Source organism: Corynebacterium sp. (assembly GCF_030532715.1).
Taxonomy (GTDB): Bacteria; Actinomycetota; Actinomycetes; order Mycobacteriales; family Mycobacteriaceae; genus Corynebacterium.
On record NZ_JAUNKO010000001.1, the window covers coordinates 530,967 to 646,309 of the forward strand.

The following is a 115,343-nucleotide window of genomic DNA, read 5'->3' on the forward strand; positions in this document are numbered from 1 at the left end:
TCCCAGCGGGCTGGAGAAACATCGGGGTTCTGGGGTTGTGCTGTCGGATCTGCCTTACCTCGAAACACACCCCCAGGCAGATCCGACACCTGTAGCGTCCTAGGTTTAGTTCCAAGCACAAAGCTGCCCTAGCACTCCACACAGCCACCCGAACCTGACCCGCCCTTCCAGCTTTTCACCCCATCCGCTTACCCAACGCCACCGAAACGCCTCTATATCGGCGCAGCTCACGTGGTTTTCTCGCCGCTATTGCCAACCGGTGGGAATCCATCCCACGATGGCGAGGATTGAATAGATGAATGCCACTACGTACACAAGAATCAGGGTGGCTTGAATAGTAAGGTGTCCTTGCCAGGTGACGGCCCAGATGGGTTCTCGGTCGCCGTGTTTCCGGGCTGCGTGGAGTAGTGCTACGGGGATGACGGACATGATTGCTCCTGCGAAGCCGCCGGCGTAGCTGAGTGCTGCGACGAATCCGCCGAGTCCGAGGATGTGGATGCTGAGTGGGATTGCCACGGTCCCCAGCACGGCCCAGATTCGGCGTGGTCCGTGTTGTTCCCAGTGACACATGTCCATGATGTTGCGCATGGCGGTGTAGCCGATGGCGATGAAGGAGGTGAACATCGCCAGTAGGGCGAACAGGTTGGCTAGGTAGTAGGCGACGGGGCCAAGGTTTTCGCCCCAGGACAGGGTGACTACTTCGCTGACTTGGGTGCCTAGGAGTCCGAGGGCTGCGAATGGTACTAGGGCTAGGGTGAATCCGGTGATGCTCATGCCCGCGGTGATGGTGCGCGGGATCGCTTTGGGGTTGGTAGCGTCGAGGCCGCGTACGAGTTCTGGCACGACGTATTGGGCGAGGAAGGTGAATACCGCGAGGTTGAGGATCGGCACGATGTAGAACGGGTGGAGGACGATTAGGTTGTTGAACCTGATTCCGGGGCCGATAAACGTCCACGTGCACAGTGTGATGATGATGGCGACCATGCCCGTGGTAATGGCGCCTTCGATGAGGCCGGTGGCGTGGAGGCCTTTCCACATGATGAAGCTGCCTATGGTGAAGAATGCGAGGCTGCCTACCATCGGCGGCACCGTGAATAGATTGAATAGGAGTTCGCCGGAGCCTGCGGCGTAGGCGATGAGTGCGCCGATGCTGTTGACCATGACGGCGAGGAACACTAGCCAGCGTCCCCATTGTCCGAGGTAGCGTTCTGCGAGGCCGGAGAGTTGTAGGGGTTGTTTGGTGCGTTGGGATACTTCGGCCACGTACATCATGGAGAATGTGGTGAGCGTGCCGGCGATGGCGAGGGCGATCACCAGTGCTAGGAACCCACCGTTGCGGGCGGCGTACGGAAGGCTGAGGATTCCCGCGCCGATATTTGTTCCGAAAATTAGCGCGACGCCTTGCAGGACGCTCAGCTCCGGCTTCTCCTGCTTGACGACGCCGCGACCGGCTGCGGGTTGTTCAGCATTCATCTGCTGGCCTCTCGTGTTAGGTCCACGCAATGTAGCGGGGGCTTAGGTATTCTTCGATTCCTTCGGTGCCGCCCTCACGGCCGTAGCCGGAGGCTTTGATGCCTCCGAATGGGGCTGCCGGGTCGGAGATGGCCCCACGGTTGATGCCAACCATGCCCGCGTTGAGGTGCGTGGCTAGGTATTGCGCGGTGTGGACGTTTTCGCTGAACCCGTAGGCGGCTAGTCCGAAGGGGGTGTCGTTGGCTTGGCGCACCCCCTCCTCTAGGGATTCGAAAGTGGTGACGGTTGCCACGGGGCCGAAGATTTCTTCGGTGAAGATGTCAGCATCGGCGGGAATGTCCACCAACACGGTCGCTGGGTAGAAGTACCCCGGACCTGCGGGGATCTTGCCGCCGGTGGTGGCGCGGGCGCCGCGGGCGAGCGCGGCGTCGACAAGCGCGGCGATGCGGTCACGCTGCTTGGCGGTGATCATCGGGCCTAGCTGCGTGCCCTCGTCGAACCCGTTTCCGATAGTAAAGTCGGCCATGGCGTCGGTGAGTCGGGCGGTAAAATCCGCGGCGACGGATGCGTGCACCAAAAACCTGTTTGCGGCGATGCAGGCCTGGCCCCCGTTGCGGAGTTTAGCTTGGAGCGCGCACCCGAGGACTAGGTCGAGATCGGCGTCGGCGGCCACAACGAAAGGCGCGTTGCCGCCGAGCTCCATCGACGCGCGTTGCAGGTGCTCGGCGCTTTGCCGAACCAACAGGCTGCCCACGGGCGTGGACCCGGTGAAAGTTATCTTGCGCAACCGTCGATCGGCCATGAGTTCGCTTGAAAGTCCGGCGGAATCAGTGGTGGTCACAATACTCACCACGCCTTCCGGAACTCCATACTTTCCAAATACCTCTGCGATTACTTCACCGAGCAGCAGCATGGTCAACGGCGTCTCCGCCGCGGGCTTCACAATGACGGGGCAACCGGCGGCCAAGGCGGGGGCGATCTTGCGGGTAGCCATCGCGAGCGGGAAGTTCCACGGCGTGATGGCGAGCACGGGACCCACCGGGTCCCGGGTGACCAAAATGGTGCCGTTCCCTGCGGGTGCGGTGGCCAGCCTGCCGGGAATCCGCACGGCCTCCTCCGCGAACCAGCGGAAATACTCCGCGCCGTACGCGACCTCGCCGAGAGCTTCGGCGACGGGTTTACCCATTTCGGCGGTCATCACTTCCGCGAAGTCTTGGGCGCGCTGGGTCACCCGCGTGAAGATCTCGTAAAGGATTTCCTGCTTGCGGCGCGGCGGCACGCTCGCCCATTCGATTTGCGCCTTATCGGCCAGTTCGAGGGCGTGCATCCAGTCGCCGCTACCCGCGTTGGCAACCTCAGCGATATTTTGTTCGGTTGCGGGATCCACCACGGGGAAGGTGTCTCCGGAAAAGGCGGAGGTTTGGCGGGTACCCAACCACAGCCCGGTGGGTACGCGGACAGCGCGGGGCCCGATGTTAGCGCGCATCGCTACCTCCAAGGTTGTTTTCGATCGCATGTCGCAGTACCTGCAGGCCGTCGCGAAGCAATGCTGCTGGGATTACGAGGGGCGGCAGTAAGCGGATCACGTTCCCGTCCAAACCGCACGTCAAGATGAGGACCCCTTGCGCTTTGCACTCGGCTGCGATCGCGCCGGTGAGTCCGGCGTCGGGGCGTCCGAAACTGTCAACGAATTCGATTGCGATCATGCCGCCGCGGCCACGAATTTCGGCCACCGCATCGAAGTTTGCAATCGGCGCCAGTTCCTCACGGATTATGGTTTCGATATCGCGGGCGCGGCCGCAGAGGTCTAGGGTTTCCATCTGATCCATTGCGGCGAGTGCCGCGGCGCAGGCGACCGGGTTGCCGCCGTAGGTGCCGCCCAACCCGCCGACCCCTGGGGCGTCCATAATTTCCGCCCTTCCTGTCACCGCGGACAGTGGCATACCTGCGGCGATTCCCTTGGCGGTAGTGATCAAATCCGGCACCACGTTCTCGTTTTCGGCGGCGAACCAGTCCCCTGTGCGGGTCATGCCGGATTGGATTTCGTCGAGGATAAACACCACGTCGTTGTCGGCGCACCACCGCGCGATGGCGGGTAGAAATCCCGGCGCGGGGACGATAAAGCCGCCTTCACCTTGGATAGGTTCAATCACCACGCAAGCAAGGTTTTCGGCGCCGACTTCTTGTTCGATCATGGTGATGGCCCGCGCTGCCGCCTGTTCGCCGGTGAGGCCGTCGCGCAGTGGATAGGACATGGGCGCGCGATACACCTCGCTAGCAAATGGGCCGAACCCGGACTTGTACGGCTTGTTTTTCGCCGTCATGGCCATGGTGAGGTTGGTACGCCCGTGGTAGGCGTAATCGAACACCACGACGCCGACCTTACCGCTGTACGTGCGTGCGATTTTCACGGCGTTTTCCACGGCTTCCGCCCCTGAGTTGAGCAGCACGGTTTTCTTTTCGTGCGCACCGGGTGTGCGGCGGTTGAGTTCTTCCGCAACTTCTACGTAGGCCTCGTACGGAGACACCATAAAGCACGTGTGGGTCAGGTGGCTGGCGGCTTCCGCGATGGCGCGCGCCACGGCCGGGTTGCTGGCGCCAACGGTGGTGACGGCGATGCCGGAGGCGAAGTCGACGAAGGAGTTGCCGTCGGCGTCGATAAGGACACCACCGTCGGCGTCGACGATAAAGCCGGGCAGGCCTGGGGAGAGGGCGCGCGCCACGGCGGCTTCCCTGCGTGCGGTAAGTGCGGCGCTTTCGGGGCCGGGCAACGATGCGCCTACGCGACGCTCTTGCGGTAGCCGATATTCGAGGTCAATCATCGGGGCGCTCCTTTAGCTGAACGGTGAAATGGAAGTCACCGAACATCATGTGCTGTGACACGCACCGCATACTATGTCCGCAAGGGCGAAACTTTTGCATTAGACTATCCACTTTGGAGGGTTTTACGCATGAGCTCACGCACGGACCACGGACAGCTGACGCTGCGTTGGCTGCTCAACCAACACGGGCTGCGCCTGCGCGAAATCCTCCCCACCGCGCGCCAATTCAACGTCGTACATATCAGCGAACTTGCGGATCCTTCGCGATTCCTACTCCCCGACTCGCTCCTGCTCACCCTCGGCATGGCGTTCGAAGATAACCCGGAAAACTTTCGCGACTACGCCGCAACCTTGGCCGCCGCGGGCGTCACTGCGATCGGTTTCGGCACAGGGTTGAGTTTCGCCGCCGTCCCGCAACCGCTCATCGACGCCGCCGCTACCCACCACCTCGGCCTCTTCGAGGTCCCGCACGACACCCCGTTTATTTCGATCCAAAGTTCGGTCAACGCGGAAATCTCGCGTCAGCATTTGCGCCAGCAGGAATGGCTCAACACGGCCCAACGCCGCGCCCACCGCGCCGCCATCAACGGTGGCATCTCGGAGTTATTGGAATGCGGCGCCGCCGAATTGCATGCCGCGCTGGCGATCTACGATAACGACCATCGCGTGATCGCCCACGTCCCATACCGGGCACTTGATGCCACGCTCCAGCAGCCCGACGGATATATCACCCGCCATAAGATGCTCACGTTCGGCGAACGCTTCCACGAACTCACGGTGGTGAGCGCGCAGCCGTTGCGCACGGAGCAACGCACCCTGATCCAGCACTACGGCAGCCTAGCGGATTTGTTGTTGCAGCGGCCGATGTCGTTACGCAATGCCCGCAGCGAGTTGAATTCCATGGCGCTTTCTCTGCTGCTGGGGCTCGCCGGCGAAGCTACCCAAATGGAGCACGTGTTCGCCCGTATTGCGGATTCGAAAGGCGAGGTCCGCCCCGTGGTCATCCACGCCGATGTTGCGGACAAACTCACCAAAGCCATCGCCGCCCTCGAACACAGTCTGTGGGCGGGCACCCGGGAGCGCTGCACCATCAACCTGGACTCCAACACTGCCTTACTCCTCGTCCGGGGGTCCCGTTCCGTTGACAGCGTTGTCGAACTTTTTGGCGAGCTCGCGCGCCATATCCGCATTTGCGTGGGCAGCGCTCGGCCGTGGCAAAGTATCGACCGCCCCCTTGTGGGTTCGCTGGTGACGTCCGCGAAGTCCATCCCCGTTGGCAGCTGCGTCGGCCCCCACGATAACGCGCTGGCGTGGCTACGGGGTGCGGCGGTAATGGAGGCGTTGGATCAACGCGCCCACGAAACCATCGGCCGCCTCGAACACCATGACGAACTGTTTGGCACGCATTTGCGGCTCACCCTAGCCACGCACCTGCAACGCGGCGCCCAAATCAAGGCCACCGCGGAGGCGCTCGGCATTCACCGGCACACGGTGCGCAGCCGGCTGGCAAAAATTTCCGAGATTTGCGAAGTCAACCTCGACGACCCCGTCACGCGGGCCGAGCTGCTCATCGTGACGGTGACGCGGAAACCCCGAACGGATTAGATCAAACCTGCGGCTGCCACGGCGTCGCGCTCTTCCTTGAGCTCCTTGACGTTGGCCGCGATGCGCTCCTTCTGGAAATCAGACAGCTCGAGGCCTTCGACGACCTCCCAGCGGCCGTTGCGCGCGACCGTCGGCAAGCCCACCACGAGGCCGGCGTCGATACCGTACGCACCTTCGGAAGGAATAGCTGCCGAGGCCCACTTCTCCGTACCCTGCACCCAATCGCGCATGTGGTCGATGGCTGACGACGCCGCGGACGCTGCCGAAGAGCTGCCGCGAACCTCGATGATCTCGGCGCCACGCTTGGCAACGCGCGGAATGAACTCGTTGATGTACCAATCCTGGTCCACCAAATCCGACACCTTCTCGCCGTCAACGGTCGCCCAGGTGATGTCCGGGAATTGGGTGGCGGAGTGGTTACCCCACACCACAACCTTCTCAAACGCGGCCGAGTCGCGGCCGAGCTTGGTGGCCAGCTGGGACAGGCTGCGGTTGTGGTCCAAACGCATCATGGCGTTAAAACGCTCGTTCGGAACGTCCGGCGCGTGGTTCATGGCGATCAGCGCATTGGTGTTCGCGGGGTTACCCACCACTAGCACGCGAATATCGTCCGCGGCATGATCGTTGATGGCCTTGCCCTGCGGGCCAAAGATCCGGCCATTGGCGGCAAGCAGATCGGAGCGCTCCTCACCTTTACCGCGCGGCTTGGCGCCGACGAGGAACGCCGCATTCGCGCCGTCGAAAGCCGCTTCCGCCTTGTCGGTGACGTTGATTGCCTTGAGCAGCGGAAACGCGGAGTCCAGCAACTCCATGGCCACGCCCTCCGTAGCGCCAAGCGCGGCGGGGATTTCCAGCAGGTTCAACTCCACCGGAACATCCTTGCCGTACACGTCGCCGTTGGCGATGCGCCACAACAGGGAATACGCGATCTGCCCAGCGGCACCGGTAACGACGATCTTCTTCGGGGTAACGGTCATGTGACGTCCTTATCTCCTAGGTATGGATGACTGCCTTCGACGGCCGATTCCGCGTTTCAACTGGGCTACATTCGCACTAGGAGCCCTTGGATCACCGCCGTCGTCCACGACCAACTCTAGCGGTAAAATCAACCCTTCGCAGCGCCCGAATCAACACAACCAAACATCCCCACAACCCTACGTTCGAACAACGGCTACGTTGCCCCGACGCACTGCCCGAAGATGACCCACAACCCCCGCAACGCACGGTTTTTTTACCCCTATTCCGCCCCCGTTTCCGAACTGCCGAGGAACGAACCGTTGTGGCAAACGTCACTGCACTGCGGGAGCAGTCAGGTGCACGAGATAGCCAGCAGCAGACGAGTGCACGGGCAGGTTCCGCGCGAGTTTGCCGCCCGCCGCACCCATGTCAGACATCCGAGGTCTGCGAAAAATTACCCCCGAATTTACCAAATTCGGATTTTTGACCTGCGACAATGATGTCATTTTTGTCCGGACACTTGAAAGAATTGAGGAATAGGGCACGATGAAACCAATACCCCACGTTGCCGCTCATTTAAGCGCCATTTTGCCTACCAGACATCTATCACACGATCTATCTTCTGTTGATCGCTACCAAAAGAACATTGTCTTTGAATATTGCACTACCGTCTATTTGGATCATTCGCCCCGCTAAGAAACGAAAGGATGTAGTATGAACGCCCCACTGACCAACACTGAGGCTGGCGTAGTCACCACAGATAGGGTCGTTGAGGTCGCTCTCGATAGCTTTGCCACTCACGGATTTGACGAAACCAGACTTGAGGCGATCGCCCAAGAATCCGGAATGTCAAAGCGAATGATCCACTATCACTTTGGCGACAAAAAAGGTTTATATCTCCAAACTTTTTACCTCGCCATTGCGCAACTACGCCCCGCCCCAGAGGCGCTCGAATTGGACACTACTGTTCCGGTGGACGGCGTTCGAAAAGTGGTGGAGGTGATCTACCGCCAATTTGAAACCCATCCAAATGCCGCACGCCTCTTCCTGATGGAAAATTTGTTCGGCTACGGGGAGATCGATACCGCCAAGGCCTTCACGGAACAGTCCAGCGTACTCCTCCAAATGGACAAGCTACTGATGCTGGGCCAAGACGCGGGCGCGTTCCGCCCAGGCATCTCCGCCCTTGATGTGTATATCCTCATCGCCTCGCTATGCATGTTCCGGGTATCCAACCGAAACACGTTCCTCATGCTCTACAAGGCAGATTTACTGGGCAGCGAAAATACACAAGGCATGCTGCGCTTGTGCACCGACGCAACCCTGTCATTCTTAACGTCCAACATGCCGAACTCTGGCGGCATGAGCTACGTAATCCCGCACGACGCTCCGGAGGGCGGCGACGACCAAGACGTTTCCGGAAATATCTACGGAATCTAGCCCGACTCACCCCGCCGCCGGTGTGCGACGACGAAACCCACTTCTTCCCCGTTGATGTGAATTGGGGTCAAGCCCGTGAAGGCGACCCCAAACTACTACCCGAAGAAAATTCGCTCAAAGTTTCGGGCCTTCACTCACCGATAGCGCTTAAGCCACTAGGCGGTGGTGCGGGAGGCCTCGTCTTCCGCGCTGTGCGGAAGCAATTCCGGCTCGGATTCGCCGCGCACGGCGGATTCGGTGATCAGCACGGCCTTGACGTCTTCCCGATCCGGGATATCAAACATCACCGGAACAAGGAGCTCTTCCATAATCGAGCGCAGGCCGCGGGCACCGGTCTTGCGCTCCAAGGCAAGCTCCGCGATTGCTTCGAGCGCTTCGTCGGTGAAGCGCAAATCCACGTCATCCATTTCAAACAGCCGCTTGTACTGCTTGATCAGGGAGTTTTTCGGCTCCGTAAGCACCGAGATCAACGAGGTTTTGTCCAGGTTTCCTACGGTTGCCACCACGGGCAGGCGGCCGATAAATTCGGGAATCAGGCCGAACTTCACCAAATCCTCGGGACGCACATCGCGGAAGATGTCCACCTCATCGGCCTCGGCGCCCGGGGTTATGTCCGCGCCAAAGCCGAGGCCTTTGCGTCCGCGGCGTTCCTGGATCACCTTTTCCAAACCGGCGAATGCGCCCGCGACGATAAACAGGATGTTTGTAGTGTCCAACTGGATGAAATCCTGGTTGGGGTGCTTGCGCCCGCCCTGTGGCGGGATCGCCGCCACGGTGCCTTCCAAAATCTTCAGCAAGGCCTGCTGCACACCTTCCCCGGAGACGTCACGGGTAATGGATGGGTTTTCGGACTTGCGGGAGATCTTATCCACTTCGTCGATGTAAATAATGCCACGCTGCGCCCGCTGCACATCAAAATCGGCAGCTTGGAGCAGCTTCAACAGGATATTCTCCACATCTTCACCGACGTATCCGGCTTCGGTCAGTGAGGTGGCGTCGGCGATAGCGAACGGGACGTCGAGAAGCCGGGCGAGGGTTTGTGCAAGATACGTTTTCCCACTGCCGGTGGGCCCCAACATCAAAATGTTTGACTTCGCCAATTCGACTTCGTCCTCAGCGCGGCGTGAACTCGTGCGCTGCTCCTCGGAACGTAACCGCTTGTAGTGGTTGTACACCGCTACGGACAGCACTCGCTTCGCATCGGTTTGACCGATCACGTATTTGTCCAGAAACGCGGCAATCTCAGTCGGGCGCGGCAGTTTTTCACTGTGCTCCTGCTCGGCCGCGGCGCTGTGAAGTTCTTCTTCAATGATTTCATTGCAGAGGTCAATGCACTCGTTGCAGATGTAAACACCGCCGCCAGCGATGAGTTTTTTCACCTGCTTTTGGCTCTTTCCACAGAACGAGCACTTCAACAGGTCTGCGCTTTCTTGCATGTGTGCCATGAGGAGCTTTTCGTCTCGCAATCATCATTGGGGAATATGCACGCCCTTGTAACGGGGTCTGCACACACTCTAACCGGTAAGACGCCAAGAGTGTGGGTAGCTCGAACGTGTCATAGCTTTACCCACACCCAATCACGTTGCTGTCAATTACCTACGCATTCAGCTTACGATACTCGAACACCTGATCAACAATGCCGTAGTCAACGGCTTCCTTTGCGGTCAGAATCTTGTCACGGTCCGTATCAATGCGGATTTGCTCCGCGGACTTGCCGGTGTGCCGCGCCAGCGTCTCTTCCATGAGCGTACGCATGCGCTCGATCTCGGCCGCCTGAATCTCCAGGTCGGATACTTGACCCTGAATGCCGCCGGTGGAAGGCTGGTGGATCAGCACGCGGGCGTTTGGCAGCGCGGCCCGCTTGCCGGGGGCACCGGCGGAAAGCAGCACGGCGGCGGCGGACGCCGCTTGACCCAAACACACGGTTCGCACGTCCGGGCGAACGTATTGCATGGTGTCGTAGATCGCCATCAGGGAGGTGAAGGAACCGCCCGGAGAATTGATGTACATGGTGATGTCGCGGTCTGGGTCCAACCCCTCGAGCACCAGGAGCTGCGCCATGACGTCGTTGGCGGAGGCGTCGTCAACCTGAGTGCCCAGGAAGATAATGCGTTCTTCGAACAGCTTGTTGTACGGGTTGGATTCTTTGGCGCCGAACGCGGAATGCTCCACGAAGGAGGGCAGCACGTAGCGGGAGGAAGGCAATTGCATACCGTTGCTCATGATGTTGGTTGTTCTCCTTCTGAAGGAACTAGTTTGAAATGTCACCCTTGGCCACGCTAATCACGTGGTCCACGAAGCCATACTCTTTAGCTTGCGTTGCAGTGAACCACCGGTCTCGGTCGGAGTCCAGCGTGATCTGCTCCACCGTCTGGCCGGTGTGTTCGGCAATCAGTTCGGCCATTTCCCGCTTGGTGTGAGAGAACTGCTCCGCCTGAATAGCGATGTCCGCCGCAGTGCCACCAACTCCCGCAGAAGGCTGGTGCATCATAATGCGGGCGTGCGGCAGCGCGTAGCGCTTCCCTTTCGTGCCCGCGGAAAGCAAGAACTGCCCCATGGAAGCCGCCAGGCCCATGCCGTAGGTGGCAATATCGCACGGGGAGTATTTCATGGTGTCATAAATTGCCATGCCGGCTGTGACGGAACCGCCTGGCGAGTTAATGTACAGCGAAATATCGCGGTTGGGGTCCTCGGCGGAAAGCAAGAGGATTTGCGCGCACAGTTTGTTGGCAATTTCGTCGTCCACCGCGCTGCCCAAGAAGATGATGCGCTCGCGCAACAGCCGCTCGTACACTGAGTCGCTGAGGTTCATGCCGGGCGATGTAGTCATGAAATTTTGCTCCTAAATTGACGTTGATGTGGTTATGCTGTCCCCCAATGTAACGCAGGTTGCGGGCAAACATGCCCTCTGTTCGCTGTCAGCGTAACACCCATTCCGCTTTTCGACGCCCACCCTCCCGCACAAGCAAACAGGGCCCAGCGTCTGCTGGGCCCTGGCAATGTCATTGCGCAACCAGTGCGCGCCGAAGCGCCTTAGTCCTGCTGCTCGGTGGTCTCCGCTGGGGTGTCGTCTTCCTCCCCGAAGTAGGCCTTGGCGTCCACAGCTTCACCGTTGGAATCGGTCACGGTGGTTTTGCAAATGGCTGCCGCGAGCGCCTTGCCGCGACGCAGGTCTGCAAACACGTTGCCGATCTGGCCGGTCTGCTGCAGCTGCGTGATGAACTGCATGGGTTCCATGCCGTAACTTTGCGCGGTGAACATCACATGGTCGGTGAATTCCTGCTGGCTCACAGACGGCTGCTCTTGTTCCGCCAACACATCCAAGAATAGTTGGGTGCGCACGGCATCCTGAGCGTTGGTGCGGGAATCCTCGTTGAACTGGTCGCGGGTCGTGCCCTGCGCCTCCAGCAAGGTATCCAACTTGGACTCGTCGCCGCCGAGCTGGCCGAGCAGCTGCTGCAGGTTGCCATCAACCTGCGCCTGGACAACGCCCTCCGGCAACGGGAATTCAGTCTTTTCCAGCGCGGCCTTGAGCACCTCGTCGCGGATGGCGGCCGCCTGAGAGTTCTTCGCGTAATCCTCGAGGGAAGACTTCAAGTTCTCGCGCAACTCATCAATGGTGTCGAACTCGGATGCGAGCTGAGCGAACTCGTCGTCCGCCTCCGGCAGCTCGCGGGCTTTCACGCTATTAACCGTGACCCGCTTGGTTTCGGGCTTCGCCTCGCCATCGCCGAGCGCCGCACTCTCGAATTCCTTAACATCACCCTTGGACATGCCCACGAGCGCTTCGTTGAGGCCTTCGGTCGGCTCCTCAGAGCCAACCTCGTGGGACAGGTCCTTGCTCGCGGTGTCTTCCACCGGCTCGCCGTCTTCCAAGGTCACCACGTCGACGGAGACGAAGTCGCCTTCTTGAGCCGCCCGCTCAACCTCCACGAGGCTAGCGAACCTGGAGCGCAAACGGTCCAACTCAGCAACGAGATCCTCGTCGCTCACCTCAATGGCAGGCACCTCGACGGAAATTTCGGCGAAATCGGGCACGGTGATCTCCGGACGGATATCCGTCTCAGCCACGAATTCGATGTATTCGCCATCTTCAACCTTGGAGAGGTCCCACGTCGGGGCACCCAGCGCCACGAGCTTGTGCTCCTCCAGCGCCTGCTCGTAGCGGGACGGCACCACGTCGTTAAGCACCTGCTCCAGCACGGGGCCACGTCCAACGCGGGCCTCGATCAACTGGCGCGGTGCCTTGCCTTTACGGAAACCGGGGATGGAAATTTGCTGCGCGATAGCCTCGTAAGCCTGGTCGAATTCCGGCTTCATCTCGTCGAAGGAAACCTCGACGGTGAGCTTCACGCGTGTGTCGTTCAGGTGCTCGACGGAACTCTTCACGAGCCACTCTCCTGGATAAATTGCTGTGATGAAAAAGAGACGACGCGGATAAACCGCGTCATCTCCAAGACTCTGTTGCGTGAGTCCTAGTCGGGGCGACAGGATTTGAACCTGCGACCCCCTGCTCCCAAAGCAGGTGCGCTACCAAGCTGCGCCACGCCCCGTTATTCAACTGTCGCGCCTCCCGAGTCTGCCCCTCATCGGGCATCGCTCGTGCGGCTCGGGTCTCAAGTGTACCCACACCCATTACCAGGCCACACTTAGGGGTCACGTTAAGCAAAAACTAGCAGTTCAACGGGACTTTTTCAGCATGGTACAACCACGCAACAATCAGCTGGCAAGCAACGGATTTCAACTACACCGCGGACGTAGCAGCAACCCCGCGCGCTCTCGGTGCAACGGTGCCACAGGGAGCCCACGAAGGCACCCCCGCCGCAAAACAAAATCCAACATTTCTGGCTTGTTTTTAAGTAACGAAACCACCGTGGGGTTATCCCTGGGGAGATTTTCAAAAGTGCGCAATCATTAAGCGCGCGTTACGTATATTCCTAAAACGGGCATATACAAAAAGCTGCAATATCGCTTTGTCGCACCAATCCTACTTGACAGATTCATGATTTATGTTATCGAACGGGAACGACACATACACAGGTCTCCCGCTTTAGATTCTTCAGTATGCACATTTGACACCCTTTTCAGCGTTACACTTTCCGCCAAAGCGTAACGCGAACATAATTCCTTTCACCAGCAAAGATCCCCGACCCCACCCCAGCATAAAACGATCCACCCATCCCCGCCGAGCGCACCCAGACACGAAAAAACCTCCCAGGAGGAACCTGGTGTTCATCCTGGGAGGAAAGCGAGGGAACGACGGGAATCGAACCCGCGTCTTCAGCTTGGAAGGCTGAGGTATTAGCCACTATACGACGTTCCCTTAACGTCAACGTTGCTAACGTTCGCGGACCCACGTTACCCCACCGTGACAAAATCACCAAATCCCCAGGAAAATTTCGAACCTTCAAATTCGGGGGTAGCGCCCGAACATGTGAATTTGCTCACTTAATAGGTTTGGGCGCTTGGTTTTTTTCTAAATTTTCGTGCTTTCACTTATGTCCCAATTGTGTTGTCCCGTAATGTACCCCCCATGCAACCGAAGATTATTGACGCCGATACCGGCACCGAACTCTGGACCGCCATTGAATGCGCTACCTTCTCAGGAACTGCACGCGGAACCTTTACTAGCTACGCCGGTCGCGGCCGCGCCCCCAAACCCGTGGCGAAACTCCACGGGCTTACCCTGTGGGACTCCAACACCGTTCGCGAATGGACCGACGAACGTAGGGAGAAAGCGCGCCGCCGTGCCGCAGAACTCGCCGGAGAAGTCTAGGAACCAATTCCCCTAGCTGCGGTCCTCAACCCGCAGCAAGAGGGCTGCAATGCGGCCGTGCGCGGCGTCGACAAACACGGAGGAACAATTTCGCACCGTCGGGCGTTAAACAGGTAACCCTGTCACGCCCCTGGAAAGTGAGTTCGCCTCCGTGGAAGTTCTTTTGCTCATCGCAATCACCATCGGCGCCGCCGTGTTCATTGTTTCGCGCAAGAGTAAGCAGCACCAGCAGCAACTGGACACTGTCAAACTCGACGATGCAATAGCAGAAGCACGTCGCTGGATCGACCGCCTCGGCTCGCAAGTACTCACCATCGCGGGCACGGACACCGCGTCCACCCAAGCCATCGCAGACGCCTCCGAGCGCTTCAACGCGGCATCCTCCCAGATCAGCACCGCGACCACCGTGCGCCAAGCCGAACTCGCACGCGAATCCGCCCTCGAAGGCTTGCACTACATGAACGCCGCCCGCGACATCATGGGCCTGCCCGCCGGCCCCGAGCTGCCCCCGCTTGAAGGGCAACGCACCGCGGGCAAAGTCACCGAAGAACGCACCATCACGCACGACGGACAACAAATTACCGCCTCACCGGTTGCCTCGGCGCAAACACCGAACTATTACCCGGGCGGCATGGTTGCAGGTCGCCCCGTCCCCGCCGGCTGGTACTCCCGCCCCTGGTGGGCAGACGCACTCCAAACCGGTATTTGGACTGCTGGTTCCGTGATGTTGTTCTCCGCGATGTTCCAAGGCATGTCCGGGGTTACCTACCCCGCCGCCGCATTCGAACAGGGCTACGCCGAAGGGCTCGCCGATGGTGCGGCTGACGCTAGCGACGCTGGGGCGGACGCTGGAGCAGACGCTGGAGCCGAAGACGGCGGTGGATTCTTTGACAATCTCTTCGACGGGGGATTTTTCGACGGGGGCGGTGGCGATGGAGGTGGAGACGTCGGCGGATTCGACATCTTCTAACCCACCCAAACACCCCGCCGCTCAGGGCACGGCCAAACCAGCCGGGCCAGCCGAAAACGGAAAACGCCCGCGCGGGCGGGGTGCCGCGGGGCGTCGATAAGCGGGGGCCTATTCGGGGATTGCGGGGGCGATGCCGGTTTTTTCGTAGTCGGCAAGAATGTCAATGCGGCGCTGGTGGCGCTCCGCCTTACTCCACTCTTGGTCGAGGAACGCGTCAACAATTTCCAGCACCGTCTCTTCCGGGTGCATGCGGGCACCGATGCCAATAAGCTGCGCGTTATTGTGCTCGCGGGCGAGCCGGGCGGTCTCCACCGACCACGCGAGCGCACACCGCGCGCCCTTGACCTTATTCGCGGCGATCTGTTCCCCATTGCCGGAACCGCCCAACACAATGCCAAACGATCCCGGGTCATTCACCGTGCGCCAAGCCGCCTCGATGCAGAACGCTGGGTAATCATCTTCCGCGTCGTACACGTGTGCGCCGCAGTCGATCACCTCGTGTCCTTTATCTTTTAAATGCTCGGCGATGGTGTTTTTCATTTCAAAACCGGCGTGGTCTGCTCCTAGGTATACGCGCATACGGACTATCCTACTCGCAGTACGACCGGCTCGGAGCCGCCTCAAAGAATCCAACTTTTGGTTGATATGTGTTTAGCTTGAAGGGCAAAGATTTTCTCACCCAGAGGAGCTACGCATGTCCCACGCACCGGTGGTCCGAAAGGTTCGCCACGATATTAACGCCAAGCCGTTCATCGTGATTTGGGAGGTGACGCGAGCCTGCAGCTTGGTGTGTAAGCACTGCCGCGCCGACGCGCAACACGAGCCAAACCCGCGGCAGCTTACTACCGCACAGGGACGCGAATTGCTGGAGAATCTGGCGTCCTACGATAAGCCCCGCCCGCTTGTCGTGCTGACCGGCGGCGACCCGTTCGAACGCGAGGACTTGGAGGAACTCGTTTCCTACGGCACCGAGTTGGGGCTCAATATTTCGCTTTCGCCATCTGTGACGCCGCGGCTGACGGTGGACCGCATTACCCGGCTGCGCGCAGCCGGCGCGAAGGCGATGTCCATGTCTCTCGACGGCGCGACCGCCGCCACCCACGACGCCTTCCGCGGCTTCCCCGGCACATTTGAACAAACTATCGCTATGGCACCGGAAATTACGAAGCTTGGCTACCGGTTGCAAATCAATTCCACACTCACTCGCGGCAACATCCACGAAGCCCCCGCCCTGCTCAAACAAGTAATCGAAATGGGTGCGCGAATGTGGTACGTGTTTTTCCTTGTGCCCACTGGCCGCGGCGCCGCCCTGAACTGCTTGGACCCGCAGGAGCGGGAGGACGCGCTGCACTGGTTGGCGGATATTTCGGACCGCATCGCCATTAAAACCACCGAAGCCCCACAGTACCGCCGGGTGGTGATCCAAAACCAGCAGGGCGTGCCGTTCCGCGGCGGGAAACTCTACGAGGAACTCACTGCGGAAACCACCCGGCTGCTCGGTGCCAAACCAGAACACCCACGCCCGCCGCGCGCACCCATGGCGGTGAACTCCGGCTCCGGGTTCGCCTTCATCGACCATATCGGCGACGTCTACCCCAATGGGTTCCTGCCCCTGCACTGCGGCAACGTCACCACCAGTGACTTCCACGCCATTTACAGCGACTCCCCCGTGTTCCAGGGGTTGCGCGATCCGGACCACTGGCACGGAAAGTGCAGCGTGTGCGAATTCCATGGCGTGTGCGGCGGCTCCCGCTCCACCGCCTACGCGCTCACGGGAGATTACCGAGCCTCCGACCCCACCTGCGCGTACGTCCCGCCGGCCTGGCGCGAGCATCTGGAAGCCGTGGCACAACCCACCGGGTAACGGCAGCCACCCACGCACTGGGGTGCCCTCCCGCGGGGTTAGGTGATCGTTCACGTAATATTTTCGCCCATGAGGTTTGCGTGGGTGTGCGCTGTGGTGTTGGTGTTGGCGGGTTGTTCGACTGCACCGATATCCACGCCCCCATCAGCTCCCGACGTGGCGCACAGTTTCCCCGCGTTGGAGGCGCTGCCGGTGCAGGGGCGCGCCCCCAAAACCGGCTACTCCCGGGAGGCTTTTGGAGAACGCTGGACGGATGATGTCACCGTGGATGGTGGCCGCAACGGCTGCGATACCCGCAACGATATTTTGGGCCGCGACCTCATCGACGTGGTGTTTAAACCAGGGACGCGGGATTGCTTGGTGCTCAGCGGCCTATTGAATGACCCGTATACCAATACCCAGATCGCATTCCAGCGCGGGGAGGATACGTCTCCCCTTGTGCAGATTGACCACGTGGTGTCCCTCTCAAACGCTTGGCAGACCGGCGCGCAACAACTGTCCGCCGAACAGCGGCGCGATTTCGCCAACGATCCACGCAATTTGCTGGCCGTGGATGGGCCGACGAATCAACGCAAAGGCGATGGGGATGCCGCGACGTGGCTACCTCCAAATACCGCGTTCCGCTGCGAATATGTGCAGCGCCAGATTGATGTGAAGGCTACCTACGGGCTGTGGGTGACCCAGCCGGAGAAGGAAGCCATGGCCCGTGTGCTTAGCGCTTGCGCTGGTGAGCAACCGCCCGCCGCCCCGCCACAACCAGAAAGCACTGACGCGGTCCTGTACCCGGATTGTAAGGCGGCGCGGGCGGCTGGGGCTGCCCCATTGCATCGCGGCGAACCCGGCTACCGGCCAGAGATGGATGGCGACGGCGACGGCATCGCGTGCGAAGACAAGCGGTGACGCCCACCCGCTGACCTGCCCGCATGTCGACGCCACGCCGGCCGGGCTATCGTCGCATCCACCTCGCACAGGTGGTTGCCAACGGCCACCCCGCACAGCGCGATAAGCAGCACCAAGGTGAGCGCACCGAACACCATTGCCTGGCTTGCAAGCACGCCCGCTGCCACCACCATGATCCCGCCGAGGAACGTCCCGTACACACTGATGATCAGGTAAGTTTTCAAGCTGGCTGCCGCCAACCCCATAGCCCCGAGTAGCCACGCGATACCCAGCCCGGGGATTACCAAAAACAAGTCGTTCACGGTGAGCGAGGACCCCAGGTAGCTGGATGCGAGCAACGCCCCGGCCACCATTGCGTAGTACCGCCACTGCGTGATGCGCTCCTTGGTGGGCGGCATGCTTTTCACAAACGCCGCCATATTGAATGTGCCGACCAGCCAAGGGAATACCTCCCCCGATATGGGGATCGTGGGTGGCTGGATGCTGACGACGCGAAACAACATAAACGTCAAACTTGGCGCAATTAAACCTAACGGAATAACAGACGCTAAAGCTTGTGCAATACACACCGGATTCGCGTTCCGCATATTGCCCATGAGCCAAAACAGCACACAATAGACTAACCCGGTAAGGCAAGAAGCAAACCCCACGCAAACCGCCGCCGAACACAATGCAAATGTTGATATTTCAGCGAAATGCCGCGTGGGAAAACTCAACCGCACCGACACCAAGGAAAGCGCCATCGCGCACACCACCAACCCGAAAAACCTCAGCCTCATCAGCAGTCGGCTACGCGGATTCATAACGCATGTACTCCATGACTACCTGGGCGCATTGAATCGGCTGCCCCATCGCTAAGGCGATATCCGCCATGCTCCAATGCCCGCCGTACCAGCGGCTACCCAGCTGCTGTACGATCGGATCATCACGCCGCATCGCGCCCACAATGTCCGCTAGCCGCAGGTAGGTGGGCTTCCATAGCTCGGAGTCTGCCTCCAGCACAAGGCAATCCCGAATGCCGCAGCGCAGCATCTGCTCGATGTCCGCGCAGCGCACCGCCTGCAACTCACGCATGCTGCCAAGCACACTGCTGTTTTTGATGCCTTGGTACCGCTCCAGCTCGGCGCGCAAAATACGCCGTTCTTGGCGCCAGCGTTCCTCAGTACACCTACCGGACAAAAACGCTTTCGCATCGAAGTCGAATCCTGCGGGCAACACGAAAAAGCACTGGATGGCATGGTCGGTGGTAAACGCGTTCCAACTCCCGCCCGCGAAAAACACAGTGCGTAACAATTCCTCGTTTGCCCGCAACAGGTAGTGCTCCGCGAAGTGCGGGCGCGTAGCCGCCGCACACTGGGGGCGCAGCCGCAGCTCCACCACCACGATTTTGCAATCGAAGGGCCACGCCGCCCGGCAGGTCACCACGTCAACCGCGTTGCCGTTGCCCAATCGGTCACGCTTGAAGGCGTGCTCTTGCAGTAGTTCAGCGGTCATCATACAAACTCCGCCTCAAACCCTGCCCCGTACAACTCTTCGATCGCCGACTCCGCCGTGACCCTCGCAATTTCACCCATCAACATGCCCCACGTGCACTCCGGATTCAGCAACCGATACGGGATTATCGACGCCGCGCGATACATCAGCGGCTGCATCCGCAAGTTCAGCAACATGCCGGCCTGCGCACCCGCAATGGATTGCTCGATCCAGGACTTGGAGCGCAACACACCAAGCAGGCATTCCAACAACACGTCTAGCTCCGTGAAGCGGCGGAACGCGAATGAGAGACGCAGTGAAAGTGAGGCATCATCGAACAGTGCCTCGCAGTCGTAGCACAGTCCCGCGTTGACCACCGCGCGCATTGGGGAGTACGGATTCGAATACTGGAATAGCCGGGTGAGCAGGCGCCACGCAACGAAGCGGGCGCATGAAAAATCCCCGAGTGGCTCAAACACCAGCGCCCCAGAACGATGCGGCACATTGGCTAGACTGGTTTTTGCAATCGAACCAATACGTACCTGCGGTGGCGCATAGTGGGCAAAGAATTCTTCCTCCGAGACAAAACTCAATTCTCTGCCCACAAGCTTAACTACCGCTGGTAGCAAACTGGGTTCTGACGAAAAAGCCACTGGGTAGTATTCAGTATAATAGTTTCCAAGAAAATTGAAACGTACCTTCGCATCGCTGCGGGATCCCGGGCCAGAAAAATCGGCCGCGCATTGCCGCAACAGCGGCTTGAGCTGCTGCGATTGCGCATAGGAAAACCCCGTGCGAGACAACACCACATGTTGATTCATTGGGCCCGCCCTCACAAACAAGCCGCATAGCGGGCCACTAAGGTTTCCGCTTCATTGTCCCGAACCCACGAGCAATACGCTTCCGGCTCCCGCGTAGCGTTGACGCTGAGCGCGTGCAATAAACAACCCCGACAATAGGTTGCATGTTCGCAATCTTTCGGGCAGCCAGTGTGCTGAGACGGCGCGGGAATTTCCCGCAACTTCAATGCCACGGAATTTCCTGCAAGCTCATCCCAGGAAGACTCCCGAACATTTCCATACGAGAACGACTCGGGAAATAAATTGCACGGCCGCAGATCGCCGTTGGCGCTGATCACCACGGAATTAGAACCGGCCCCACAATTCGCCCGCACCGCAGCTTCGGAGCGTTGCTCTTCCTGCACCACCGGAATAATGTCCCGGTATTTTTCGACGATTTCCGCCAAGTAGTCAAGGTAGTCGCGCCCTTCCTGGCCGGTTTGCCGTTCCACCATGTCTTTGCCGCGACCAAACCCCTCAATGAAGTTAAACACAAACATTCGCGCACCAAGATCATGGGCCTGTTGAGCCATGGCATCAACCTCCCACATGTTGTCGTCGAAAAGCACGGCGCTGATCCGCACAAACACACCAGCCTCCGTGAGGCGCCGAACATTCGCGCAGGTTTTCTCGTATGCGCGGCGGTGATTGCGTAACCGGTTGTGCGTTTCCGCTTTCGCCGAGTCAAGCGAAATAGACACCGTGACACGTTCGCGGTGCGCTACCAGCATCCGCAGCACGCGTTCGCTGAGAATGGTGCCGTTTGTAAAAACCGCAACCTCCGAAAACTCCCGTAAGGAAATATCCAAAATTTCGGCGAACTGAGGGTGCATAAACACCTCTCCACCGGTGAGTTGAAGGCGATACACGTGTGCGTCATGCATTTCTCGGCACAATGCTTCGAATTCTTCAACGTCTAGGCGGTCATTGCGCTTCGGCCCGGCGGAAAGGTAGCAATGATCACAAGCCTCGTTGCACGTATTGGTGATTTCCACAATCACCGACCGTGGGGAGGATGGCCGCGCCGAATTCAATACCGGAATTTCAATGGTTTCCGGTAGCGAAGTCTCGTCTGATTCGCACACTCGGATGGCTTTCCGATCGACCATCTCAAGCACGAAGCGTTCAATCCAGCCGCGGGCCTGCGACTCGTCCAAATGATGTGCTGCGCAAAACGTGGTAACGAATGAGGATGCCTGTTGACATTGCTGCAAATGCCGCAGCAGCGTGACGGCGGAATCATTGACATCAAAACCGTCCCACACTTCCGCACCCTGGTCATTGGGCTTTTTGTAGGCGACCGTATTTCCGTTTGTGGTGGAATATATTTTCAGCTCAGGGGCTGGTTGGAGAAGAAGTTGCATGAGGTTACCTCGGGTAGCGAGTTGTTACACCATGGCCCCGAAAGTGAACTCGTATGCGACGATGCAGATGCCAGCAGCCAACACAGCCACGTATTTGCGGGGGTGCCGGAACACGTCGCGCTCTGTTTTCACGTTCACCAATGGGAACCTGATTTCCAAAAACACGCTGATTGCGGTGGCAAGCAGCGCAATACACAAACCAAATGCAATGTCGAGCGGTTGGACGAGGCCCAACCAGGCCGCAACAATATAAAGAAACGCCATCCCCAGCACAAACACCGGCAGCATCGCCGCAGCCATGCGCAATGCGGTTGCCTTTTCATCACCAACCAGGCGAATCTGGTCGCGGGTATCGTGCTCGCGGCTGAGAATCGTGGTCACTGGCGTGTTCACACAGGCCAGACACCAAAACACACGCACGGGCCCCTGTTCGCTGCCGATCATATACACCAGAACGGCGGCGAAGATGTTGATGATCAGAAAGCTACTCCAAGCCCGGGAATCCAACAACGTGTTCACGAGGAAATAATTGTTGAATTTCGTGCGCACGAATTGCGCAAAGCGGGACTCCCCGGTGGTCGGCGTGCGCGGCAACACGCACGGAAATTGATACATCGACACCAAGACGATTATGGCGAGGACGATGCCTAACCAAGGCTGCACGTATTGCGCCACTGCACCAAGGCATAGCGCGATGCCGAAACCAATGAGCGCGGCACGCTTCACCGGAAGTGCGTGCGAGAGAAAAAGCGTTGCGCCAATGAGCAACACGAAGACTAGGAGTGACACGAGCTGGATAGCAGTACCTTGGCCAATGGCAAGCAATATCACCACGAGTGGGATGAGCACTTCGAATACGAATACCGCGCACGCCACACACACATAGGCCGCAACCATGGTTTTTTCGCGCACCGGATAGAGCAATAAGTTTTCCAGCCTGCCTTCGCTTAACCAGCCGTTGCGGACCGTGCGCACGAAAAACACGGCGCTCACGCTCAAGCCGAGAAACAGGGCGTCGTAACGCATCGGCGGAATCAAATCGGAGAGGAAAAACGCCATCGTCGAAACAACGACGCACGTAATGATCACACTACGGCTCAAAAATTCGCCGATAACGGCGTGGATACCCCACCGCAGATCCAGGGTTCGCAGAGAGGAGCTGGACAACATCTTTTGCTTCCCGCGGCACATCAAATGGGCCGCTCAGTTGACCGTCTTTAAGAACGTACAGCAAATCGCAACACCGCGTAAACGACTCCGCAATGTGGGAACTTAGCAGCAGCGAATGTCCCTTCGCGGAATATTCATTAATACAGTGGTACAAAAACTCGGTGCCAACAAAATCCAGGAAATCTACCGGTTCATCAAGGAACAACAGCGGGCGATCCAGCACAAACGCGCAAATCAACCGCGCCTTTTTATTATTGCCGCTGGAGAGGTCTTGCATCTGTTTGTCTTGGTGCGCGCCGAAGTTAAATCCTTCAATCAAGGATTCAACAAATGCTGTTTCCGGCTCGACGCGGTACACTCCGCACAAATAGTCGAGGAATTGATGGAAGCTCCAGCTGAAGAAGCTACGGTCCTCCGCAAATACGGTGTAGCGCTGTGCCTTAAACTCACGTTTATCAGGGCCAGTTAGATTAGCCTCAAACGAGAACTTGCCGCATTCCCAGCCGGCCAGCAACCCAGACAGCCCTTTAATCAGCGTGGTCTTGCCCGCGCCGTTGCCGCCGAGAAGGCCAACGACCTTTCCTGCTGGGATCTCCAGTTTGGCCGCCGAGGCAATCACGGTGTCCGGCTTGTACCAAACTTTGATGTCCTCGGCCGCCAACCTAGGGGCCTCGATGTCCGGCGCCATGAGATTAGTCAGCTTTCTTCGCACTCGCGGTACGTTTCACCGCGGCTTGGATCGTGCCCACTGCAAGCACCAATGTACCTGCACTCATGATCAGGCTATCGGGGCCAACCCCGTTGCGTGCGAACAACATGGCGGTGATTCCGGCGAAGATTAGGGTCAAAATTGCTTTGATGACGAAGTTCATGATCATCTCCTAGTGCATCTTCATACTGCGCGGAACAATGATTTGGTATCATTGATCCTAACACCACCGAGCGCTCAGACTCTGGAAAAAGAAACGAACGCTCGGTGGGGTTGGAGGATTGGGGTTCGCACTAATGGATATGGAACAGTGCGAGCCCCAATCCGAACTCAAAGTCCGGAATCGGACCAGTGATTGCACAGAGTGCGCCAGCGGAACATGCGGAGCACTTTGAACCATTGACCACCTCAGCCGGTGCTAATTCGGTGTTCATTTTCGCCTCCTTTCTTTCGACACAATCGACCGTACGCTTCGCATATTTTTTGCGCTAGCTCAAAATTCGCCGCGCACTGTAAGATATTTCATATTGTTACGCTTTGCGCCTTCATGTTATTTTCATTTTTCTTATTCTGAATGGCAATAATTTCGCACAGCCAACTAGAAATCTTCGGGGACCACTTTCAGCTTCACCGGCGTTGACCTGCACTTTTTCCGCCCCAGACGGCACCTCCCGCCGGGTCTGCGGGCAATACTTTTGCGTTAAGGAAGCTTCTGGAGAAAAAGCACGAACAGATCACATCCGCATCTACTTCACGCAACATTTGCGACACCAGACCCCGCGATATAACGACGATTCAGCAAATAGTTACTTGTTCTTTGCCTTACTCAAGATATGCGTTCCGACGTGCGAAAACGATAAGGATTGCCCACAAAGTGCAATGCAGCACAACGATATCAAGCACGATTTATAGTGCATTTGCGTAGCTCTGGCGCACGCAAGAATTGGAACAATGCAATCGTTCGAACCACACCATTCAAGCCATTTTCTTTCACCGCGCGCATCAATTACACGCGCCCACTTGGCAAATTTTTGCAGGAAACGCGATTGTTTTGCATTACGATAACGCGCCCGAAGTTCACGCACATATGCGACACCGGAAACGATACAGAAATTCGCTATTGTGTTCGTAGATTCGTGCGATGTATGACTTTTTCAGCAAACCCAAATTTTAAAAATATGCTCACACTTCGCCCCGCCCCCGGTACTTTGCATCCAAGGCCCACCGGGTGACCTTAACCAACCCCCAAATGTGGGTAGTCGAGGAAGTTGCGATCCACGCCCGCCCCAGGCAACCTCCCGCGACCACCTCACCCACCACTCGCCCGCCGCTTGCGTCCCCACACGGCCGAGGCTCCCCCTCACTTAGCGCCCCCATTGTAGGGGTCTTGATAACGCGGCGGGCGACAACACCGATCGAAACCACTGAGAAACACCTCGAATTTCTCGCCGTGCGCGCACCGCACCATCCCCATGCCACGGCAGCCCCGAAAAACCGCTAGCCCACACACACAAGACCCCTGGCCCCCGCATGACCCCCCGACCCCCGATCCGCCCCGCTAACCCTAGCTAGTCGAACTTGGGCTCTTCGTTCCTGCTGCGTTTGATTTCGAAGAAGTGCGGATACGCGGCGAGTTGTACGGTGGCGTCGTAGAGTTTGCCCGCCTCTTCGCCGCGCGGAATGCGAGTAAGCACCGGTCCGAAGAACGCGACGTCTTCCACTTTGATCACGGGAGTGCCTACCTGGTCGCCCACTGCCTTCATTGCTTCATTATGGAAGGAGCGGAGTTGTCCGTCGAGGGTGGTGGTGTACGCGGCGTCGAAACGCTCAGGTGGCAGCCCGCAGCTTTCAAGGGCGGCGATGAGCGTGTCCTGGTAACCGGTTTTGCTGTACTTAGGCCCGGCGCCATTGTTGTGGATGCGGGTGCCTAGCTCGGTGTAGAACGCGTCGAGGGCGTCGATGCCGTCGTGGACTGCAACGGCTGCGACGACGCGCGCGGGCGCCCATGCTGCTTCCATCAGGCGCTGATAGTCGCCGGGCAGGTCGCGGCCATGGTTGAGCACGGCAAGGCTCATCGGCCGCCACTCCACCTTCACGTCGCGTACCTGTTCTACTTCTTTCATCCAGCGGGAGGTGATCCAGCAATAGGGGCAGATTGCGTCAAACCAGAATGTGACGTGTTTGGTCATATTTCTCACCGTACTTCCATGCTCGGAGCTGTTCGATTGTTTGTACTATTTCTTGGTTGCGCTTAGCCCGTGTTGGTGCCTCGCCACATGAATCCTCCACACCCCACGCCCGGATTCGCGCTGCGGCACAAGACGCTGATGTGCGTTGTCCAGCGCGGATACGGCGCTTTTCGCGTGAACTCGGGTTCATTCCCCCATCGTAGCTAGCGGCGGCGCGCAGCGGGAGGGCTGTAGGACAATTCTCGGCCACAATTCAGGGTTACTACGCTTAGGCTCATGACCTCTTTGAATCTCACGCGCGCGGAAGCTCGTGCCCGCGCCGAGCTCGTCGATGTTGAACATTACGATATTTCACTCGACCTCACCCAAGGCGAATCTACGTTCTCCTCGATCACCACGGTTCGGTTTCGTTCCGCCGCCGGCACCACGTTTATTGACCTACGCGCGCAGCGCATCGAGGAAGCGCTTCTCGACGGCCGCGACATCACCCCCACAACCTACTCCCCGGAAGCCGGCCTTGAGCTGGAATTGACGGAAGGGGAACACCAGCTGCGGATCACGGCGCGCTGCGAGTACACGCACACCGGGGAGGGTTTGCATCGTTTCGTCGACCCGGCGGATAACCAGACCTATCTTTACACTCAGTTCGAAACCGCCTTTGCCAAACAAGTATTTGCCTGCTTTGATCAGCCGGACATGAAGGCCACCTACAGCCTGCAGGTCATCACACCGCTGGGCTGGCGGGTAATCAGCAACGGCCGGGTGGCAACCCACACGCGGGCGGACGCACTAGTGCACACCTCGGCGATCGAATATCCGCTGTCCACCTACCTGGTGGCGGTGTGCGCTGGGCCTTACCACGAGGTAACTGATACCTGGCGGGGTCGGCTCACACACCATCCAGAGACTCCGGCGGGGCAACCGGAGGAGCTGGAGGTCCCGCTGGGGTTGTATTGCCGCCAATCGCTGGCCGAACACTTGGACGCCTCCCGACTCTTTACCGAGACGAAGCAAGCGTTCGACTGGTATCACGAGCATTTCGGCGTGGCGTACCCCTTTGACAAGTACGATCAGATTTTCTGCCCGGAATACAATATCGGCGCGATGGAAAATGCTGGTTGCGTTACCCTCCGCGACGAGTACGTGTTCGCCTCCAAGGTGACGGGCAATATGTACGAGCGCCGCGCCAACACTGTGCTGCACGAACTGGCGCACATGTGGTTCGGGGATCTTGTCACCATGCAGTGGTGGGACGACCTGTGGCTCAACGAATCTTTTGCCACGTGGGCCGCCGCGGCGAGCCAATCGGAGGCAACGGAGTACCGCAACGCATGGGTGACCTTTGCCAATGTGGAGAAGTCGTGGGCGTACCAGCAGGACCAGTTGCCGTCCACGCACCCCGTGTACGCGGACGCCCCAGACGTGGAGACGGCCGAACAAAACTTCGATGGCATTACCTATGCGAAGGGCGCGTCGCTGCTAAAGCAATTGCAGGCTTATGTTGGCCGCGATGCGTTCCTCGCGGGCGTGCGCCAGTACTTTGCCGACCACGCGTTCGGTAACGCGACGTTTGAGCAGCTCTTGGGGGCGTTGGCCGCGGCGTCGAAACGCGATTTGTCGGGGTGGGCGAACCAGTGGCTTACCACGACGGGCATCACCACGCTACGCCCGCAATTTACGGTACAAAACGGCTGTTACACGTCGTTTTCCGTGGTGCAGGAAGGCGATCCACGTGATCACCGTATCGCCGTCGGCCTGTATTCGCTGATCGACGGCCGCGTGCACCGAACCCACCGCGTGGAACTCGACATCTCCGGCAACCGCACGGACGTTCCAGAACTATTGGAAGCCCCGGCGGCGGACCTAGTGCTCGTCAACGACGACGACCTCACCTATTGCACGCTGGGCTTGGACGCGGACTCATTGCGATTCGTGCGCGCGCACATCGATGCGATTACCGACCCCATGCCGCGCACCTTGTGCTGGTCGGCGGCGTGGGAAATGACCCGCAACGCACAAATGCGCGCCCGCGATTTCCTCGAGCTGGTGATTCGCGGGGCGCACGCCGAAACCGAAATCTCCGTCCTCGAGCGGGTGCTCAACCAAGCGTGTGTGGCGGTACAACACTACGCCGACCCAGCCTGGGCCGAAGCAGAGGGCCACGAGCGGCTCTCCCGCTTCCTTCTCGACGCCGCGCGCACCGCCCAACCCGGCTCGGACGCACAGCTGGCGTATGTCAAGGCCCTTGGTCGGGTGCGCCTGCACCCCGAGGCGCTGGAGTTCTTTGAGTCCCTGGATCTTGCGGGGCTTACCGTTGACCGAGATCTGCGGTGGTTGGCGTTAACGGCCCGCATCGCCCACGGAAACGTGAACGATGTCACGTCCATCATTTCGGAAGAGTTAGCCCGCGATAACTCGTCCACAAGCCAATTGTTTGCTGAGCGCGCCCAAGCAACGGTGAATACCGCCGAAGCGAAACTGAAAACCTTTGTGTCATTGACCTCGGGCGAGCTCAGCAACCTCCAATTGCGCCATCAGCTAGAGGGATTCACATGGGTCGGTGCGGAGGAAAACCTCGCGCAATTCAATCAGCGTTTCTTTGAGTTAGCCCCAAGCATTTGGGCTGGAGGTTCGCATGAAATCGCGCTGAAAACTCTGGTTGGGCTCTATCCTTCTTGGGATGTTTCGGAGGCCGGAATCGCCCGCGCGGACGCGTTCCTCACATCTGCTACGCACCCAGCGGGGCTAGTGCGAATAATTTCGGAAGAGCGTTCTAGAGTCGAACGCGCGCTGAGAAACCGCAGGTACGACGCCCGCAATGCTTAGAAAAACATGACACAACATAAGCGCGAAGGGTTGGTCGGGGGTAGCGAAGATGAAGAGCATTTCATCTAAATCTCACCCGAGCTTCACTTTCGCGTTTCATACTGAAATGTATGAAAAATCTTGGACGCTTTGTGCCTCTGGTTGGAGCACTCGGAGGTCTCGTGGTGCTCGCAGTGGGTGGCACGGCGCTTGCGGGTGGCACAGCCGAGCCCAAGATTGATCCAAAACCCGTCACGTTTAAGGTCACCACGACTGTCACTGAAAAAACGGAGGAAACCCAAACTTCGGAGCCGGCACCGGAACCGCAACCTGACCCAGTGCCGGAACCGATCCAGAACAACCCGCCGCCGCAGGTGCCGCATCAGCCGGCGCCCCCACCGGCGGCTCCCCCTCCGTTGCCTCCCCTCCCTCAAATCGAAATCCCCATCCATATCCCACCGTTTGTTCCCCCGGTGGTTCTTGACGATGACGACTTTGACTTTGAGGATGATTGATTTTGAATTGGATTGGCACTTCAGTTCGTTGGCGAATCGTCCTGTGGATTGTTGCGACGGTATTGTTGGCGCTCCTCGCGGTGACGCTGACTACGCGAACCATATTGCGTTCGCAGGTCGTAGCGGAAGCAAACTCGTCAGTCGAACTAGAAATTAACGAATTTAGAGCCTTCGTAGAGCAAGGCACAAACCCGAAAACCTCGAAACCGATTACAGATACCCGCGAGCTCATTGAGTTGTATTTGGCGCGCCAGATGGTTGCTCCGGATGAATTATTAGTGGGCCGCGCAAACGACGCTTTGTTGCAGGTGGACTTGTCTGCGTTAACGGAAAGCTACATTCCGAAAGACAAGGACAAACTCGGCAAAGTTGTTGGGCAGATTATGGATTCCCAGGAAGTTTCCGGCGTGTTGCACGATTCGGAGCTGGGAACGATTCACTGGGGCCGCGTGGACGTGGTGGCCAACAATAGGGAATCTGGTTCCTTCGCGGTCATGGTGTTTACGGACGAGTCGCAGCGCCAGGTCACCGAGCAGACCGCGGTGATCGCGAGCGTCGGCGCCGGCGGTTTGGCGATGACGGTCTTGATCGCGTGGTTGGTGGCGGGCCAGATCTTGGTGCCGATTCGAAACCTGCGCAAGGTGGCGTCCGGCATTACGGATACGGATCTGACCCGCCGCGTGCCGGTGGCGGGCAGCGACGAGATTGCCCAGTTGGCGTTGACGTTTAACGATATGCTGGACCGTCTGGAGGACGCGTACCAGGTGCAACGGCAGTTTGTCGACGACGCGGGCCACGAGCTCCGCACCCCGATTACGGTAATCCGGGGGCAGCTGGAGTTGTTGGAGGTGGCCACGGAAGACCAGCGCGATCGGTCGGTGGCGTTGGCGATTACTGAGCTGGACCGCATGACGCGCATCGTCACGGACCTGCTGACCCTGGCCATTGCCAACTCCGCCGATTTCATTACCACCGCCCGGGTGGATGCGGCGGAGCTGCTCATCGATATTGAGGAAAAGGCCTTGGTCATGGCCATCCGCGATGTTGTGATCACGGGGGTCGCGGAAGGGCAGGTCATCCTTGACGAGCAGCGCGTTACGCAGGCAATGTTGGAGCTGTACAACAACGCGGTAAGCCACACCATGCCTGGTGATCAAATTGAGCTGGGTAGCGCGTTTTTGAACACCGGCCCGGACCGGCTGCTTCGCCTCTGGGTGAAGGACCATGGCCCTGGCATTCCGGAGGATAAACTTCCTACACTGTTCGACCGGTTCACGCGCGCTGATGGCGGTAGCAGGGACACCCGCACGCGCAATAAGCACGGCGCGGGCTTGGGCTTGTCCATTGTCCGCGCCATCGCGGATGCCCACAATGGCTGCGCGTGGGTCGAATCCACGATCAATGTAGGGTCGACGTTTGGTTTGGATCTCCCAGCCCCGGAAATTATTGACCTGGAAGCAGATATTTTGGAGGACTCTGAATGAGCCGCATCTTAATCGCAGAGGATGATCATGGCATCGCCGACTTCATTCACCGCGGTTTAACCGCCGCGGGGTTTGCTTGCACCATTACCGAAAGTGGTGATGAGGCGTACTCGCTTGCCAATTCCGGCGCGTACGATCTGCTCATTTTGGACCTTGGCCTACCGGAGGTAGACGGCGGCGAGGTGCTCAGCCAGCTACGCAAGGCGAAAAACAATCTGCCGGTCATTGTGCTCACCGCCCGCACCAAGATTGAGGATCGCGTGCGCACCCTCGAGGGCGGGGCGGATGATTACATGCCCAAGCCGTTCCAATTTGCGGAGTTGCTGGCGCGGGTGAAGCTGCGGTTGACGGACCGCAGCACCCGCGATAGCGACACCAATATCTTGTCCCGGGGAAACTTATCGTTGGATTTGCGCACCCAGCGTGTGCATGTGGCAGGTAAAACGCATGATTTGACGCGGCGGGAAGCCAGCCTGCTGGAAACGTTTTTGCGTCACCCTGACCAGGTACTGTCCCGCGCCCAACTATTGAGCAAGGTGTGGGGCATGGATTTCGACCCTGGCTCAAACGTCGTTGACGTGTACGTGCGTACCTTACGCAAGAAAATCGGCGCGAAGCGTGTGGAAACTGTTCGCGGAACGGGGTATCGGCTGAGGTGAAACCAATGCGTGACGAATGCACGACAACCGTTCCCATCAAAGCCGTTGAGCTGCCCGAAGAGGGCGAGACGACGCAACCCGCTCGGTGGTCCACCAAACCCCCAAGCCCGCAGCACAATGAACGCCCCAAAACGGAGTTCACCATGCCTCCGTGGCGCAGAATCGCGCCCCCGATCGTCGGAATGCTGGTGATGTTGCTGCTGTTGAGCCGCATGCCAGCCTCGTTAAGTTCGGATGGCAAATTCACCCTGGCCGTGTTTGCGGCGGCGATTTGGTTTTGGGTATTCACCAAGATCGACGACACCTACATTGCACTCAGCGCGGCCACCATCCTCACCGTAGCCGGCGCGATCCCCGTGCCGGAGCTGTATGCAGCACTGGGCGACGACACCTTGTGGCTACTCATCGGCGCTTTCATCATCGCCTCCGCGGTGTCCGCCTCGGGGCTGGCGGAGCGCGGCGCGCTTGGCATTACCCGCGGGGTGACCTCCCCGCGCGTCTTGGTGCACCTTGTCACCCTGACCATCGTGTGCACGGTGTACGCCGTACCCGCCACGTCGGGGCGCGCCGCATTGGTGATCCCGGTGTTTCTGGCGCTTTCGCACGCCCTTGGTGAACGGGACCGTTGGCTCACCCAGAGCCTCAGCCTCGTCTTCCCCGTCACTATTTTGTTTTCTGCGGTGGGCTCCCTGATTGGCGCTGGCGCGCATCTGATTACCAATCAGATTTTGTCCGCCAACGGGCTCGAGGCGTTTAGCTTTACCCAATGGTTGCTGTTTGGCCTGCCGCTGGCGTTGGTGTCTTCGCACGGCGCGGCGGAGATCATTTTGTTTGTCACCAGCACCAAGGAGCAGCGCAGCTCAGAGATCGACATTAACGCGGATTCGTTTACGGAAAGTTCCCGCGCGTTGTCGTCCTGGGAGATCCGCACCTTGCTGATCTTGATGATCTCCGTGGTGCTGTGGAGCACGGAAAACCTGCACGGCTTACCGCCCGCCCTGGTGGCGTTGATCGGCGGACTGCTGATCACCTGCCCGTGTTTCGGCTCCGTTACCCTCGCGGATTCCATCAAGAAGATCCCGTGGTCGCTGCTGCTGTTTATGGCGTCTACCTTGGCGATGAGCCGGGCGCTGACAAACACCGGCGCGGCGGAGGTATTGGCGCGAAGTTTGCTGAGCACGCCGTCACACAATGTGTTCGCCGGGATTGTGTTTGTGGTCATGGTGATTGTGCTGTCCACGTTTGCGCATTTGGTGGTGCAGTCGCGGTCCGCGCGCTCCGCGGTGTTGATTCCATTGGTGGTGTTGCTCGCCCCGAGCGTGGGTGTCAATCCCCTGGCGGCGGCGTTTGTGTCCACTGCGGCGGCGGGTTTTTGCCACACGCTGCCTGCGTCGGCAAAGCCGTTAGCCATGTTTAAAACCCTCGGCGCGGAGACCAATACCGCCGTCTTTAATGAGTCGCAATTGTTGCGCCTCGCGGTATTTTTGCTGCCTCTCCACCTTGTGCTTTGCATCGTGTTCGCGTTTGGAATCTGGCCGTTGTTGGGACTTCCGGTGTTCCAGTAAATTGCGTCCGCGCGGTGGGTATTTGCCTGCGCGCGCGACCGCATTGTTTGTTGTAGTTGATGTGAGGAATATTGCACTCGATGACCGTTTATATGCCCGCTCGTATTTTGGTTGCCCCTTCCGGATTCAAGGAAAGTTTGTCTGCAATTGAAGTTGCTGATGCTATTGCCGCAGGGGTTCGGCGCGTGTTTCCAGGCGTGCACGTGGATTGCTTCCCGGTACCGGACGGAGGGGAGGGAACGGTAGAGATTTTCACCACCCGCCCAGGCGCGGTGCCGCACACATGCACGGTTGCTGGGCCCGTCGGGGACCCTGTCGACGCTACGTGGCTGGAGTTGCCCAACGGTACGGCGATTGTGGAAATGGCCTCTGCCGCGGGCTTGCGTCTCGTGCCGCGAGACCAACGTGACCCAGGCGCTACCTGCACGTTTGGCGTCGGCCAGCTGATTGCGGATGCCCTTGACCACGGCATGCGGCGCATTATTGTGGGTTGCGGAGATTCCGGCACCTGTGATGGTGGTGCCGGCGCACTGCGGGCGCTGGGTGTGCGCATTTTGGATTCCCACGGCAATGATGTGCCACGCGGCGGTTCCGCGCTTCTCGATGCCGCCGCCATCGACGCCTCCAACCTCCATCCCCGCTGGCACGAAGCCCGCGTCCAGCTCGCCTGTAACGTGCACAACGTGTTGACCGGCCCGCGCGGGGTGGCGGCCGTGTTTGGCCCGCAAAAGGGCGCGACCCCAGAGCAGGTTGCGCTTCTCGACGCCGCGCTCAGCAACTTCGCCAGCCTCCTCACCGAACACCTATCCCCTACTCTTGATGTGCACTCCGGCCCCGGCACCGGCGCGTCCGGCGGATTGGGTGCCGGTCTCGCGGCCATCGGCGCCACGCTGGAAAACCGCTTCGATGTGCTGCTTGGGCTTGCCCCTACGGAATCGGCCGAAAGCTTGGACGATTTAATGGCGCAGGCGGATCTTGTGCTTACTGCGGAAGGCGCCATCGACTTCCAAACGCCGCGCGGAAAAGTTCCGGCTGAGATTGCCCGCCGCGCGCAAGTGACCGGCGTGCCCGTCATCGCGTTGGCGGGTTCGCTTGGCAAGGGCGCCCCAGCAGTCCACGATGTGGGTATCGACGCAATCGCTTCCATCCTGCACATCCCCATGGATATCGAACAAGCTGTCAAACACGGCGGCACGCTCCTCACGGACGCCACGGAACGCACCATGCGATTGGTGCAGCTAGGCTCCGTCATGCACGGTCGATGCGCACGGAAAGCCCACCACGGGCGCCCAGGGAACTGAGACCACCAACACCGATCTATTAAGTGCACAACCTTAAAATTGGGTGCATTATCAACTTTGGGCCAGCTGATTTTTAGCTTGTCGGCCTAGGCTTTGCACTATGAAACGCCGTGGCTTTTTAAAACTCGTCGCATTGTCGGCGGCGCTCAGCGCATGCACAAACAACGCGACAACCACCTCCAGCCCCGCCGACTCTTCCACCGAGGACGCGTCCAAATTGGCGTTCGATTCCAAAGGCTTCGTGGAAAAGACCACCACGATCGGCGACGCGAACATCACCTACCGGGAATGGTCGAACATAGTCTACGTATCCAATCCAGTGGATACGGACTACCAATCGCTGGTGATCAAGCAACCCACCGAAATCAACGGCGAGCGCGTCGACTCCACCTCGTTGCCGATCGTGCTGGCCTTAAATATTGGTGGCTATCTGTCTTCGTCGCCGAATAAGCAGGGCGGCCCGGGCGGCCCCATCGACGCCACGGGCGTCCCACCGACCGGAAACCCGAGCGGGCCTCCCGGCGGCGGCGAATCCCCCGGCGATGGTGTCGCGTCAGGGTCCGGCGATCAGGTAGCGGGCGGGCGTCGAGTAGACAACGGCGACCAAGCGCTCGCTGGCGGGTTGACTGTGGTGGTCCCCGGGGCCCGGGGCCGCGATAACCAAGCCGAGGACGGCACCTACTTTGGCAAGGCCCCCGCCGCGATCGTGGATCTTAAGGCCGCGGTGCGCTATTTGAAAGCCAACGCCGACGCCATCCCTGGTAACACGGAACGCATCGTTTCCAGTGGTAGTTCCGCGGGCGGCGCCCTGTCGGTGTTGTTGGGCGCCTCCGGTGATAGTGACCTTTACGCAACGGAGCTTAAGGCCATCGGCGCGGCGGATGCCTCGGATGCGATCTACGCGGCCGCGGGCTACTGCCCCATCACCGATTTGGAGTACGCGGACGCCGCCTACGCGTGGTGTTTCCAAGAAACCAGCGACGAAGCCAAGGCCCTAGCGAAACAATTCGACGCCCGGATGCAGGACCTCAAGCTGAAAAACTCCGACGGCAAGGAACTCACCGCCGACAACCTGGCCAACCACATCTTGAAGGAGCACATCCGCCCGGCTGCGAAACGACACCTCGAGGGATCATCCCCTGAGGAACGTGCCGCCTACGAGGCGGAGCAGCCGTGGGTGGCGAAAGATTTCAGCTGGGATGAATTCATCGCCTCGGTGGATCGCAAGAAAACCAGCCCGGCGTTTGACAAGCCCGATTTGAGCAGCGGCGAGAACATCCTGTTCGGCAGCACCACCGAAAACGCCCGGCACTTTACCGAACAAGGCCAATCCGGCGCGGTTGCCGAGGACGTCCAACAAGCCGTCGAGCAGATGAACCCCATGGCTTTCCTGTTAGATGAACACAAGCAGCGCGCCAAGCATTGGTTCCTGCGGGTGGGCACCAAGGACACGGACACGAGCTACAGCGTCGTAAGCAACCTGGATTCCCTCCTGCAACGCATTGGCGATTCTGTAGACACCGCCTTTTATTGGGACGCGGGCCACGGGGCGAACCTTGACCCCGACAAGTTTGTCGCCTGGGTGAAATCCCTCGGCTAGCCTCGGCTAACCGCGACGCGCCCGCGCGTATGTGCCGCGGGTGGCTGCGGCGGTGAGCTGTTTGACTAGGAGGAGCAACGCGGCGTCGATAATGAGCATTTTGCAGAGGATTGCCGCGAGCCCGCTGCCCAGGTTGAGGGGGCTATTCCAGAAAAAGTGGCAGCCGTACGCGCAGAGAACCAACCCGGCGCCGGCCCACCAGCGGCGGTCCAACAGCAGCATCACGCCCACCCCGGCGAAGGCGGAAAATGCCCAATGCGAGGCCAGCGCGGTGATCAACCGGATCACGGCGGTGAGCAGGGCGCCCTCCACGTCACTGTTCGGGTCTTCCACGGCGCCGCGCGCAACGTAGACGATATTCTCGGCGGTTTGAAAGCCCAAGCCCACCCAGGCCCCGATGGCGAAACCTTCGATCGGGTGGCGTAGGCCGCACAGCAGCACGATGGCGAAGATGAGCACGGTTTTCGCCCATTCTTCAGTAAACGGCCCGGCGATGGCGGGCTGCCAATCCTCCGCGTGGTTGGGGATGACAAAGTAGAGGAATTCGAAGGCGCGATTGCCTTGCATGGCCACCCATGTGGCGGCGCAGGCCCCGACCACAAAGGAAAACCCGGCGATGTGCAGCGGCAGCGGCCGTAGGCTGGTGCTGTGGCTGATGAGCACGCCGCACAAGATGGGCGCGAGTAATACCACCGCGCTGCCCGCGAGCACCGCAGTGGAATATCGGGGGATCATCATGTGCGCGTAAGAGGCGTAGCCCACCACCCCGAGGATGAGCATCACCCACCACAGCGCGGAGCGCGGCTGATACAGGCCGCTCATGTGGTGTGCACCTGGAGTTCGCGGATAAGTTCCTCGATTGGTGCGGGTTGGGTGGCGTCCGTGCTCGTGGAGGTAATTGCCACGAGATAGTCCTCGTGGGTGATTACGGTGCATTGCCCACCGGCGGCGTCGGCGACGAGGCTGCACCGGTAGCCTTCGTAGCGGGCGCCGTAGAGTGGGGCGTCGATGCGCGCGTTGCCCATGCGGTTCGTCACGTAGCGTTCGGCGGCGGCTACCGGGTCGCGCACGCCGCTCACAATGCGCACCGCAATCCGCTGCGTGCCCCGCTCATACATTCGAAGGTCACGGTTGGTTCCCAACGTACGCTCGAAGCCGGACGGCACCTGGAAGGTGGCGATACCGCGGCCCACGCTGACTTGTTCCAACCCGGCGGCGACGGTGTGGCGCGGAATCACGGCGTTGAGCGACGCGGGCACCGCCCACGGTACGGCGAGCAAGCAGAGGACCAACAGTGCGATTCGAACATCGCGGAGGAATAGAGTGGAGACCATGGAAACCTTCTATGACAGAGTCGGCGGCGAGGCTACGTTTCGGGATATCGTCCACCACTTCTACCAGCAGGTACGCACTGATGACATCTTGGGACCAATGTATCCCGCGGACGATTGGCAGGGCGCCGAGGACCGGCTCCGCATGTTTCTCGCCCAGTACTGGGGCGGGCCGCAAACCTACCAAGCCGAACGCGGGCACCCCCGACTGCGCATGCGCCACTTCCCGTTTACTATCGACGCCGCGGCCCGCGACCGCTGGCTGCTACTCATGCGCAACGCGGTAGAGACCATCGACAGTGACACGCTCGACGACGCGCACCGTGCCGCCCTGTGGGACCACATGGAACGCGTGGCCAATATGCTCGTGAACGCGGAATAATCGCATGGAAATCGCCATTATCGGGGGCGGCCCGCGCGGGATCTCCATCTTGGAGCGGCTAACCGCTGCCACGCCCGCCACGCCACTACGCATCCACGTTATCGACGCCGTGCAGCCAGGTGCCGGCGAAATCTGGCGCACGGACCAAACACGCATTCTATGCATGAACACCTTGGCCGGGGAGGTGACGCTGTTTACCGAGCCGGGCGCCTCGGTGCGCCTGCCGGTGCGCGAAGGCCCCACGTTGTTTGAGTGGGCGGGCGGCGCTTGGCCCGCCGCTTCCCACCCGCCACGCGCCGTGTATGGCGAGTATTTACATTGGGTCTACACCTGGGTGCTCGAACACTTACCCGATAACGTGACCGTCTTTGAACATACGGACCGAGTGGTAGGTATCGACGGCACGACGCTTCAGCTCGCCAGCGGGCGCAGCATCACCGCCTCCCGCATCGTCTACGCGGGAGGTTGGCTGCGCACTGAAGACACCCCGGCGCCGCGCCGCGTAGCCCCGGATAATCCGGTGGCCCAGGATTATTCCGGCATTCCCGCCGGGGCGGACGTGCTGGTGCGCGGGTTGGGTATGGGTTTCTTTGACACGATGGCGCTCCTCACCCTGGACCGCGGGGGATCATTCCACCCCCACCCGGATGGCAGCAACAGGCTCCGCTACCAGCCGAGCGGGGAAGAACCCAGGCTGATTGTTACCTCGCGGCGGGGTTATCCTTACCTGCCGAAGCCGGACTACAGCGGCGAACTTCCGCCGCCCGCCACATTGGCCAATACTCGGCGGGTGGCTCGCCAGTTGCGGGATCAACCAAGCATTGATTTCGGCGCGTCAGTGCTGCCCGCGATCATGGAAGATGCGCGGCTCGCATACAATCCCGCGGTGAGCGCCACGGAATTTAAGCAGGTGTTGGAACGAGTGGCGTCCCCATGGGACACCCCGGGAACGCTCGAAAGCATTACCGAATTGGTCGCGGAAGAGCTGCGCGGGGATATTGCGGAGGCCGCCCTAGGCGCGGCTTCTCCCCTGAAATCCGCCTTGCGGGAAATAGGCGCTGCCCGTAAAACCGTAACCCTGTTGGGTGCAGGTGGCCGCTACACCCCGGATTCTATGCGCAGTTCGTTCAAGAACTTTATGGCTTTCGCCCGGTTGGTCGGTTCCGGCCCGCCGGCGTTCCGCAGCCGCGAACTCTTGGCATTAGTGGAGGCCGGGATCGTACGGTTCGCGGGCCGTGCGGAGTCCTTAGACGGCAGTTTTCGTTTACGTTCGCGCGACCTCGTTGCACCCGTGCACGCCGATTATCTGATTGAGGCCCGTCTACCTGCACCGGATATCCGCCGCACCGCCGACCCTGTGCTCCGAGACCTGTTGGCGCAGGGGCGGATCCGACCGTTTTGCCTTCGCAATGGCTCGCCCACCGCTGCCATCGATGTGGAGGTGTCCACTGGGCGGGTTATCCACCGCGATGGAACTGTCGACGAGACATTCCATGTGGCGGGCATCCCGCTCAACACGCTCATTGGATTTACCACTATCAGCCCAATTCCCGGCACGGATGCCCCTATGCTGCAAGAAACCGACCGTGTGGCACGAAGCCTGCTTGGTTGGCAAGGGTGAACGAATGCGGGTTGTAGGCTATGCCGCGGGCAGTGCGGCGGCGATATCTGCGAGGAGGTCGTCCAAGTCTTCGATGCCTACGGAGATTCGCACCAAGTCACGCGGGACTTCCAGCTGGGATCCGGCCGCGGATTGATGCGTCATGGTCGCGGGATGTTCGAGCAGGGATTCGACACCACCGAGGGATTCTGCGAGGTAGATGAGTTTGGTGTTGGTACAGAAATGGCGGGCGGCTTCCTCGGAGTGGAAACGCACGGAGATCATGCCGCCGAAGCCGCTCATTTGGCGGCGCGCCACCTCGTGCCCAGCGCAGGACGGAAGCCCCGGATAGAGTACTTGTTTGACCTGCGGCAGAGTTTCCAAATATTCGGCGATTGCTTGCGCGTTGCGGCAATGCGCGGCCATGCGAATGGGCAGGGTTTTGATGCCGCGGATGGTGAGATAGGCGTCGAAGGGGCTGGGGATCGCACCGGCACCGCCCTGCAGAAATGCGAGCTGCTCATCGAGTTCCGCGTTGTTGGTCACCACCAAGCCCCCGACAACGTCGGAATGCCCGCCAAGGTATTTCGTTGAGGAGTGAAGCACAACGTCCGCCCCCAAGCTCAGGGGTTGCTGTAGGTAGGGCGTGGCAAAGGTATTGTCCACCACCAAGGTTGGGGCGGCGGCGAGCGCACGGATCCCCGCAATATCGGCAATGTTTAAGGCAGGATTGGTCGGGGTTTCCACCCAAATCACCTTGGTGTTCGGCCGCAGGGCTGTGGACACATCGTCGAGGTTCGATAGATCCGCGACGGAGTACTCCACGCCCCAGGCGGCGAATACGGTGTCGATCAGCCGGTAGGTGCCGCCGTAGGCGTCGTTGCCGAGCACGATGTGGTCGCCGGGGCGCACCGTCGAGCGCAGCAACACGTCCGTAGCGGCCATGCCGGAAGCGAATGCGCGAGCAAACTTCGCGCCTTCGAGTTCCGCCACCAGCGACTCCAGCGCAGCGGTAGTTGGGTTGCCGCAGCGGGTGTACTCAAACCCGGCGCGCAATTCGTTCAAACCGTCCTGCACGAACGTGGTGGAAGCGTAAATCGGTGGATTCACCGCACCCAAGGCATCGGGGGAATACCCGGCATGAACGGCGGAAGTGGCAAAACCTGGCATGAGCGTGCGGCCTTTCTCTCGGAACGAATACCACGAGAATAGACCAAGCTGTTCAGATAAGCGACTTTGCAGGTAGACCATGCAGTCTAAGCGGGCTAGAGGAGGTTTACCCCGCCCCGCATCAACCACACGGTGCCGTACGCGGCGTCGAGACGCACCCACCGGTCAAGCGCGGAAACCCGCAAATGGCGGGGCACATCAGCATCCGCAGAACTACCCAACCCTGGCACAAACCCAAGGTTCACGCACGCAAAAATCATGCGCATGGGCACCCCCACCTCCACCTCGCTCCCACGGACGCGCAGCACTTCCTGCTCGAGCAGCGACGCAGGCGGGCCAACCGACGTGGAAAACTGCCGAACCAACTCCTTGCCCTTGCCGGCGAGGTCCGCAACCACGGCAGCGGGAACCTGATCCAGCAGCACAAACCCAGTAGCAGGCGGCAGCACACCGGGCCACAACGCTTGCGCTTCCGGCGCCTCCCCCGCCACCGCGTCCGCCGGCCCAACATCCCCCGCGGTGCCAAGCAACGCAGCAAGATCAGCGGCGCGCACCACTACACCGCCCGCCGACCCCGAACCGCCCGCTACTGCGCCATCACCGACCGCACCGTGGGCGGAACGGGATGCGAGCACCCCAAACGGAGTGTGCACGAACACATCAACGAATTCGCCGCGCTGCCGCAGGCGGGCGAGGGACGCGGCGTCGAAACGCATGGCGCGCTGCAGCATCGCCGCAACACCACGCGCACCAGCAGAAAACTCAACGTGCGCCATTAATTTCCCCGCAACAGCACGGCTTTTTCGTCCTCCCGAATGGGGCGGGGCATGCCCGTGCCGAGGTCGATAAATACCTGCGTACACACAATCACGCAGCACGGCTTGCCGTACCGATCCTTTACCCGCTGGGTAGTAGCAAACGACGTTCTGCCCACATAGGTAACCTGCGTATCAACCTCAACCAGCTCCGTGTCCGGCATAATCGGGCGCACATAATCCACCTCAAGGCGGCGAATAAACACCGCCGGAAGCTCCTCAATGACGTTATCGCCAAACCCATCCGCCGCGAACTTCGCCCGCGCCTCATGCGCAAGCTCAATGTAGGCGGCGTTATTGACGTGACCAAAGCGATCAAAGTCCGACCACCGGAGTTTCACTTTGCAAGTGTGAATCAAACCACCTTCAACCTGCCCAGACTTTACGGTAGCTTCAGCCATTCTCTTTCAAATCCTTTCACACAAACCCGGCTCCGGCGCCGAATAACCCCACAGGGTACACGCAACATCACCCGAAGGTCACACACCTAAAAATCTTTTGCAAAGGAAATCATAGCAACCGGCAGCACACAAGCCCGGCACACCCCTTCCTCGCACTGGAGTGCACTCTAACGTATTCGAACGGGTGAACGCGCACCGACATGGATAGCGCAAGCGGTGTAGGTGGTTTCGGCAGTTTGGGTGGAGCCGCGCCCGCAGGCGCGGAACCACGGCTAGCGGGTCAGCTTGCGGTGCGTCACGCGCGACGGGCGCGCGGCGTCCGGGCCTAGGCGCTCCACCTTGTTCTTCTCATATTCCTCGAAGTTACCTTCGAACCAGAACCACTTACCTTCCTCAACGTTGCCTTCCCAGGCAAGGATGTGGGTACAGGTGCGGTCCAGGAACCAACGGTCGTGGGAAATCACCACCGCACAACCGGGGAACTTCTGCAACGCGTTTTCCAGCGACGACAAGGTTTCCACGTCGAGGTCGTTGGTGGGCTCGTCAAGCAGGATCAGGTTGCCGCCCTGCTTGAGCGTCAACGCCAAGTTGAGGCGGTTACGCTCACCGCCAGACAGCACCTTAGCGGGTTTCTGCTGGTCCGGCCCCTTAAACCCGAATGCCGAAAGGTACGCGCGGGAAGGCATTTCATTCTGGCCGACGTGGATATAGTCCAGCCCGTCAGACACGACCTGCCACACGGTCTTTTCCCCGTCGATGTTTTCGCGCCCCTGATCCACATAGGAAAGCTGCACCGTTTGGCCGACCTTCACGTCGCCGGCGTCGGGCTGCTCCAAACCGACGATGGTTTTGAACAGGGTAGATTTACCCACACCATTGGGGCCAATCACGCCAACAATGCCGTTGCGCGGCAAGGTAAAGGAAAGGTCCTTAATGAGGACGCGGCCGTCGAAACCCTTTTCGAGGTTGGTCACCTCAACAACCTGGGAGCCCAAGCGCGGCGGCGTGGGAATCTGAATTTCCTCAAAGTCCAGCTTCTTGTACTGCTCGGCCTCCGCAACCATTTCCTCATAGCGCTGCAAACGCGCCTTGTTCTTCGCCTGCCGAGCCTTCGCCCCAGAACGCACCCACGCCAACTCCTCGCGCAGCCGCTTCTGCAGCTTCTGGTCCTTCTTGCCGGCAACTTCGAGGCGCTCCGCCTTCTTCTCCAGGTAGGTGGAATAGTTGCCCTCGTAGGGGTACAACTTGCCGCGGTCAACCTCGCAAATCCACTGCGCTACGTGGTCCAAGAAGTAACGGTCGTGGGTAACGGCGAGCACGGCGCCGGGGTATTTCGCCAGGTGCTGTTCCAGCCACAGCACGCTTTCCGCGTCGAGGTGGTTCGTAGGCTCGTCCAGCAGCAGCAGGTCCGGCTCCGAAAGCAATAACTTCGCCAACGCTACTCGACGCCGCTCACCACCAGAAAGGTGGGTCACCGCCTCGTCCCCAGGGGGGCAACGCAACGCATCCAGCGCCTGCTCAATTTTCGAATCAATCTCCCAGGCTTCCGCCGCGTCCAACTCCTCCTGAAGTTTGCCCATTTCCTCCATGAGCTCATCGGTGTAGTTGGTTGCCATCTCCTCAGCAATCGCCTCAAAGCGCTGCTTCTTTTGGAAAATCTCCCCCAAGCCCTCTTCCACGTTTTCGCGGACGGTCTTCTCCTCATTCAGCGGCGGCTCCTGCAGCAGGATCCCCACCGTGGCACCGGGCTCGAGGTAGGCGTCACCGTTGGAGGGTTGGTCGATGCCCGCCATGATCTTCAGAATCGACGACTTACCAGCGCCGTTCGGACCCACCACGCCGATCTTGGCGCCTGGGTAGAAGGCCATAGTGACGTTATCAAGGATGACTTTTTCGCCGTGGGCTTTGCGCACGTTCTTCATCGTGTAGATGAACTCGCCCATGTTTCCCCTTAAGAATGATTGGAATTGCGGTTGAACTGCTGAAAACTTTGGATACCCGAGGATAAAACTCAGAGTCAGTCACGTCAAAGGGTACCGCACCACCCGTTGACTCCCCGAATGCAATTTCCTAGGGTTAGGAAAACCTAACCAACTCTTGCGCGCTTCGAAAGGCCGGATCATGCCGAAACATCAACGGAATATACAGATGCACCCGATTGTAGTCCGCGAGCTCGAAGTGCTTCGCGTGGAAGACATTACCTCCGGCATGCGCCGCATAATCTTTGGCGGGCCGCAGCTGCAGGCCCATGATTTCGGCCCGCACCGCATCGACCGCCTCTATAGTACGGGGTTTGACGACGACGTGCGGCTGATCTTTCCGGACCCCGCCACCGGGGAACGTCCCCGACCGCAGCTCAATGAGCACGGGACCGTGATCTGGAACGCCACCGTGAAAGCCCTGTTCCGCACCTATACCGTACGTTGGTTTGACGAATCCGCTCAGGAACTGGCTATCGATTTCGCCCGTCACGGGGTGGGGCTTGCGGAGCACTGGTCCCACACCGCCCAAGTGGGTGACAAATTGTGGGTGGTCGGTCCAAAGGCGTGCCGAGCCCTGCCCACGCACCGGGATTGGTTGTTGCTGGTCGGCGATGAAACCGCTCTGCCAGCCATCGCGCGCGGCTTGGAGGAATTGCCCGCCGGCTACCCGGTCCATGCCATCATTGAAGTAGCCCGGCGCGAGCACATCTTCGAGCTGCACACAGACGCGGACGCCACCATTACCTGGCTGGTACGCGCCGCGGGTGAGGAATTCCAAAAGGCCCTAGAAACCCTCGATTTTCCACCGCAGCCGGGGTACGCATGGGTGGCAGGCGAGGCAGGCAAACTGCGCGCCGCCCGAAAAACACTGCGGGCCCGCGGTTTTGCCAAGGAGGATTCCGAATTCACGGGCTATTGGCGTGACAATCCCGTAACCGTAGAGGAAGATGGTTCCATTACCGGCGGCGGCTTCTCACTCATGGAACAAGCGCACGAACTCACGGAATTTGCCCCAGCGTTTTTGATTCGAGCAGCCGTGAAACTCGGCGTATTCGCCGCCATCGATGACGGGATTATCCACGCCCCAAAACTCGCCGAACACCTCCAGCTCGACGCCGAGCGGCTCGCCCGTCTACTGCGATTCCTTGCCGGAGAATCTCTGGTGGCTTTAGAGGACCGCCATGTGCGGCTCACGCCATTAGGTCGGGAATTCGCCGATGAGGAAAGCTTTATGGTGCGGCTAATAGTTCATGAGGTGGACCGGCGGGGCTTAAGCTTAGCGCATGCGGAACGAGTCATGCGCACCGGTGTGCCCGTGGCCAAATACGCAGCCACCGACCAAGCATTCGAGGAATTCCACAGCATTACCGCACCTTGGAGCGCCGAGCCAATGGCCAGTGCACTGGGCCAGCTCCCCAACGATGCCCGAATCCTAATTCGAGGCTACGCAGCGGCAGTGTATGCGGATGAGGTGCGCGCCAAACACAGCGACAAGGCCCCAACCCTGGACATTTGGACGGAGGCACCCCATGAGGCGCCGCGCGCCGAGGGCGCGAATCTCGGCATCCTTATCGACCCCGGTGCGACATGCGCCCCAGCCGCCTTAAGCACACAGCTGGCGGAATTTGCCAAGCGGGTAGGCGGCGGTCCCGTGTATGTGGTTACCGCCCTTGCAGAACCCGGCAATATCAACGATCATCTTTTCGAAGAAGACATGGTGCGCATGTGCTCCTCCGACGGGCATATCCCCACCCTGACCGGCATTACGGAAGCTGCCCAGCTTGCCCGATTACGCATCACCGGCAAGCAACCAATCGGCCTTGGTGACACACTGCTCCGGCTAGACCCCTCGGTCGGCGGCTAGGCTCCCAGCTGCTCGACGGGCTGGCTTAGCGGCTGGCGGGCAGATCGGAGGGGACGATAAGCGGGCCGCCGGTAACAGGGTCCGTGATAATAACCGCCCGCAAACCGAACACCTCTTCAAGCAGTTTCGTGGTGATCACCTGCGCCGGGGTGCCGCTGCTCACAAGCGCCCCCTCGCGCATCACGATCAAGTGATCCGAGTATCGGGCGGCCAAGTTCAGGTCATGCAATACCAGCACGATCGTGCGTTCTAATTCCCGATTGAGCCGGGCCACTAGGTTCAGGATCTCGGTGGCCGCCGCCAAATCCAGATAGGTTGTGGGCTCATCCAGAAATAGAACGTCAGTTTGCTGCGCTAAAACCATGGAAATCCACACCCGTTGCCGCTGCCCACCGGATAACGAATCCACCCTTAACCCGGCCAAATCGGCAACCCCGGCCATATCCAATGCGGCGGCGACTTCGCGTTCATCCTGGGCAGACCATTGTTGCAACCAGTTTTGATGCGGGTGCCTGCCGCGAGACACCAAGTCGGCCACCGTTACCCCAGGTGGGGCGAGGGGTGCTTGCGGCAAAAGGCTGATGCGGCGGGCGAGATCGCGGCGTCGAAAAGCATACATATCGGCGCCGTCGAGGGTAAGCGTGCCGGAACGCAGCGGCAGCAGTCGAGCAAGTGTTCGCAATAACGTGGACTTGCCGCACCCGTTAGGGCCGATGATTGTGGTGATGCGGCGGGCGGGTATTGCCACGTCAATGGAGTCTAGAATCAGGCGCTCCTGATATCCAGCGCTCACGGACGAACCAAAAATCTTTACTATTTCCATGTTGAGGCCAGCATTCGGTTTTGACGAACTAACAAGTACACAAGGAATATGCCGCCCGTGGCGGAGGTGACAACGCCGACCGGCAATTCCTGGGGCAGGAGCTGCACCACAATGTCCGCTGCCAGCAATAATGCCGCGCCTACCAGCGCCGACGTAAACAGGGGCGGAGTGGAGCTCCGCAACAGGCGCAGAGCGATCTGCGGGCCGACAAACGCGATAAATTGGATCGGCCCCGCCACGGAAACGGATATCGCCGCCAGCACAATCGCCACACCAAACATGGACCATTGTGCACGACCCTTCCCCTGGCCGAGGGCTTGGGCCAGCGCGGGTCCGAGCGAATGCGCAAGGATCAGAAAACCCAGCCACCCCAGTAATAACACCGACACCATAAGCACCAGTGCGGCGGAACCAAGTCGATCCCAATTCGAACTGTTTAGCGAACCATGCAGCCAAAACGTGGCCTGCCCGGCGTCCGAAATATCGGCGCGGCTGATCAGAAAATACAGGCACGCCTGGAACAGCGCCGATAAAATAATGCCAAACAGCACCAGCCGCAGCGGGTCGGCGGTACGACGCCACGCCAATAACCACATGACCACGCCGGCAAATAACCCGCCGAGCAGCGCCGCAAGCGGCAACCCCAAGCCCGCCAGCCATGCGAACACATTATCGGACTTGCCCAAGACAATTGTGGCGACAGCGAATGCGGAGGCACCGGAAGTGATGCCAAGAATATCCGGGCTAGCGAGTGCATTTCGTGCAACCGATTGTGTGAGCGCACCGGCGATGCCAAGGGCCATACCCACCACCAGTGCCGTTACCACGCGCGGCATGCGCCACTTCCACACCACAAGGCGCTCCATCGGCGCATCGGTGCCCGCGAACACAATGGCGAATACCCGCGGGACGGATAGCGGATAATCCCCGATGGCTATGCCGACGGCCATAAGCAGCGCGATTAGGACCAAGAGCGCGCCAATAACCACCGCAACCCACGGCCGCCACACACGCGAGATCGGTCCGAGCCGCAGCGGAGGCAGTTCCCGAACCGTCATAATTGCACCACTCTATTGCGCCACAGCAGGAACAGGAATACCGGCGCCCCAACGAACGCCAGTACGATACCTACTTCTATCTCCCCCGGCTTTGCAACGACGCGCCCCACCATATCCGCAACCAGCAATAGCGCCGCGCCGATCACCGCCGCATATGGCAGCACCCACCGATAATCCGCCCCACAAATCGAACGTGCGATCTGCGGGGCAAGGAGCCCAAGGAAGCTAATCGGCCCAGCTGCCGCGGTGGCCACGGCGGCGAGGAACGCGATCAGCGCAATACCTGCCACACGCGCCTTAGCTGCATCTACCCCAAGCGATTCCGCCACGTCATCGCCGAGATTAAGGAGGTTGAGCTGCGGTGCCATGAGAAAGGCGATGGTGATCCCAATTATTACGGCCGGGATCAGGATGTATAGGGTTTCCAGGCTTCCTTTGTTTACTGCCCCGATAGTCCAGAAGCGCATACGTTCGAGCGCGCCGGAGTCGCTGAGAATCAGTGAAGTAGTAAATGCGCTCAGCACCGCCGAAAGCGCCGCGCCACTTAGCACCAGAGTCATAGGGTTGAGCTGCCCCGCACCCACATTCGCCAACACGAACACCAGTACAGTTGCGCCGATGGCACCGAGAACCGCAGCTAGGGAAGTGAACGCCATGCTGGCGATGCCGGTGACGCTAGTAAAAGCCACCACGCCCAGCGTCGCACCTGCGGATACGCCGACGATGCCGGGGTCTGCGAGCGGATTGCGCGTATGCCCCTGGATCACCGCCCCCGCGACCCCAATGGCGGCACCAACAACTACGGCAATCAGAGTGCGGGGGATTCTTTGTTCGGAAATAACTCGGAGATCGGCGGTTATGGAAAGGGGGTCATACACCGCCGCAAGAATATTTGAAAGATTCCCAATAATTTGAGCAGCACTTATTTCTCGGGCACCAATAAACAGACTTATTACGCTGCCCGCAACCACCACCAACACTAATAAGAAAAGCCATATGCTGCGAGTTTTCCAATGCGTCGGCGGCGTTGAATGCGTAACGATGTTCGTTTCTAACCTTGGCACGAATTCCCTACATTCCGGTGTTTAGATTCAGCAAAAACTATTGACAGCAAGCATACGTTAATTTAGGCTAAGCAACCCTAAGCACATTGTATGGCGCACTCAGGAGAGGGCTTCCACCATGAAGCAGCGTTCCCACATTCGAACTAGAATTCTTACAGCAGGTGTTTTGATAAGCCTCGGGCTGACCGCCGCCGCGTGCTCCCCGGCCGAAAACTCCACCGAAAACACACAATCCACCGCCGCCAGCACCTCTGAAAGCCAGAGTCAGGGTCAGTGGCCGCGCACGGTCGATTCGCTGGTAGTGCAGGACGGCAAGGCCACCAAGGACACCGAAAAAGTAGAGATTCCCGCCCAGCCGAAACGCATCGTTTCCACCACCGTCACCGTCACCGGCAGCTTATTGGCTATCGACGCCCCAGTGGTCGCCACCGGCGGTGCGCAACCCGGCCCTGCGGCCTCCGACAAAGGATTCTTCCGCCAGTGGGAACAGGTTGCCGAGGAACGCAATGTGGAAAGCCTCTATCACCTAGATCCAAACCTAGAAAAGATCGTGGCACAGCAGCCAGACTTAATTGTGGTCTCCGCAGCGGGAGCCGACTCCGCCACGAAGCTCCACGACCAGCTCAAAGATGTTGCTCCGGTTGTGGTAGTGGATTACTCCGACAAGAGTTGGGAAGCCCTGATTACCGAACTGGGCACGATCACCGGTTTGGAACACAATGCGGAAAGCACGCTGGAATCCTTTAATAAGCGCCTAACTGAGGTCAAGGGCGCGATCACGATCCCGGACCAACCAACGAACATTGGTTTGGCACTTGCCGAGGGCGAAGGCATGAACCTATGGACCAAACAGTCCGCGCAAGGCGAACTGCTTGCCGAGCTCGGCTTCGAGGTAGCCGAGCCCGCCGCGGATATCGTGGACACCTCGGGAGCATTCGGCAAACGCACCGACGTCAAACACGTCACACCGGAAAACCTCGACAAGGCACTTACCGGCAAAACCTTCCTAGTATCCAACGTCGACGGAACCGAAGATCCGGTAGCCCGAATCAAGGCAAACCCGCAACTCGCCGACGCCGAAGTTGTGAAAAACGACCACGTCTATGCCATTGACCCCGAGATTTTCCGCGTGGACTACTACAGCGCCCTAGGATTCCTGGATCAGATAGAAAAACTATTTAAGAAGTAACCTCCTCCCGGGCTTCCTGCCCCTCATCTTCCGGCTGCGGCACGGGTTCAATACCGGTATTGGACGTAAGGTCTTCGTCGTACGCACCCGGTACCTGCGGGTCGAACGCCTTCGGGACGCTCACCCGCTTATCCCCCACCGGTTGCAACGGCGCAGTAGCCAACGAATTCACCGTGTACCTGCTCAAATCCACGCCAATATGCGTGGATTTCAGCACGATTCGAGATTGCCGATTACCATCCTTATCCTCCCATTCGCTGCTGACCATCGTGCCCGTTGCGATCACCGCCATACCGCCCCGCAAACTCGATTTCACATTGCGCGCCAGTTGACCCCAACACTCCACACCGATATAGAGATTGTCATAGCTTTCCCAAACCCCGGTGCCTTGATTAAGCCTGCGTTTGCTGGATGCTAGGCGAAACCTAGCGATTTCCCCGGTCTCACTGATCTTTTTCAACAGTGGATCCGAAACCAAATGACCGGTAACAGTGACAGTTTGCTGCGCCATGGCGAGCTCCTTTACGTTACAGTGCGTTTACTATCTCCCCACCCAGCCTGCCGCCCCACCCCACCCTTGGAAAGTGTTTTGGCATGCACCGACCGTCAATCTGTGGATAACTTTGCGTTATCCACAGGCCAAGCGCGCACGAACCCCAAAAACCTTTCCAACCGATGCTTTCCCGCCTACTGATCGCTTGTGGGAACCACCCAAAGGTCCCATGATTATGGCCGAGGACGGGGGTGCAATCACTCGCGAACAGTTTGAGAACTTTCGAACCATCCGCGCGGTCGGATCTGCCTCAGGCACATGTAACATGGCCGTTTTACGCTCCTGCGAAAATACCGTTCCACGCACCCCGGCATGTCAAATCTGCCTGACCAGGATTTACGTGAATCTCCGACCACAGCACAAAAGCTGTGTAATGTTGCAGCTCAACCACCCAGGTCCTCGACGGGTTGCACACGCCGCCCGCCCCGCTCCGTCTCAGTTAAAGCGTTCGCCGCCTGCGTTCATTTGCGCCAGCATGGCGTTATATGCCTCCATTTCCTCATCCCCCGTTGCGTCCGCGTGCGCGTCATAGGTGCGCATTTGCCTGCGGTCGTCTCGGTACCAGGCGATCAGCAGGGCGCCAAACACAATCACAAGGGGGAATTGGCCGGAGGCCCAGGCGATACCGCCGCCGACGTTTTGGTCGTGGAGGAGGTTCATTTCCCACGGCAAGCCGAGCGTGGAATAAAACTCTTCGGCGAGGATGGTTTGCATCTGCATAAGGGTCACCCCGAACCACATATGGAACGGCAGCGATCCGGAAAGCCACGCCAGCCTGCCCATGGGGCCACCCCGTCCGGGCAGCGGGTCAATGCCGATGAGTTCCCAGTAGTACATCACGCCGGACCAAATGAAGATCACGTTCATGCCCAAGTGCCCAGCGTGTTCGGACACAGCAACATCGTAGAGCGGGGTGAGGTACAAGATATAGAAGATCACCAGGAATTGGATGGTGTTGACCGCCGGGTTGGTCAGGAACCGCACCACCGGATTATCAATAGCCACCTCGAGCCATTCGCGCGGGCCGGGCCGGCCGGGTTCCCCCGGTTGCAACGCGGCAAGCCACAAGGTCAGCGGCCCGCCCAGCACCCAGAACACGGGCACCCCCATGGAGAGAATCATGTGCCCCACCATGTGCATGGAAAACGTGGCTGGCATGTTCATGCCGATCCCGGAACACATGGTGACCAGCAGCATAAGGCACCCGGTGAGGAACCAGGCGGTGCGGCCCCACGACCATGCTTCACCCCGGGAGCGCAGCCGCCACACACCCCACAGGTATGCCACGGCCAGCACAATCGCCAACGTGCCGAACACGATGTCGAAGCGCCACATGGTCCACACGTTCCAAATCGTCGGCTCCACAAATAGCTTGTAGCCCAACTGAATATCCATGGTGTTCAAGTCGGGTTCGCGTGGCGGCGGGGGCGGGGTGCGCCCCAGCGATACGGCTACACCGCACATAGCCGCCATGAGCAGCACTTCCACCGTGGCCACCTGGCGGAACAGCCCCGGCTGGGCATCAAGCTTGGGAATCGCCCACGCCCGATGCGCCCAACCAAATCCGGCGAGCACAATCACTCCGACGAATTTGGCGGTAATGAGCCAGCCGTAGTCGGTGGTCAGCCAATCGGAAAATTCGATGCGGATCGCAGCGTTAATAAGCCCGGAAATGGCCATCACCGCCACCGCAACCAGCGCTACGGTGGAGTACCTCGACACCGCTAGCCGCATCTCAACGCCGCGGCGCCGGCCGTGGGCGATGAGCGCCATCAACCCACCCACCCACAGCACGGTGAACAGTAAATGCCACAGGTAGGAGTTGGTGCCGTAATCGTGGTCGCCGCCCGTGGCGGAGTGCCCTTCCAACCCCAGCGGCACAATCATCAGAATCGACCCCAACAACAGCACCGGCTGCATAATCCACGTGCGGGAAAACACGCCAACCACCCCGGTTGCTGCGGCGAGGATGCCCACCCACAGCCACGCCAGCGAAGTGGACACCTGACCCACCGCTATCGACCAATTCGCCGGCTTCATCGCCTCCACCAGCGGTTCCCCGGACACGTCCGAAAGGTACATGGGCACCATAAGGAACGCGACCGCCGAGAGGCACAGTGCGGACCATGCGCCCGTCCGCGCCGCAATCGCCCCGTCGACGCTTAACTCCGCCGTCCGCAAATCATCCGTGCGTGGCGATACCAAAAACCCCGACAGCAGAAACGACCCCGCCGCCAACGCCGCTAGCACCCAGCCCCCGGCGCGCAATAGTGGCAGGCCCAGCGTCGTCGCCGGGCCCGGGTCCGGGATACCCAGCGCCGCCAACGAAGCCCCCAAAAAGCGCCACGAAATCCACGCGCCGACCGCACCCGCGGTAAGAAAAAACAACACGTACAACGCCCACGACGCCCGCACGCGCCCGCGTATCGACGCCGCGCCCTCAACGGGGGTATCCACTGCAACGTTAGACATGACCCCAAGGGTAGTTTGTATGGTGCAACTCCCCTACTCTGCCTCTAGGTTAGTGACCGCAAACGGGTGTGCGGTAAAGTTCCCTGATGAAGGTAAATACCTTCAAGCCTCCTTAGCTCAGTGGATTAGAGCATCCGGTTTCTACCCGGCTGGTCGCGGGTTCGAATCCTGCAGGGGGCGCTTTTTCATTGGCGTGGGTTTGGTGCGTGAAAACCCGCCGCCAGCTGGAGCGCAGCCGGAACCCAGGCAGCAGTATTGCTTGCGGCTGCCCAAAACCGCACGAATAATGGCGTAATGAGCTCCATGACTAGGCGAACATTCATTCAGTCAACGCTTGCGGCCGGAGCAGCGACCTGCGTGGCCGGTGGAATCGGCACCGCCATGGCTACGGGCGAGCTTGCGCATGCCGTGTTTCAACACGGGGTAGCCTCAGGTGATCCGTTGCCAACAAGCGTTGTGTTGTGGACCCGCGTCACGCCCACCGCGGAGGCGACTCCGGGTTCAGGGTTGGGGGACGTGGTCGATGTGCGCTGGGAGGTGGCGCTTGACCAAAACTTTTCGACGATCCACGCGCACGGGGAAACCACAACCAGCGCTGATTCCGACCACACCGTACACATCGACCCCTATGGGTTAGAACCAGCAACCGTGTACTTCTATCGGTTCCATGCCTTAGGGCAAACATCGCCCGTCGGACGGACTGCGACTGCTCCGGAGTTCACGGCGGAGGTTGAGGTGTTGCGATGCGCAATCGCCTCGTGCGCAAATTGGGAGTCTGGGTTCTTCGCTGCTTATCGCGATATCGCCGAACGAGGTGCGCGCGGTGAACTCGATGTGGTGGTGCATCTGGGCGATTACATTTACGAATATGGTGTTGGTGAAATGGCGGGCAAGCTTGGGGTGCTTCGCCCGAATCAACCGGCGTGGGAAACTGTCACACTGGCCGATTATCGGCTGCGGTACGGGACGTACCGGACGGATGCGCATTTGCAAGCGGCGCATGCGGCTGTTCCCTGGGTGGTGACGTGGGACGATCACGAAATTGCCAACAATGCCTACGCGCACGGCGCGGCGAACCATGATGATTCGGAGGGCGATTGGCAAGCACGCCGCAACGCTGCGATGCAGGCGTATTTTGAATGGCAACCGTTGCGGGCAACGAACCCCTCGGAGGGTGGTCACCTGTACCGGCACCTGCAATTCGGCTCACTCGCGGAACTGCTCATGCTTGACTTGCGCTCGTATCGTGCGGCACCGGGTGCCTTGCAGCTCATTCGTGGCGGTCAGACCCCCGATGTGGTGGGAAGCGAACAATTCGCGTGGCTGCAACAACAGGTCGAAACATCCTCCACGTCCTGGCGGCTCGTTGGAAACTCCGTCATGTTGGCAAAAATGGACATCATCGCGCTGCCATACGAGGTGCAAAACGCGATAAAAGAAATGATCGGGGCACCGGTCAACACACCGGTGCTCAACGACCAGTGGGATGGCTACGTCAATGACCGCGACCGCCTGCTGGAAATATTGGGGACGCGATCGGGGCACACGGTGTTTTTCACCGGGGATATCCATTCCGAGTGGGGAAACGAAATCATGCACAACGATCGGGTGGTGGCGGGAGAGCTCGTGTGCACCTCAATAAGCGCACCAAACGTAGATGACATGCTAAACCTGCCTGACCACAATCCCGTCTCCCAAGAGGCGGCGCGGCAACTGCGCCGCGCCAACCCGCACGCCCGGCATGTCGAACTCGACGCCCACGGCTACTCCATCGCCACCATCACCGCCGACGCGGTGGAGATGAAATGGTTGCGCGTGGCCGACAAAGCGCAGCCGGATTCGGAAGTATTCGAAGCGCACACGTTACGCTACGACGGAACCCAGCTACACTAGCGGCCGCGGCGGTCAGCCCGCGAGCCTTGCGACGTGCAAGGCGAGGTACGCGATCTCGTCGTCGGTGAGGGGTTCGCCCAAGCGCAAGGCCAACACCGCGGCAAGCTTTGCCGCGCACGCCACCGCCTCGGGGTGCTCCGCATTGAGGCTTTGGCTCAGCACCGCCATGCCCTCCCGAAGTTGCGTTCCCTGGCGGGCCCGGACGAACAGGTACCGCATGTGGGTGACAAACCGCGCAGCCGTCACCGATTCGCGGGGAACCACGATCCCATAACTTTGCTCAATAATCTCAAAGAGTTGGGAGAAGACGCCCGTCATGAGGTACGTGTCCGAAAGGTCACCTTCGCGCAGGCCCGCGTTGACCAGGTGCAACGCGATCGCAACGGACTCAACCTGAGGCAACGTCAGACAAAGTTGGGTGCACACCGCGCTCAAGATGCGCTGTGCGTCCGCATACTCCTCCGGGTACAGGTGCTTGACCTCGGTGGCGAGGGGATGATGCTCCTCCAGCACCTTGGTGGCGCGCAGGGCAGCCTGATGGAGGTGATCGGCAAGGGCCACCACCGTGGCGGTGCCAGGGGCACGCCCCACGGCACGGATCGCATCATCGGCGGCGGCGATATAGTCCGGTGGGATGGCGGCCAGCTGCTCCCCTAAATGATCGCTGGAACGATGGCCCTCCGGGAGGAACACCCGCTGCACTTTCGCCTGGTCAACTGGCCGTCCGGGCTTGGTTTGAAAGCCCACGCCCCACCCGGTGAGGATGACTTCCCCACCGGACTCATCGACCGCGAGCACAACGTTATTGTTCAACACCCGAAGGATATTCACCGGCGCTTCAACGCCTCTCCGTGCGAAGCGATGATGTCGCGATACCAATAAAACGAATCCTTACGGTGACGCTGAAGCGTGCCCTCGCCGGAATCATCACGATCCACATAGATAAACCCGTAGCGTTTAGACATTTGCGCCGTCGACGCCGACACCAAGTCAATACAACCCCACGAGGTGTAGCCCATGATCTCCACCCCATCGTTCAACGCCTCCTCCACCTGGAGGAGGTGATCATTCATGTAGGCGATGCGGTAATCGTCGTGCACGGTGGGGCCCGCCGGGGCGTCGACAAGCGTGTCGCGGGCGCCCAAACCGTTTTCCACAATAAACAGCGGTTTCTGCCAGCGGTCCCAATACTGGTTCAGCACAATACGCAAGCCCGTCGGGTCAATCTGCCAACCCCACTCGGAAGCGGGCAACGTAGGGTTCGGAATACCGCCCATGAGGTTGCCCTCGCCACGCGTTTGCCGCGCGGGATCCGCAGACTCACACGCCGACATGTAGTAGGAAAACGAAACGAAATCGACGGTATGGGCGAGGTCTGCGCGGTCAGCATCCGTAATATCCAACTCCACCCCATGCTCCCGGAAATGCCGCAGCAGGAAACTCGGGTAAGTGCCCCGGCACTGAATATCACCAAACGCGATATCCAACTGCGATTCACGCATCGCCTTGAGCACATCCTCCGGCTGCGGGGTCAGCGGATACCGCGGAATCCCAATGATCATGCAACCAACCAAGTTTTCACTATCCACCTCGTGCGCCAAACGCGTCACCCGGGCAGACGCAACCAACTCATGGTGGATCGCCTGATACAACTCCGCCTCGCTCAACTCCTCCCGCGGTGCCTCAATGGCGCCGGACAAAAACGGCTGGTGCAAGATCGAATTGATCTCATTAAAGGTGAGCCAATAACGCACGCGGCCCCGATAGCGGTGGAACACCGTCTCCGCAAAACGTTCGAAAAACCCAATGAGTTTACGGTTGCGCCAGCCGCCATACTCCCGCGCCAGTGCCAGCGGCGTTTCATAGTGGCTCAGCGTAACCAAGGGTTCAATGCCGTACTTTTCCAGCTCATCCAACACGCGATCGTAGAACGCCAAACCCTCCTCATTCGGCTCCTCCTCATCCCCACGCGGGAAAATCCGCGACCAGGCGATGGAAAAGCGGAACACCGTAAACCCCATCTCCGCAAACAACGCGATATCCTCCGCGTAGCGATGATAAAAATCAATCGCCTCCAACTTCAGATTCTCCGGGGTGGGCCCAACCGTCGGCGGCGTAAGAACACCGCGCGGCATCACATCCTGGATGGACAGCCCTTTGCCGCCCACATTGTATGCGCCTTCAATCTGGTTCGCGGCCGTGGCGCCGCCCCACAAGAACCCCTTAGGGAAAGCCATAATACTGCTCCTTCGAATCAAACAAATCAACGAGTAATCAGGATGCCGGCTTCCCCACGCAACGCGGGCGCGCCGGAATGCTCAGGGACACGAACAGCCGCAAACTTCGCGGCATTCGTGACCACGAGAATAGTTGTGGTGTCATACCCCGCTGCGGAAATCGCAGCAAGATCCGCAGTACACAACGGCTGCCCCTGGGAAACCTGGTCACCCTTGCGCACATGCCGAGTAAAGTGCTCCCCGCGCAACTTCACCGTGTCAATACCAATATGCACCAACACCTCCACGCCATCAGCCGTACGGATACCGAACGCATGGCCCGAATCCTGCGCCGACACCACCTTGCCACTCACCGGGGCGAAAAACTCACCCTCGCTCGGAACCACGGCAGTGCCCACCCCCATCGCACCACCCGCAAACACCGGATCCGGCACCTCAGACAACGCAACCACCTTGCCAGCCACCGGCAATAACACCGGGATCGTTCCGGACGGCTGATCGACGGCCGAGGCCACAGAGGCAGGTTCGGCGGGTTCGACAGGTTCGACGGGGGCCTCGAGCAGCGCGGCCTCTTTACGCTCCACGTTTGGCAGCAGCACAAACGTACCTACGAACGCAAGCACGATAGCCAAACCGCAAGCGAAAATTTGTGTATACACCGAGCCGACTGTCAACGCCGCGGAAAACGCCAGCAACGAAGGGAACACAAACGCGTCTTGGGCGTTGCCACCCACACCCACAATCACGCCGCCAATTGCGCCCGCCACACAACCAACAATAAATGGCACCTTGAGCGGCAAATTCACACCATAAATAATCGGCTCCGTCACACCAGCGAAAAACCCGGAAAACGCGGCGGGAGCAGCCAACTTCCGACGCTTCGCATCACGCGACCGCACCGCCACCGCCAACACCGCCGCACACTGCGCCAACACCGACGGCATCAACGGCGCCGCGATCATCGAATAACCGACCGTGGCGTAATCATTCAACATCACCGGCACCAAACCCCAGTGCAAGCCGAAAATCACCAGCACCTGCCACAAGCCGCCCAACACGCCACCAGCCAACCAGGGGGCAAACCCGTACACGGCAAGCAAACCACCCGAAATGGCGTTCGCAAGCAGCATCGTTGCAGGGCCAATAGTCAACAACACGAGCGGCACCATGATCACCACGCACAACACCGGCACCAAAAAATTCCGCAACGCGCTTGGCAACACCCGCTCCAACCAGCGCTGCACATACGACAACGCCCACACACTCACAATCGCCGGAATAACCGAAGAGGCATACGACATCGGAGTCAACGGCAACCCAAAGAAATGCAACGGCTCACCACTATCCAGCAACGCAACCAAACCAGGATGCAGGAACGGCGCCACCACCGCCATGGCCACAAACTCATTCGCGCGGAACTTCCGGGCTGCCGTCACCGCCAAAAAGATCGGCAAAAACGTAAACAAACCATCCACCGCCGCGTTGAACACCACATACTCAGTGCTTTCCTGCGCAAGCCAACCGAATTGCGACGCCATACTCAAGCAAGCCTTACCCAGCGCGATACCCGCTAACGGCCACAACACCGGCGTAAAAATCGCGGAAATAATATCCACGAACCCATCCAACGGGTTCTTCTTTTCCTTCGAAGCCGACTCCGCAGCGGAAGATTCCTTACCTCCCTTGCCCTGCATGCCCGGCAACGCGACCACCGCCTCATAGGCGAATGGAACATCATTGCCCACAACCACCTGATGTTGCCCGCCAGCAGTCACCACCGTAAGCACACCCGGCGCCGACTGCGCAGCCTTCACATCTGCACGCGCCGAATCCGCCAACACAAACCGCAACCGAGTCGCGCAATGCACCACCGAACAAATATTCTCCGCTCCCCCAAACGCGGCAACCACCTCCCGCGCCAAATCCTCAAAATCAGCCTTAACAGCCATCGCCCAACCCTCTCCTAGAAAACTGCCCTGAAACGCAAAAAGACCTAAGCCGAACGGAAAAACCGAACTGCTTAGGTCTTGCCCCGCTGGTGCGGGTTACAATCCTCAAAACCCATCGAAACGGGTACTTAAGCATCAAGTATGGCGTGACACATCACAAAAAAGCAATGGTTGTGTCTGAGATCATATTTGTTGGGTGAGGCCGAGCGGGCGCGCGCGGTCAGCGGCCTCGCGGACTTTAATCACGTCATTTTCGTATCGGACTATAGAAAACGCCATCGCCCCAATGGCAAGCAAAGCCAAAATGGCGATGTACAGCGGATCAGATCCAAAAAGATACAATCCGATAACGGAAATTGCCGCGGGTACGAGCCATAGTGCCCGTGTCATGTACAGTGCCTCCAAGCTGTGGGATGGTGCCTCAACATACTGAAAATTGGGGCTAATCTTCCTTGACAATTAGGTAAAACCCGAGGTCAAGCCTACCTGTTTTTATTCACCGGCACATTTTCACCCCCCCAGGGTGCACCTGCTGGCGCCAATGGCGAAACCCCACACAGACGCAAACACGCCAATGCGGGGTTTCAATTCGGGGTGGCTGACGGGGCTCGAACCCGCGACACCCAGGATCACAACCTGGTGCTCTACCAGCTGAACTACAGCCACCATCGCTGTTTCATGCAGCGAGGACTATAGTAACTCACCGGCGCACTATTGCAAAAACTGCTGGTAGGCGTGGGTAGATTCCCGGGAAGCCTCCAACGCTTGGTCCGTGCTTACCCCCGGCAGCGGGGTGAACACACTGCGTCGGTAATAGTCAAGTTCACGAATGGATTCGACGATATCGGCGAGCGCGCGATGGGCCATCCCCTTGGTGGGTTGGTTGTAATAGGCACGCGGGTACCAGCGGCGAGCAAGTTCTTTAATACTCGAAACATCAATCATGCGGTAGTGCAAGGCAGCATCGAGACGCGGCATGTACTCGCGGATAAAGGTACGGTCAGTGGAAATAGAATTACCAGCCAGCGGCGGAGGATGATCCTTTTCGCAGTGCTGTTCGATGAGTGCCAAGACTGCCCGTTCAGCATCCTGGAGGGTGATGTCGGACTCGCGAATTTGGTCGATGAGGCCACTACTGCTGTGCATCTCGGTGACGAAGCCATCCATCTCACGCAGCTCCTCCTCGGTGGCATACACCACAAGGTCGACGCCTTCACCCATGATATTGAGTTGCGCATCAGTAACAAGGGCTGCAACCTCAACGATCACGTGGCGCTGCGGGTCCAACCCCGTCATCTCAAGATCAATCCACACCAAACGGTCGTTTTTCGCAGGAATATCCATCAGGCCATTTTCTTGTAGAAGCGCCCAATCAGCGGCGCAATCACACCAGTGGGCAAGAACGTGGAAAGCACATGCATCAACTTAGACAGCGGACCGGGGACGACGCGGCGCCGAGAAGCGGCAATAGCAGCAAGAGTTTCCACCGAGCAAGAGTCGTACGTTGTCCACAAAAAATTCGGCACAACGCGATCCACAATAGTCATTTCCTCCGGAGGCACATACGCTTCCCGCACCGGCCCAGGTGCCAACAACGTACACGTCACACCCGTACCCTTCAGCTCATAATGCAAGGCCTCCGTAAACGCGTTCACACCAGCCTTAGTAAACACATACGTCGCATTATTCGGGATCGGCACATTGCCAGCCGTCGAACCAACATTCAAAATCGCCCCCTCGCGGCGGGCCAACATGCCCGGCAAGACCGCACGCGTCAACTCAAACACGGCCGTAGCATTCAACTCAAATTGCTGCTGCTCCCGCCCCCAATCCTGCGCCATAAACGGGCCAAACGTCGCCGTGCCAGCAGAATTAATAATAATGTTCACCTCCCGCTCGGCGATCTCCGCAATAAGCGCCCGGCGCTCCCCAGGATCCGAAAGATCACACGCACGAACCTCCGCGGTAATGCCGTAACGCGACGCCAAATCCGCAGCAAACTCTTGCAACACCTGCTCACGGCGCGCCACCAAAATCACACTATGACCAAGCTTGGCCAAATCCCGAGCAATCGCCCGGCCAATACCTTGACTCGCACCAGTAACAAGCGCCCGGGCAGACGCACTAGGAGAAGGGAGGGACATACGATGCCTTCCAGTTGAATTCCACATCGCCGACCATCGTACCCGGTACCTAAGCCTCGCATGTGCAGTTTTAGCACCCAGCACACGAGACACCAAGCGAATATGTAGCTAAGGTGCCATCCGATAGGCTCAATGTGGGCGGCGCGACCTTTCATTGAGGCTAGGTCACTCTCGTTAAGTGAGCATCGGCTCAAACGCTGTCGCGTCGCCCGCCATGGAGATTAGGGTGAGCAGGCGAAATTACAGATTTACTACTAGGTTATTATTGGTTAAATGAGCCGAGTTAATCGTGACTGCTTGACCAACTCAAGAAGTTGTGATTACAATACGGTTAAGCAATTTCAGTGTAGGAACATCACCTAACACAGAAATTCGAAAATTGGAACACTTGTTCCCATGCCGATCTAAGGAGGATCAATGTTGAAGTTCGAAGATTTGATTGCCGCATGCAGTGCTGGTGGCGCATCAGTACTCACATCGGTCACGGAATTGCAGGCCGCAGCAGGAACCCACGCTTCCGTCGCTCCAGCAAAATTTGTTGACCGAAGCTCATCGGTGTTCGCATTTGAAACGCGATACATCGATGGTCAACCGCAACAAGTCGCGCTGCTGGACTCCAAGCAATCACAACTCAATAGGGCGGAAGCGGCTTTCATGCAGGACGTCCGAGCTGGCCACCCCCTTGCCACGCTGGTGCCCCGTATCGAGGTAGAGTACGAAAATGGACCGGCTCTAACTGACATGGAGCTACCGCATCGTTTCGCTGATGGACACATCCGTGCTGGCAAGATCGATGGCGCACCAGCCACTACGAACGAACAATACCGCGCAGTACGAAACTGCAACTCAGCTAACTACAAACCGCTGCTGAACACCGCCCCCGCTGCCGCGATTTTGGGAGCATGGGATTCCACCCGCCCGCACAACCAAGTACGTCTACGCAGTGCACTGACTGGTGAAATCATCGGTTCGCTCGCAAACCAGAACGCGAAACCAACTGATCAGCAATCACGACGAGGAGGGGCTCGTGTGGATAGCGTCGCCATGAGCGTCCAACTTGATCCGCAAGCCCTAGCGGAACTCGTAGACGATCAAGAATCAGAGCTAAGCCCAAAATTGGTAGAAAAGATCCGTGAAGAGATCAAGAAGGCGAAAAAACAGAAAATCTCCGCTTCTGCGCTCGGCCTGGGCGGTATCCCGCCGCAATTAGAAGCTCTCGGCGGGGTCTCTTGCAGTCGAATAATTCGTTCTTGGGTTCTCAGTTTCGCCACCTTGCGCCAACTCCGTTTCGGTGAAGGACCAGAAGGTGATGTCGCCGGGCGTGCACTGCTCGCCGCATTCGCTTTGGCAATGATGGCTCGCGCAGAGCGGGAGCTTTACCTGCGCGCAAACTGCGACTTGGTGGAAACCGACGCTCCTGTAGTCACTCTTGATGAGCGTTACGGTAAAAAGCGCGTATTGCAGCCAATAACTGTAGAAGAAGCCGATGCATTGCTGGAACAAGCAATCGAGCACGCACGTAAAGTTGGGGTCGCAGATTGGCACGGCCAAGTATTAAAGGTCGTTGGCAATCCAGCAATTCTGAGCGGTGCAGACAACTCTGTCGACAACGCAGGAGAGGGAAGTTAACCGTGCGCGCCTTAAACCTCGTAGCGAGGTATCCATTAGGCGTATTTCAAGGCCATAAACGTGATAAACGCCCAGATTGGATGCCCGATCCTGCGCGTCTACATGCTGCATTACTAAATTCAGCAGCACAAGGTTGTTGTGCCGTGGAAGCCAATGGCAGGCTTGCGCCTACTGAAACCTCCTTAAAGGCATTGCGATGGCTGGAGGAAAACCCACCCTCAGGGATCCAATTACCTGAAGCTCAATGGGTGTCTCCTGCCACCAGCAGGTTTGCGTACCGCAAAGTAAGCAGCATCAATAAAAAGCGTTTGACAGAAAACCGACCGGTCTCCGACGGCGTTGCGATGGCAGGAACAGTGGGCTGGCACTGGGAAAACGTCCCGGACGATATAGCGGATACGGTCGAGTTATTGGCGCAAGACGTTTCTTGCCTTGGTGAAGCGCAAAGCGTTGCCGTTATCGAACCTGGCGAGGTTCGCCCCACGCTGCTTCTCGATATCGCGGCCACACCTTTCACACGCGGTGGAACCCTAGTTCGCGTACCTGCATCGGGTAGAACGGAGCATCTGATCTCCGAATACCTGTTGGCGAATCCTAAAAAACTTCCCACGGTCACCGCAGATAAAAAGAAGGATGGAGAGTCACCTAGACCGCCCCGCGGAACGCACGATTGTGTGCAGGAACTGCAATACAAACAGCCAAATGCTCGAATTGTGGATGCCCCTTGGAACAAGGTAGTGCTGTTTGAACTAGCCGGACCGACATTGCGCAGCGACCAGCATGTCCCAGTGTGCGTAGCCATGCACCGTGCCATTATCTCAACCCTTGGCTATGGCGCTTCCAGCATGGTCACAGGCAAATACGGCACGACAACAGAAACACAACCTGCAAATCGACTAGCAATTCAGTACCTAAATGTAGAGCATGTCGAGCGATTTGGCCTGAATACTCATGCATTAGCACTACTACTTCCCCGCGATGCTACAGATATTGAACTCCACCAATTGGTACGTGGACTGACAGGCGTCAAAGAGCTTTGGGGACGCGAAATTGGTCGTAGACGGTTATATTTCCATGGTACAACTGTCGCCGCAGATGAGTTTTGGCCAAAACCCGCACCAGGAACCGTTCGTTTTTGGGTTCCACAAACCGTGGTAATACCGGAAACACGGCCAGTACGATCCGCAAACACAAACAAGTCTTGGTCCTTAGCTGATGCAGGCTTATTGTCGCTTTCCTATGTATGGCGCGACGAATGTGACCGCATCGGCAAAGGGCAGCAGTTGTACCGCTCATTGCGGGATCAAATAGCGCAACGTGGCGCCTTTGTTCATGATGCGCGTACGCTCCCCGTTTCCGCTACGAACTACGTACACCGATCGAACAAGAGCCTTACGGTACAGCCTTGGACTGGGTTGTTTTACTTAGGGGATTTGATGAAGGACTCCACAATTGTAGCCGTTGGACAATCCCGGCATCTTGGTGGCGGTTTGCTGGTCCCCATGGATATCCCGAAAGAATTTGCATTAGCCCTCATGGCGCAACATAAGGAGATTGACAATGTTGCAAATTGATCAATTTGATCGATTTTTTGCCGCACTTAACGGTGGGCATACACCGTTCACATGGCAGTGTGAGCTGTTGGAAAAAGTGGCGAAAACAGGTCAATGGCCTGACCAAATCGTTGCTCCAACCGGTGCCGGGAAATCTTCAGTGGTGGACATTCATCTCTTTGCTAACGCCCTTGCCGCCGCTGGTATTGGAGCACGAGTACCACGCCGCCTATCCGTAGTTGTAAACCGCCGAGCCTTGGTCGATAATCAACAAAGTCGTGCAGAGGGAATATTGAACCGAATGCACGAACTACTCGAACATGGCGCTAAAAACCCTAACGATGCGGTAGTACTAGAAGCGGCGCAAGCTTTGCGTGCACTCCGCACCGAAAATGATGGTGCCGCCGATCCATTCGTGGTGGGGCACTTGCGAGGCGCTCTGAGCAACCGGACGATCCCAGTTAACGATCCAAGCAGCGTTGCGGTCATCGCAGCTACCCCAGACATGTGGGGCTCGCGTCTCCTTTTCCGAGGGTACGGCAGCACCAAAAGGGCTCGACCCCGCGAGACCGCATTGCTCGCAATAGACTCTGTTTTAGTATTGGATGAAGCGCATTTAAATAAGCAATTACTCTGTACGGCACGTCGAGCCCGCGAACTTCAAACATACGGAACAGACATCGGCGTTCCATTACTGCAGGTAGTGGAAACCACCGCAACACCAGATACCAACGGTGGCCTGATTTCCATCGGGGTCAACCCACAAAAGCTGAACACCGAACGTGACATCCCACTGCAGAAACGCATTACAGCGGCGAAGCGTCTCCAATACCAAGCTGTAGAAAAGTGGAACGGCAAGCCGGCGAACACAGCAGTGGTGAACACGATCGTCGAAAAGCTAGAAAGCCAGCTACAGACATTCGGGAAGACTACAGGCAACGCCGCAGCCACGATTGGATGCGTAGTAAATCATGTGGATACCGCGACTCGAGTGGCCAAGCTGCTGAGGAAAAAGGAGCTTTCTGTAGAACTATTGGTGGGGCGAATGAGAGCCGCAGACGTAGAAGCGCTAAAACAACGCCGACACGGCCTATTCACGCCAAAGGGCGACCCTGCAGTGGACGTGGTGGTGGCTACACAAACTATTGAAGTCGGCGTAGACATCGACTTCGCGGCAATGGTCACTGAACTGGCACCCGGTTCCTCGCTAACACAACGATTCGGGCGTGTGAATCGGCTGGGTGAGCGAGCTGATTCTGAAATCGTGATAGTCGGTCCGCAAGACGCGGAAGAAATCAAGCCAAGCCATCCTCCATACAAAGGTGACGACTTACGCGCAGCATTCGAATGGGTGCATAGGCTGTTAAACATTGGAAACGTTAACCCTGCAACAATCGATGAGAACCCCGCACCATCCGCGTCGCCAGACCGCTTGCTTTTTCAACGCCTCGAGTTTGTGGAGCTCATGAACTATGCGAGAACGAGCGACAGCTTGTTCGCAGAACAAGACCTAGCGCTCTGGCTGCGGGATTCATTAACAGATGAATCCGCTGCAGGCGGCATTGTGGTAAGGAGCCCGCTTCCACAAAACGACTCAGCGTGTTGTGACCTACTATCAGCGTTACCGCCTCGTGACGAGGAAGTGTTCCCCGCCGCGTTAACAATCCTTCGCGATATTCTTGACGCGTTAGTCATGTCCGACAACGAGCGATACAAAGCTGAGCTGAATAGTCCCGCCATTCGGCGGCGAGCTTTTCTCTACCGCGAGCGTGAGATTACTCAATGCACAGAGCAAACACGACTGCAACCCGGCGATGTCATTGTGATTGATGCGGCACTCCCCTTTACCACGGAGCAAGTAGCGGATCGAAAACCACAAGACAAAAGCGCTCCATTGCCGATTGCGGATCCATCGTGCGAAGTCTTGGTATTCAAAGAAGAGGACGGCCGGAGAAATTCACCGTGGTTTCAGAAATTCGCTGGACTTAGTCCGGATGAAGCTACGGAACTGTGGATTGAGTCTGGCCATAAAGACGAAGAAATTCTTGTTCCAACAACTGTGCAAGATTTTCCGGGGATCGGTGAAATTGTTGAATGGTATGCGGTACGAACACGTTCTATCGATGCAGACGAAGAGAACCGAGAAATATGGACGCACTCTATTGACGCTGTAATCCTTGAGCGACACCAAAGGGACGTTGCAGAACGTAGCAAGCTGATCTGCGACAAGGTGAACTTGCAGGAACAATATGCGAACGATGTGGTATTCGCGGCTGCTCATCATGATGATGGTAAAGCTGACTGGCGATTTCAAACAATGCTTGGTCGCGACGCAAACGGACCGGAATTGGCAAAGAGCCAGGACCGAACCCGACAGCAGGCCGCCGTCGCGAAACACCGTAGTGGACTTCCGCAAGGTTGGCGTCACGAGCAAATGTCCGCGCTGCTCGTAGCTACAGGTAAGACAATTGGTGAAGAAACGGCATTGGTATCTGAAACTGCGCTACGAATCATCGGTTGCAGCCACGGCCAAGGGCGCTCCGACTTCCCACATACGCTGGAAGGATTGCTTTTCGAGACTGCAGAAAAGGACCTGCTCAAACATGCGAAGTCACTGTTTGTGGAAGGTGCATGGGACGCCATGATCTGGAAGACCGATAAAGAAATTGGTCCCTACCAGATGGCATATTTGGAAAGTCTAGAACGCGCTGCGGACGCCCAGATTTCGAAAGAAGGAAAGTGATGGCGACTCTAACTATTGGGCAAGGAATCCAATCTGCATTGTCACACTTTGCCCTCTATGGGCTCGCTCTGTTGTGCGACGAACAATGGCCGGGTGAAGTGCGGATACGGTGGACGGAAGAACGGGAATCAAAGGCGGAACTATCTATCCCAAACGTTAGCGAAGCAGAAGTAGCTGACTTGCTTCTTGCATACGCGAGGAAGCTGTCAGAACCGAATGCATGGCCGCAAATCAGAAAGTTTTACGGTAGTGAAAAAAGCCGGGCTGAGCGAGCACCGTTCTCGCCCCGTTTCAAACCCATCGACCACGTCGCGAACACAGATGACTGGCGTGACCACCAAGCGTTCCGACTACGCGCGCTGGACGCATGCATTCAAACTGCCGACTTTGTATCTTTGCAATGGATCGTCGGATTAGGAGAGGCTGCCTATTGGCGCTGCGATCTTAAAAACAAACGTCCAGATGAAGGTGCATCACGTTGGGAAATGAAGACGCGGAACAAGGGTGAGGAGTTCGTTAAGGATCGGCTTGGCCCGATGGTAAAAGAACTCAGTACTTGGTCAAATGCAAAAGTCCTCGAAGGAATCACTGGGCGAAGCATTGACGATTCCCTTGGCAAGCAGAAACTAGATTCCCGAACATCAACTGGGTTGACTTCTCCTGCTCCCACCGATGTTGCACTTGCATTCGCAGGTTTACTTGGGATTGCACTATTTCCGCTCGCGCATAATACCAGCGGGCTTTCAATCACTCCGTGTGCATGGCGAACCAGTGATTTGCACCCAAGAAAAATCGTCCTACCGATACCGACTGAACCCCTGAGTTTGGGGAGAATCCGAAACATTCTTACCTCCGAAGCGATGGCAACTATGGTTGAACACTACGGGAGTGAGGGTCTAAACACTGATACCTCTGAGACCTTTGATGTTACGGTCGATGCGTCAACCACTTGGTTGCGCGCACGAGGAATTACCGCATGCTCGGTGTTTCCAATCTTAAAAGCCGGCAGCGATTCGGCGCCAGAGCGGCAGATTCAACGAGGCCAGGTCAAACTGTTGTGAGCACTCTAAACGGAGACGCAATCCCAATCTCTCTGGTCGCGCAAACCGTATTTTGCCCTCGGAGAACTTGGTTGGAAGCAAATGGTGAGAAAACTGATACAGCGCAAGTGCAGCAAGGGCATTCCGCCCATAAAAATGTCGATAATGAGAAAACCTCGCGCAAGCGTCAGCTGCGTGCAGTGACTATCAGCTCACCCAACCTTGGCCTAGTCGGTCGCTGCGATGCGATTGAACAACTGCCAAACGGCGAATATCGAGTAGTGGAATATAAAGCCACACCGTTGAAACGAACAATACACGTGACTGAGGCTAATCGTATGCAACTAGCGTTGCAGGGTCTATGTCTAGCCGAAGAAGGCAAATCAGTTGAAGAGTACGCAGTTCATTTCACCGACCACAATAAAACGATCGAGGTTGAAATTGACGATGATGAGCAAAAACGAGCCATCGAATATCTTCGTAAAACGAAGAAAATCGTTGAATCCCCAACGGCCCCTCCACCGCTGATTGATTCGCCCCTTTGCAACAGGTGCTCACATATATCGGTCTGTCTTCCGGATGAACACCACGGAAAAGTCCTACAACGTAGAGTGATTGCTTCCAACCCAGACAGTCAAATCGCGCATCTAACGGTACAAGGATCAAGGGCATCAATTCAACGCGGGCGATTACGGGTTGCCAAAGACAAAGAAGTCCTAGCTGATCTTCCAATCGAGCGGATCCAAGGGCTCGTTGTACATGGTAATGTAGACATATCTAGCGCATTGATGCGGGAAGTACTCTGGCGGGGTAACACCGTAGTTTGGTGTTCAAGCACAGGGCGAATCTACGGATGGTCTCGGCCATCTGAGGGACCAAATGGGTTGGCACGAGTAAAACAACACGTAATGTCCGACGAAGGAAACCTTCTAGTTGCAGCAGAAATGATCGCTTGCAAGATCGCAAATCAGAGAACAATGCTACGGCGCAACGGCGACTCGACAGAAACCGTTGGAATCTTGCACAAACTACAAAAGGACGCACTAGAGGCATCTTCAATACAGCAACTATTCGGGATAGAAGGCGAAGCTGCAGGCCTATATTTTCAATCGTTTCGCTCCATGCTCCAAGACCATGCGCTCGATAGACTCGGATGGGAATGGAAAGGCAGACATGGCAGAGGTGCAAATGATCCTATAAACATCTTGTTAAATTACACCTATGCCTTACTGGTTTCCGAATGCATACGCGCATTATTGAGCTGCGGCCTCGATCCTCATGCAGGTCTTATTCACAGCAGTAACCGCAATAAACCTGCCTTAGCCCTTGACCTAATGGAAGAGTTCCGTGCACCTATCGCCGATTCTGTAGTGCTTTCATTAATTAACCGACACCAGGTTGGGAAACGCATATTTTCCAGCGTCGGAGAATCACTCAGACTAACCCCAGACGGTAGAAAAACTGTAATAGCGGCATTTGAAAAGCGGATTACAACAGAGTTTCGACACCCCGTGTTCAAATACTCAGTAAGTTGGCGTCGCGCAATCGAGGTACAGGCCAGATTACTCCTCGGCATTTTCGATGGTACCCGAAAGCTTTACCAAGGAGTCAGAATCCGATGAGGCGCGAAGACACGAGACGAATACTTATCGCGTACGACGTTCCCGATGATCGTCGCCGCACTCGACTTGCTAAAGCACTCTCAACATACGGAGATCGCATCCAATACAGTGTTTTCGTTACGGATATGATACCTGCGAAGACGATTCGCTTGAAGGACAAGATACGAGACCTAATTGATGAAAGTGAAGACTCAGTACTCTTCTGTGACCTTGGACCCCTGGCCAACCTTAAAGAGGCGAAGTTTAGCTACATAGGAGTAACTAGGGACATCACCGATAACGATGCCTTAATTATCTAAGGGAACCGATGCGAGCGCCTGTCACTTTACGTGAAACCCTGAGTCGTGCTCGCGCTAGGTTTGCGCTGGTCAAAGACATCACAACTAGCTTGAGGCGGCAGAAATGCCCGTTTCCAGAGCATAATTTGATGAGGTGCTCGCATCTTCGCAATTTGACACAGGTAAGCCGCAATATAAAATGGGGTCTGCTTCCTCTACTTCGGTAGAGGACTTTCATTGAGGCATCGAATGTTCGAGCATATAGTGCAGGTCACGGCTGGCAAGCTTCCTCTACTTCGGTAGAGGACTTTCATTGAGGCTGCATGGCCCACATGACCTTCTGCAAGTGATCCCCCCAAGCTTCCTCTACTTCGGTAGAGGACTTTCATTGAGGCGTTTCGTTGCAACCACGGCTGGCATCACCGGCGTTGGTGGCTTCCTCTACTTCGGTAGAGGACTTTCATTGAGGCATGCAGCGTATGGCGTGGCAGACTATCCGCGCTTTGCTTCCTCTACTTCGGTAGAGGACTTTCATTGAGGCTGATCGGCTGAGTTGTACGAATGCGTCTGAGTCCGCACTAGCTTCCTCTACTTCGGTAGAGGACTTTCATTGAGGCACCACCCCGCCGCAGTAAGCACTGCCGCACACCCAGCTTCCTCTACTTCGGTAGAGGACTTTCATTGAGGCCCGATAATGGGTGGGTTGCTAATGAAGCCATCGTATCGCTTCCTCTACTTCGGTAGAGGACTTTCATTGAGGCACGCTTCCACGGAACGGTTTCAGGAACGGCTACCGCAAGCTTCCTCTACTTCGGTAGAGGACTTTCATTGAGGCGACCGTACTACAGGCGGCATAGGAGTACTTTTAGTTGCTTCCTCTACTTCGGTAGAGGACTTTCATTGAGGCTGTGGCGAATTGTGCGGGGGATCATGCGTTTCTACGCTTCCTCTACTTCGGTAGAGGACTTTCATTGAGGCGGGGCAGACCGCAACGTATGTGAAGGGGGGTGGGGGCTTCCTCTACTTCGGTAGAGGACTTTCATTGAGGCCCGCTGTGTAACGGTGGCTTGGGAAACCGATGAGGGCGCTTCCTCTACTTCGGTAGAGGACTTTCATTGAGGCGATTCGGCGAGCATCCGCCAATACGCATCCAAGATTTCGCTTCCTCTACTTCGGTAGAGGACTTTCATTGAGGCCCATGGTGGTGAGCCGTGTGGTGCAGCGACGCATGGCGGCTTCCTCTACTTCGGTAGAGGACTTTCATTGAGGCCAAGTAAAAGAGGGTTATATGCGCACTTTACAGATCAGCTTCCTCTACTTCGGTAGAGGACTTTCATTGAGGCGTCACATTTGCCTCGCCAACACCTGCATCTTTCACCTCAGGCTTCCTCTACTTCGGTAGAGGACTTTCATTGAGGCGAAACAGAAAAGCAGCGCATCATGGATATCTTAGCGGAGGCTTCCTCTACTTCGGTAGAGGACTTTCATTGAGGCGAGCTGTCTGTTTTGGAGGAAAAGCAACTCCTGAATGCTTCCTCTACTTCGGTAGAGGACTTTCATTGAGGCGGTAGTGGCTCACTCACGTCTAGTGTGATAAAGCCGAGCTTCCTCTACTTCGGTAGAGGACTTTCATTGAGGCGATCAACACCCGCGATACGGAACTCGGGGGAAACATCAGCTTCCTCTACTTCGGTAGAGGACTTTCATTGAGGCTGGTTTGGAGAATTCCACCCGCCTAGTGGGCGATCCGCTTCCTCTACTTCGGTAGAGGACTTTCATTGAGGCGACGGATAGCCCAACGGAGTAGTTCAGGGGCCACAGCTTCCTCTACTTCGGTAGAGGACTTTCATTGAGGCCACTCGATGGTGCGCGCTGATCGGTGCTGATAGAAAGGCAGCTTCCTCTACTTCGGTAGAGGACTTTCATTGAGGCGAGCTGTCTGTTTTGGAGGAAAAGCAACTCCTGAATGCTTCCTCTACTTCGGTAGAGGACTTTCATTGAGGCTGTCGCACCATGAAAATTTTGATCACATTGAACGGCTTCCTCTACTTCGGTAGAGGACTTTCATTGAGGCATTCGTCGTGCGTTCGCTGCGGAGCGGAAGCGGGGGCTTCCTCTACTTCGGTAGAGGACTTTCATTGAGGCTGGGTGACGTCATATGCCTGGACGGTGTCCCAAAAGCTTCCTCTACTTCGGTAGAGGACTTTCATTGAGGCCAACCCCGCCACCAAGCCAGAAGCGGTGACCAAGAAGCTTCCTCTACTTCGGTAGAGGACTTTCATTGAGGCGTCACCTCCCTAAACATCGTGCGCTATGGATACCGCTTCCTCTACTTCGGTAGAGGACTTTCATTGAGGCGTGGAGCACCCGGCGGGGACGGGTAGTCATTGAGGACGCTTCCTCTACTTCGGTAGAGGACTTTCATTGAGGCTTCAACGCTCGACGCTAAAACATGGAGGTTGCTGTGCGCTTCCTCTACTTCGGTAGAGGACTTTCATTGAGGCTTGATGATGGTTGCGGCGTACGCTGCGATTGCCATGAGGCTTCCTCTACTTCGGTAGAGGACTTTCATTGAGGCCGAAGGTGCGGACTTTCCCATGTGTGACTGTGTGGTGCTTCCTCTACTTCGGTAGAGGACTTTCATTGAGGCCGCTTCACGCCGCAACACAAGAGTTACTCTTTCGTGATGCTTCCTCTACTTCGGTAGAGGACTTTCATTGAGGCATCCTGTATGAGCTCGGGATCCAGGCGCAACCCCAAAGCTTCCTCTACTTCGGTAGAGGACTTTCATTGAGGCCTTAGCGGAGAGGCGTGGAGACAAGGGTGGCGGAAACTAGCTTCCTCTACTTCGGTAGAGGACTTTCATTGAGGCTGCTTGGATCAGGCTTTTACGCATCATCCAGCCGATGCTTCCTCTACTTCGGTAGAGGACTTTCATTGAGGCGTGGGTGGAAGCACAAACACCCGGTGTTCCATCCGGCGAAGCTTCCTCTACTTCGGTAGAGGACTTTCATTGAGGCACGTATCAACCCCACCAAAACCACAGGTCACGGTGCTTCCTCTACTTCGGTAGAGGACTTTCATTGAGGCCCGTATTTGGCTGCATTCTCAGGGGGCATTGGGGCTGCTTCCTCTACTTCGGTAGAGGACTTTCATTGAGGCCGGCGCATGGTGCTCGCAGAGTGGGTGGCGGCCGAGGGAGCTTCCTCTACTTCGGTAGAGGACTTTCATTGAGGCTCAAGGCGCAGGTGGGGTGTCTGAGGAGCGCGCCCGTGGCTTCCTCTACTTCGGTAGAGGACTTTCATTGAGGCCTGACGATCCACTCCCACACGGGAGCGAAAGTGTCCTGCTTCCTCTACTTCGGTAGAGGACTTTCATTGAGGCCCGAAAAGACCTGCGTCGCGGCCGCCGTGCGCGAGGCTTCCTCTACTTCGGTAGAGGACTTTCATTGAGGCAAGGCGACGAATTATTTCACGCAGGGCACCGCATATGCTTCCTCTACTTCGGTAGAGGACTTTCATTGAGGCGTCTCCCGCAAAGATCCCGAAGTCGCTCAACTTTTGGCTTCCTCTACTTCGGTAGAGGACTTTCATTGAGGCGCCTGGTATCGGGCACTCGAACAAGGACACCACTGGGCTTCCTCTACTTCGGTAGAGGACTTTCATTGAGGCAAATCTTCTCCCACAGCTCAAACGCATCCCCCTTGCTTCCTCTACTTCGGTAGAAGACTTTCATTGAGGCTGTTAGAAGATTGCCTACGGGGTGGTCAGCAGAGCTGTTTCCTCTACTTCGGTAGAGGACTTTCATTAAGGCCCTTCCCCTCTGTCCACGATCACGCGCTTGCTGGGCGTTTCCTCTACTTCGGTAGAGGAGAGTATGTGAACGGCCGACAGTCACTGCCTATTGCTGTTGTGCCTCAGGGGCGTATTGATCAGCACATATCACCGCGGTATCTCAGCATTGAGGAACGCGAGTTTATCTTTGACTTGCGTCGTCAGGGAGCAGGAGTGCGTGCCATAGCCCGGCGGTTGGGTCGCTCACCTGGCACTATCAGCAAAGAGCTACGCTGTAACCAAGATGACTTTGGCCTGTATTTGCCCACGCATGCTCATCGCAAATCAGTGCTTCGGAGATTCCTGCCCAAACAACGCAAGATCAACTCTGTGCCGGAACTATGGCAAACAGTGATGGAGATGCTGCGTGAGAAGCTTTCTCCGGAGCAGATCGCTGGACGGTTGCGTAAAGAACATCCTGGCGATGACACTATGCACAGGTGTACTGAAACCATCTACCAAGCTTTATTCTTCCAGGCTAAAGGCGAGTTGAAGAAAGAAATCGCATCATGCCTGCGGCAAGGGCGCACGGTGCGCAAACCTCGCGGGCAACGAATTCCCAGGAAACGATTTATCGATCCGATGGTGATGATTTCTGACCGGCCCGCCGAGGTCGAAGATCGAGCTGTACCAGGCCACTGGGAAGGCGACCTCATACTAGGGAAAGGAAACAAGTCTGCTATCGGAACCCTCGTTGAACGAACTACCCGGTATGTGATGTTGTTACATCTTCCTGATGGTCATGACGCTGTCGCTGTCAAAAACGCTTTAATCAAAACCATAAACACTCTTCCCAATCACCTCAAAGGATCATTGACCTGGGATCAAGGAAGCGAGATGGCAGGGCATCAATCCTTTTCAATCGCCACGGACTGCCCAGTGTATTTCTGCGACCCAGGATCACCGTGGCAACGCGGCAGCAACGAAAATACCAACGGGTTACTGCGCCAATACTTCCCAAAAGGAACTGACCTCAGCGTTCACACCGAACACGACCTTGAATTCGTAGCAATGCAATTGAATCGACGTCCCCGCAAAACACTCGACTTCGACACCCCAGCAGAACGAATGACCACCCTGCTAGGAATATCACAAAACTAGGACGTGTCTCCACGACCGCCAGAATCCGCCGCCTTCGGTTTTTTGGGGAGCCCACACCGCCAATAGCGGATCAGCTCCCCCTAGACGCACTTTTTATAGCAACAAATTTTCCAATAGATTGTCTATAATTAAAAAATGCGGTTACTGAATGAGTCGATACGTATTGCTTATGATTGCGTGACGTTGGGTGGGAATAGGTATTTGCGCTCTGGGTTTCTCCGTTCGGAGCGGGACCGGGGTTTATTTCAGGCGGGGATGTCACGCTTGGGGGTTGCGGCGGTGGGTGTGGCGCCGAATGCGATGTTGAATTTCGTTGTTCGGAATTATCGGGCGTCGGGTTTGCATATTTTGGGGTTGGGGTATCATTCCGTCGTTGTTGCGGATGGGGATTGGCGTGTTCGTAAGATTCATCATCGAACATTGCATATGGGGAGTTCTGATCGGCAAGCGTACATTGATCGTTTGCATAGGAAGCAGGATGTGTTGTGTGATCACTTTCCGGAGGAGATGATTGCGCGACAGGATTTTACTGTTGAGCCTTTTCCGTTGAATCCTGAATTAACTACGGTGGTGAGTAAGCAGGAGCGCGTGACGGGCAAGCCGCTTGATTATGGTGATGCCCTTGAGGATCCGGAGGTTGTTCGGCTTTGCAAGGACATGTTAGATAACGCGGGTGCGCTTCCGGATATTGCTGGTAAGAGCAATATTTTAATGAGTGACCCGCATAGCGCGCGCAAGATTATTGTGGATACGATTCCGGTGGAGGCGTGCGACCCTACCGATTATGAGGCTTTCCGGGTTGCGCAGGACATTCTTCGTGTCCAGGATGCCCGCGTATCGGCGTCGCGCTAGCCGCCGGCAGCCTCCGTTGCTGGCCGCATTCCTTGATCACGCCCTCGGAAACATTTTCTTTGCCCGCAATTGGGTAGCGAACTATAGAAATTAGGGTACCCCCAGTTTCTGGAAACGTGAGCTCACCAGCGGAAACCAGTATCATGTCGCTGAGGCTTTTCTGAGCCCGCCATGAGTACCAGCACCGCTCACGCTTCCGCCCAAAGGTGCGGTGGGCACGTGGTGTTTCCAACGCAGTCAAGGCAAGTGATCTCCAAAATGAAACCCATCATTATTGACGAATCAACCGGCCAGCGCCTGTGGACCTCCGCAGAAGCTGCGGCGAACTGCGGTCTCAGTATTGCCAATTGGCAGACTCACGTCGGCAGAAGCGCGCCCCAGCCGGTGGCGCGGCTGGATCAAAGCACGCCTCTTTGGGACCCGAGGGAAGTGAAGTTCTGGCATGCCACTCGCCCCAAGACTGGTTGGAAGCCCCGCGCCTACTAGCCCGGAACGCATCGGGGCGACTGGCCGCGGAGGCCCCGCCGCTGTCACCCGCATTGCATTATTCGCAATGTAGTGTAGAACACACCACCTTGGCGGATGTCCTGCGCATTCTCGCTCACGGCCAAACTCCACCCCCAAATTACTGCCGCCTTTACTTAAATTTCGGCATTTCAATGATCATTAGATCTACTAATTCCTATGGTCTCAGGCATTTCGGGCTTCTACGCTTGTTTTATGACTACTGGAACCTCTACGGACGTTACCCCTGCGGGGAAGGACCCCCACCAGTCGAGAACGTTTTTCGGCCACCCTTGGGGCTTGGCAAACCTATTTGGCGTGGAGTTGTGGGAACGGTTCAGTTTCTACGGCATGCAGGCCATTTTGGTGTTTTATTTGTACTATTCCGCATCGGAAGGCGGCATGGGCCTTGACCGCGACGTGGCTACCGCTATTGTGGGCGCCTACGGCGGCATGGTGTATCTTGCGTGCATCGGCGGCGGATGGTTGGCTGACCGGGTTTTTGGCCCGGAAAGAACATTGTTCTATTCGGCCATTTTGATTATGTTTGGCCACATTTCGCTTTCGCTACTCCCCGGCTACCTCGGCTTGATCACCGGTTTGGTGTCGATTGCACTGGGCTCGGGCGGTTTGAAGACCACCGCCTCTACCGTGCTCGGTGATTTGTATGAAAAGGATGATCCTCGCCGCGATGGCGGGTTTTCCATCTTCTATATGGGCATCAATATTGGCGCGTTGTTTGGCCCGCTGCTCACCGGTTGGGGGTGGAGCCAGTACGGGTTCCACTTTGGGTTCGGTTTGGCCGCAATTGGTATGGCGATCGGCCTGACGCAATACGCGTTGATGCGGAAGCAAACCATCGGTGCGGCCGGCCACGAGGTTTCCAACCCGCTGCCGAAGCGACTGTACCTGCCGTACGCGGTGATCACGATCCTGGTGGTGCTCATCGTATTTGTGGTGATGCGTTCGGGGCTGATCCAACCCCGCCAGCTGTCAAACGTAGTGTCGATGATCGCGCTCGTGGCGGCAATTGTGCTGTTTTGGCAGATGCTGAGTTCGGCGGAAACGACTGCCGCGGAGAAGCGCCGACTCTTGGGATTTATTCCGATGTTTTTGGCTTCGGTTGCGTTCTTCTCCATTTTCCAGCAGCAGTTCACGGTGCTCGCCGTGTATTCGGATCAGCGTTTGAACCGCACGTTCGGTTCGATGGAGATTACGCCAGCGTGGGTGAACGCCATCAACCCGATCTTTATCATTATTTTCGCCGGTATTTTCGCCACCATGTGGCTGAAGCTTGGCGACCGTCAACCCTCCAGCCCCGTCAAATATGCCCTCGCCTTGGTCGTGGTGGGCGTCGCTCCGTTCTTCTTCGTCCCGTTTGCGGGCGGCGGCGCGAATTCCACGCCTTTCCTGGTGATCGTGTGGATCCTGTTTATTTTCACGATTGCGGAATTGTTGATTTCTCCCGTGGGGTTGTCGCTGGCCACCAAGGTGGCACCGCACGCCTTCCCCACCCGCATGATGAGTTTGCACATGCTTTCGCTGGCCATCGGCACCGCTTTGTCCGGCACCTTTGCCGGCTTCTATAACCCCGAGGACGCCGGCGCGGAGAAAACCTACTTCGTGGTCTTGGGCGGCAGCGCCATTGCGTTGGGCGTAGTGCTGTGGTTCCTGTCAAAGCCCATTTTGAAGGCTTTCGACGGCGTGAAGTAGCCTCGCACCCCACCCACCCGTTGCGGCCCCAAGGCTACGGGCCCCACCATTCGAAATAATATTGGTCATTCTGCGAACGCTGGCAAGGGCGGCTCCGGCCGCCCTTTTCCATGCGTGCCGCCTCGCATTCGGCGGGGTCGGCAAACCAGCCGTGCATATGGAAACCCTCATAGCGGGGAGTTTCCGGAACCGAGACGGGGAAACTCCGCTGCGCCATAAACATCGTGGGCCAATCGAACGTTTCGATGAGTTCCCAAATATTCGCCTTGCCGTCGCGGTTGGCGTCGATTGCCGCGGCGTCGAGATCCGCGATTGCCTGCGTAAGCTCGCGGGAGCAGACGCGTTCCTGCACGTGCGCGTCGGCGGCCTCCACCACAATCAAATCCCGGCAATAGGCAGGATCGATGGTAAGTTGCCCCGGCGCGGATTCCGAGTCACCGCTGGCAGCAGCAACACCCGCAGCTTCCCCGGCTGACGCCGTTGAAGTCACGGGTGTTATCGAAATTGCCTGGCTACTCGTTACCGGCGCGCGCGTCTCCTCCCAACCGCACGCCGCCATCACTGTGGAAACAGCAACCAGCGTGCAGGCTACCAGGAAGGTGCGCATAAGCACTCCTCTCCGCGGCGTCGAGAAACGCTTTACTTGTCTACGTTCCCTGCTTTCCAGGTTTCCCACGGAATGTTCCAATCGCCGAGCCCATCGTAACCGGAGAGCTCGCCGCCGACCGTATTCTTAATGATCACCACGTCGCCACGCTTCACGTTGTCCTGGAACCACTGCGCGTTCGCCGTAGAAACATTGATACAGCCATGCGAAACATTCTGGCTCCCCTGCGCCCACACCGACCACGGTGCGGCGTGCACGTAAATGCCGGACCAGGAAAGCTGCGTAGCAAATTGCACGTCCGTGCGGTAACCATCCGCAGAGTTCACATCCAAGCCGTACGTGGAAGAATCCATCACCATCTGTGGGTTCCGGTCCCCCACCACGTACGTACCATTCGGCGTGGGGAACTTCGACGAGCCCATTGAAATAGGCATCGAATTCACCTGCTCCCCGCCGCGGGAAATCGTCAACGTTTTCGTCGCGTCGTCGGCAACCGCGACGACGTTGTCGCCGATGGTAAACGACGATTCATTGTCCAAGCCGCCGTACACCCCGTCGCCGAGATCCACGCCGTACAACTTCGCCTCAACACTCACCTTCGTGCCGGGCTCCCAAAACTCCTCCGGGCGCCACCGCAATACGGAATCACTAATCCAATAAAACGCGCCTTCTACCTTCGGCTCCGTTTTAATCGTAATCGCATCCTGCACCGCTTTTCGGTCCGGAATAGCCACCCCAAACTGGAAGGACACCGTCTGCCCAACCCCAACCACCGACTCCGGGATCGGAGACAACGCTACATTCGCCTCCGCCGTCGGCTTCACGGTTGAAAACGTGGTGTGCACCTTTTCGCCCTCGCTAGTCACGGCGTCAATGGTGTACTCACGGTAAAACCCTAGATCCTCGGTCGTGGTCCACGACTTCCCATCGGAAGACAGCTCGGCTTCCACCACCTTGCCGTCCTGGTTCGTCATGGTCACTTCTTTAAGACGCGACTTTTTCATCGACACAGTCACCGGCTTCGCCGGATTCACGTCAACGGCCCCGTCCTTCACACTTACTTCAGGCTTTTCGGGAGCCTCCTTCGTTGGGGAAGCCGCAGAATTATCGGCACCACCATCACCACTGATGGTGCATCCGGCAAGCAACGCCGCCGTTGTGACTACGGCGAGTATCGCCGAGCCAACACGACCCATCCGGGGACGGGCCACACCAGAAACACTCATCCTCAACTATCTTTCTGCCACCAACCTCAACAAGACCATGCACCACTGTGCACGCTCCCCGAGAATACACCTCGCTTGGCACGGGAAGATAACAGTTTTAAACACGAATAAAAAACGTTGCCGAACTGTTGCAAAACAAAATTAATACCTCGCGCACCACCTATACGCTGGGAGTTTGCCCTTTGCTCAACTCCCGCAAGCTCACCGGACGCAAGAACCATCGTGCATCAAGCGTGATCGTGATGGCGGCGCAGCAATCCCGCTATCGCCGGCGCGTAAGGCGACATCGCACATACGTCGCGCCGACGCCGAGAATAGACCCCCAAAACACCCCCTAACCTGCCGATTTGCCCCACACCGCTCAGGCGGGTTATATTTTACCTCGTTGCAAGCACGGGCCATTAGCTCAATTGGCAGAGCAGCTGACTCTTAATCAGCGGGTTCGGGGTTCGAGTCCCTGATGGCCCACAAACAAAACCGGCACTGGAGAAATCCAGGGCCGGTTTTCCTTATGCAATGAGGCAGCGGCGCGGTAAAGGCTCTGCTCAACCCATCGCCGTTGCCCCGCAACCCTCGCTGAGCGTGAGGAGGCGGGGCGTCGAGAAGCGGTGTTAGCGTTGCGCGAGGAGTTGTTGCAATTCGCGCAAGTCTCGGTGGTATTTGCGATTCCGGCGGATGCTTAAGCCGACGCCGAGTACGACGACGCCAGCGATACCGCCGAGGACGAGTTGCACGCGGGGGTCCTTGAGGCGGTCGCGCATGGTTTTGCGAGCGTCTTCCACGAGGTTTTGTGGTCGGCTACGCTCGGCGATCTGGTCGAGGGTGCCTGCCAGCTGGCGGCGGGTACGTTCGATATCGCGCTGGATGGCGTCAATGTTGCGGGCCACGTCGTTCTCCACGTCTTGATTGATGTACGTTGATTACCGTTAACGGTAGTTCATGGCGGGGTGTATGCGCACGCCCTCCCCGCTACCTGCGCTTTTCGACGCCGCACCCGCCCCGCCACCTGCGAAAAGAACCGGCGCCCGGGTTGCGACCCTGGGGGTACCCAAAAACCGGGGTCGCGGTATTGTTAACCACATGACTGATTCAGTGCGCCTTGCTGTTGGTGATGTTGCGCCAGCATTTTCGTTGCTCAATGATGCGGGTGAAACGGTCTCATTGTCCGACTTTTCGGGTGAGCGGGTCATTGTGTACTTCTATCCCCGCGCAAACACCCCAGGTTGCACCAAACAAGCATGCGATTTCCGGGATAATTTGGGGCAGCTGGAACGTTTACAGTTTCAGGTGGTGGGGATCTCGCCGGATTCGCCGGAGAAGCTAGCAACGTTCCGAGCAGAGCACGGGTTGAATTTCCCGTTGCTTTCGGATCCGGACAAGACGACGATGCAGGCGTGGGGCGCTTTTGGGGAAAAGAAAAACTACGGCAAGGTTGTCCAGGGTGTGATTCGATCCACGTTTGTTGTTGGCGCCGACGGCCGGATCGAACACGCGCTTTATAACGTGCGTGCGACGGGGCATGTGGCGCGCGTGCTGCGGGATTTGGAATAGTTGCATGACGGATCCGATGGAGGGTTCTGAAATCCTCGTCCCCAGGAAACGCCCCGCGCAGCAGCGGAGCCGCGAGAAGTACTCGCGGATTCTGGCGGCCGCTCGCGGGGTGTTAGTGGACGTTGGTTTCGAATCTTTTACCTTCGATGAGGTGGCCCGGCGGGCGGGCGTTCCCATTGGCACCTTGTACCAGTACTTTGCCAATAAGTATGTGATGATTTGCGAGTTGGATCGTCAAGATACCGCGGGCGTCGTCTCCGAGCTGGCCAAGTTTTCCACCCGGGTGCCGGCGTTGCAGTGGCCGGACTTCCTAGACGAGTTTATTGATCACTTGGCGTCGCTGTGGCACGACGACCCTTCGCGCCGGGCGGTGTGGCATGCTGTGCAATCCACGCCGGCGACGCGCGCGACAGCTGCGGCGACCGAACAAGAGGTCTTAGAAATCATAGCGAAAGTGATGCGCCCGCTGGCTACCACGGCTTCGGACGCGGAGCGGTTCGCCTTGGCGGGGATCATGGTGCATACGGTGTCTTCCCTGCTGAACTACGCTGTGCGGGACCATCAACTCAACGAGCCTCGTTTCCGAACAACTGTGGCAGAAATCAAACGTATGATCCTGGCTTATTTGTTTGCTGTGGCAACTATGTAGCCTTGCTATGAGTTTCCGGCAAGCCTGTTGCCTCTCCCTCATCCGGGTTAGACTGTGCCACATGAAGGCACTCGTGATTGTTGATGTCCAGAACGATTTCTGCCCTGGGGGTTCCCTCGCCACCATCAACGGTTCCGCGGTAGCACTCGGAATCACCGAACACATTCGCGCTGATCAAGGGCGCTATTCTCACATCATTGCCACGAAGGATTGGCACGTTTCCCCGGCGGGACACTTCTCCCCCCACCCCGATTTTGTTGACACTTGGCCGGTACACTGCGTCGCGGATTCGCCCGGGTCCGATTTCCACAAAAACCTCGATGCGGACCTGATCGACGCAGTGTTCCTCAAGGGCGAACACAGTGCAGCCTATTCCGGTTTTGACGGGCACCTGACCGGTAGTTCGCTCGGACTTGCGGATTGGTTGCGGGATCATGAGATCACGGAATTGACCATCGTTGGCATCGCCACCGACTTCTGCGTGAAAGCCACGGCACTCGACGGCGTGCGGGAAGGCTTCCAGGTGGAGGTGCTCAGCGACCTCACCGCGGCCGTCGGAGACCCGCAGCCAGCGCTCGATCAAATGCGGGAGGCCGGCGTGCGGATCAACAAAACATTAGCGGCAGCGTAATCGCCATCGTGGCTGATGCTTAAGCTCGATTGCACGTGCCCGAGGCTGTCTGCCACGGCGCGTGCAATTTCCCCGTTCAAATGGATGGCCACGCGCTGGTAGGCGTCCGCCCGCACTTCAATCTCTGACCACGTCACCGCTTCCTGCGCAAGCACGGGGGGTTTTCCGTAGCACGCCTGCGACCAGGCTTTGATAAATGCCTCTTTCGCAGCCCACCTGCCAGCAAGGTGTTCGGCGCGCCTGCGCCCGGTGTATTTCTTGGCACGACGCAACTCGGCGGCACTGAACACGGCAGCGAACTTACTGCCTGGCTGCGCCAACTGCTCCGCGAAGCCCGGAATGTGCACGAGGTCCGTGCCAAGGGTGATGTCCATGAGCCCAGATGGTACCGTCATCCCATTCTCAGCGTTTGCCCCCTGCAATTGGGTCACCCGAATTGGTGGTTCAATGCTGGCATCATCCCCTATGCGTTCTCATGGCAGCACATTCAAGCTCGGACTATTTCTATATTTTCGCACCCTTGTGCACGCGCCCCATTCAAAACTTAAATCCCGTATCAAAAATAACAAAAATACTGGGCGGCTTTTCCTCCGCTTCCACATCCCGGCAGGTCAGCCAGTTTGTTAGCTACCTGAGCTGCACTCATGCGCAAACATCGGTCAACCTCGAAAATTGTTACACAATGTTTTCAACAAATGTTATATACGGTTACGCTTGTCAACGCCCCGTAGCCATCACGCTACCGCCAGAAAACTGTTCATTAAATTTCCCTCATGTTATGCGACGTACACTGGCGGAAGCCTTGGCATGTGATAATGTCTTTCTCGCAATTTACTAAATAAATTTGCAAAAGAAAGCGGAGCGGAGCACATGCGGTATCTGAGTTGCAATCCCCCAGTACGGCATCCTGTAGCCCCAGCTCCGCCTTGCAGTGTTCACTACCTACCCGAACCGAAAGAATCCTAGGTATGTACGGGCACGTCCTCGGCATTTGCGTCGCGATCGCACTCACGGCGTATCTCACTCAACCTCGACAAGCGCAGTGGTTTCACCGCAACTTTCGCAACGGGCGAAGCATCCATCGAACCTTTATCAGCATCGGCGTCGCCGTGTGCGCCGCGCAAGCTATCTTGATCGCATTCCGGAATCACCAAATGATCGCCGGTATGATGCATATCGCCATTTGCGCTTGCCTCGGGTACCTCATTTTCCTTATCGCGCAACAGAAAATACGTTCCATTCAGGTAGTGCAGCCGATGCGCATCCTCGCCATCGGCGCCCACCCCGATGATTTAGAAATCGCCTGTGGCGGCACGATTGCGAAACTCGCAGACGCGGGGCATATTGTGCACGCCATTGTCATGTGTAACGGCAAAAACGGCGGCGATGCATCCGTGCGCCCTACCGAGGCACGCAACGGAGCAATATTTATGGGCATCTCCCAGATTGATGTCCACGATTTCACCGATACCGAACTCTCCAAGCACGAAGTAGACCTCGTGCAAACCATTGAGCGCAAGATAAATAGCTTCGAGCCAAACGTCATTCTCACGCATTCCTGCAATGATCAGCACCAGGACCATCTAGCGGTCCACGTTGCCACCCTGCGAGCAGCTCGGCGGCACCCATCGGTGTTGTGTTATGAAAGCCCCTCCACCACCCGCGACTTTAATCCTTCCTTCTTCGTTGATCTGAGCGACTACGTCAACGTTAAGGTGCACGCGGTGGAGCAGCACAAAGACCAACTCAACAAACCCTATATGCGGTCGGACCAGATCCGAGGAATCGCCGCATTTCGGGGTTCCCAAGCCAAGATGCAATTTGCGGAAGCGTTTGAAGTGGTCCGCCTTGTCGATTCCTCGCTGGAAGGCATATGATGCGTTTTCTTATTACAGGCATTGGCGGCCCCGCCGGTATCGCGCTAGCAAACCAGTTGGTTCCCCTTGGCCATGAGGTGTGCGGCGTCGATGTCGCTGCTATTGATAACCCCAAGTTGACCTCGTTTGACACGGTGCCGGACGCAACCGATCCGAAGATGATCGACTCACTAGTGGAGTTACTCACCACCCACGACATCGACGTGGTGATTCCTACGGTGGCGGATGAGCTCGCAGTGGTCTCCGCGAATAAGGACCGCTTCGGTGACACCCCGGTAATCATTGGCGACCAAGAACCCGTGACCTACGCGCACGACAAGTACTTCACCATGCAGCAACTGCATACACACCACGTGCCGGTACCGCGTTTCGCGCTGCCAAGCGATTTTGCCTCTTTAGCCACGGCGCTGGAGGCTTTCGGCGGCACCTTTGTGTTGAAACCGCGCGTGGGCCGCGGGGGCCGCGGCTTCCAGGTAGTCACGGCCGAAACAGAACTCGATTGGTCCACCGTGGATGATTCCATGATCATTCAGGAGTTCGCCCCCGGCGCAGAGTACTGCCCAAACGTTTATGCGAAAACTTCGGAGGATTCGGTGGTGGTTGTGCTGGAAAAGCACGACCCCACCAGCATCACCCGCGCCGACGCGCCCGAGGTTGCGGAGGTGGCGCGCCAGGCGGTGGCCGCCATGGGGCTGACCGGCCCGGTGGACATCGATATCCGATTCACCACCGCCAACACTCCCGTGGTCCTGGAGGTCAACGCGCGGTTCGGCGCCAATAGCGAGCAGGCCCCCGAAATTTTGCGCAACGTGCTTGCGGAACTCACCTAGGAGCCATCGTGGCTATCGACGCCCTCGCAACGGTGGTGTACACCATCGGCTACATCATCCTGATCTGCGGACTAGTCAAACTCACGTTCGTCCCCTTGTCGGCGATATACGAAATCCGCACCACGTTTCACCACAAACGCAAACACTGGTCGTTGGTGGAGCTCAATCCCTTGGTCAGCGTGATCGTCCCCGGCTACAACGAGGAAAACGTGCTGGAAAACTGTGTGCTGTCCATTTTGAAAAGCACCTACCAGCGCATTGAGATCATTCTGGTGGATGACGGATCCACCGACCGCACGCCCGAAATTATGGCGGGCCTGGCGCAGCGCTATCCGAACGTGCGGTGGTTTCGGCAACGCAACCAGGGCAAGGGTGCGGCATTGAACTACGGCATTGCCGAGTCCCAAGGTGACGTGTTGATGTTTGTGGATTCGGATGGTTTGTTTTCCCCCGATACAGTGCATCACATGCTGCGCGGCTTTAATTCCCGCAGCGTGGGCGCGGTGTGTGGCGACGATCGCCCGGTGAACCTCGACCGCGTGCTCACCAAGCTGTTGGCGCTGATCAGCCACGTGGGTACCGGCATGGTGCGCCGCGCCCTTACGATGCTGCACTGCATGCCAATCGTGTCCGGCAATGTCGGCGCCTTCCGCCGCGAAGTGTTAGAAAAAACGGGCTATTTCGACACAGCCACCGTCGGCGAAGATTTGGAATTAACGTGGCGAGTGCACAAACACGGCTTCAAGGTGAACTTCGTGCCCGACGCCCTCGTGTACGCCGAATCCCCGTCCACGATCCGCGGCTTGTGGAAGCAGCGCGTCCGCTGGGCCCGCGGCTTGCTGCAAACCACGTGGATGCACCGCCAGATGGTGGGCAATCTGCGCTACGGCATGTTCGGCTGCTACCTGCTGTTTAATACCATCACCATGATCGTGATTCCGGTGTTGCAGGTCATCGCGCCGTTCCTCATCGTTCCGCTGGCGTTTACGGAGAGAAACCCCCTCCCCCACGGCGTTTTGGAATTCTTGGCGTGGCTGGGGCTGATTATCTCCGTGATCCTCGTGATTTATGCGACGGCGCTGAACCGTTCCTTGACCGATTTACGCTTCGCATGGACACTCGTATTGTGGCCGATCTATTCCACGCTTGTGGGGCTAACGATGGTCCACGCGCTGCTCTTGGAGGCCCGCCGCGCGCCGAACCGCTGGAACAAGCTCGAACGCACGGGCGTCATTAGCATCGCCGCGCTTCACGACGCCCCGCGCACCATCCCCGCGATCACCGCCACCCCCGTCCCCCAGTCCAACCCGCATCTAGCATCCGCGCACTCGGAGGTGTAATGCTGAGCCGAAGGCAGTTTCTCGTCGCGTCTTCCGCCGCGCTCGCAGCGACCATGTTTGGAGGTTGTTCCGTGCGAACTCCCCTACCCGCAACCCGTTCCATTAACTTCGGATTCGAAGACGTGGTCACTTCCAAACCAAATTGGAAAACCCACACCGAGCGCCTCAAGAAAGCGAACGCGAACGCCGTCAGTATCGCCGTGGGCCGCCCAGACTGGGTGGCTTTTCCATGGGAGGCCTACCCCGACATCCAGGCGGACCTCGTTCGAGAAACCGAACGAGATTTTGTGGCGGAAGCCCTGCGGGAACTGCGCAAAGCCTATCCTGACGGTTTCGAACTGACCCTCACCGTTGACGCATTGCTTCCCGGCTGGATCGGCGAAGACAAAGACCTTGCAGGCATTTCCGCTGGCGGGAAACACTCCGAGAGCTTTGCCTCCGTATCCGCGCTTACCGACGGCGCGGTAGCCGACCGACTCATCGAACTTGCGGTGGAACTTCGCGAGCGCTACGAGCCTCAACGTATCGCCTTTACCGAGCTCATGTTCGACGGCTCGACGTTCGGCGAGGATGACCTAGACCACTACAAGTCCTTCGCCAAAGCCAAGGACTGGCCGCGCACTTCCAACGGCAAGATTGATGAATCCCACGATTCCATCTACCGTTGGCGCTCCAAATCGCTGGCCAAACTACTCGGCACGATCAAGGACGAAGTCGGAGACACCAAAGTAGACATCGATGTCCGCGCCCCGTGGCAGGATCCCACCGGCGACCGCGCCGAATCGGGCCACGATTACGACACGCTTTTAGACTCCGCGGATCGAATCGTTGTGTGGAATTACTTTGCCATGAACGATGTGTCCCCCAAGTATGGCGGCAAGATTGCCAAGGCCTTACAAGCCTCCCACCCCGACCGCTACACCATGTCAAGCGGACTCTGGGGCGAGGGCGACGACGTGGTGAGCCCCCAAGACTTGGCCGCCAGCCTGCGCGCAGTCGCGCAAGCCGGGGCCGAATCCGTCTCCGTCTCACCAGCCAGTTCTATGACTGCGGAGCATTGGGATGCCCTAGCTGAGCTCTGGCATCCTGACGCTTAAAACTCGTCGCTGGTACGGAGCACGCCGTCGATAAGGCGGGCATCCACATCGAGCAGAATCGCAGCCTCGCGTTCCTTCGCCGCGGCCCCACTGCCGCCCAAATTGCGGTCCACGGGGCGCTCAAACAACGCCGCACCACCGTGCATGGCGCGAACAATCCGCTGGTAGCCAGCCTGTTCACGTGCGGTGGCCGCCGCAATCCACTCCGCGACGGCGGCGGCGCCACGCTCCTGACGCAACGCCTCCACGAACGCGCCCGGGTGCACCACGCCAACGATGGCGGAGACGTGGCCGAAGCCCAGCGACGTCACCAAACCTGCCTTGGCGCTCAACGACAGCGGCTTGCGCAACCACACCAACCGCTGATGACGCGCCAGTGCGGGATCCACACAATCGAGCGAGCGGTTCGCCGGCAGCAAGCCGGAACGCAACACCTGTGTCAGCCCAATGATCTGGAAGGCCGCCGCGCCACCCTTCGCATGCCCGGTGAGGGTCTTCTGCGAAATCACAAACAGCGGGTTACCCGCGGCGCGGCCCATGGCAGTGGCCAACCGCTCGTGCAGGTCGGACTCGTTGGGGTCGTTGGCTTCGGTGGAGGTGTCATGCTTGGACAGCACGCTGATCTCATCCACGGACACACCATGTGCCTCCATGGCGCGCGCCAAGCGAGACTTTTGGCCACCTTGGGCGGCACCCAGGGCGCCTAAGCCGGGCGCGGGGATGGAGGTATGCGCGCCGTCGGCAAACGACTCCGCGAACGAAACCACACCCAGCACCGGTAGCCCAAGGTCCGCTGCGAGGGAAGCGCGCGCCAACAAAATGGTGCCGCCACCCGCGGATTCCACGAAGCCAGCGCGGCGGCGATCATTGGCGCGGGAGAAGTAGCGGTGCTCCACGCCCTTGCCCTCCAGCTCCGCCGACGACGCCGTAGCGGCCATGTCGCCGAAGCCAGTGATGCCCTCCACCGACAAGTCGTCCACGCCGCCTGCCACGACGAAATCGGCCTTGCCCAAGCGAATCTTGTCCGTACCTTCTTCCACCGACACCGCGGCAGTGGCGCACGCGGCCACCGGGTGGATCATCTGGCCGTAGCCGCCCACATAGGACTGCATCACGTGGCCCGCCATCACGTTCGGCAGGGCTTCCTGCAGAATGTCGTTCTGGCGCGGCTCCGCAAGCATGCCATCGAGGTACAAGGAGCGCAGGGACGCCATGCCACCCATGCCGGTGCCCTGCGTCGACGACACCCGCGTCGGGTGAATCGAACGCATCAGCTCGGCGGGCGTAAAGCCGGAAGCGAGGAACGCCTCCACCGTGCAGATGATATTCCAGACGGCCACGCGGTCGAGGTTATCCATCATGTCAGCGGGGATGCCGTACACGGAGGGATCGAAACCTTCAGGAATTTGACCGCCGACGAACCGGCTCATGGCCATCCGGCGCGGGACGCGAACCGCGGAACCTGCGTGCCGCACTACAATCCACTCACCCGACTCTTCGTCGAACCAAGCGGACGTGTTTTCGGGTTCCGAATCCACGAACGTGCGGGCGGTAGCCTGATCTGCCACGCTGAAGTGCAAGTCACGGTCGAGGTAGATGGTGGTGAGCTCGGGCGCCAGGTTATCCACCATGCCGAAATCATCGTGGAAGCGGCGCACACCGATACGGCCCATCACTTCATCGTGGAAGCGCTCGTAAATTTCGCCTTCCTCGATCTCCGCGCCGTCCGCGTCGACCCAGCCGTTATCCCAACGAATCAGGCCCATGCTCCACGCGAGCTCCATCACACCGGCGGCGGTGAGATCACCGGTAAGTTCCGCCTCGAAGCGGGTGCGCGCAGAGCCCAGCGGGCCAAGCTCGCCGGCACCCACGATCACCACCATGTCATCAAGCTTCTGCGTGACCTGGTCCGCAAAGTCAACGTCGGAATGCACGATCGGACGATACGGGGTGGGCAAAGCACGCAAGGTGCGCGGCGCCTCCAGCTTCGCATCGCTCGCAGACCGCGCCGCGTTGCGGGCGAGCTCCGCCAAATCCAAATCCGCCTCGCCGAGGCCACCGGTGAAGTCAAGGACCACGGGAGCGTTCGCGGCGTCGCTACGCACCGCCGGCGCGATCTGCGCAACGAGCTTCTCGGCGATTTCCTCCGTGGAGAACGTGGACACGCCGGCGGCCTCCACAGCCTCAACCAACGGATCGTTCCCGCCCATCAGGCCGGTGCCACGCACCCAACCAATGAGCGCATGCACCAGCGAGGTCCGGTCACCCCACACGGGCTCCGCATGCCAACGCGTCACCAGCGCATCCAACGCGGCCTTGGATTCGCCGTACGCGCCGTCGCCGCCGAAGCGACCCCGGTTCGGCGAACCTGGCAGCACCACGTGCAGCCTGCGGCCCACCTGGGTATCCACACCCAACTCGGACAGGCCAGCGATCAAGCGCTCCACCGACCACAGCAGCAGCCGCATCTCATTTTCCGCCCGCGGGCCAGCATCCGCCAGCGAACCAGTCACGCGCGGCGCGGCGAACGGGAACAGCACAGTGGGCACCAATGCCGGCTTCAGCAGCTTCTTCTCACCATTCACAGTGGCGGTCTGCTCCGTGCCGATCCACTCGATCACGGAATCCAAATCCGTGTACGAGTTCAGGTTCGCGGGCGCCACCCACAACGCGGCCTGGCCGCGAGCATACGTGCGGTACAGGTCCTTATAGAACGACAACCGCTGGTGATTCAGCGACGAGGTAGTCACCACCACCGTCGCCCCGCCGTGCAACAATTCCGCGGTAATCGCCGCGGCGATCGAATTCGGCGAAGCACCGGTGACCACGGCAATCTCATTGGCGTGGTCCAAGCCCTCGGTGGAACGCGCCTGTGCAGCATGCTCATCCAGGCCCCAATACTCGGCTTGCAAGGCTACAGCCTCACCGGCGCCGGTGACATCCACCACCACGTCCTCGCCGAGGGCAACGCGCGCAAGGTCTTCGCGGGCGGAAGCCCACCGGTCATCCAGCAGGACGGTCTTGTTGGCATCGAAGCTCTGGCTGACCATGCGCGGCCAATCCGAACCCAACTCACGAGACACCAACTCGAACAAAGCGGCGTCCGCTTCCTCGCCGGACAAGTCCGCGGTCTTCGGGGTGTGATCCAAACCAAGCTGCGCCAGAATCGTGCGCGCCGTAGCCGCCAGCACACCAGCCTTACCGGTGACCTGCTCCGCGAACTCACCCAGCGCGGCGGAGTCCACCACGCCGCCACCACCACCGCCAGCGGACGGCAAGGCGACGGTCACGCCGTGCTCGGAAGCGACTTGGGCCACTGCGGCGTCGATAAGCGCATCAATATCGCCGGCAGGAAGGGTGGCGAGTTCGCCGCCACGCAAGGAAGCGCCCTCGCGCGCGCCCATCACCACCGCGGCGGTGACATGGTCCGCCCAACCCGCCCCAAGCTGCCACGTACCCGTGACGCGCTCCGCGATGTAGCTGGTCTTCTTGCCCGTCGGGCCGAGGATCCGGCGCAAGGAATCCGCAACCGCGTCGCCCAGCACCGGGCCAAAAGCGGAATACCCCTTCGCCATGCGGCCGACCGTCGCATACAGATCATTGAGCTCCGCGTCCGCGGCGCCATCGATCGCACCCAAGCCGAATTCCACACCGAGGTCCAGCAACAGCTGGTTACGGCGCGAGCTCACGCCCTCGACCAAAGTCTCGATCGAATCGGTTGCACCCATCTGATCCGGGCGAACCTTGGTCCACAATGCGATGAGCATCGCGGTGGCGTCAGCGGGCGTAAAGGCAATGTCGTCAGGGCGCGGGCCAGCGGCCGCCGGAGCGGGCGCAAACGTAGCCTCCGTGCTCTGCTCCGCCTGGTTCTGCTCCACCGGAGTCTCCTCGGCGGGGGCTTCCTCGGCGGGCACCTCGCGGGTGACTTCATCGGTGGCAAACACGATGGCGCGCTCGCGCTCCACGTTGAGCACCTCAACATCCGCGTCACGATACTGCGGCAGACGCAAGGTCTGGCCCATCATGTTCGCAATCGTCGGCGACGAACCAACGCCCACCTCAACGAAGCGTTCCACGCCAAGTTCAGTCAACGCCAAGTGCTGCGTTTCAATCCACCGCACCGGGGACGCAAACTGCCAAGCCAACAGCTCGATCAACACTGTGCGGGCGAGGGTTTGCTCCGCAAAATCCTCAAAGTTGTCCAGGATGTCTGCAATGTAGGGCGAATCCACAACCTCCGCGATGGACTCTACGAACTCGCGAGTGAGCTCGAACGGGCGTGCCACCAGGTTAGGAATGTAGCGCCCCACAAGGACCTCAAGGTCCACCGTCTGCGGCAACAGCGAATCCAAGTGCTGGCGGAAATCGTCCACACCGTCGCGCAGCACCGAAGAGTGGAACGGCACATCAATGCCGGGGATCATGATGAAGGCACGCTGCCCTGGGCCGGCCTTCTCCGCGGCTTCCTCAAGGGCGCGCAAGCCGGCGACGGTGCCCGCTACGGCGTATTGCAAGCCGGCAAGGTTGTAATTCACAATCTCGAGGAATTCGCCGGACTCCTCCGAAATCTGTGCCACATAATCGAAAACGTTATCGGCGGTGAGGCCCATCTTGTTGGGGCGCAACGCGGCCAACCCGTAGTTGGAGTTACCGTTTGCGTCGCGGTCCACGAGGCGGTGCATGGTCAGGCCACGGCGGTACACAATCTCCACCACAGACTCCAGCGACAGCACCTGGGCGTACGCCGCCAGTGCGTTGTACTCACCCACGGAATGGCCCGCAAACAAGGCGCGCTGATTCAGTGCCGACGCCTTGCGCATCTCCGCCACCTGCGCCACCCCCAGCGTAGCCATGGCTACCTGCGTAAATTGCGTCAAGAAGAGCACGCCGTTGGGGTGATAGAAACGCTCACCTTGCACCACAACCTCTTGCGGGTTGTTGCGCACAATCTCCAGGATGGAGAACCCAAGCTTGCCGCGGGTGTGACGGTCCGCGCGCTCCCACACGTCACGGGCAGCTGCGGAACTTGCCATCGCATCCATGCCCATGCCCTGGGATTGGATGCCCTGTCCGGGGAACGCATAGAAGGTCTTCGGGGCGGCCATCACCGCCGTGGCGGTCAGCACCGGTGCGCCATCAACCGTGGCAGTCACCTCCCGCACTTCGCCACAACCGGGACGGTTATCCACGCCGACGCGTTCGACATTAAATTCGACCTTCGCGCCAGGCAGAATCGGCGACAACATGGTGGCGGTGTATTCCACAACGCGGTGGGTGGAACCCGCGGCAACGAGTTCGCCAATTGCGGAAGTCCACATGCCGTGCACGATCACGCCCGGCAAGCCCGCCAACGCCGCCGCGGTATCAGACACGTGGATCGGGTTGCGGTCGCCCGTGACCACCGCGAAGGGACGCAGGTTCTCCGGCGCCTTCACCTGAACAAACGAGCGGAACGAGTGCGGGGTATTCACCACCGAAGGCAACGCCGAGGTATTCGTACGTGCGGTCGACTTCCCGGTGCGGCCACGGACGGCGAAACGCTCCGTCAACGTCGCCAACGGTTCACCATCGCAAGCGATCCGGCAGCGCACCACCAAAATGCGCCCAATATCGGTATCCAGCACTTCATCCGTGGTAGCGGTAACAATCAGCTCGTTGTCGGTGAACTCCGGCAGCTCCCGCAGCAGCGTGACATGGTGCTCAAGGTGCACCAAGCTCAACATGCCTTCAACGACACGGTGATCCTCCGTACCAGGAATGATGGCATCGTACACAGCAGCGAACACGGCGGGCCAGGCGCGGCCCACCAACACGTCCGGGGCAACGCCACTCGGCGCGACCTCCTGCGGCAGGAAGCCTGCGGTGACGTTGATGTATTTTGCCACGTGAGCGGCGTCGATACGCGTCTTCCACGTTGCGACGCCGTCCGTAACCTCCGCCAGCGTGCCGCCCGCGGCAATGCGCGTCAGTTCCGACATCGCGGCTTCCGCATCCTCGCGAGTCACCTGCGGCACCGCACTCAGCATCTCTGGAACGGTAATTCGGATACGAAGTTCGGCGAGGGTGCCAAAGGCGGTGGACCCAGCCAACGGAACGACCAACTCGGCGTGAGAATCATCCAGCTCAACGAGCGTTGCGCCGCTCGGGTGGGTCGCTTTCTTCCCCTCGATCACCCATGCGGATTCATCGCCAAGGCGCGCAATCAGGGACACCGTATTTCGACCCGCCCACCACGTGCCCGGTGCAGCGATAATGCGTTCGATAACGCTGGGGGCCTCCGCGACGACTGGGCGCAACCGGTCGATGGTTGCCTGGTTGAACCGCGCAAGCAGATCAGCAATCGGCTCATCCACCTCCGTAATCCCCGCAACAGCCGCAGGACCAGGAATAACGCACACTTCGTCGGCTGAGTAGCGGGGGTCATGCGCCTGCCACAGCGAATCGGAACGCCACCAACGGCGCACATCAGAATCGATCACAGGGACAAAGTTGACCGGCTTGCCGGGGGTGCGAGCCAGCTGAAGGAACCACGCAACATCGGCGGGATGCAGCACATCCGTAGCTACGTTCGGGTACGCGGCAACGAGGGAATCCACCACGCCAGCAGCAGGGCCCTGCACCGGAACCTGCGGGGTGAACTGGCCATGGTCAACGTCACTCAACCGCGCCTCGGTACGCTCAACCATTTCTTCGAAGCGACGGCGCCACGAGACGTCCAGCCACTCGCCATCGATCGGGCCGGACAGCTCAAGGTAACGGCGCAACCACTGCTCGTACGTCATGGTTTCCAGGTCACCGAAGTACGGTTTACAGGTGCGGCCAATGGCCTCGATGATCTCGTCGCGGCGAGCCTGAACGGCCTCCTGATCCCCCGCAACCTCGTCCAGAAGGCGCCCCGCCTTGGCAAACGAATTGTCGATCTCATGCAGGTCCGCACCGAGTTGGGAGCGCCCCGAAGCCATGCCATTCTTGGCCATGCCCGCGCCGACCCACTCGTCCGCACCCTGCGTATCCACCAACAGCTGCTTGACGGCGGGCGAAGTCTTCGCTTCCTTCGCCGCCATCGCCGCGGTACCAATCAAAATGCCATCCACGGGCATCGGGCTCAAGCCGTACGCCTCCGCCCACGAACCCGTGAGGTAATCCGCCGCCCGCTCCGGAGTGCCAATGCCGCCGCCCACGCACAGCACCACATTGCTCTGCGCACGAATGCCGGCGTAGGTGGCAATCAGCAACTCATCAAGGTCCTCCCAGGAGTGGTGACCACCGGCCTTACCGCCCTCCACCTGGATGATGATCGGCACGTCCGGCACGTCCTTGGCAATGTCCAACACATTGCGAATGTGCTTGACCGCGCCCGGTTTGAAGCACACCCACGGGAAGCCCTCAGCGCGGAGTTCGCGAATCAGTTCAACAGCCTCATCGTGTTCCGGCATACCGGCGGTAATGACGATGCCGTCAATCGGGGCACCGTTCGCGCGCGCCCGACGCACAAGACGCTTTCCACCCACCTGCATCTTCCACAGGTAGGGGTCGAGGAACATGGAGTTAAACTGGGCATTCACACCCGGTTCGAGCAATTCATCTAATTGCGCAAGATGTTCCTCAAGGATCTCGGGGGTAACTTGGCCGCCGCCAGCGAGCTCCGCCCAGTGGCCAGCGTTCGCCGCCGCCGCAACAATTTCCGGATCCACCGTCGTCGGCGTCATGCCCGCCAACAGCATCGGCGAGCGACCCGTCAACCGCGTAAAGGCAGTTTCCACGTAAGGTTGCGGGCCAGCAATCACGCGCGGGAGGAATTCCGCGTAGTTTACGGGGGCTTCGGGGGCGTGCCCGGCGTCGAAAAGCTTGGCGTGACCGTCTTCGGTGGAAACATCCACAATGCCCACACCACGGCCCGCAAGCACCGTTTCCGTCAGCGTTGCGACGCCGCCCGCTGGGCCAACCTCCAAAATCCAACGCGCCCCGCTATTCGCAGCTTCGTTCGTTTGCGCAACCCAGTCCACGTGATCGACCAAAACCTCTTGGGTCAATGCCCGCGCGACATCCGCATCCAGGCCGCACTGCGCCGCCCACTCCGCAGCTAGGTCGACGGCCGGGGCGAGCGCAGGGTGATGGAACGCAACTTCAACGTTCAATGGAGTAAACGTCGGCGAGAACGGACGACCCCCACGCTTCTTCTCGGTGACCTGCTTCGCGTCACGCTCCGCCAACTCGTTCAGAACGTCGCATACCTTTGCGACTGCGGCGGGGCGGCCAGAAATCACAAAGGTATCGAAGCTATTCCGCAAACCAACCGCAGGGCATTCCGCAACTTCAGTGGAACCGGCGGGGAACAGGGCGTCAATAATATCCACAATCTGCTGGTTAGTAACGCCTTGCACCATGACCATCGGGCGCTTATCGCCGTGCGCGACCAACCCAGCTTCAAGCGCCGCATGCGTGGCGGCAGCGCCAATTAACTCAGCGTAAGCCACAACCTCGGCGGCGCGGGATGGGTCCTTCAGCAGGGAGCGCCCCAAAATTCCTTGCGAGTGTCCGATTACGCTGACGGCATCCTCCGCGTTAAGGCCCTGGGCCTCCAGCGTCATCAAATTGGCAATCTGGGCCACGAAAATGCCAGGCACGCTCACCGCAGCGCGGGCATAATCCAGCGCGGGCTCTTCGAGGGCGGCCCACTCGAGCGGATGGAAACCATGCGGCCGATTCCCCGCAAGATCATCCATGATAGGAGCGATCAACTCTGCGGAGGCGTTGACGATCTGGCGAACGTCGTCGCGCACCCCAGCATCCAGCGACTCCCGCAGCGTACTCATCCAATCGAAACCCTGGCCAGAAAAGCACAGCGCAAAGGGCTCATCCCGCAGGCGGCCAAGCAGGCTTTCCCCGTTGGATTCTGTACGGAAATAACGCTGATGATCAGTCACGATAATACTCGCTCCCTTTGTTGATTCGTTCGAGCACACGGACGTGCCCAAATGTTAGATAAACAAATATGCCACAAAACATGAGGAAGTTGTCATATTTTACTCTTGGGTGGCGGCTGTGCAGCACAGCTTCACTAGAAAAGAAAAGGTCACTGCACCCCTAAAACGGGTACCCCCAGCACGTCTTGTACAGCTTTCCGAGCTTCGTTTAGGCGCGTCTGCGGGGTTACCTCAATTACCCTGACTCCTTCCACGTTTTCGAACACCTGACAGGGATGATCGGGTTCCACTTCTGCGGTAGGGATAATGCCTTCCTCATCCATATATCGATCTAAATGCCGGGAAATGCTCATACCCTTTACCCAACCTGACATGCGCGCCAAGAGCAAGACAGTGGTACCGCCACGCGTCATCCACACCAATACTATCCACCGCACGCGTGTTCGCGCGCGGAGTTTAGAAGGGTGGTTCCAAATCTTCCGCTGCTTGTTTGCGGCGTTCGTTTCTTTGTGTTCGTATTCGTTGGTTCTTTGAATCCCAGGTGTATCCCCAATTTCCGCGCCCATCGTTTTTCGGCGGCGCTATATTATCGTCGTCTTTCGTTTTTCCGGAGTGCCTTGTGGTGATTCCCTCAAGTGTTCCGGATATTCCTGCTAGTGGCCCTTCAGGGACAGTGGTTGCGATCACCTCGTTAGTTTCGGGGTCTCGCCAGGTAACCGCGGCGTCGATACTCATTTCGGAGAACACCCGGCGGTCGGTTTTCATGTTGTGGTGTTCCCGGCACAGGGCTTGCAAATTCGAAACTGTCGTCCAACCACCAGCCTCGAAATTGATTACATGGTCGGTATCGCAGTCCCGCGCATCTACGTCGCAGCCGGGGAAGCGGCAGGTGCCGTCACGCTCCGCCACAACCATGCGCTGCTCGGGCGTCGGGTCGTGCGTATCGCTCGTAATTTGCGCGACGTCCAGCGCATTACAATAGTGCGCGCCAACTGCGGCGATTTCCGCCTGCTGTGCTGGGTTCAACGCGCCAACGCCATGAATATACTCGCCACGCAACGGCACGTCCGGCCGAAAAGAGCCAACGCCAAACAGTACGACTTTCCGGTGCTTTGGGCGCGTTTCGGGATCACCGCAGACAAGTTCCATCAGTGCTTCAACTTTTGAAATTTTGCGCGAGTTCGCGTGAACGGTCACGTGCTGGTCGAACTCTGCCGCAGCAAGTGCGTCCATCTCGGCAGTTATGAGCGCCATACCTGGCTTACTATCGAACGTAACTTCGTAGTGGGGGTTGGGCTGCTCCGCGCGCGCGGTCTCAGTGAGGGCGTCCATCCACACCAACCATTGCTCAATTTTGCGCTGCAAGACACGGGGCGCCGGCAGTGACTGGTTCGGCTGCGTCGCCGTCAGGTAGGTCACGAGCATTTGGTCAAGGCGGCGGAGCACTTCGGTATCATCTTCGCGGGGAACATCTTGCAAACCCCGCTCGATAGCGCACGCAAGTTCAACGCCAATGTGCCCCAGCTTCAGCGCATGAGCACGCAAGCTAGGAAGCTGGCGCGACAGCCGGTAGGCAAACCCCAGCAACAATTCCGCTTTTCGCGCGCCGAGAGAGCCATCATCAATAGCCACTTTTGCCGCATACTTGGCAAGCTCAACATTCGGGAAATCCACGTTTCCTACAAGGCGGATATAATCCCGAAGCTTTGCCTTATTCATAGCGGTGGTGAGGTGACCACTTTGATTATCAAGACGATTCACAGCATAAAAAGCATTCTTAGGATCTGCTGTCACGTGAGCGCTTGCAATCACCGATCATTCACCTCAATTCAACCCGCGGCGATACTACTATTTTATCGCCGTAGCGCACTAACTACCAGCATTGCAAACCCCAAAGGAACATTACGTGCAATTCAATTTACCACCCCCGCCTGACGCTTCTACCAGCGGAAACAACACCGTTAGATTGCGCGACATTAAGTATGCATTTTCAAGCATCCGTAAGCGTCATAGCAATAAATACAGCCATTACAGCATCCCTGAAGCTCACCAGCAGAAGAACATAGAAAAGTTAATAAAAACCTTAGCTAGCACGCTTGAAGTCGTGAAAATAAAATGGGTGACCTTGCACACATTTTGAAGTTCACAAGCGCCATAAAAAATACCCCCAAATGCGCGAACTCCCCCGTAGCGCGTCACTAGCGGAATAAAAACACCCGCTGTTCCCAATTCAGAAATCTAGCATATTTAAACCCCACCAAAACCCACTTCGCCAAAACCCATTTTGCCAAGACTCATTTCACCCACAAACCACCCGCGCCCCACCTGACGCCACCGAAACCAACCCCGAGTTGTTAGTGCGCCCGGGGAGACTTGAACTCCCACGCCCTAAGGCACTGGAACCTAAATCCAGCGCGTCTGCCAATTCCGCCACGGGCGCCTCTTGCTGCATTGTACAGAGTCGCAAGCACGGATCAAATCGAAGCTTTCTCTCAACTCGCCGCACCCACTGCCCATTAGCTTCCTCGATTCAGGCCCACCGCCCATTAGCTTCCTCGATTCAGGCCCACTGCCCATCAACTCGCCGCACCCACCGCCCATCAACTCCCTCAATCCAATTTCGGCGGATTGCTTGCGGAACCCCCGCTGTTTGCCCTCGGCTGATACCCGACAAACGACTCAGCCACGCACCGCCTCCAAGCCCCCGCTGTTTGCCTTCGGCCAATACCCGACGAACAACTCAACCACGCACAGCCTCCAAGCCCCCGCTGTTTGCCCTCGGCTGATACCCTTATGCACTGTGAGCAATATCCGGCCTCGGCGCATTGTACCTTTGGTTTTTTTGACCCTTGCGGTTCTTGCGACGTTTGGCCTCGCTTATTGGCAGTGGACTCGGTTCCAGTCAGGCAGCGGCACCTTTCAGAATCTTGGGTATGCGTTGCAGTGGCCTGCGTTCGGTGCGTTTTTCGTGTACGCGTATCGGAAGTTCAATCAGTACGAGTCTGAGGTGAAGGAGACGGGCGTTTCCCCGGTGGAGCGTGAGCAGCGGGAGGCCGAGCGGCGGGGTGTGGTCACTGAGATCGATGAGTCCGTGTTGCCGCAGCGTCCGACGATGGATATTGAAACATTTAATCGCCTGAATACGCCTACTCGTCGGCGGAGGCGCACCAGCAACGAGATCAACGAGGATTAGTAATTGTGACTGTGAACCCTGACCGCGCCCGCCGCGTCGCCCAGGCTTTGAAGCTTTTTTCGATTGCGGCTTGGGTGACCGGCGTGTGGCTGCTTATTTTGTGCGCCCGGATGGTGTTGCACTATGGCTTCGGCGTGGAGATGCCGGCGTGGGCGAATATTATCGGCCAGCTGCACGGCTTGTTCTACATGTTGTACTTGGTGGCGACCCTCAACCTGGGCACGAAGGCGCGCTGGGAGCCCACGAAGTGGATCACTACCGCACTCGCGGGGACGGTGCCGTTCTTGTCGTTTGTTGTGGAGGCGCGGCGTCGCAAAGAGGTTGTCACCGCTTTCGAGCTCTAGTCTGAACCCGCGTTTCGACGCCCCCACCCGCGCCCGCCGCACCCCCATACAGGGGGTTTCTTTATTGTGTGCGCAATTCGTATCGTTTTTCGAATAACTTTCGCTGGTACTTTTTACTATATAAGCACGTTTATCGGCTTCGTGTTCGCGGTGTCTTTGCGCGCGGTGCGATTGCACTTCCGCCCGCAAGTACCACAAGACCAGAAAGGGCTGAGTGCAATGCCCGAAGTACGCTGCCACCTTGACAAGCTGCTGGCGGAACGAAATCTCACGCTGGCCGCGTTGGCGGACATGGTCGGAGTCACGGTAGTCAACCTATCCATTCTGAAGAATAACCGTGCGAAGGCAGTCCGGTTTTCTACGCTCGTATCGTTGTGCGAAGCGTTGGACTGCCAGCCGGGGGATCTGTTCACAGTGAGGTAACGATAGTGAGGTAACGATCATGCGTGGCAAGAAACTTCTCGGCTGCTTCGGAGGGTTCACCACCCTCGTCGTTCTCGTGGGGCTGCTGCTCGTCTGGATCTACGGCCCGATGCTTGGCGCTGGCACTCTTGGCCGCCCAATTTTCTTGGTCGCCACGCCGCACCGTTACGCCACCTTTGCGTTCGATCTCGCCGAGGCCCAGGGCCTGTACTCAGACAGCGAGGAGTTCCGCACCGCCCGCGCGGAGGCAGAACAGAAACTCCCCGATGCGAATACGTTGGCGGACACCCACCCCATTATCGACGACGTGCTCAAAGCCGCCGGCGGAAAGCACTCACGCGTGCTGCCACCGGAGGAAAACCAGCCGAGCTCGCTGGATAATTCCGCAATGCCCACCGTGAAACGCGACGGCGACATCGTACGCGCCACCGTCCCGGAGTTTTCGCGCGGCCCGATCGCTCAGGAGTACGCGGATACGCTCGCGAACGGACTGGCCAAGGAAGTTCCCGATTCGTGCGGCGTCATCGTCGATCTGCGGGGAAATACTGGCGGCGACATGGGCCCCATGATCGCGGGCCTGAGCTCCTTGCTGCCGGATGGCACCGTGATGAGTTTCAAGGGCAAGGAAATCCAAGATGTTGTGGTGTCGGGTTCGTCGGTTTCGGGCGGTGGTACCCCCATCACGGTGGCGGATAGCGGGAAGTTTTCCGGGCCTGTCGCGGTGTTGACGGATCACCGCACGGCCAGCTCGGGTGAGGCGGCGTTGTTGTCGTTCCGTGGCTTGGATAATGCGAGGTCATTCGGCGAACCTACTGCTGGATATCCCTCGGGCAACATCGTTATTGATATGCCGGACGGGGCGGCGATTTTGCTGACCACGTCCAGTGATGTGGCCCGCACGGGCGAGGAGTTTGCGGAGGATCCGATTGCCCCCGATGTAGACACGGACCAGCCTGTCGAGGAAGCAACCGAATGGTTGAAGCAGAAATGCAGCTAGCCTAGTAGCATGAATCTTCCTCTCATTTTGCTCGCAAGCTTGGGCGCTGTGCATCGCTATGGGCCTTCCATCGGGGCGCGTTATTTGGGCCGCCCGGTGTTTTTGGTCAAGCCTTCGCCGCGCCGGTACTCCGAATTGGCTATCGAATTAGGGATGCGTTACGGCATTTACGCGATGACGATGGCGGCGCACAAGGGGCTGCTTGTTGCGCGCGCGAAGATGCCGCGGACGCATACTATGGCCGACGCCCATGCGCTTTCCGACGCCGTGCTCAAAGCCGCCGGCGGTAAGCATTCCGGCGTCGTGGATTCCGCACCTACCTCAGACGTTGCAGCGTCTCCCAGCGTCCGGCGAGAAGGGAACACAGTGGTGATTACCCTGCCAGGCTTCTCCTCCCCCGAAGCGGCAAACACAACGTCGAAGGGGTTGATTCGCGAGCTGGAGTCAGGTGCGACATCAGTGATCATTGATCTCCGCGATGCCCACGACGGCGAGCTTGCGGAAATGTTGGTGTCGGTGAGCCCGCTGCTGCCGGACGGGGTGGCGTTTTCCTACCGCAACAACAGTAACGAGCTCACGCCGGTGTCACTGTTGTACGGGCAAGTGGACCACGGCGATTACCAGGCGATCATCGACGGCAAACAAAAGTACACCGTGCCCGTCGCCCTCCTCATCGGCCAGGGCACCCGCGGCACGGGTGAAGCGGTCGCACTCGCATTCCGCGGGCTGGTAGATACCCGCACGTTCGGCGCCCCAACATACGGGCTGACCTGCTGGAACGCCGTGTTTCCGATGCCGGATGGCACGAGCCTTGTGCTTACCACGAACTCTATCGTTGCTCGCACCGGTGCGGAATTTTGCGGCGAGCCGATCGATCCGGACGAGCCCACCGACGAGCCCCTAGAAAAAGCTATCGAATGGCTGTCAGTCCACGGATAGCACGCCATTATGCTCGGGGCCTACGCCTTCGCCGCGCTCGTTCGCTTCCGCAGCGAGCTGCACCAGCACCGGAACCAATAGGCCAAGCGCTTTACCGCGGTGGGATAGGGCATCCTTTTCTTCCGGGCTGAGTTCGGCGGAGGTGCGGGGCCGTTCCTCGCTACCGGCCACGCGTTCGTCTTCCTCGGCGGGCACAAACAATGGGTCGTAACCGAATCCATTCTCGCCAACTGGGGTGCGCACGAGACGGCCCGCCCACACGCCTTTTTCCACATACTCCTCGCCGTTGGGGGTGACCACTGCGCACACAGACACGAACGCGGCGTCGCGACGCCCATGCGGAACATCGCTCATCTGAGCCAACAGCAACTCGTTATTGGCGTCGTCATCGCCGTGCTGACCGCACCACCGCGCGGACAGCACCCCTGGCATGCCGCCCAATTCCTCAACCGTCAGTCCGGAATCGTCGGCGATCGTGGTCACGCCGGTTTCCTTCGCCCCGGCGCGCGCCTTAATCAACGCGTTGTCAGCAAATGTACGGCCGTTTTCCACCGGCTCAGGGTAACCCAACAAATCCTCAGAGGACACCAGTTCGATCCCCGCCACGCCCGCGGCATCAAGGACGCGGCGCAGCTCTTGCAATTTCTTAGGGTTGTGCGAAGCAACGTGCAATAACATGAAACTAACTTTCCAACGCGGCTTTCTGCAGGGCAATAAGTTCGGCACAACCCTTCTCCGCGGCGCCAAGCAACGCCTCGAGTTGCGCGCGGCTAAACGTGTTGTGCTCACCGGTACCTTGGATTTCCACGAACTCCCCGGCAGCAGTCATAATCACGTTCATGTCTACTTCCGCGCGGGAATCCTCTTCGTACGGAAGATCGAGGCACACGGCACCCTCGATAATGCCGACGGACACCGCCGCCACCGGGGGCAATAGCGGATCACCGGAAAGCACGCCGCGGCGCTTGAGTTCGGCCACGGCGTCGGCAAGCGCGACATAGGCACCGGTAATTGCGGCGGTACGCGTACCACCGTCAGCCTGCAACACATCGCAATCGATAGCAATTGTGTTCTCCCCCAGCTGCGTCAAATCAATGGCGGCGCGCAACGATCGACCAACCAGGCGAGAAATCTCGTGGGTGCGGCCCTTGACCTTGCCTTTCATCGACTCCCGAGGCATGCGTTCGTGCGTAGCTGCGGGCAGCATGGAGTACTCCGCCGTCAGCCACCCCTCGCCCGAGCCCAATTTAAACCGAGGAATCCGTTCCTCCACGCTCGCGGTACACATCACGCGGGTATTACCGAATTCCACGAGCACGCTGCCCGCCGGGTTGCTGGTAAAACCCCTGGTAATGGTTACGGGACGGAGTTCGTCGAGAGCGCGGCCGTCGGCGCGAGTAAAAACAGTCATGAACACACAGTACTCCCCCGGCATCTACCCCACTGATGTCCGCCCCTCCGGCGCCGTGCGCGCCGCCTTCGACCAACCCCACATGTCGAATCTGCCTCAGGCAGATTCTCCCGACCCGCGCAGAGCCCCCATTTCCCCAGTTCGCGGGTCCTTGTTAATGAACTCACCGGCCGGCAATCAGGCAGATTCGACATGAGCCACGTTCCACACGAAGCCCGGGAAAACTCGCGCGCTAGGTGGGACACGGATTCAATGGCGCCCATTGGTCGCCGCTGAATTCCGTGTCGAGCATCGGTTGAATGCGGTCAGCAAGCGTGTTCAAAATGTCTTTGCCGGTTTCGTAGCTGCCGTCGTGCGCTCGGACGGCAATTGCGATTGCGAGGTCGCCGTCGCCACGTGGCACCAATGCCATTTGCCGGACTAGGTACTTGCCATCGGGGCCCGGCCCCCAACCCCCTTTAAAGGCCGCGCCTGCAAGGTGGCCAAGCCCGTAACTGTGTTCGGGAACTACGTTTCGCATGGCGGCGAGGATGGGCGCCGCCTCGGATTCGCACCGCCAACCGGCAAGGAAATGTGTTTGCGCGGCCAACCCCCACATCGTTTGCCCGACGATGGAGTATTCGGGTTGAAGTTGTTCGGAAGGCACGTTGGTAGCCGTATCACCGGCCTGGTGGATGACTTCGGTGACGCTTGTTGCCGCTCGATCTGGCGTTCCGAGCGCGTTCCACAACTCATCGGCGGCGGCGTTGTCGGACTCGCTAATCGCGGCGCTGATAAGTGCGGTGGATTCGGGGGTTTGTTCGTTTTGTAGGGCGGCGGTAGCGAGGGGAACTTTTGCGGTGGACCAAGCCGCGCCCTCGCGGAGGTTTCCAAGTTCGGTGGGGCCGTGCGCTCCGAGGATGACTACGCCAACTTCGTGGCCGCGCCGCGTAAGCTCAGCGACCTCACGTGTCAGGGAATCAATGCCGGGGTCGGCGGGGGGACTCGTTTCAGAAGTGGCACTCGGTGGTTCGGCCGTAGTCGGCTGTTGCGGCACGCCAATCGTACACCCGTGCAATACGCTGCACGCCATGAGAACGGCGATAAATTTGAAGCTACTGGATGTATACGTGCGCATCGTTTCCGCCTTGGCAGTGCACTAATTGACCATGTTTTTGGCAATCCATGGTGTACGTTTGACCAGTCACTGGCGAAAACGCCTCCACGGTATGCGGAGTATCCGGGGCTGTGCTGTAGCGCGCCAAGTACGCAACATGCACGTTGGTGGCAAACGCGTCTGAAGTAGCCCCCGATTTGTACAGGTTTTGCAGTTTCCCTGGGGGTGCGTTTCGCAGCGCGCTGTCATTGACGGGGAACGCATCGGCCGGCAGGTTGACCGCCTGATTCACCTCTGATTTCGCGGACTCCGAAGCGTTTGGCGCGGTCGCAGCAGGCGCCGTGGGAGCGAGAGGTGCGGACGTTGAGGTGTGCGGGGTTGCGCCGGTCACGGCGTTAATAAGCTCGTCGCTGGAACTGAAAAAATAGTAACGGCCAATGTATACACCCAGGCCGAGAAATATCGCGCCAAACACGGCGATGATGCCCACGATGAGGAGTCGAAACGGGTGCGGGGATTGTTGCTGCGGGTAGTTCTGGTAGCTCACAATGCAGCCTTTCGTAGCTTTCCTCGGCCGATAAGCCAACCAATTACGGAATCAGAAACTCCATGCCGGGCTGCCCGATGGTAACTTTGCCGTCGAACTCAGCTTCGGCCGCAGCTTTAGCGCCAGCGGGGTCGCCCCATGGCGGAATGTGCACGAGCACGAGTTCGCGGACCCCGGCGGCTTGGGCGAGCCGACCAGCTTCCGCCCCAGACATGTGAATGTTTGGCGCCATGCCGTCGCTGCTGGCACCCCAGGTCGCTTCGCATAGGAAGAGATCTGCAGCCGCGGCACATTCGATCAGGTCTTCGGAGTAAGCGGCGTCGCCAGAATATGCGAGCACAGCGCCGGTATGGGGTTCCACGATGCGCAAGGCGTAGGACTCGATCGGATGCAATGTTGGGTACGGGGTAATGCGCAACCTGTCCACGATTTCGGATTGTCGCGGCACCCAATGCGTGAAGGCAAAGGTATCGGACATGTCGTCGATTTCGCCGTTGCCTTCGCCGGACAGCAGCCCCATCCGCTCGGGGGTTTCAGCGGGCCCGATGCACAGGTGGCGTTGGGTGGCGCGCGCCTCGGGATGGTAGCGGCGCCACACCAGCAGAGACGGAAAATCGAGGCAGTGGTCTGGATGGAGGTGGCTCAACACTACGTGAGCGTCGGACGGGTTTTGCACGGATTGCGCGCTGGCCAGCACACCAGGGCCGATATCCATGATTACCGACGGAGCGTTGTCCACTGAAAGGAGGTAGCCGGAGGCAGGATTGCCGGGGGCGCTCAAACTGCCGCTACACCCGAGAATGGTCAACTTCATATGGTTACTTTGCCACGAATCCCCGAAATGGCGTATTGAAACGCTGCGGAAGCCGCGAAGATTACATCCCCTCCAATAAACTAACCTCCGTCACATGCGGGCCCAAGAAACGTTCGGCAAGTTGCGCGAACCTCGCGGGATCGCCCGTAGATTCGAAACTTCTCGACGCCACGTCATCCTCCCCGGCCAGCATATCTTGCTCGCTCAACACCCGCAGGACATCCTTGGCGGTTTCTTCAGCACTGGATACGAGCGTGATACTGTCCCCCATAGCCAATTGGATCACCCCCGTTAGGAGGGGGTAGTGGGTGCACCCCAAAACGAGCGTGTCCACGCCTTCGGCTTGCAGGGGTTCCACGTATGCCTGCGCCACCCCCAGAATCTGCCTTCCGGAGGTGATGCCGCGTTCCACAAAGTCCACAAAGCTTGGGCACGCTTGGGCGAACGCTTGTACGTTGGGAGCCTCCGCGAACAAGTGTTGGTAGCTGCCCGAATTCACCGTCCCCACCGTACCAATCACACCTATTTTCCCGTTGCGGGTCGTGGCGATTGCGCGCCGCACCGCGGGTTGGATCACGCCGAGAATCGGGACGTCGTAACGCGTGCGAGCCTCGTCCAAAAACGCCGCCGTAGCGGTATTACAAGCGATAACGATGAGTTTGCAGCCGCGTCGAACAAGCTCATCCGTGAGCCTCGCGGCGTGCGCGCGTACGGTTTCCATGGGCAGCGGACCATACGGCGCGTGGGCGGTATCACCGATATACACGATCGATTCGTGCGGCAACTGATCGACGATCGCCCGCGCCACCGTCAACCCACCGACACCAGAATCGAAAATACCAATAGGCGCATTCTTCACGCCCACCATCGTAGCCAGCTACGCAATGTACACGTGCGCGCCTACCCCACCCTGACAATGCACGTACGAACCTTCATCCTTGCATTTCATCTCGTACGTTTTGCCGGTCACCGGGCTTTTCGCCGTCACGGTGTGCACATCCGTCGGCGGTTTCGCGTACTCCTCTAGGTACTTCTGATGCACAGCGTTCGCAAACTCGTCCGAGGTATCGCCAGACTTATACAAGTTCACCAAATACCCAGCCTCCGCGCCGGATTGCGCGGCGCTGTTCACTGGGGTCGCCGCGTCCGGCAGATTCGCCTTCGCTGGCCGCGACCCGGGTGCCGCCCCCGGCGTCGGCTTCTCCGAACTGCTTTTCGACGTCGTGGCGCTCGACGTAGTGCTGGAAGTTTTCCGTTCGCTCGTGGCCTCTGAAGCAGCCGTGGTCTCCGCAGCAGAAGAAGTGGTGTTATCCAGGGCGGAAATCGGCGGCTCACTCATGGTCTTGTACGCCAAAAACGCCGCACTGGCCAGGATAATAAACACCAGCACCGTGACGATTACCAGCACCATGAGCATCGGACTGCGCTGCTTTTCGGCGTAGTACGGTTGCTGCGAATCATCCTCCCAATAGCCTTGCGGCTGAGCGTTATACGATTCCACGCGATCGAACTGCATAGTGGGTTCGTTGTCGCCCTGATCCCAATATTGGTTTGACGGTGGATATCCATTGGTTGTCATCGCTGCATCCTGTCCCACATCTCAGCCTGAAAGCTAGCTACAGCTATGAGTAGACCTGACGAAAAACAGCTTGGCAAGCCCATAGATTTCAGGCTCCCCCACCACCGAAATCACGCGATATAGATATAACGATTCCCTGGGGCGACGCATCGAACATAGGAGGAGAAATCGCGGCAGTGTAGCTCGGCGAAGTCGTCTGCGGCGTCGTCAAACACGAGGAGCAAATGGTCCCCCGTAGGCGGCTCCGAATACAAAGACACATATTCGTACTGGGTTTCTATAGCGAACTCGTCGGACGCAGGGCCAGACTTATACACGTTAAACAAGTTCCCCGCCGGGTGATTCTGCTTCGCCGCAACATTCACCGGCTGCGCCTCCGGAGGCAATTTCGCAACAGTAGGCCGACCTAAATCCTCGATCCGCTGGCCGAAATCTTCCGCAGGTGAATCAACCTCTCGGCCCTCACCCTGCCGCTCCTGCCCGGAAATCTCAGCAACATGTTCCGTCCCGGGGCGATTACCAAAAATATAGAGCGCCGCCGCGGAGGAAAAGATCGCCAGCCCAAACACCAGCACTCCCAAAAACACCAACATGCCGTTCGAGCGTTGAGGCGCCTCTTCAAATCCTTGCTCGAAATTTTGCTCCGCCGCCGGAAACGCGCCCGGCACATCATAACCAGCATCAACGTAACCCTGCGGGTCGACGTACCCGTGAGGGTCAACGTAACCATGCGGATACCCCTGCTGCCACTGCTCGTAATAGATGTACTAAGGTTGCGTGGCGGGCGGAAAGTACGTCGTGGGTTCTTCTTCTTGCGGCTGTTCCTGCGAACTCACGATGTGCCCCTTTTTTTACCTCACCGCCGACCATGTGCCACGCCGACATTAATCACCACTGAAAACTCTGGGAACATTGTGCCATGAGCATCCGTGTATGGGCATATCGCCCGCTACCACCGCTACCGAGGTGCCGGCCGCGAAGCTACACGATGTAGATTTTTTCACCCGCGGCGGTAGTGCATTTGACGTAGCTTCCGGTGTCGTTACAGGATACGTCTACTTCTCCCCTGCCTGAGACGTTGATGGAGAGATAGTGTTCGCCACGCGGGGGTTCGAATCCTGGCCATTTGGTGCGGTATTCGGTTTGCACCAGCAGCGCCATTTCTTCGGTGGCGCCGTCTGCGACATACAGGTTGAACAGCATCCCGTTTTTGTAGCCCGTGCGTGCAAATAGGTTTGCGGGTGTCGCGTCGTCAGGCAGGTCCACGTCGGTGGGCCGAGACCCGTATCCGTCATCGGAGTTGACGCTGGTATCTTCCGGCGGGCTCTCCGCGTCAGAGGTAATTGGTAAGTCTTCACCAATGGAATCTCCGGCGCCGTCGTTGGCGGATTCACCGTTGGTTTCGCTGGTGGATTCTCCGAACGGTTGTTGGTTTGGGAAGCCGGCGTACAGGAAATAGGCGGACACGCCGAGGAGGAGCCCGAGTACCAGCACCAAGGACATCACGAGGATCCACAGCCCGGTGTTTTGCCTGGAGGGGCGCTGGTAGGCGGGTTGTTCACCGGTATCTGGGCCGTAGTGTTGGCGGTAGTCCCCCTCGTCGTGGTGCTCCTCGGCGTGATGGCCACCGAGGGGGTTGCCGTAGGGCACAGGGCTGAAATGCTCAGTGGGTGGATCAACTTCAGGCCCGGCCCCCCAACCGACCTCTGGGCGTGCTTGCGCGATCCATTCGGTGGGTTGGTCGCCACCGCCCCCGGCACCCCCGGCGCTGCCTTGTCGGCTCATGCGCCCACCTGGTGTTGCAGGGCTCGAGGTCGGGGCTTGGGGTCGTCCGAGGTAATGAACCAGCCTGCGAAGGCGCCACCGATTCCGCCAAACAGGTGCCCTTGCCAGCTAATACCCGGCGTTCCGGGGATCACGCCCCAGATGTAGTAGGAATACGCTCCTGCGAGCACAACCCCGAGGAGGATTTGGGTGAAGCTGCGGTTGGCCACACCTCGAATGACTAGGTAGGCGAACCAACCGTAGATGAGCCCGGATGCCCCAATGTGGTTGGTGCCGAAGCCGCCGAGCACCCACGTGCCTAGCCCCGCGACAACCATGCTGATCAGCGTGACCTCCCAGAATACCCGTCTGCCAGATAGCCCGATGAGGAAGACGAATACCGCACCGGGCATGCTGTTGCCTATGAGGTGGTTGACGTCGGCGTGCAGGAAGGGCGCGGTGAAGATGCCGGTGAGTCCGGACAAGTCAAGCGGGTGGATGCCGTGGTATTTCAGGGCGCCGCCACTGGCGAAGTCGAATAGGAACACGGCCCAGATCACCACCAGGTAGCCGATGGCGAGTGCGAACGCGTTGAACACGCGGCGGGTGCCGTGGTGCAGCGGGTGTGTGGCTGTGGTCATCTAAGTAGCCTCCAGAGCAATGTCTCGGTAGCACGTGAGCCCGTATCCGGGGGATGCGGAAGTCACGGCGTCGATAATAGCCGCGTGCACAACTTCTGCGGCGGCGCTGGAGAGTTGCACCATGTCTTCGAGCCCTACGCCCGCCGGTTCACCCGTAGAAAGCGCAAAGAGGGTGTCGCCATCGAGTGGGGAGTGTGCGGGGCGGATGGCGCGTGCCAGGCCGTCGTGGGCGACCATTGCGAGGCGTTTGGCTTGCTGCTTAGTGACCGGCGCATCCGTTGCCACGACGCCGATGGTGGTGTTGAGCTTCGTGGCAAGGGGACGTAGCGCGGCGAATGCGGCGAGGTCGACGGGGGCGACATCAGCGCCCCACAGCGAACCATCCCGCCTATCGACGACCGCCCCTACCGGATTCGCCACCACCCCCGCCGCCACCACGCAATCCCCCTCCGAAATTCGAATGCGCGTACTGGCTTGACCGAAGCCACCACGCAACACCCCAGCGGTGGCGCCGCACCCGGCACCGATGCTGCCGGAGCCGTTGTCCGGCACGTGATCGAGAGCGGCGGCGACGGCCTGCCTGCCGTCCTCGGCGGTAGGTCGGTGTAGCGGATCCCCCACGAGGAGATCGAAAATAACGGCGGCCGGAACAATTGGCACGATGATGTCCCCGACGACTGGAAACCCAATGCCGCGCTGCTCAAGTTCCCGCATAACGCCGTCGGCGGCGGCGAGCCCGTAGGCGGATCCACCGGACAGCGTAATCGCATGTACTTGCTGCACCGTGTTGTGGGGTTCCAACAGGTCGGTTTCCCGGGTGCCGGGGCCGCCGCCGCGCACATCCACCGCGGCGGTCGCGCCGGTTGGCGCCACCACCACCGTCACCCCGGTGTCGCCGAGGCTGGTGTGCCCGACATGGAGGCCGGGGACGTCGGTAAGCAAACCCGCCATGGGCCTACGCCCCCATCATGGCGTTGAGCAGGGACTCCTCGTTGTACGCCAGCCAGTTCAGCACGTTTTCGCGGTCCTGCTCCATGGCTTCGCCGCCGGTAAGTTCCCCGGAGGCGATGTACAGGCGAATGTCGTTAAGCCCGTACAGCCACGCCTGGGCTTCTTCTTCGCTGGCGGTAACGGACACGCCGCCGTCCGGCCCGAGCGCGTACGCAATAACCTGAAGGTTTTCTAGTTTGGCACGGCAGATATCGTTTTCGTGCAGGGAACGCAGCAACGCATTGTCCCCCTCATACTCCTCGTCGCCTTCGCGTTCGAAATCCGGGAGGAGGCGGGCGAGCGACGGATCCTGCGGCGGTTCCTTGTGCCCACTCGGCATGCCGGTGAGCTCCGCGAGATCGTCTTTCGGCGCGGTCCGGCAGCGTTGGATCAACGCCTCCGCAACCATCGCCGCGTATTCGCCGAGGACCTCACGCTCCATCGGGTCGAACGTGGCCACATATTTTGGGGCCCTCATCAGCCCTTTCTTTTTCCGCCATAGTGCCATTGTGTATTACCCAGCCTGTTGCATAGTGGCCCAAAGGCCAGCGACCTGCAGCTTCTTTACGTCTGCCTCTACCTTGTCACGTTCCCCCGAACTGACTGCCGCTTTGCCTTCGGTGTGCACTTGCATCATCAATTCGTGGGCGCGTTTCTTGTCATATCCTAAAACGGTGTGGAACACGTAGGCGACATAGCTCATGAGGTTGACGGGATCATCCCATACGATGCACATCCAGGGCAGGTTTTCGCTCGTGGCAACGTCCACTTCGATCTGCTCATCAAGGTCCGGCATCGCCATAGGGGCGGACGGAGTACTCATCGCGTTCATGTGGACTAGATTAGTGGGTCGATACATTTCGTGCTGTGCACCACCGGCTTAGCGTCTACGATGGGAGGCGTGAATAACGCCACAAGTGCATCTTCTTTGCCCCCGAACCGCTCGAGCGCACTGCTCACCGATAAGTATGAGCTGACTATGTTGCAAGCTTCGTTAGCCGATGGCACCGCGCACCGGCAGTGTAGCTTCGAGGTGTTCGGGCGGCGGTTGCCCAACGAACGCCGCTATGGGGTAGTGGCTGGGACCGCGCGCGTGTTGCGCGCCGTACAAGACTTCGTGTTTACGGAACAACAGCTCGCAGATCTCGACTTCCTCAATGAGGAAACCTTGGAATACCTGCGAAACTACCGCTTCCGTGGCCATATTGACGGCTACCGGGAAGGCGAATTGTATTTCCCGTATTCACCGGTGCTCACCGTGCGCGGCACGTTTGCCGAATGCGTGATCCTAGAAACCGTCGTGTTGTCCATTATGAACGCGGATTCCGCCGTGGCCACCGCCGCGGCCCGCATGGTGACGGCGGCGGACGGCCGGCCGATCATCGAAATGGGGTCGCGCCGCACCCACGAATACGCCGCGGTAAGCGCCTCCCGCGCCGCCTACCTCGCAGGATTCGACGCAACTTCCAACCTCGAGGCCGCCTACCGGTACGGCATTCCAGCATCCGGCACGTCGGCGCACTCGTGGACGCTCCTGCACGTCAACGACGATGGCACCCCGAACGAGGAGGCCGCATTCCGCAGCCAAGTTGCGGCGCTCGGGGTGGATACGACGCTGTTGGTGGACACGTACGACATTGCCCGCGGCGTCGATACTGCCATTCGGGTGGCGGGCCCCGAGCTCGGCGGCGTGCGCATCGACTCCGGCGACCTTGGCGTACTCACCCGCCAAGTACGGCAACAGCTCGACGACCTCGGCGCACACAACACGAAAATTGTCGTCTCCTCAGACCTCGACGAATTCACCATTGCCGGGCTTCGCGGCGACCCCATCGACGTCTTCGGTGTAGGCACCTCTGTGGTCAACGGTTCCGGCGCGCCGACGGCAGGCATGGTGTACAAACTCGTTGAGGTTGACGGCCTGCCCGTGGCGAAACGCTCCCGAAATAAAAAGAGCGTCGGCGGGGCAAAGCGAGCATTACGTGCACACCGCAGCTCCGGAACCGCCGTCGAGGAAATCGTCTACCCGTTTACTGCCGAACAACCCAACATTGGCACCCTGCACGCCACCGAACTTACCGTCCCCCTGATTCGCGACGGCGCGATTGTCGACGGCCTGCCCACGCTGACGGACTCCCGCGACTACCTGGCCAAACAATTGGTGACCCTCCCTTGGGAAGGCCTGGCCCTGTCCCGCGACGAGCCCGTGCTCAATACTCGGTTCGTAGGATTCGAATCGAAATAGGTTGTCGGATCGGGGTTCACGCGGGCGGCAGGTTGCGTGGGCGGCGGTGTATCGCCCCTGTGGGTGGCGCGCAACCTACTCGGAGCCGCCCGCCGCGCCCTTTGCCTTCCTTCCGCCTCGCAGTGCGCTCACCATAGTGATCCCAAACCCGGCAATACCGAATCCCAACCAGATCAATAATGCCGTTCCAACATAATCCCACACATACGGAATGTCTTTACCGGCGTCCGCATACTCGAACCCAATCCCCCACGCCACGATCATGTAATAGTATGCCCCGGTTGCCACAGCGAAGCACGCGCCGATCGCGGCCCGCCGACTTGGGGTCGCTTCGCGGCTCACAATCAGCCCGAACAAAACGGCGATTACCACCACCGGCGCGGTAACCCAGAACCACAATGGCGACCAGCTCACGATCGCGAGCGCGACCCAGGCAAGTAGCCCCCAACCTAAGCCGCGTTCGCCGACGAAGCCGCCTACAGCATCGGCGCCGCGGAGTTTCAGCGCGTGCCAGGTTGCACTTTTAGCAATCCGCGTCCGTTCCGCCGACCCTTCGGCTGCGGCGAAGCGCGCGTACCATTGGCCACCCCGCCCTCTTGGCATAAACTTTCGAGCGGCAGCCATCCAATAGAACGCTCTTTCGCCACGTTGCTCCGCCGCCACATCGCCCGCGATTGAAAGATGCATCATCGCCGCGATACACACCACGAAACACACGGTCGGCCCCATAAGCTGCACCCGCACGTCGACGACTTCCAGCCAGCCGACCATGGACCACAGCGGATTCAGCGCCACCGTAGCGATAAGGAAACTCACCGCCAATACGCTTCTCCACACCGCGGGCAGCCCTCGCCCCGTCACAATCGCCGCCAGCACTATTGGGATAAGCAGCGGATATAGCAGTGGGAGCCACCAAATCGAGGCGATCATCCACCACACGAGAGCGCCGATTAAAATGCCGCTTTGCCCCAGCAGCCACTTGCGGAAGCTAGCAAAGCCCTGACCGATCAATCGCCGCACGCCGATCCTACGCGCACGCATTACGTATTTGTTGTTGCCAACTTGGTGCATCATGTCGGTTCCCTTTCGCCGCGCCGGCCTCATTCACCCACTAACCCCGCTGGAAGGCCATTGTTGCAGCTGCAAGCTTTACAATGTGGTAGCGCCTTACCCACTGATACCCATTGATTGCAGAAAGCTTGCCGATGACCGACCAGCCACCCGCGCCTTCGACCGCGGACATGCTCAGCGCGGCCGTCGAAAGTATCGGCGGACAGGCACGTGCCGGCCAGGAACGGATGGCGCACGCGGTCGCGCAGGCGCTGGAAACAGAACGGCATCTCGCGGTGCAGGCGGGCACAGGCACGGGAAAATCGCTCGCGTATTTGATTCCGGCGATTCGGCACGCGCAAGCAACAAATTCAACGGTGGTAGTTTCCACGGCAACCATCGCATTGCAGCGGCAGCTGGTTGATCGCGACCTCCCCCAGCTTGCCGACGCCCTCGAACCACTGCTGTCGCGCCGCCCCACGTTCGCAATTCTGAAGGGGCGTTCGAATTACTTGTGCAAAAACAAGCTGACGCGGGACGAGGATTTCGAGGACGCACTCATTGCGGAAAAAGACGTTTCCTGGCTTGGCAAGCACATTCGCCGATTGCACGAATGGGCGAATGAAACCGCGACCGGAGATCGGGACACCCTCGAACCCGGCGTGCCGGATCTAGCGTGGCGTCAGGTCAGCGTGTCGGCGAAGGAATGTTTGGGGGCCACGCGATGCCCGGCCGGGGAGGAGTGTTTTGGCGAACAGGCCCGGCGCGAAGCTCGCCAAGTCGACGTTGTGGTGACCAATCACGCCCTGCTGGCCATCGATGCGCTCGCGGATGTTGATGTCCTCCCACTTCACGACGCCGTCATCGTGGATGAGGCACACGAGCTGGATGGCAGAATCACGGCGGTGGCGACCTCCGAAATCACCGTAGCTTCGCTCAAGCTTGCGGCAAAGCGGGCCTCGAAAATCGGGGCGGAAAATAAAGTTGCGGACCTTGCGGAAGACCTCAAAATCGCGCTCGATTCCGCGCGCGAGGGCCGCTGGGAGCGGCTGCCTGCCGGCATGGACGGGCCGTTAGTGGCGCTCCGGGACGCACTGTGGTCCTTAAAGCTGGAGGTGTCGCGTTCCCCCGACGGTGAGGCCGTCAACGACCCGGATCGCCACGCCGAGCGCGTGGCGCTGGGGAATCATCTTGTGGACCTGCACGATAGTTTCGTCCGCATCCTCGAGGTATTTTCGCAAGCCGACCCCGCACAACACCGCGACGTGGTTTGGTTGGATGACGGCACGTTGCGGGTGGC

97 protein-coding genes, 6 tRNA genes, 1 pseudogene and 1 CRISPR repeat array (1 of these 105 only partly in view) are annotated in these 115,343 nt (G+C 58.8%); of the genes and pseudogenes, 45 read left to right on the forward strand and 59 right to left on the reverse strand.

Going from position 1 to position 115,343, the window contains the following annotated elements; all coding sequences use genetic code 11:
* Positions 1-246: 246 nt before the first annotated feature.
* The 3 genes from Q4D83_RS02440 to gabT are packed head-to-tail and all read right to left on the reverse strand — an operon-like array spanning position 247 to position 4,295.
* Positions 247-1,473: an amino acid permease gene (locus Q4D83_RS02440; RefSeq protein WP_303172643.1), complete on the reverse strand. Its 1,227-nt coding sequence runs from the start codon at positions 1,471-1,473 to the stop codon at positions 247-249.
* A gap of 16 nt (positions 1,474-1,489) precedes the next feature.
* On the reverse strand, positions 1,490-2,959 hold the full coding sequence (locus tag Q4D83_RS02445) for an NAD-dependent succinate-semialdehyde dehydrogenase (RefSeq protein ID WP_303172869.1): 1,470 nt from the start codon (positions 2,957-2,959) through the stop codon (positions 1,490-1,492).
* Complete coding sequence (gabT, locus tag Q4D83_RS02450) at positions 2,949-4,295, reverse strand: 4-aminobutyrate--2-oxoglutarate transaminase (protein ID WP_303172644.1); 1,347 nt, start codon at positions 4,293-4,295, stop codon at positions 2,949-2,951. Before gabT ends, Q4D83_RS02445 begins: the two co-directional genes overlap by 11 nt.
* A gap of 129 nt (positions 4,296-4,424) precedes the next feature.
* Between gabT and Q4D83_RS02455 the strand changes: the two genes are divergently transcribed.
* Positions 4,425-5,900, forward strand: a complete 1,476-nt coding sequence (locus tag Q4D83_RS02455) for a PucR family transcriptional regulator (protein ID WP_303172646.1) — start codon at positions 4,425-4,427, stop codon at positions 5,898-5,900.
* Here the strand turns inward: Q4D83_RS02455 and Q4D83_RS02460 are convergent.
* Positions 5,897-6,877, reverse strand: coding sequence for a malate dehydrogenase (locus Q4D83_RS02460; RefSeq protein WP_303172648.1), 981 nt, complete (start codon positions 6,875-6,877; stop codon positions 5,897-5,899). The genes Q4D83_RS02455 and Q4D83_RS02460 overlap by 4 nt on opposite strands.
* Positions 6,878-7,571: 694 nt before the next feature.
* On the opposite strand from Q4D83_RS02460, the gene Q4D83_RS02465 reads away from it, so the two are divergent.
* Positions 7,572-8,297: a TetR/AcrR family transcriptional regulator gene (locus tag Q4D83_RS02465; protein ID WP_303172649.1), complete on the forward strand. Its 726-nt coding sequence runs from the start codon at positions 7,572-7,574 to the stop codon at positions 8,295-8,297.
* A 155-nt stretch (positions 8,298-8,452) separates the two neighbouring features.
* On the opposite strand, the gene clpX is transcribed toward Q4D83_RS02465, so the two are convergent.
* From clpX to Q4D83_RS02495, 6 genes are all read right to left on the reverse strand, one after another.
* Positions 8,453-9,742 carry an ATP-dependent Clp protease ATP-binding subunit ClpX gene (clpX, locus tag Q4D83_RS02470; protein WP_303172651.1) on the reverse strand — a complete coding sequence of 430 codons (1,290 nt, stop codon included), beginning with the start codon at positions 9,740-9,742 and terminating at the stop codon, positions 8,453-8,455.
* A 151-nt stretch (positions 9,743-9,893) separates the two neighbouring features.
* Entirely contained in the window at positions 9,894-10,520 is a 627-nt protein-coding gene (locus Q4D83_RS02475; protein WP_303172653.1) for an ATP-dependent Clp protease proteolytic subunit, read from the reverse strand.
* Between the two features lie 28 nt (positions 10,521-10,548).
* Positions 10,549-11,127 carry an ATP-dependent Clp protease proteolytic subunit gene (locus tag Q4D83_RS02480; RefSeq protein WP_303172654.1) on the reverse strand — a complete coding sequence of 193 codons (579 nt, stop codon included), beginning with the start codon at positions 11,125-11,127 and terminating at the stop codon, positions 10,549-10,551.
* Positions 11,128-11,330: 203 nt separating this feature from the next.
* Positions 11,331-12,686, reverse strand: a complete 1,356-nt coding sequence (gene tig, locus Q4D83_RS02485; RefSeq protein WP_303172655.1) for a trigger factor — start codon at positions 12,684-12,686, stop codon at positions 11,331-11,333.
* Between the two features lie 90 nt (positions 12,687-12,776).
* Positions 12,777-12,850: transfer RNA gene (locus Q4D83_RS02490), tRNA-Pro, on the reverse strand.
* 698 nt (positions 12,851-13,548) lie between these two features.
* Positions 13,549-13,620: transfer RNA gene (locus tag Q4D83_RS02495), tRNA-Gly, on the reverse strand.
* A 210-nt stretch (positions 13,621-13,830) separates the two neighbouring features.
* Between Q4D83_RS02495 and Q4D83_RS02500 the strand changes: the two genes are divergently transcribed.
* A complete protein-coding gene (locus tag Q4D83_RS02500; RefSeq protein ID WP_303172657.1) occupies positions 13,831-14,073 on the forward strand; it encodes a hypothetical protein in 243 nt (80 codons plus the stop codon).
* Between the two features lie 151 nt (positions 14,074-14,224).
* Positions 14,225-15,043: a DUF1542 domain-containing protein gene (locus tag Q4D83_RS02505; protein ID WP_303172658.1), complete on the forward strand. Its 819-nt coding sequence runs from the start codon at positions 14,225-14,227 to the stop codon at positions 15,041-15,043.
* A gap of 108 nt (positions 15,044-15,151) precedes the next feature.
* Here the strand turns inward: Q4D83_RS02505 and Q4D83_RS02510 are convergent, their stop codons facing one another.
* Positions 15,152-15,622, reverse strand: a complete 471-nt coding sequence (locus tag Q4D83_RS02510; RefSeq protein ID WP_303172660.1) for a ribose-5-phosphate isomerase — start codon at positions 15,620-15,622, stop codon at positions 15,152-15,154.
* 115 nt (positions 15,623-15,737) lie between these two features.
* On the opposite strand from Q4D83_RS02510, the gene Q4D83_RS02515 reads away from it, so the two are divergent.
* Positions 15,738-16,907 carry a TIGR04053 family radical SAM/SPASM domain-containing protein gene (locus Q4D83_RS02515; RefSeq protein ID WP_303172662.1) on the forward strand — a complete coding sequence of 390 codons (1,170 nt, stop codon included), beginning with the start codon at positions 15,738-15,740 and terminating at the stop codon, positions 16,905-16,907.
* Positions 16,908-16,976: 69 nt separating this feature from the next.
* Positions 16,977-17,807: a DUF1524 domain-containing protein gene (locus tag Q4D83_RS02520; RefSeq protein ID WP_303172664.1), complete on the forward strand. Its 831-nt coding sequence runs from the start codon at positions 16,977-16,979 to the stop codon at positions 17,805-17,807.
* On the opposite strand, the gene Q4D83_RS02525 is transcribed toward Q4D83_RS02520, so the two are convergent.
* From Q4D83_RS02525 to Q4D83_RS02565, 9 genes are all read right to left on the reverse strand, one after another.
* Positions 17,750-18,310: a hypothetical protein gene (locus tag Q4D83_RS02525; protein WP_303172666.1), complete on the reverse strand. Its 561-nt coding sequence runs from the start codon at positions 18,308-18,310 to the stop codon at positions 17,750-17,752. The two genes, Q4D83_RS02520 and Q4D83_RS02525, sit on opposite strands and share 58 nt — an antisense overlap.
* Before the next feature lie 286 nt (positions 18,311-18,596).
* Positions 18,597-19,304 carry a hypothetical protein gene (locus Q4D83_RS02530; RefSeq protein WP_303172669.1) on the reverse strand — a complete coding sequence of 236 codons (708 nt, stop codon included), beginning with the start codon at positions 19,302-19,304 and terminating at the stop codon, positions 18,597-18,599.
* Positions 19,301-19,783 (reverse strand): hypothetical protein, encoded by a 483-nt coding sequence (locus tag Q4D83_RS02535; RefSeq protein ID WP_303172671.1) that lies wholly within the window; start codon positions 19,781-19,783, stop codon positions 19,301-19,303. The genes Q4D83_RS02530 and Q4D83_RS02535 overlap by 4 nt, the downstream gene beginning before the upstream one ends.
* 329 nt (positions 19,784-20,112) lie before the next feature.
* On the reverse strand, positions 20,113-21,483 hold the full coding sequence (locus tag Q4D83_RS02540; RefSeq protein ID WP_303172673.1) for a radical SAM protein: 1,371 nt from the start codon (positions 21,481-21,483) through the stop codon (positions 20,113-20,115).
* Between the two features lie 24 nt (positions 21,484-21,507).
* Positions 21,508-22,572, reverse strand: coding sequence for a hypothetical protein (locus Q4D83_RS02545; protein ID WP_303172676.1), 1,065 nt, complete (start codon positions 22,570-22,572; stop codon positions 21,508-21,510).
* Position 22,573: 1 nt separating this feature from the next.
* On the reverse strand, positions 22,574-23,341 hold the full coding sequence (locus Q4D83_RS02550) for an ATP-binding cassette domain-containing protein (protein ID WP_303172678.1): 768 nt from the start codon (positions 23,339-23,341) through the stop codon (positions 22,574-22,576).
* A 4-nt stretch (positions 23,342-23,345) separates the two neighbouring features.
* Complete coding sequence (locus Q4D83_RS02555) at positions 23,346-23,525, reverse strand: hypothetical protein (protein WP_303172681.1); 180 nt, start codon at positions 23,523-23,525, stop codon at positions 23,346-23,348.
* A gap of 130 nt (positions 23,526-23,655) precedes the next feature.
* Positions 23,656-23,796 (reverse strand): subtilosin A family bacteriocin, encoded by a 141-nt coding sequence (locus Q4D83_RS02560; RefSeq protein WP_303172684.1) that lies wholly within the window; start codon positions 23,794-23,796, stop codon positions 23,656-23,658.
* A gap of 1,134 nt (positions 23,797-24,930) precedes the next feature.
* On the reverse strand, positions 24,931-25,551 hold the full coding sequence (locus Q4D83_RS02565; protein WP_303172686.1) for a DsbA family protein: 621 nt from the start codon (positions 25,549-25,551) through the stop codon (positions 24,931-24,933).
* A 276-nt stretch (positions 25,552-25,827) separates the two neighbouring features.
* On the opposite strand from Q4D83_RS02565, the gene pepN reads away from it, so the two are divergent.
* From pepN to Q4D83_RS02600, 7 genes are all read left to right on the forward strand, one after another.
* A complete protein-coding gene (gene pepN / locus Q4D83_RS02570; protein WP_303172689.1) occupies positions 25,828-28,377 on the forward strand; it encodes an aminopeptidase N in 2,550 nt (849 codons plus the stop codon).
* 110 nt (positions 28,378-28,487) lie between these two features.
* The gene (locus Q4D83_RS02575; protein WP_303172691.1) at positions 28,488-28,871 is read left to right on the forward strand and encodes a hypothetical protein; all 384 of its coding nucleotides are present in this window, start codon (positions 28,488-28,490) and stop codon (positions 28,869-28,871) included.
* 2 nt (positions 28,872-28,873) lie between these two features.
* Positions 28,874-30,355 carry a cell wall metabolism sensor histidine kinase WalK gene (locus tag Q4D83_RS02580; RefSeq protein ID WP_303172693.1) on the forward strand — a complete coding sequence of 494 codons (1,482 nt, stop codon included), beginning with the start codon at positions 28,874-28,876 and terminating at the stop codon, positions 30,353-30,355.
* Positions 30,352-31,014 (forward strand): response regulator transcription factor, encoded by a 663-nt coding sequence (locus tag Q4D83_RS02585; protein WP_303172695.1) that lies wholly within the window; start codon positions 30,352-30,354, stop codon positions 31,012-31,014. The genes Q4D83_RS02580 and Q4D83_RS02585 overlap by 4 nt, the downstream gene beginning before the upstream one ends.
* Positions 31,015-31,019: 5 nt before the next feature.
* The gene (locus Q4D83_RS02590) at positions 31,020-32,579 is read left to right on the forward strand and encodes an SLC13 family permease (protein ID WP_303172696.1); all 1,560 of its coding nucleotides are present in this window, start codon (positions 31,020-31,022) and stop codon (positions 32,577-32,579) included.
* A gap of 80 nt (positions 32,580-32,659) precedes the next feature.
* Positions 32,660-33,880 (forward strand): glycerate kinase, encoded by a 1,221-nt coding sequence (locus Q4D83_RS02595; protein ID WP_303172698.1) that lies wholly within the window; start codon positions 32,660-32,662, stop codon positions 33,878-33,880.
* 100 nt (positions 33,881-33,980) lie between these two features.
* Entirely contained in the window at positions 33,981-35,480 is a 1,500-nt protein-coding gene (locus Q4D83_RS02600) for a Tat pathway signal protein (RefSeq protein WP_303172699.1), read from the forward strand.
* A 6-nt stretch (positions 35,481-35,486) separates the two neighbouring features.
* On the opposite strand, the gene Q4D83_RS02605 is transcribed toward Q4D83_RS02600, so the two are convergent.
* Both Q4D83_RS02605 and Q4D83_RS02610 read right to left on the reverse strand, forming a co-directional pair.
* Complete coding sequence (locus tag Q4D83_RS02605) at positions 35,487-36,302, reverse strand: PrsW family intramembrane metalloprotease (protein WP_303172700.1); 816 nt, start codon at positions 36,300-36,302, stop codon at positions 35,487-35,489.
* Complete coding sequence (locus tag Q4D83_RS02610; RefSeq protein WP_303172701.1) at positions 36,299-36,814, reverse strand: hypothetical protein; 516 nt, start codon at positions 36,812-36,814, stop codon at positions 36,299-36,301. Before Q4D83_RS02610 ends, Q4D83_RS02605 begins: the two co-directional genes overlap by 4 nt.
* On the opposite strand from Q4D83_RS02610, the gene Q4D83_RS02615 reads away from it, so the two are divergent.
* Positions 36,804-37,193 carry a globin gene (locus Q4D83_RS02615; protein ID WP_303172703.1) on the forward strand — a complete coding sequence of 130 codons (390 nt, stop codon included), beginning with the start codon at positions 36,804-36,806 and terminating at the stop codon, positions 37,191-37,193. The two genes, Q4D83_RS02610 and Q4D83_RS02615, sit on opposite strands and share 11 nt — an antisense overlap.
* Positions 37,194-37,197: 4 nt before the next feature.
* Complete coding sequence (locus tag Q4D83_RS02620; RefSeq protein ID WP_303172705.1) at positions 37,198-38,814, forward strand: FAD/NAD(P)-binding protein; 1,617 nt, start codon at positions 37,198-37,200, stop codon at positions 38,812-38,814.
* A gap of 18 nt (positions 38,815-38,832) precedes the next feature.
* On the opposite strand, the gene Q4D83_RS02625 is transcribed toward Q4D83_RS02620, so the two are convergent.
* From Q4D83_RS02625 to ettA, 4 genes are all read right to left on the reverse strand, one after another.
* On the reverse strand, positions 38,833-39,963 hold the full coding sequence (locus Q4D83_RS02625) for a cystathionine gamma-synthase (RefSeq protein ID WP_303172706.1): 1,131 nt from the start codon (positions 39,961-39,963) through the stop codon (positions 38,833-38,835).
* Positions 39,964-40,058: 95 nt separating this feature from the next.
* Positions 40,059-40,739 carry a hypothetical protein gene (locus Q4D83_RS02630; protein ID WP_303172708.1) on the reverse strand — a complete coding sequence of 227 codons (681 nt, stop codon included), beginning with the start codon at positions 40,737-40,739 and terminating at the stop codon, positions 40,059-40,061.
* Positions 40,739-41,179 carry a thioesterase family protein gene (locus tag Q4D83_RS02635; protein WP_303172709.1) on the reverse strand — a complete coding sequence of 147 codons (441 nt, stop codon included), beginning with the start codon at positions 41,177-41,179 and terminating at the stop codon, positions 40,739-40,741. Before Q4D83_RS02635 ends, Q4D83_RS02630 begins: the two co-directional genes overlap by 1 nt.
* 272 nt (positions 41,180-41,451) lie before the next feature.
* Positions 41,452-43,122 (reverse strand): energy-dependent translational throttle protein EttA, encoded by a 1,671-nt coding sequence (gene ettA / locus Q4D83_RS02640; protein WP_303172711.1) that lies wholly within the window; start codon positions 43,120-43,122, stop codon positions 41,452-41,454.
* A gap of 205 nt (positions 43,123-43,327) precedes the next feature.
* Here ettA and Q4D83_RS02645 point away from each other — a divergent pair, with 205 nt between their 5' ends.
* Positions 43,328-45,025: a siderophore-interacting protein gene (locus tag Q4D83_RS02645; protein ID WP_303172712.1), complete on the forward strand. Its 1,698-nt coding sequence runs from the start codon at positions 43,328-43,330 to the stop codon at positions 45,023-45,025.
* Positions 45,026-45,050: 25 nt separating this feature from the next.
* On the opposite strand, the gene Q4D83_RS02650 is transcribed toward Q4D83_RS02645, so the two are convergent.
* From Q4D83_RS02650 to Q4D83_RS02660, 3 genes are read right to left on the reverse strand one after another with little or no spacing between them, the layout of a single operon-like run.
* On the reverse strand, positions 45,051-45,848 hold the full coding sequence (locus Q4D83_RS02650; RefSeq protein ID WP_303172714.1) for an ABC transporter ATP-binding protein: 798 nt from the start codon (positions 45,846-45,848) through the stop codon (positions 45,051-45,053).
* Positions 45,839-46,906, reverse strand: a complete 1,068-nt coding sequence (locus Q4D83_RS02655; protein ID WP_303172716.1) for an iron chelate uptake ABC transporter family permease subunit — start codon at positions 46,904-46,906, stop codon at positions 45,839-45,841. Before Q4D83_RS02655 ends, Q4D83_RS02650 begins: the two co-directional genes overlap by 10 nt.
* Complete coding sequence (locus Q4D83_RS02660) at positions 46,903-47,970, reverse strand: iron ABC transporter permease (RefSeq protein ID WP_303172718.1); 1,068 nt, start codon at positions 47,968-47,970, stop codon at positions 46,903-46,905. The genes Q4D83_RS02655 and Q4D83_RS02660 overlap by 4 nt, the downstream gene beginning before the upstream one ends.
* A 118-nt stretch (positions 47,971-48,088) precedes the next feature.
* Here Q4D83_RS02660 and fepB point away from each other — a divergent pair, with 118 nt between their 5' ends.
* A complete protein-coding gene (gene fepB, locus Q4D83_RS02665) occupies positions 48,089-49,159 on the forward strand; it encodes a Fe2+-enterobactin ABC transporter substrate-binding protein (protein WP_303172719.1) in 1,071 nt (356 codons plus the stop codon).
* Here fepB and Q4D83_RS02670 read toward each other — a convergent pair.
* Together Q4D83_RS02670 and Q4D83_RS02675 are read right to left on the reverse strand one after the other, a co-directional pair.
* Positions 49,149-49,670 carry a single-stranded DNA-binding protein gene (locus Q4D83_RS02670; RefSeq protein ID WP_303172721.1) on the reverse strand — a complete coding sequence of 174 codons (522 nt, stop codon included), beginning with the start codon at positions 49,668-49,670 and terminating at the stop codon, positions 49,149-49,151. The two genes, fepB and Q4D83_RS02670, sit on opposite strands and share 11 nt — an antisense overlap.
* Positions 49,671-50,147: 477 nt before the next feature.
* Positions 50,148-52,184: a cytochrome c oxidase assembly protein gene (locus Q4D83_RS02675; protein WP_303172722.1), complete on the reverse strand. Its 2,037-nt coding sequence runs from the start codon at positions 52,182-52,184 to the stop codon at positions 50,148-50,150.
* Positions 52,185-52,290: 106 nt separating this feature from the next.
* On the opposite strand from Q4D83_RS02675, the gene Q4D83_RS02680 reads away from it, so the two are divergent.
* Together Q4D83_RS02680 and Q4D83_RS02685 are read left to right on the forward strand one after the other, a co-directional pair.
* A tRNA-Arg gene (locus Q4D83_RS02680) sits at positions 52,291-52,364 on the forward strand.
* A 114-nt stretch (positions 52,365-52,478) separates the two neighbouring features.
* Positions 52,479-54,077, forward strand: a complete 1,599-nt coding sequence (locus Q4D83_RS02685) for an alkaline phosphatase (RefSeq protein ID WP_303172723.1) — start codon at positions 52,479-52,481, stop codon at positions 54,075-54,077.
* Positions 54,078-54,089: 12 nt separating this feature from the next.
* Here the strand turns inward: Q4D83_RS02685 and Q4D83_RS02690 are convergent, their stop codons facing one another.
* The 7 genes from Q4D83_RS02690 to cmrA all read right to left on the reverse strand — a co-directional run bounded on the left by Q4D83_RS02690 (position 54,090) and on the right by cmrA (position 60,407).
* Positions 54,090-54,908 carry a PRD domain-containing protein gene (locus tag Q4D83_RS02690; RefSeq protein ID WP_303172725.1) on the reverse strand — a complete coding sequence of 273 codons (819 nt, stop codon included), beginning with the start codon at positions 54,906-54,908 and terminating at the stop codon, positions 54,090-54,092.
* Entirely contained in the window at positions 54,905-56,314 is a 1,410-nt protein-coding gene (locus Q4D83_RS02695; RefSeq protein ID WP_303172726.1) for a glycoside hydrolase family 1 protein, read from the reverse strand. The genes Q4D83_RS02690 and Q4D83_RS02695 overlap by 4 nt, the downstream gene beginning before the upstream one ends.
* A 26-nt stretch (positions 56,315-56,340) precedes the next feature.
* A complete protein-coding gene (locus Q4D83_RS02700) occupies positions 56,341-58,263 on the reverse strand; it encodes a beta-glucoside-specific PTS transporter subunit IIABC (RefSeq protein WP_303172727.1) in 1,923 nt (640 codons plus the stop codon).
* Between the two features lie 183 nt (positions 58,264-58,446).
* The gene (locus Q4D83_RS02705; protein WP_303172728.1) at positions 58,447-58,653 is read right to left on the reverse strand and encodes a hypothetical protein; all 207 of its coding nucleotides are present in this window, start codon (positions 58,651-58,653) and stop codon (positions 58,447-58,449) included.
* Positions 58,654-58,856: 203 nt separating this feature from the next.
* Positions 58,857-58,929, reverse strand: a tRNA-His gene (locus Q4D83_RS02710).
* 45 nt (positions 58,930-58,974) lie between these two features.
* Positions 58,975-59,607 carry an oligoribonuclease gene (gene orn / locus Q4D83_RS02715; protein WP_303172730.1) on the reverse strand — a complete coding sequence of 211 codons (633 nt, stop codon included), beginning with the start codon at positions 59,605-59,607 and terminating at the stop codon, positions 58,975-58,977.
* The gene (gene cmrA / locus Q4D83_RS02720) at positions 59,607-60,407 is read right to left on the reverse strand and encodes a mycolate reductase (RefSeq protein WP_303172732.1); all 801 of its coding nucleotides are present in this window, start codon (positions 60,405-60,407) and stop codon (positions 59,607-59,609) included. Before cmrA ends, orn begins: the two co-directional genes overlap by 1 nt.
* A gap of 417 nt (positions 60,408-60,824) precedes the next feature.
* On the opposite strand from cmrA, the gene cas7u reads away from it, so the two are divergent.
* The 10 genes and pseudogenes from cas7u (at position 60,825) to Q4D83_RS02770 (ending at position 77,275) form a co-directional block, all read left to right on the forward strand.
* A complete protein-coding gene (gene cas7u / locus Q4D83_RS02725; RefSeq protein ID WP_303172733.1) occupies positions 60,825-62,036 on the forward strand; it encodes a type I-U CRISPR-associated RAMP protein Csb1/Cas7u in 1,212 nt (403 codons plus the stop codon).
* Between the two features lie 2 nt (positions 62,037-62,038).
* Positions 62,039-63,610: a type I-U CRISPR-associated protein Csb2 gene (gene csb2 / locus Q4D83_RS02730; RefSeq protein ID WP_303172734.1), complete on the forward strand. Its 1,572-nt coding sequence runs from the start codon at positions 62,039-62,041 to the stop codon at positions 63,608-63,610.
* Positions 63,597-66,332 carry a type I-U CRISPR-associated helicase/endonuclease Cas3 gene (gene cas3u / locus Q4D83_RS02735; protein ID WP_303172870.1) on the forward strand — a complete coding sequence of 912 codons (2,736 nt, stop codon included), beginning with the start codon at positions 63,597-63,599 and terminating at the stop codon, positions 66,330-66,332. Before csb2 ends, cas3u begins: the two co-directional genes overlap by 14 nt.
* Complete coding sequence (locus Q4D83_RS02740) at positions 66,332-67,393, forward strand: aldehyde dehydrogenase (RefSeq protein WP_303172735.1); 1,062 nt, start codon at positions 66,332-66,334, stop codon at positions 67,391-67,393. The genes cas3u and Q4D83_RS02740 overlap by 1 nt, the downstream gene beginning before the upstream one ends.
* On the forward strand, positions 67,390-68,994 hold the full coding sequence (gene cas1, locus Q4D83_RS02745; protein ID WP_303172736.1) for a CRISPR-associated endonuclease Cas1: 1,605 nt from the start codon (positions 67,390-67,392) through the stop codon (positions 68,992-68,994). The genes Q4D83_RS02740 and cas1 overlap by 4 nt, the downstream gene beginning before the upstream one ends.
* Positions 68,991-69,293, forward strand: coding sequence for a CRISPR-associated endonuclease Cas2 (gene cas2, locus Q4D83_RS02750; protein ID WP_303172737.1), 303 nt, complete (start codon positions 68,991-68,993; stop codon positions 69,291-69,293). Before cas1 ends, cas2 begins: the two co-directional genes overlap by 4 nt.
* Positions 69,294-69,480: 187 nt before the next feature.
* Positions 69,481-73,157: direct repeats of the CRISPR family, unit length 36 nt; unit sequence GCTTCCTCTACTTCGGTAGAGGACTTTCATTGAGGC.
* 41 nt (positions 73,158-73,198) lie between these two features.
* Positions 73,199-74,206: pseudogene (locus tag Q4D83_RS02755) on the forward strand (IS30 family transposase); the annotation flags it as partial.
* A 135-nt stretch (positions 74,207-74,341) separates the two neighbouring features.
* The gene (locus tag Q4D83_RS02760) at positions 74,342-75,058 is read left to right on the forward strand and encodes a hypothetical protein (protein ID WP_303172739.1); all 717 of its coding nucleotides are present in this window, start codon (positions 74,342-74,344) and stop codon (positions 75,056-75,058) included.
* A 258-nt stretch (positions 75,059-75,316) separates the two neighbouring features.
* Entirely contained in the window at positions 75,317-75,544 is a 228-nt protein-coding gene (locus Q4D83_RS02765) for a hypothetical protein (protein ID WP_303172741.1), read from the forward strand.
* A gap of 234 nt (positions 75,545-75,778) precedes the next feature.
* Positions 75,779-77,275 carry a peptide MFS transporter gene (locus Q4D83_RS02770; RefSeq protein WP_303172743.1) on the forward strand — a complete coding sequence of 499 codons (1,497 nt, stop codon included), beginning with the start codon at positions 75,779-75,781 and terminating at the stop codon, positions 77,273-77,275.
* Between the two features lie 34 nt (positions 77,276-77,309).
* On the opposite strand, the gene Q4D83_RS02775 is transcribed toward Q4D83_RS02770, so the two are convergent.
* Together Q4D83_RS02775 and Q4D83_RS02780 are read right to left on the reverse strand one after the other, a co-directional pair.
* Complete coding sequence (locus Q4D83_RS02775; protein ID WP_303172745.1) at positions 77,310-77,882, reverse strand: hypothetical protein; 573 nt, start codon at positions 77,880-77,882, stop codon at positions 77,310-77,312.
* Between the two features lie 32 nt (positions 77,883-77,914).
* A complete protein-coding gene (locus Q4D83_RS02780) occupies positions 77,915-79,108 on the reverse strand; it encodes an Ig-like domain-containing protein (RefSeq protein ID WP_368502169.1) in 1,194 nt (397 codons plus the stop codon).
* A 395-nt stretch (positions 79,109-79,503) separates the two neighbouring features.
* On the opposite strand from Q4D83_RS02780, the gene Q4D83_RS02785 reads away from it, so the two are divergent.
* A tRNA-Lys gene (locus Q4D83_RS02785) sits at positions 79,504-79,576 on the forward strand.
* 143 nt (positions 79,577-79,719) lie between these two features.
* Here the strand turns inward: Q4D83_RS02785 and Q4D83_RS02790 are convergent.
* A complete protein-coding gene (locus Q4D83_RS02790) occupies positions 79,720-79,995 on the reverse strand; it encodes a DUF3618 domain-containing protein (protein WP_303172875.1) in 276 nt (91 codons plus the stop codon).
* A gap of 193 nt (positions 79,996-80,188) precedes the next feature.
* Between Q4D83_RS02790 and bcp the strand changes: the two genes are divergently transcribed.
* The 3 genes from bcp (at position 80,189) to Q4D83_RS02805 (ending at position 81,939) form a co-directional block, all read left to right on the forward strand.
* On the forward strand, positions 80,189-80,659 hold the full coding sequence (gene bcp / locus Q4D83_RS02795) for a thioredoxin-dependent thiol peroxidase (protein ID WP_303172746.1): 471 nt from the start codon (positions 80,189-80,191) through the stop codon (positions 80,657-80,659).
* 4 nt (positions 80,660-80,663) lie between these two features.
* On the forward strand, positions 80,664-81,308 hold the full coding sequence (locus tag Q4D83_RS02800) for a TetR/AcrR family transcriptional regulator (protein WP_303172747.1): 645 nt from the start codon (positions 80,664-80,666) through the stop codon (positions 81,306-81,308).
* 61 nt (positions 81,309-81,369) lie between these two features.
* Positions 81,370-81,939 (forward strand): isochorismatase family protein, encoded by a 570-nt coding sequence (locus Q4D83_RS02805; protein WP_303172749.1) that lies wholly within the window; start codon positions 81,370-81,372, stop codon positions 81,937-81,939.
* On the opposite strand, the gene Q4D83_RS02810 is transcribed toward Q4D83_RS02805, so the two are convergent.
* Positions 81,888-82,313, reverse strand: coding sequence for a holo-ACP synthase (locus Q4D83_RS02810; protein WP_303172752.1), 426 nt, complete (start codon positions 82,311-82,313; stop codon positions 81,888-81,890). The two genes, Q4D83_RS02805 and Q4D83_RS02810, sit on opposite strands and share 52 nt — an antisense overlap.
* Positions 82,314-82,907: 594 nt before the next feature.
* On the opposite strand from Q4D83_RS02810, the gene Q4D83_RS02815 reads away from it, so the two are divergent.
* From Q4D83_RS02815 to Q4D83_RS02830, 4 genes are all read left to right on the forward strand, one after another.
* Positions 82,908-83,816, forward strand: coding sequence for a PIG-L deacetylase family protein (locus Q4D83_RS02815; RefSeq protein ID WP_303172754.1), 909 nt, complete (start codon positions 82,908-82,910; stop codon positions 83,814-83,816).
* Entirely contained in the window at positions 83,813-84,646 is an 834-nt protein-coding gene (locus Q4D83_RS02820) for an ATP-grasp domain-containing protein (protein WP_303172756.1), read from the forward strand. The genes Q4D83_RS02815 and Q4D83_RS02820 overlap by 4 nt, the downstream gene beginning before the upstream one ends.
* 8 nt (positions 84,647-84,654) lie before the next feature.
* Positions 84,655-85,986 (forward strand): glycosyltransferase family 2 protein, encoded by a 1,332-nt coding sequence (locus Q4D83_RS02825; RefSeq protein ID WP_303172757.1) that lies wholly within the window; start codon positions 84,655-84,657, stop codon positions 85,984-85,986.
* 71 nt (positions 85,987-86,057) lie between these two features.
* Complete coding sequence (locus tag Q4D83_RS02830) at positions 86,058-87,083, forward strand: hypothetical protein (RefSeq protein ID WP_303172758.1); 1,026 nt, start codon at positions 86,058-86,060, stop codon at positions 87,081-87,083.
* Here the strand turns inward: Q4D83_RS02830 and Q4D83_RS02835 are convergent.
* The 3 genes from Q4D83_RS02835 to Q4D83_RS02845 all read right to left on the reverse strand — a co-directional run bounded on the left by Q4D83_RS02835 (position 87,080) and on the right by Q4D83_RS02845 (position 98,450).
* Positions 87,080-95,962, reverse strand: a complete 8,883-nt coding sequence (locus Q4D83_RS02835) for a type I polyketide synthase (protein WP_303172878.1) — start codon at positions 95,960-95,962, stop codon at positions 87,080-87,082. The two genes, Q4D83_RS02830 and Q4D83_RS02835, sit on opposite strands and share 4 nt — an antisense overlap.
* A 504-nt stretch (positions 95,963-96,466) precedes the next feature.
* A complete protein-coding gene (locus tag Q4D83_RS02840; protein WP_303172759.1) occupies positions 96,467-97,771 on the reverse strand; it encodes an HNH endonuclease signature motif containing protein in 1,305 nt (434 codons plus the stop codon).
* Positions 97,772-98,368: 597 nt separating this feature from the next.
* Positions 98,369-98,450 (reverse strand) — tRNA-Leu (locus Q4D83_RS02845).
* 342 nt (positions 98,451-98,792) lie between these two features.
* Between Q4D83_RS02845 and Q4D83_RS02850 the strand changes: the two genes are divergently transcribed.
* From Q4D83_RS02850 to Q4D83_RS02870, 5 genes are all read left to right on the forward strand, one after another.
* A complete protein-coding gene (locus Q4D83_RS02850; RefSeq protein WP_303172880.1) occupies positions 98,793-99,203 on the forward strand; it encodes a hypothetical protein in 411 nt (136 codons plus the stop codon).
* A 2-nt stretch (positions 99,204-99,205) separates the two neighbouring features.
* Positions 99,206-99,547 (forward strand): DUF3817 domain-containing protein, encoded by a 342-nt coding sequence (locus Q4D83_RS02855; RefSeq protein ID WP_303172881.1) that lies wholly within the window; start codon positions 99,206-99,208, stop codon positions 99,545-99,547.
* 219 nt (positions 99,548-99,766) lie between these two features.
* On the forward strand, positions 99,767-99,970 hold the full coding sequence (locus Q4D83_RS02860) for a helix-turn-helix transcriptional regulator (protein ID WP_303172760.1): 204 nt from the start codon (positions 99,767-99,769) through the stop codon (positions 99,968-99,970).
* Positions 99,971-99,989: 19 nt separating this feature from the next.
* On the forward strand, positions 99,990-100,967 hold the full coding sequence (locus tag Q4D83_RS02865) for a S41 family peptidase (RefSeq protein WP_303172761.1): 978 nt from the start codon (positions 99,990-99,992) through the stop codon (positions 100,965-100,967).
* A 9-nt stretch (positions 100,968-100,976) separates the two neighbouring features.
* Complete coding sequence (locus Q4D83_RS02870) at positions 100,977-101,906, forward strand: S41 family peptidase (RefSeq protein ID WP_303172763.1); 930 nt, start codon at positions 100,977-100,979, stop codon at positions 101,904-101,906.
* On the opposite strand, the gene Q4D83_RS02875 is transcribed toward Q4D83_RS02870, so the two are convergent.
* Together Q4D83_RS02875 and rph are read right to left on the reverse strand one after the other, a co-directional pair.
* Positions 101,892-102,584: a non-canonical purine NTP pyrophosphatase gene (locus Q4D83_RS02875; RefSeq protein WP_303172764.1), complete on the reverse strand. Its 693-nt coding sequence runs from the start codon at positions 102,582-102,584 to the stop codon at positions 101,892-101,894. The two genes, Q4D83_RS02870 and Q4D83_RS02875, sit on opposite strands and share 15 nt — an antisense overlap.
* Before the next feature lie 4 nt (positions 102,585-102,588).
* Positions 102,589-103,317 (reverse strand): ribonuclease PH, encoded by a 729-nt coding sequence (rph, locus tag Q4D83_RS02880; RefSeq protein ID WP_303172765.1) that lies wholly within the window; start codon positions 103,315-103,317, stop codon positions 102,589-102,591.
* Between rph and Q4D83_RS02885 the strand changes: the two genes are divergently transcribed.
* The gene (locus tag Q4D83_RS02885) at positions 103,316-103,513 is read left to right on the forward strand and encodes a hypothetical protein (protein WP_303172766.1); all 198 of its coding nucleotides are present in this window, start codon (positions 103,316-103,318) and stop codon (positions 103,511-103,513) included. The genes rph and Q4D83_RS02885 overlap by 2 nt on opposite strands.
* 36 nt (positions 103,514-103,549) lie before the next feature.
* Here the strand turns inward: Q4D83_RS02885 and Q4D83_RS02890 are convergent, their stop codons facing one another.
* From Q4D83_RS02890 to clpS, 11 genes are all read right to left on the reverse strand, one after another.
* The gene (locus tag Q4D83_RS02890) at positions 103,550-104,434 is read right to left on the reverse strand and encodes a hypothetical protein (RefSeq protein WP_303172767.1); all 885 of its coding nucleotides are present in this window, start codon (positions 104,432-104,434) and stop codon (positions 103,550-103,552) included.
* On the reverse strand, positions 104,412-104,960 hold the full coding sequence (locus Q4D83_RS02895; protein WP_303172769.1) for a hypothetical protein: 549 nt from the start codon (positions 104,958-104,960) through the stop codon (positions 104,412-104,414). Before Q4D83_RS02895 ends, Q4D83_RS02890 begins: the two co-directional genes overlap by 23 nt.
* 43 nt (positions 104,961-105,003) lie before the next feature.
* The gene (locus tag Q4D83_RS02900; protein ID WP_303172772.1) at positions 105,004-105,774 is read right to left on the reverse strand and encodes an MBL fold metallo-hydrolase; all 771 of its coding nucleotides are present in this window, start codon (positions 105,772-105,774) and stop codon (positions 105,004-105,006) included.
* A gap of 61 nt (positions 105,775-105,835) precedes the next feature.
* Positions 105,836-106,633: a glutamate racemase gene (gene murI, locus Q4D83_RS02905; protein ID WP_303172775.1), complete on the reverse strand. Its 798-nt coding sequence runs from the start codon at positions 106,631-106,633 to the stop codon at positions 105,836-105,838.
* Positions 106,634-106,651: 18 nt separating this feature from the next.
* On the reverse strand, positions 106,652-107,353 hold the full coding sequence (locus Q4D83_RS02910; RefSeq protein WP_303172777.1) for a hypothetical protein: 702 nt from the start codon (positions 107,351-107,353) through the stop codon (positions 106,652-106,654).
* Between the two features lie 110 nt (positions 107,354-107,463).
* Positions 107,464-108,021: a hypothetical protein gene (locus Q4D83_RS02915; RefSeq protein ID WP_303172779.1), complete on the reverse strand. Its 558-nt coding sequence runs from the start codon at positions 108,019-108,021 to the stop codon at positions 107,464-107,466.
* 313 nt (positions 108,022-108,334) lie between these two features.
* Positions 108,335-109,138: a hypothetical protein gene (locus Q4D83_RS02920; RefSeq protein WP_303172781.1), complete on the reverse strand. Its 804-nt coding sequence runs from the start codon at positions 109,136-109,138 to the stop codon at positions 108,335-108,337.
* A complete protein-coding gene (locus tag Q4D83_RS02925) occupies positions 109,135-109,758 on the reverse strand; it encodes a rhomboid family intramembrane serine protease (RefSeq protein WP_303172782.1) in 624 nt (207 codons plus the stop codon). The genes Q4D83_RS02920 and Q4D83_RS02925 overlap by 4 nt, the downstream gene beginning before the upstream one ends.
* Entirely contained in the window at positions 109,759-110,709 is a 951-nt protein-coding gene (locus Q4D83_RS02930) for a P1 family peptidase (RefSeq protein WP_303172783.1), read from the reverse strand.
* Between the two features lie 4 nt (positions 110,710-110,713).
* A complete protein-coding gene (locus tag Q4D83_RS02935) occupies positions 110,714-111,256 on the reverse strand; it encodes a DUF2017 domain-containing protein (RefSeq protein ID WP_303172784.1) in 543 nt (180 codons plus the stop codon).
* Positions 111,257-111,262: 6 nt separating this feature from the next.
* Positions 111,263-111,571: an ATP-dependent Clp protease adapter ClpS gene (gene clpS, locus Q4D83_RS02940; protein WP_146324472.1), complete on the reverse strand. Its 309-nt coding sequence runs from the start codon at positions 111,569-111,571 to the stop codon at positions 111,263-111,265.
* Positions 111,572-111,676: 105 nt separating this feature from the next.
* Here clpS and Q4D83_RS02945 point away from each other — a divergent pair, with 105 nt between their 5' ends.
* The gene (locus tag Q4D83_RS02945; protein ID WP_303172885.1) at positions 111,677-112,993 is read left to right on the forward strand and encodes a nicotinate phosphoribosyltransferase; all 1,317 of its coding nucleotides are present in this window, start codon (positions 111,677-111,679) and stop codon (positions 112,991-112,993) included.
* A gap of 75 nt (positions 112,994-113,068) precedes the next feature.
* On the opposite strand, the gene Q4D83_RS02950 is transcribed toward Q4D83_RS02945, so the two are convergent.
* Positions 113,069-114,067, reverse strand: a complete 999-nt coding sequence (locus Q4D83_RS02950; protein WP_303172786.1) for a hypothetical protein — start codon at positions 114,065-114,067, stop codon at positions 113,069-113,071.
* A 131-nt stretch (positions 114,068-114,198) separates the two neighbouring features.
* On the opposite strand from Q4D83_RS02950, the gene Q4D83_RS02955 reads away from it, so the two are divergent.
* Positions 114,199-115,343: the 5' portion of an ATP-dependent DNA helicase gene (locus Q4D83_RS02955; RefSeq protein WP_303172787.1), read on the forward strand. 793 nt of this gene lie beyond the right edge of the window; only the first 1,145 of its 1,938 coding nucleotides appear in the window; the start codon lies at positions 114,199-114,201; the stop codon falls past the right edge of the window.

Coding starts and splice junctions, on each gene's coding strand:
- Q4D83_RS02925 (WP_303172782.1), bottom strand. CDS start 109,758: ATGACCACAGCCACACACCCGCTGCACCACGGCACCCGCCGCGTGTTC.
- Q4D83_RS02760 (WP_303172739.1), top strand. CDS start 74,342: ATGCGGTTACTGAATGAGTCGATACGTATTGCTTATGATTGCGTGACG.
- Q4D83_RS02510 (WP_303172660.1), bottom strand. CDS start 15,622: ATGCGCGTATACCTAGGAGCAGACCACGCCGGTTTTGAAATGAAAAAC.
- Q4D83_RS02515 (WP_303172662.1), top strand. CDS start 15,738: ATGTCCCACGCACCGGTGGTCCGAAAGGTTCGCCACGATATTAACGCC.
- clpS (WP_146324472.1), bottom strand. CDS start 111,571: ATGAGTACTCCGTCCGCCCCTATGGCGATGCCGGACCTTGATGAGCAG.
- Q4D83_RS02920 (WP_303172781.1), bottom strand. CDS start 109,138: ATGAGCCGACAAGGCAGCGCCGGGGGTGCCGGGGGCGGTGGCGACCAA.
- Q4D83_RS02475 (WP_303172653.1), bottom strand. CDS start 10,520: ATGAGCAACGGTATGCAATTGCCTTCCTCCCGCTACGTGCTGCCCTCC.
- Q4D83_RS02900 (WP_303172772.1), bottom strand. CDS start 105,774: ATGAAGTTGACCATTCTCGGGTGTAGCGGCAGTTTGAGCGCCCCCGGC.
- Q4D83_RS02875 (WP_303172764.1), bottom strand. CDS start 102,584: ATGTTATTGCACGTTGCTTCGCACAACCCTAAGAAATTGCAAGAGCTG.
- Q4D83_RS02770 (WP_303172743.1), top strand. CDS start 75,779: ATGACTACTGGAACCTCTACGGACGTTACCCCTGCGGGGAAGGACCCC.
- Q4D83_RS02865 (WP_303172761.1), top strand. CDS start 99,990: ATGCGTGGCAAGAAACTTCTCGGCTGCTTCGGAGGGTTCACCACCCTC.
- Q4D83_RS02935 (WP_303172784.1), bottom strand. CDS start 111,256: ATGGCACTATGGCGGAAAAAGAAAGGGCTGATGAGGGCCCCAAAATAT.
- Q4D83_RS02810 (WP_303172752.1), bottom strand. CDS start 82,313: ATGGACATCACCCTTGGCACGGACCTCGTGCACATTCCGGGCTTCGCG.
- Q4D83_RS02780 (WP_368502169.1), bottom strand. CDS start 79,108: ATGAGTGTTTCTGGTGTGGCCCGTCCCCGGATGGGTCGTGTTGGCTCG.
- Q4D83_RS02655 (WP_303172716.1), bottom strand. CDS start 46,906: ATGACGGTTCGGGAACTGCCTCCGCTGCGGCTCGGACCGATCTCGCGT.
- rph (WP_303172765.1), bottom strand. CDS start 103,317: ATGACTGTTTTTACTCGCGCCGACGGCCGCGCTCTCGACGAACTCCGT.
- Q4D83_RS02685 (WP_303172723.1), top strand. CDS start 52,479: ATGAGCTCCATGACTAGGCGAACATTCATTCAGTCAACGCTTGCGGCC.
- Q4D83_RS02465 (WP_303172649.1), top strand. CDS start 7,572: ATGAACGCCCCACTGACCAACACTGAGGCTGGCGTAGTCACCACAGAT.
- Q4D83_RS02670 (WP_303172721.1), bottom strand. CDS start 49,670: ATGGCGCAGCAAACTGTCACTGTTACCGGTCATTTGGTTTCGGATCCA.
- Q4D83_RS02765 (WP_303172741.1), top strand. CDS start 75,317: ATGAAACCCATCATTATTGACGAATCAACCGGCCAGCGCCTGTGGACC.
- Q4D83_RS02590 (WP_303172696.1), top strand. CDS start 31,020: ATGCGTGACGAATGCACGACAACCGTTCCCATCAAAGCCGTTGAGCTG.
- Q4D83_RS02500 (WP_303172657.1), top strand. CDS start 13,831: ATGCAACCGAAGATTATTGACGCCGATACCGGCACCGAACTCTGGACC.
- Q4D83_RS02800 (WP_303172747.1), top strand. CDS start 80,664: ATGACGGATCCGATGGAGGGTTCTGAAATCCTCGTCCCCAGGAAACGC.
- Q4D83_RS02460 (WP_303172648.1), bottom strand. CDS start 6,877: ATGACCGTTACCCCGAAGAAGATCGTCGTTACCGGTGCCGCTGGGCAG.
- Q4D83_RS02630 (WP_303172708.1), bottom strand. CDS start 40,739: ATGGCGCACGTTGAGTTTTCTGCTGGTGCGCGTGGTGTTGCGGCGATG.
- Q4D83_RS02525 (WP_303172666.1), bottom strand. CDS start 18,310: ATGTTGTTTCGCGTCGTCAGCATCCAGCCACCCACGATCCCCATATCG.
- Q4D83_RS02705 (WP_303172728.1), bottom strand. CDS start 58,653: ATGACACGGGCACTATGGCTCGTACCCGCGGCAATTTCCGTTATCGGA.
- cas7u (WP_303172733.1), top strand. CDS start 60,825: ATGTTGAAGTTCGAAGATTTGATTGCCGCATGCAGTGCTGGTGGCGCA.
- Q4D83_RS02600 (WP_303172699.1), top strand. CDS start 33,981: ATGAAACGCCGTGGCTTTTTAAAACTCGTCGCATTGTCGGCGGCGCTC.
- Q4D83_RS02625 (WP_303172706.1), bottom strand. CDS start 39,963: ATGCCAGGTTTTGCCACTTCCGCCGTTCATGCCGGGTATTCCCCCGAT.
- Q4D83_RS02555 (WP_303172681.1), bottom strand. CDS start 23,525: ATGAACTTCGTCATCAAAGCAATTTTGACCCTAATCTTCGCCGGAATC.
- gabT (WP_303172644.1), bottom strand. CDS start 4,295: ATGATTGACCTCGAATATCGGCTACCGCAAGAGCGTCGCGTAGGCGCA.
- ettA (WP_303172711.1), bottom strand. CDS start 43,122: ATGGGCGAGTTCATCTACACGATGAAGAACGTGCGCAAAGCCCACGGC.
- Q4D83_RS02595 (WP_303172698.1), top strand. CDS start 32,660: ATGACCGTTTATATGCCCGCTCGTATTTTGGTTGCCCCTTCCGGATTC.
- Q4D83_RS02530 (WP_303172669.1), bottom strand. CDS start 19,304: ATGATGACCGCTGAACTACTGCAAGAGCACGCCTTCAAGCGTGACCGA.
- Q4D83_RS02815 (WP_303172754.1), top strand. CDS start 82,908: ATGTACGGGCACGTCCTCGGCATTTGCGTCGCGATCGCACTCACGGCG.
- Q4D83_RS02445 (WP_303172869.1), bottom strand. CDS start 2,959: ATGCGCGCTAACATCGGGCCCCGCGCTGTCCGCGTACCCACCGGGCTG.
- Q4D83_RS02440 (WP_303172643.1), bottom strand. CDS start 1,473: ATGAATGCTGAACAACCCGCAGCCGGTCGCGGCGTCGTCAAGCAGGAG.
- Q4D83_RS02635 (WP_303172709.1), bottom strand. CDS start 41,179: ATGGCTGAAGCTACCGTAAAGTCTGGGCAGGTTGAAGGTGGTTTGATT.
- cas2 (WP_303172737.1), top strand. CDS start 68,991: ATGAGGCGCGAAGACACGAGACGAATACTTATCGCGTACGACGTTCCC.
- orn (WP_303172730.1), bottom strand. CDS start 59,607: ATGGATATTCCTGCGAAAAACGACCGTTTGGTGTGGATTGATCTTGAG.
- Q4D83_RS02520 (WP_303172664.1), top strand. CDS start 16,977: ATGAGGTTTGCGTGGGTGTGCGCTGTGGTGTTGGTGTTGGCGGGTTGT.
- Q4D83_RS02480 (WP_303172654.1), bottom strand. CDS start 11,127: ATGACTACATCGCCCGGCATGAACCTCAGCGACTCAGTGTACGAGCGG.
- Q4D83_RS02910 (WP_303172777.1), bottom strand. CDS start 107,353: ATGACAACCAATGGATATCCACCGTCAAACCAATATTGGGATCAGGGC.
- cas3u (WP_303172870.1), top strand. CDS start 63,597: ATGTTGCAAATTGATCAATTTGATCGATTTTTTGCCGCACTTAACGGT.
- Q4D83_RS02565 (WP_303172686.1), bottom strand. CDS start 25,551: ATGACCAAACACGTCACATTCTGGTTTGACGCAATCTGCCCCTATTGC.
- Q4D83_RS02885 (WP_303172766.1), top strand. CDS start 103,316: ATGAACACACAGTACTCCCCCGGCATCTACCCCACTGATGTCCGCCCC.
- Q4D83_RS02620 (WP_303172705.1), top strand. CDS start 37,198: ATGGAAATCGCCATTATCGGGGGCGGCCCGCGCGGGATCTCCATCTTG.
- bcp (WP_303172746.1), top strand. CDS start 80,189: ATGACTGATTCAGTGCGCCTTGCTGTTGGTGATGTTGCGCCAGCATTT.
- Q4D83_RS02805 (WP_303172749.1), top strand. CDS start 81,370: ATGAAGGCACTCGTGATTGTTGATGTCCAGAACGATTTCTGCCCTGGG.
- Q4D83_RS02930 (WP_303172783.1), bottom strand. CDS start 110,709: ATGGCGGGTTTGCTTACCGACGTCCCCGGCCTCCATGTCGGGCACACC.
- cmrA (WP_303172732.1), bottom strand. CDS start 60,407: ATGTCCCTCCCTTCTCCTAGTGCGTCTGCCCGGGCGCTTGTTACTGGT.
- Q4D83_RS02585 (WP_303172695.1), top strand. CDS start 30,352: ATGAGCCGCATCTTAATCGCAGAGGATGATCATGGCATCGCCGACTTC.
- Q4D83_RS02695 (WP_303172726.1), bottom strand. CDS start 56,314: ATGGCTTTCCCTAAGGGGTTCTTGTGGGGCGGCGCCACGGCCGCGAAC.
- Q4D83_RS02540 (WP_303172673.1), bottom strand. CDS start 21,483: ATGCAACTTCTTCTCCAACCAGCCCCTGAGCTGAAAATATATTCCACC.
- Q4D83_RS02605 (WP_303172700.1), bottom strand. CDS start 36,302: ATGAGCGGCCTGTATCAGCCGCGCTCCGCGCTGTGGTGGGTGATGCTC.
- Q4D83_RS02675 (WP_303172722.1), bottom strand. CDS start 52,184: ATGTCTAACGTTGCAGTGGATACCCCCGTTGAGGGCGCGGCGTCGATA.
- Q4D83_RS02820 (WP_303172756.1), top strand. CDS start 83,813: ATGATGCGTTTTCTTATTACAGGCATTGGCGGCCCCGCCGGTATCGCG.
- Q4D83_RS02575 (WP_303172691.1), top strand. CDS start 28,488: ATGAAAAATCTTGGACGCTTTGTGCCTCTGGTTGGAGCACTCGGAGGT.
- Q4D83_RS02775 (WP_303172745.1), bottom strand. CDS start 77,882: ATGCGCACCTTCCTGGTAGCCTGCACGCTGGTTGCTGTTTCCACAGTG.
- Q4D83_RS02700 (WP_303172727.1), bottom strand. CDS start 58,263: ATGGCTGTTAAGGCTGATTTTGAGGATTTGGCGCGGGAGGTGGTTGCC.
- Q4D83_RS02455 (WP_303172646.1), top strand. CDS start 4,425: ATGAGCTCACGCACGGACCACGGACAGCTGACGCTGCGTTGGCTGCTC.
- Q4D83_RS02610 (WP_303172701.1), bottom strand. CDS start 36,814: ATGGTCTCCACTCTATTCCTCCGCGATGTTCGAATCGCACTGTTGGTC.
- Q4D83_RS02950 (WP_303172786.1), bottom strand. CDS start 114,067: ATGATGCACCAAGTTGGCAACAACAAATACGTAATGCGTGCGCGTAGG.
- Q4D83_RS02550 (WP_303172678.1), bottom strand. CDS start 23,341: ATGGCGCCGGACATCGAGGCCCCTAGGTTGGCGGCCGAGGACATCAAA.
- Q4D83_RS02870 (WP_303172763.1), top strand. CDS start 100,977: ATGAATCTTCCTCTCATTTTGCTCGCAAGCTTGGGCGCTGTGCATCGC.
- Q4D83_RS02740 (WP_303172735.1), top strand. CDS start 66,332: ATGGCGACTCTAACTATTGGGCAAGGAATCCAATCTGCATTGTCACAC.
- pepN (WP_303172689.1), top strand. CDS start 25,828: ATGACCTCTTTGAATCTCACGCGCGCGGAAGCTCGTGCCCGCGCCGAG.
- Q4D83_RS02860 (WP_303172760.1), top strand. CDS start 99,767: ATGCCCGAAGTACGCTGCCACCTTGACAAGCTGCTGGCGGAACGAAAT.
- Q4D83_RS02560 (WP_303172684.1), bottom strand. CDS start 23,796: ATGAACACCGAATTAGCACCGGCTGAGGTGGTCAATGGTTCAAAGTGC.
- Q4D83_RS02890 (WP_303172767.1), bottom strand. CDS start 104,434: ATGCGCACGTATACATCCAGTAGCTTCAAATTTATCGCCGTTCTCATG.
- Q4D83_RS02645 (WP_303172712.1), top strand. CDS start 43,328: ATGCACCCGATTGTAGTCCGCGAGCTCGAAGTGCTTCGCGTGGAAGAC.
- fepB (WP_303172719.1), top strand. CDS start 48,089: ATGAAGCAGCGTTCCCACATTCGAACTAGAATTCTTACAGCAGGTGTT.
- Q4D83_RS02650 (WP_303172714.1), bottom strand. CDS start 45,848: ATGGAAATAGTAAAGATTTTTGGTTCGTCCGTGAGCGCTGGATATCAG.
- clpX (WP_303172651.1), bottom strand. CDS start 9,742: ATGGCACACATGCAAGAAAGCGCAGACCTGTTGAAGTGCTCGTTCTGT.